The organism is Butyrivibrio sp. CB08 (assembly GCF_003625485.1).
Taxonomy (GTDB): domain Bacteria; phylum Bacillota; class Clostridia; order Lachnospirales; family Lachnospiraceae; genus Butyrivibrio.
Window position 1 is genome coordinate 284,606 of record NZ_RAIR01000003.1, and the last position, 88,116, is coordinate 372,721.

Here is an 88,116-nt window from a genome sequence, read left to right on the forward strand (position 1 = left end):
CATGTCCGACCACATATTTTCAGGAGGTGCCAGAATGGCAAAGAAAGTCGAAGGATACATTAAGTTACAGATCCAGGCTGGTAAAGCAACACCAGCACCACCAGTTGGACCAGCACTTGGTCAGCATGGTGTAAACATCGTTGAATTCACAAAGCAGTTCAACGCACAGACAGCAGATAAGGGTGACGTTATCATCCCTGTTGTTATCACAGTTTATGCAGACAGAAGTTTCACATTCATCACAAAGACTCCACCAGCTGCAGTTCTTCTTAAGAAGGCAGCTAAGATCCAGAAGGGTTCAGGAGTTCCTAACAAGACAAAGGTTGCAACTGTTTCTAAGGAAGACGTTAGAAAGATTGCAGAGACCAAGATGCCTGACCTCAACGCTGTTGACATCGAGGGTGCTATGAGCATGATCGCTGGAACAGCACGTAGTATGGGAATCGTAGTAGAAGACTGATGGAGGATGAGAGATGAAACACGGAAAGAAATATGTAGAAGCTGCTAAGCTTATCGATAAGACTCAGCAGTACGAAGCCGCAGAAGCTATTTCTCTTGTTAAGAAGTCAGCTACTGCAAAGTTTGATGAGACAGTAGAAGCTCACATCAGAACAGGATGTGATTCCCGTCATGCTGATCAGCAGATCAGAGGCGCTGTAGTTCTTCCTAACGGAACAGGTAAGGAAGTAAAGGTTCTCGTTTTCGCTAAGGGAACAAAGCTTGACGAGGCTCAGGCAGCAGGCGCAGATCATGTTGGTGGCGAGGAGCTTATTCCTAAGATCCAGAATGATGGATGGCTTGATTTCGACGTTGTAGTTGCAACACCTGATATGATGGGCGTTGTAGGACGTCTTGGTAAGGTACTTGGACCTAAGGGTCTTATGCCAAACCCTAAGGCTGGTACAGTTACAATGGATGTAGCTAAGGCTATCGCTGATATCAAGGCTGGTAAGATCGAGTACAGACTTGACAAGGCTAACATCATCCACGTTCCAGTTGGAAAGGCATCTTTCACAGAGGAGCAGCTTGAGCAGAACTTCAACGCTCTTATGGATGCTATCACAAAGGCTAGACCTTCATCTGTTAAGGGTCAGTACTTAAAGAGCATTACTCTTGCAACAACTATGGGCCCTGGTGTCAAGGTTGTTTCAAACAAGTACTAATTTCTTTAGCATTAAGCTTGTGAACTTAAGGCGGATCACTTCGGTGGTCCGCTTTTTTGTATCTGTAAAGTGGCAAGGTACAATATCTTGTGCTATACTTGTCCCATGAGAAGAAAAGGTTACTACGATCAGGATCACTGGACTGATAAGATCAATATAAAGAAACTATTACAGAAGCCACAGACAGTGGCTTTTCTGTTGACTTTTGCTATTGTGCTGGCGATAGGTGTCCCAGCTCTTTTTATTGTTAAGAGTTATAAGCAGACTGGCAATATGCAGAGGTCTCCTTTTGCCAGCAAGTGGGAGGCGATCCCTGAAGCAGCTATGGCTACCAACGCCGCAGTTACCAGTGAAGAGGCAGCCCACAAAGCAGCAGTCATATTTGAAGGCGATGAGGATTACACCCACGTTATTGGAGCTGGGGATGAGGATACAGTTACCATAGGTTTTGCGGGAGACGTTCTGTTTGATACAGGCTACGCTGTGGGAGATGCTTTTAAGAGAGCTGGAAACACGGCAGAAGGTGTGGTTGGCCAGAGCCTTCTTGAGAAGATGCGAGGAGTTGACATCATGATGGTCAACAACGAGTTCGCGTATTCCACAGGAGGAACGCCAACAGAGGGCAAGACCTATACCTTCAGAGCAGACCCTGCATCAGCATCGATCCTTAATACCATGGGAGTCGATATCGTCGGACTAGCAAACAATCACGCTTATGACTATGGACAGCAGGCTTTTTTAGACACCATGGCTGCCCTTGATAATGCGGGAGTTGCATACGCAGGAGCAGGAGCTACCATTGAGCAGGCTTCTCACCCTGTCTACTATATAACAGACAATGGTATGAAGATCGCTATTATCTGCGCAACCCAGATCGAGAGACTTGATAACCCTGATACCAAGGGAGCTACTGAAACATCTCCAGGAGTATTCAGATGTCTAAACGACTCTCTTCTATTAGAGAAGGTTCGCGAGGCCAGGGAGAAGAACGCTTATGTTGTGGTATTCATTCACTGGGGAACCGAGAGTACTACCGAGATAGATTACCTTCAGAGGGATCAGGCAAAAGAGATAGCGGATGCCGGAGCTAACCTGATAATAGGTTCACACCCACATGTCCTTCAAAAGATTGATTATGTTGACGGAGTACCAGTAGTTTACAGCCTTGGCAACTATATCTTTAATTCCAAGACCCTGGATACAGGAATGGTCATCACCACTCTTCACAAGGACGGAACAGTAAACCTTCAGTTTGTCCCTGCGATCCAGAGTGGATGCACAGTAAGAGAAGCTACTGGTGAGGAGTACAGCAGAGTCCTCAATGAAATGGCTGCCATGTCACCTGGAATAAATCTGGATGGCAACGGATATATAAGCCCAAGATAAGTTTTATATAGAAAAACGCTTGACAATAAAAACACTATATGTTATTTTATTCAAGGTCGTCAAAAAGACGCCATGCCGAAGACAGCAGGTGTTCCATATGAAATGTATGTGGAACGTAAAGTGTAAGCGCCTGCCGAGGAAAAGTTTAGATTAGACTTTTATGCCTCTCGATGTCTTCGAGGGGTATTTTTTTCGGCGGTTAAATTCTATAAGGAGGTAAAAAGATGGCAAAGGTTGAACTTAAGAAACCTGTAGTAGAAGAGATCTCAGCTAAGATCAAAGATGCTCAGGCACTCGTACTTGTAGATCACCGCGGACTTACTGTTGCCCAGGACACAGAGCTTCGTAAGAAGCTTCGTGAAGAAGGCGTAACATACAAGGTGTACAAGAACACAATGATGAACTTCGCATTCCAGGGAACTGACTTCGAGCAGCTCAAGGACCTTTTAAACGGACCTTCAGCAATGGCTGTATCAGAGACAGATCCTGCAGCACCAGCTCGTGTACTTTATGAGTTTGCTAAGAAGGCAAAGGCTCTTGAGATTAAGGGTGGTGTAATCGAAGGTAAGTTCTACGATGCAGCAGCTATGGCTGAGATCGCAACTATCCCTTCAAAGGAAGTTCTTCTTTCAAGATTGCTTGGTTCTATGCAGTCACCTATCGCAAACTTCGCTCGCGTTATCAATCAGATCGCAGAGAAAGGTGGCGAGGCTGCACCTGCAGAGGCAGCAGCTCCTGCAGAAGAGGCAGCACCTGCACCAGCTGAAGAGGCAGCACCTGCTGAGACAGCTGAGGCACCTGCAGCAGAGGCTCCAGCAGCTGAAGCAGCAGAAGCACCTGCAGCAGAGTAATTTACTCTTTGCAGTAAACTAACATTTATTTATTGAAAATTACAAATTATATGGAGGAAAATATAATGGCAAAGTTAACAACAGCAGAATTTATCGATGCTATCAAAGAGCTTACAGTACTCGAGCTTAACGATCTTGTAAAGGCTTGCGAGGAAGAGTTTGGCGTATCTGCAGCAGCAGGCGTTGTAGTAGCAGCAGCTGGCGCTGGCGCAGCAGCAGGCGGAGAGGAGAAGTCTGAGTTCAACGTAGAGCTTACAGAGGTTGGTCCTAACAAGGTTAAGGTTATCAAGGTTGTTCGTGAGCTTACAGGTCTTGGACTTAAGGAAGCAAAGGATCTCGTTGATGGTGCTCCTAAGATGGTTAAGGAGAACGCAGCTAAGGCTGAGGCTGATGATATCAAGGCTAAGCTTGAGGCTGAGGGTGCAAAGGTTACACTCAAATAAGTTCAACTTGCATTTTCAAGGGTCAGACACGCAAGTGTCTGGCTCTTTTTATTATTTAAAAAAGTTCTTGACATCCATTTTTGCTAGACGTATAATGGACAATGCACTATTGTGGTGCAGTGGGTCTTTTTGCGCATTTTTTTAATGTGCTTTCTTTTGGACCTCTCTAATCCACTAAAAAATTTGAAGAACGGGGTGAAATGTCAATGGAAAAAAACAGATTACATCCTACCGGCTCTGGTAAGAATCTTCGTATGAGTTTCCAGCGCCAGAAGGAAGTCCTGGAGATGCCTAACCTGATTGAAGTTCAGAAGAACTCATATCAGTGGTTTCTTGACGAAGGCTTGAAGGAAGTCTTCGACGATATCTCTCCAATTGAGGACTATAGTGGCAAGCTTAGTCTTGAATTTGTTGATTTCAAGCTTTGTGAGGATGAGATCGACAAGAACAAGAACACTATTGAGAAGTGTAAAGAGAGAGATGCTACTTTTGCAGCTCCATTGAAGGTTAAAGTTCGTCTCCACAACAAGGAGAAGGATGAGATCACAGAGCACGAGATCTTTATGGGTGATCTTCCTCTTATGACAGCTACCGGAACTTTCGTAATCAATGGCGCAGAGCGTGTAATCGTCAGCCAGCTCGTACGTTCCCCCGGTATCTATTACGATATAACATATGATAAGATCGGTAAGCAGCTCATGGCCTGCACTGTTATCCCTAACAGAGGTGCTTGGCTTGAGTATGAGACTGATCCTAATGACGTATTCTACGCTAGAGTAGACAGAACAAGGAAAGTCCCTGTTACTGTTCTTATTAGAGCGCTCGGAATTGGAACTAACGAGGAGATCCTTGAGCTCTTTGGCGATGAGCCTAAGATTCAGGGAAGCTTTTCTAAGGATTCATCTACTGATTATCAGTCAGGTCTTCTTGAGCTCTATAGGAAGATCCGTCCTGGTGAGCCTCTTTCTGTTGAGAGTGCAGAGAGCCTTATCACAGCTATGTTCTTCGATCCAAGAAGATATGACCTTGCTAAGGTTGGTAGATATAAATTTAATAAGAAGCTTCACTTCAAGAACCGTATCAGCGGACATGTTCTTGCTGAGGACGTTGTTGATGAGACAACTGGCGAGATGATCGCAGCTGCAGGCACTAAGGTTGACAGAGAGCTTGCAACAGAGATCCAGGACAGCGCTATTCCTTATGTAATCCTTCAGGAAGAGGAGCGTAACGTCAAGGTTCTTTCTAATATGATGGTAGACATCACACACTTCATTGAGTGTGATCCTGCTGAGCTTGGAATTAATGAGAATGTATACTACCCAGTTCTTAAAGAGATCTTAGAGGAGTACACAGTTAAGAACGATCCTGAGGGTCTTGCTGAGACACTTAAGAAGAGAGTTCATGAACTTATTCCTAAGCATATTACTAAGGAAGATATCATTGCTTCTATCAACTACAATATCCATCTTGAGTATGGTATTGGTAACGATGATGATATCGATCACCTTGGTAACAGACGTATCCGTTGCGTAGGTGAGCTTTTACAGAACCAGTACCGCATCGGTCTTTCAAGACTTGAGAGAGTAGTTCGTGAGAGAATGACAACTCACGACACAGAGGAAGTTTCTCCTCAGACTCTTATCAATATTAAGCCTGTACAGGCAGCAGTTAAGGAGTTCTTCGGTTCATCACAGCTTTCACAGTTCATGGATCAAAATAACCCTCTTGGCGAGCTTACACACAAGAGACGTCTTTCAGCACTTGGTCCTGGCGGTCTTTCAAGAGACAGAGCCGGATTCGAGGTTCGAGACGTTCACTATACACACTATGGACGTATGTGTCCTATCGAGACACCTGAAGGTCCTAACATCGGTCTTATCAACTCCCTTGCAAGCTATGCAAGAGTTAATGATTACGGCTTTGTTGAGGCACCTTACCGTAAGGTAGACAGAACTGATCCTGAGAACCCTAGGGTTACTGATGAGGTTGAGTACCTTACAGCTGATGAAGAAGATAACTATCATGTAGCTCAGGCTAATACACCTCTTGATGAAGAGGGACACTTCAAGAAGAAGAACGCTTCTGGAAGATACAAGGATGAGACATCTGAGTATCCTAAGACAATGTTTGAGTACATGGACGTATCTCCTCGTATGGTATTCTCAGTTGCTACAGCACTTATTCCATTCCTTGAGAACGACGATGCTAACCGTGCGCTGATGGGATCAAACATGCAGCGTCAGGCGGTACCTCTTTTAACAACAGAGGCTCCTGCAGTTGGAACAGGTATGGAGAAGAAGGCAGCTGTTGACTCTGGTGTCTGCGTAGTTGCCAGAAAAGCTGGTACTATTGATTTCGTAGACTCCAAGCTGATCCAGATGACATACGATGATGGTGAGAAGGAAGAGTATCACCTTATCAAGTTCCAGAGATCAAACCAGAGTAACTGCTACAACCAGAGACCAATCGTATTTAAGGGCGACCATGTTGAGGCTGGACAGGTTATTGCAGACGGTCCTTCAACTTCACAGGGTGAACTTGGTCTTGGTAAGAACCCTCTCATCGGATTCATGACATGGGAAGGTTACAACTACGAGGACGCTGTTCTCCTTTCAGAGAGACTTGTTCGTGACGATGTATTTACATCTGTACATATTGAAGAGTACGAGGCAGAGGCTAGAGAGACCAAGCTCGGACCAGAAGAGATCACACGTGATGTTCCTGGTGTTGGTGATGATGCTCTTAAGGACCTTGACGATCGCGGAATCATCCGCATCGGTGCTGAGGTTCGTGCCGGTGATATCCTTGTAGGTAAGGTTACACCTAAGGGTGAGACTGAGCTTACAGCTGAGGAGAGACTCCTTCGTGCGATCTTTGGTGAGAAGGCCAGAGAGGTTAGAGATACATCTCTTAAGGTTCCTCACGGTGAGTACGGTATCGTTGTTGATGCCAAGGTATTCACAAGAGAAAATGGCGATGAGCTTTCACCTGGTGTTAATCAGGCAGTTCGCATCTATATCGCTCAGAAGCGTAAGATTTCTGTAGGTGATAAGATGGCTGGTCGTCATGGTAACAAGGGTGTCGTTTCAAGAGTACTTCCTATAGAAGATATGCCATATCTTCCAAACGGCAGACCTCTTGATATCGTGCTTAACCCATTGGGCGTTCCTTCACGTATGAACATTGGTCAGGTCCTTGAGATCCACCTTTCACTTGCTGCTAAGGCTCTTGGATTTAACATCGCAACACCTATCTTCGACGGTGCTAACGAGATTGATATCCAGGATACTCTTGAGCTTGCCAATGACTATGTAAATAGTACCTGGGAAGAGTTCGAGGCTAAGTATAAAGACCTCGTTCATCCTGAGATCATGACATACCTCTATGAGAATAGAGACCACAGAGAGCTTTGGAAGGGAGTTCCTATTAAGTCAGATGGTAAGGTTCAGCTCCGTGACGGTAGAACAGGTCAGAAGTTTGACTCACCTACAACAATCGGACACATGCATTACCTCAAGCTCCACCACCTGGTTGACGATAAGATCCACGCTCGTTCAACTGGTCCTTACTCACTCGTAACTCAGCAGCCACTCGGTGGTAAAGCTCAGTTCGGTGGACAGCGTTTTGGTGAGATGGAGGTTTGGGCACTGGAAGCTTACGGTGCAGCCTATACACTTCAGGAAATCCTTACAGTTAAGTCCGACGATGTAATCGGACGTGTTAAGACTTACGAAGCCATCATCAAGGGCGACAATATTCCAGATCCTGGTGTTCCAGAATCATTCAAGGTTCTTCTTAAGGAGCTCCAGTCACTTGGTCTTGATATCAAGGTACTTCGTGAGGACAACACTGAAGTAGAAATTATGGAAAGCGTTGATTATACAGATTCTGATTACCGCTACGAGATCGAAGGCGATACATCAGGACGCGATTACAGATCAGAGTCATTTGAGGCTAACGGATATACTCAGCAGAGCTTTAATGATGAAGGTCAGCTTGAGAACGTAGAGTCTGAAGATGATTTTGCCGATGATTTTGATTCAGAAGGATCATTCGACGAAGAGTAATTGCAACTGTTAATTAGCGACTAAACATAGAAAAGAGGTTACGAATGTCTGATTCAACAATGAATAAAGCAATAAATGAAGCTTCAAGTGGCAGATCCACACAGCAGCAGACTTATCAGCCAATGACATTTGATTCAATCAAGATCGGACTTGCATCTCCTGAAAAGATCAGAAGCTGGGCTCACAAGGTAGATGAGGATAACAGAGGCGAGGTTACTAAGCCTGAGACAATCAACTACAGAACTTTAAAGCCTGAGAAAGACGGTCTTTTCTGCGAAAGGATCTTTGGACCTACAAAGGACTGGGAGTGCCACTGCGGTAAATATAAGAAGATTAGATATAAGGGAGTTGTCTGCGACAGATGTGGCGTTGAGATCACAAAGTCTAGCGTACGTCGTGAGAGAATGGGTTACATCGAACTTGCAGCTCCTGTTTCACACATTTGGTATTTCAAAGGTATACCTAGCAGAATGGGTCTTATCCTTGACCTTTCTCCTCGTGTACTTGAGAAAGTTCTCTATTTTGCATCTTACATAGTACTTGATCCAGGTGAGACAACACTTGAGTACAAGCAGGTTCTCTCTGAGAAAGAGTATCAGGATGCAAGAGAAGAGTTTGGCGGCAAGTTCCGTGCAGGAATGGGCGCCGAGTCCATCAAGGAACTTCTCCAGGCAATTGACCTCGAGAAGGAGTATGCAGAACTCAAAGAGGGTCTTGATACTTCCAGCGGACAGAAGAGAGCAAGAATCATTAAGAGACTTGAGGTTGTTGAAGCCTTCAGAGAGTCTGGCAATGATCCAGCATGGATGATCATGGATTGCATCCCTGTAATTCCACCAGATCTTCGTCCTATGGTACAGCTTGACGGTGGACGTTTTGCTACATCAGATCTTAACGATCTTTACAGAAGAATTATCAACAGAAACAACAGACTTAAGAGACTTCTTGATCTCGGTGCACCAGATATCATCGTTCGCAACGAGAAGAGAATGCTTCAGGAAGCTGTTGATGCCCTTATTGATAACGGCAGAAGAGGAAGACCTGTAACAGGACCTGGTAACAGAGCCCTCAAGTCACTTTCTGACATGCTTAAAGGTAAGTCAGGACGTTTCAGACAGAACCTTCTTGGTAAGCGTGTTGACTACTCAGGACGTTCCGTTATCGTCGTAGGACCAGAACTTAAGATTTATCAGTGTGGACTTCCTAAGGAAATGGCTATCGAGCTGTTCAAGCCTTTCGTTATGAAGGAGCTTGTATCCAGAGGAATTTCACAGAACATCAAGAATGCCAAGAAGCTTGTTGAGCGTCTCGATGAGCAGGTTTGGGATGTACTTGAAGATGTAATCAAAGAGCATCCAGTTATGCTTAACCGTGCTCCCACACTTCACAGACTTGGTATTCAGGCATTTGAGCCAATCCTTGTAGAAGGTAAAGCTATTAAGCTTCATCCTCTTGCATGTACACCTTTCAACGCCGACTTCGACGGTGACCAGATGGCTGTTCACCTTCCACTGTCAGTTGAGGCTCAGGCTGAGTGCAGATTCCTTATGCTCTCACCTAACAACCTTCTTAAGCCTTCAGACGGAGGCCCTGTAAACGTTCCTACACAGGATATGGTACTTGGTATCTACTACCTTACACAGGAGAGACCTGGTGCTATGGGAGAAGGCAAGTGCTTCAAGAGCGTTGACGAGGCAATTCTTGCTTACGAGAATGGATACATCACTCTCCAGACAAGGATCAAGATCAAGATGGAGAAGATGAACGCAGAGGGCGAGCTCATTTCAGGACTTGTAGAGTCTACCCTTGGAAGATTCCTCTTCAACGAGATCATTCCTCAGGATCTTGGATATGTTGACAGATCAGTTCCTGAGAACTTCCTTACACTTGAAGTTGACTTCATGGTCGGTAAGAAGCAGCTCAAGCAGATCGTTACAAAGATGATCAACACACACGGTACTTTCGCTACTGCAGAAGTACTTGATGATATTAAGGCTACAGGTTACCACTACTCAACTCGTGCAGCCATGACAGTTTCAATCGCTGACATGACAGTGCCTGCTACCAAGCAGCAGCTCCTTGATGAGGCACAGGCTACAGTTGATGCTATCGCTGCTAACTATCGCCGTGGTCTTATTACAGATGAAGAGCGTTACAGCGAAGTTGTTAACACTTGGATGGATACAGATAAGAAGCTCACAGAAGAGCTGCTCGCTGGTCTTGATAAGTACAACAACATTTACATGATGGCTGACTCAGGTGCCCGTGGATCTAACCAGCAGATCAAACAGCTGGCTGGTATGCGTGGTCTGATGGCTGATACAACAGGACGTACAATCGAACTTCCTATCAAGTCAAACTTCCGTGAAGGTCTTGACGTTCTGGAGTACTTCATGTCAGCCCATGGTGCTCGTAAGGGACTTTCCGATACAGCGCTCCGTACAGCGGACTCTGGTTACCTTACACGTCGAATGGTTGACGTATCACAGGAACTTATCATCCGTGAAGTAGATTGCTGCGTGGGCAAGGAAGTAATTCCTGGAATGACTGTAAAGGCATTCACAGATGGAAAAGAAACTATCGAGCCACTTTCAGATAGAATCACAGGCAGATATGCTTGCGAGACTATCAAGGATAAAGATGGAAATGTGATCGTTAAGAAGAATCACATGATCACTCCATCAAGAGCAGCTAAGATTCTTTCAGTTGGTGTAAACAGCAAGGGTGGTCCTGTTGAGGCAGTTAAGATCAGAACAATCCTTACATGCCGTTCACACAACGGAATCTGCGCTAAGTGCTACGGTGCTAACATGGCAACAGGTGAGGCTGTTCAGGTAGGTGAGGCAGTAGGTATCATCGCAGCTCAGTCTATCGGTGAGCCTGGTACACAGCTTACCATGAGAACATTCCACACTGGTGGTGTTGCCGGTGGAGATATCACACAGGGTCTTCCTCGTGTAGAGGAGCTTTTCGAGGCTAGAAAGCCTAAGGGACTTGCAATCATTTCCGAGCTTGAAGGCCATGTAGAGATCAGAGACACCAAGAAGAAGCGTGAAGTTGTAGTAACTAACGAGGAGACAGGCGAGTCTAAGGCTTACCTCATCCCATACGGCTCACGTATCAAGGTTCTTGATGATACTAACATCGAGGCTGGTGATGAACTTACAGAAGGTTCTGTAAATCCTCACGATCTTCTCAAGATTAAGGGAATCCGTGCAGTACAGGATTATCTCCTTAGAGAAGTTCAGAGAGTATATCGTCTCCAGGGTGTTGATATCTGTGATAAGCACATCGAGGTTATCGTACGTCAGATGCTTAAGAAGGTAAGAATTGATGAAAGTGGTGACACTGATTTCCTTCCAGGCACACTTGTAGATGTACTTGATTTCGAAGATAGCAATGAGGCTCTTATCTCAGAGGGCAAGAAGCCTGCAGAAGGCAAGCAGGTAATCCTTGGTATCACTAAGGCTGCTCTTGCTACAAACTCATTCCTTTCAGCTGCTTCATTCCAGGAGACCACTAAGGTTCTTACTGATGCAGCGATCAAGGGTAAGGTTGATCCACTTATCGGTCTTAAAGAGAACGTTATCATTGGTAAGCTGATCCCTGCTGGAACAGGTATGAAGAGATACAGAAGCACAGCCCTTAACACAGACGCAAACTTCAAGGATCCTGAGAAGCTCATTCTCAAGAAGAGAAGAAGAGACTTCGAAGATGAGATGGCAGTTATTAAGGATGACATCGACATCGAGGATGATTCAGACGAGGTTGAGACTGAGGACTGATAAGTTGTCATAAAAATTTTAGTTGACAACAAAACTACAAATATTTATAATTCATAATTGCGTGTATTGACAAAGGGGTAAACTATGCCCCTTTGTCTTATGCATATATCAAAATAGGAGGTAAAAAGAATGCCAACATTTAACCAGTTAGTTAGAAAGGGTCGTCAGACATCTGTTAAGAAGTCTACTGCACCTGCTCTTCAGAAGGGCTTCAACTCTCTTCACAAGAAGGCAACAGCAACAGCTTCTCCTCAGAAGCGTGGCGTGTGCACAGCTGTTAAGACAGCTACCCCTAAGAAGCCTAACTCTGCTCTGAGAAAAATCGCCAGAGTACGTCTTTCTAACGGTATCGAGGTAACAAGCTACATTCCTGGTGAGGGACACAACCTTCAGGAGCACAGCGTTGTTCTCATCCGTGGTGGAAGAGTTAAGGATCTTCCTGGTACAAGGTATCACATCATCAGAGGTACCCTTGATACAGCAGGAGTTGCCGACAGAAAACAGGCTCGTTCTAAGTATGGCGCTAAGAGACCTAAGGCTGCCAAGTAATTTTTGTATCTATTAACAGATCTAATTAGATAGTGTTGGGATTCTTTTTCTATATTCTTTTAGTAATATAAGCAGTAAGACCCGCACGAACACTTAATTAGTGAGTACCTATGAATTTAGGAAATTCTAAAGGAGGGAAGAACCGTGCCGCGTAAAGGACATATTGTAAAACGTGACGTATTAGCGGATCCTTTATACGATAACAAGGTTGTAACCAAGCTTGTCAACACAGTTATGCTTGATGGCAAGAAGGGTGTTGCTCAGAAGATCGTATACGGAGCATTCGCACAGGTAGAGGAGAAGGCTGGTAAGCCTGCTCTTGAAGTATTCGAGGGAGCTATGAATAACATCATGCCTGCTCTCGAAGTAAAAGCTAGACGTATTGGTGGTGCTACATACCAGGTTCCTATCGAGGTTAGACCAGATAGACGTCAGGCTCTTGCACTTCGCTGGCTTGTAAATTTCTCAAGAGCTCGTGGTGAGAAGACTATGGTAGACAGACTCGCTTCAGAGATCATGGATGCATACAACAACACTGGTGCAGCTGTAAAGAGAAAAGAAGATATGCACAAGATGGCAGAAGCAAACAAGGCGTTCTCACACTACAGATTCTAATCTGTTTGTGACTAGACGTTGGTTTAATTATTTATAGGAGGAAATACCTTTGGCTGATAGACAATACCCATTGGAGAGAACCAGGAACATCGGTATCATGGCTCACATTGATGCTGGTAAGACTACTCTTACAGAGCGTATTCTTTACTATACCGGTGTAAACTATAAGATTGGTGAGACCTACGAAGGTACTGCTACCATGGACTGGATGGAGCAGGAGCAGGAGAGAGGTATCACAATCACATCTGCAGCTACAACTTGCCACTGGACACTTCAGGAAAACGGCAAGACTAAGCCAGGCGCTTTAGAGCACCGTATCAACATCATTGATACTCCTGGCCACGTTGACTTCACTGTTGAGGTTGAGCGTTCACTTCGCGTACTTGACGGTGCAGTTGGTGTATTTAGTGCTAAGGAAGGCGTTGAGCCTCAGTCTGAGAACGTTTGGCGTCAGGCTGACGGATTTAACGTTCCTCGTATGGCATTCATCAACAAGATGGATATCATCGGCGCTAACTACTACGGCGCTGTAGAGCAGATCCGTAATAGACTTAAGAAAAATGCTATTATGATTGAGATCCCTATCGGAGCTGAGGATCAGTTCCAGGGCGTTATCGATCTTTTCGAGATGCAGGCTTACATCTACAATGATGATAAGGGTGAGGATGTTACAATTGGTGAGATCCCTGCAGACCTCAAGGACGACGCTGAGCTTTACCATGGCGAGCTCGTTGAGAAGATCTGTGACCTCGATGAGGATCTTATGATGAAGTATCTTGAGGGCGAGGAGCCTTCTGTTGCTGAGCTTAAGGCAGCACTTCGTAAGGCAACTTGCGAGTGTAAGGCATTCCCTGTTTGCTGTGGTTCTGCACACAAGAACAGAGGTATCCAGAAGCTCATCGATGCTGTTATCGAGTTTATGCCTTCACCAGTAGACATCCCTGCTTGTAAGGGAACTGATATGGACGGCAACGAAATTGAAGTTGAGTCTACAGATGATGGCCCATTTGCTGCTCTTGCATTCAAGATTGTCAGCGATCCATTCGTAGGAAAGCTTGCATTCTTCCGTGTATACAGAGGAACAGCTAATTCAGGTTCTTATGTACTTAACAGTACTAAGGACAACAAGGAGCGTCTTGGACGTATCCTTCAGATGCACGCTAACAAGCGTTCAGACCTTGATAAGGTTTATTCAGGTGATATCGCAGCAGCTGTTGGTCTTAAGAACACAGTTACTGGAGATACACTTTGTGACGAGAAGAACCCTGTTATCCTTGAGTCAATGGAGTTCCCAGATCCTGTTATCGAGCTTGCTATCGAGCCTAAGACTAAGGCTGGTCAGCAGAAGCTTGACGAAGCTCTTATGAAGCTTGCTGAAGAGGATCCTACATTCAGAGCTCATACAAACCCAGAGACAGGTCAGACTATCATCGCTGGTATGGGTGAGCTTCACCTTGATATCATCGTTGACAGACTTCTTCGTGAGTATAAGGTTGAGGCTAACGTTGGTGCTCCTCAGGTTGCTTACAGAGAGGCACTTACAAAGGCTGTAGACATTGAGTCTAAGTACGCTAAGCAGTCCGGTGGACGTGGTCAGTATGGTCACTGTAAAGTTCGTTTCGAGCCTATGGATGCTAACGGAGACAACCTTTACCAGTTCGATAGCGAAGTTGTTGGTGGTGCTATTCCTAAGGAATTCATCCAGCCAATCAGCGAAGGTATCGAAGAGGCTATGAAGGCTGGTACACTTGGTGGATATCCTGTTGTTGGTGTACATGCTACAGTATACGACGGATCATACCACGAAGTAGACTCATCTGAGATGGCATTCCACATCGCTGGTTCTATGGCGTTCAAGGATGCTATGCAGAAGGGATCACCTGTACTTCTTGAGCCTATCATGAAGGTTGAAGTTACAATGCCTGAGGAGTACATGGGAGACGTTATTGGTGACATTAACTCTCGCCGTGGACAGGTTGAAGGTATGGATGACCTTGGCGGTGGCAAGATCGTTAGAGCACATGTGCCTCTTGCTGAGATGTTCGGATATGCTACAGACCTTCGTTCAAGAACTCAGGGACGTGGTAACTACTCAATGTTCTTCGAGAAGTATATGCCAGTTCCAAAGAATGTTCAGGACAAAGTCCTTTCAAACAAGGGCTGATTGAGCATTTAATTTAAGAAAGACGCGTAAAATCTAAGTTTACGCTTGATTTAACGCTAATCTTTTAATATAATCGATATAGTCGGTTAAATTATGTATGAAAATGTTTATTAACATTTCACTAAGGAGGATATTTAGAAATGGCAAAAGCTAAGTTTGACAGAAGCAAACCACACGTTAACATTGGTACAATCGGACACGTTGACCATGGTAAGACAACTCTTACAGCAGCTATCACAACTGTTCTTGCAGACAGAGGTTTCAGCCCTGCTGTTGCATTCGATCAGATCGATAAGGCTCCAGAAGAGAAAGAGCGTGGAATCACAATCAACTCTGCTCACATCGAGTACGAGACAGAGAAGAGACACTATGCTCACGTAGACTGCCCAGGTCACGCTGACTACGTTAAGAACATGATCACAGGTGCAGCTCAGATGGATGGTTCTATCCTCGTTGTTGCTGCTACTGACGGTGTTATGGCACAGACTAAGGAGCACGTTCTTCTTGCTCGTCAGGTAGGTGTTCCTTACATCATCGTATTCATGAACAAGTGCGATATGGTTGACGATCCTGAGCTTCTTGATCTCGTAGAGATGGAGATCAGAGACCTTCTTACAGAGTATGAGTTCCCTGGAGATGACACACCTATCATCCGTGGTTCAGCTCTTAAGGCTCTTGAGGATCCTAAGTGCGAGTGGGGCGACAAGGTTATGGAGCTCATGAACACAGTTGATGAGTACATCCCTGAGCCTACACGTGAGACAGATAAGCCTTTCCTTATGCCTGTTGAGGACGTATTCACAATCACAGGACGTGGAACAGTTGCTACAGGTAGAGTAGAGAGAGGTCACCTTAACCTCAACGACGAAATCGAAATCGTTGGTATTAAGGAAGAGACATCTAAGTCTGTATGTACTGGTATCGAGATGTTCAGAAAGACTATGGACTACTGCGAGGCTGGTGACAACGTAGGACTTCTTCTCCGTGGTGTTGACCGTGATGGTATCCAGAGAGGTCAGGTTGTAACAAAGCCTGGCACAGTAACATGCCACACAAAGTTCACTGCTGAGGTTTACGTTCTTACTAAGGACGAGGGTGGCCGTCATACACCTTTCTTCACAAACTACAGACCTCAGTTCTACTTCAGAACAACTGACGTTACAGGTGTCTGCAACCTTCCAGATGGTGTTGAGATGTGCATGCCTGGTGACCACGTAACAATGTCAATCGAGCTTATTCACCCAATCGCTATGGAGCAGGGTCTTAAGTTCGCTATCCGTGAGGGTGGACGTACAGTTGGATCAGGTAAGGTTGCTACAATCGTTGAGTAATCTTAACAAACCTAGATTTTATGCAGCTTCCAGAGCTTCTCTGGAAGCTGTTTTTTTGTATACAATCTTGCTAAAAATATCTTCTGGCTCTAATTTGGCTCTAAAAATTTTGAGTTTTTTCTAAAAGGCAGTATTTATGCGCCTTTGTAAGGTGGAGTCATGGTGCCGATTCTAGCTATGTTTTGTCGATAATAATTATATATACAACATGTTTTTGTTATGTGTTAAAATAAATAACAATGGTTGTCAGAATCATTGTTTATTCTTCATGAGTATCCAGAAAGGAGGATTCTATGGCTAATATTAGATCTGTTGAAGATTATAAGGAGTTTCTTAAAGAGAACAGAGAATTATTACACAAAAACGCTGTAAGAATCGAAGATCTTCCTCCGGATGATGATTGGATCCTCGATGATGAATGGGATGAAATATACGAGCAAGAGGTTTTAAAGCGTGGGAAAGTATAATGTTGGTGAAGTCTGGTGGATTCATTTTCCATTTGGGGATAAGGATTATGAAAAGCGTAGGCCAGCTATCGTAGTAGATGATGATACTATTGCAATTTTGGCTGTTTACGTGACCAGCAAAGATAAGGATAACCCATTCAGTATAGATATTGAAGACTGGCAGAGTATAGGGCTAACTAAGCCATCATGGGCTAGAATAGACAAGATAGTAAGTATCACTGAGTGGTTCATGGATAGAAAGATAGGTAATCTTTCAGAACGAGATGCAGCCAAGATATTGCAATTGGTTGCAGAGATACAGACCAAGAGCTTCCATGAGTTTTCATTATTGGCAGTTCAGAATTCACAAGGACAGTTTCTACAGATTTATGATGAAAGATGGGAGTGCTGGCTGTTTCCATACACAAGAACTGCTGAAGATAATAAGTCGAATGTAGACCATTTTGCTAGTGAGTTACTTCATAAGGATATAGATACCACCTATGTTACAACTGCTAAACATTGCAAATATTCTGTGAGTGATAAGGTTTACAAGATTTATAATCATAAGCTTTATAAAGTTCAGATTGACGATATCCCTGATAGCTTACCTGATGATAAGTATAAGTGGATGTCTATCGAAGACTTAGAGTTAGATGAGGCAATTATGGAAAAGAATGATGATATAATTGCCTTTGTTAAAACAAAATGCAAATAATTCTGTAGGATTTGAGGAGAGTTTGAAATTTTTTCTGTAAATAGGAATCTTCTATGATAATTTAGATTTACACGGGAGCAATCAGAGTGATTGCTCCTTTTATTGACTATACAATCCGCATATCTATAAGTCAAAAACTAATTGGGTTTTGTAAGAACATGGTGTAAGATTTTGATTGTAATTTTATCTTTCAGAATAACAATCGAAAGAGGAGACAAACTAAATGGCTGAAATAACAGTAAAAGAGGCAAATCCATCGGATGCTCAAAAGATACTTGATTATATGAAAATAATCGGTGGAGAGACAGATAACCTTACTTATGGGGCAGAAGGAAGAAATATTTCTGTTGAGAAAGAAGCAAGTATTCTGAAAACTATGCATGATGATAATAAAAGCGTATTTTATTGTGCGTGGGATGGATCAGAGTTAGTAGGAACGGCTAATCTGAGTGGGATGCCACGAAGAATGGCGCATAGGGCTGAAATAGGGATTTCTGTCCTTAAGGCATATTGGAACAGAGGGATAGGCACTAAGTTGCTTCGGCATCTTATAGATTATTCCAAGGAACATGAAATTGAAATAATAAACTTGGAAGTTCGAAGTGATAATGCAGCGGCGATTCATCTTTATAAAAAATATGGATTTGATAAGACTGGAACAATACCGGCTTTTTTCAAAATTGGAAATGAATATATTGATTTTGATCTTATGAGTTTGGATATGAGGAAATAAATATATGACACTGAATGTGTAGATATTATTAAATGTAATAATAACTCGCGATATAAATGAGTTAGGTACATAATTGTATCCTTAAATAGCCTCTATCCCATTTTTTATGAGATAGAGGCTTTGTTGTTAGTCTGTAAGTCTACCTGAATACATGATGGAAAGTTCTCCTCGAACCTTTCCCCAGTTCTGATGGGCATTGTCCATTTCTTGGTTATTTCAAAGGTCGACAGATAAAGAGCCTTCATCAATGCCTGAGCGCTTGGAAATACGCTCCTCTGCTTATTTAATCTCGGAAGCATGAATTCAGGCTCTCAATAGCATTTGTCGTGCTATGACGATATCGTTATAGCACGACTCATGATATACGTTCCCTTAAAACTAAAATCAACATGGAGATTATAAGACTATAGAAAAATCCCATGAATGGCAATGCAAGATTCGGACCAAAATATCCGAAATTACTGTAGTCAGATATCCAATTGATTAAATGAACCATAGTAACAAAAGCCCCGGATCCCAGTGCTGCCCTGATTGCAAATGTAGCTGATTTTATTGCTTCCTGTACGCTGTTATCATCTTGTTCTCTACCGATATTTAACCTTAGAAGCTTTATAAAACCTTCAAGCCGCCTTGTAAGAACAAGCATGATCAACGGCAAAATGATAACAACAGCCAACGCCACAGCATTCATGTATGAATGTGATGACATGAACTCTGGGAATACTCGTTTAATAATCCAAATGCAGCATAGAAACAGAAAAACACAGATCAATGCGCGTATAACAGAAAATTTCTTATGGTTAGCACTTTGTTCATCTATCAACATCCCTATGTTCTCCTCCGCTTTTTCATGATATTTGTCAGAAGAAAACCTTTCTCCTGACAACAATTCATTTATGGTTATATCCAACAGGCTACAGAGTTCTTTCAAGAGCTGATTATCAGGAAGAGATCTTCCGCATTCCCATTTTGAGACAGCTTTATCTGTGATATGTAACATATCAGCCAGCTGCTTTTGGGTTAAATCTTTTTCTTTTCGAAGTGTTGCGATAAATTGTCCTATTTTTTTCTGATCCATGCTCCCCCTCCGTGTATACAAGTTGGTCTGGCTGCTGTAGCAGTCAACTTTATTATCACTGTCAAAAGAAGAATGGTCAACCTACTGTTAGTATACCGGCGGTAGAGTTACAAAAACCTCCATAAATCCAATAGGTTCTCTCTAAATACTACTGAATTTATGAAGGCTTCACTAGACGCGTTTATATTACCGCTTACTCTTTTTGTTTGCCATTATAAAAAGGCCTCCTTATGATAATTGATTTTATCATAGAAGACCTTTATAACTGTGGTGTTATCTAATTTGCAGAGATTTTTTCAAACTCTCGATTTGAGACTGACGTTGGCTCTAAAATGGCTCTAAAAATATTTAAATCCATAGTTTTTTTGACAAATATAGCGATTGATGCGAGAAACAAACACCATAAATCAAGACTTTTAAAATGGATTTAAGGACACGTAACCAGAGAAGGTGGACGTACAGTTGGATCAGGTAAGGTTGCTACAATCGTTGAGTAATCTTAGCTAACCTCGATTATATGCGGCTTTCGGAGTTTCTCCGGAAGCCGTTTTTTTGTATACAAAAAGCATGAATTTTGCCATTGGCTCTATTTTGGCTCTAAAAAAGACACTCCTTTCGGAGTGCCATTAGCTTGAACCGAGTGCTCAGTTTTGAGCACTCGATTTTTCTTGTTTCGTCTCCTCAATTTTGAGGAGCAGACTTTTTTGGTTCAACTTTTTTCTTTTTGTTTTTTTTCTGCTCTTTTAAATATTCTTCATATTGTTGCCGTGTTTCTACAGCACAAGCCTCCCTTATCTCTTTTGGATAATTAGGATGGTCCTCTTTATACTTTTCTATAGCATCAATTTTTTTCTGTACATAGGCCCATTTTTCATCTTCGGAACCATCATGGGGATATTCGCCCACATCGATGGCATGTAAGTCAATCCATGCGTCCTCATAGTGATGAATATGATTATTTTTTTCTGCTTCTGGAATATCTAATTGTTCCATAAGATCATAATAATCTCCACCAGCTTCGAACACTTTTTGATAGGCTGCATCGAATTCTTCACGTGTTTTAGGTGCATCCATGTACTGTTTCCAGGAATGTCCTGTAAGCATTAATTCAAATTGATCTTTGATGGCCAATTCCTTAAGACGATTTGAGTATTCTTCTCGTGTCTCGCTTTTAGATCTCCAGTATTTTTTATTGAGTGCTTCTTTTGCACGTTCGATATATTCAAAAGACATGAGAAGAGATGTTACATTACTGTTTAGTTGTGAATATAGTGGATCAAGAGTTATCTGGATATCTTCAACAGGAATTTCTTCACCATTGCTTTTGATTTTTATGTACTTAGAGAGCGAAGGATTGATAGAAAACCATGTATCATACGGGCTTTTTTGTTCACCAACACCGTCTTTAAATGTACCTTCTATTCTTAATGTTCCATTATCCAATAGAAGAAGCAATTGCTGGTAGAAATCGCCTTCAAAGGAATAATCAGTATACTGTCTAGGCAGACCCTCAAATATCATTTTTGGAAGCCTTAGAGCTTCACTCATCTTCTCAATCACATCATTTCCGGGAACCATTTTATTTGTCTCATATTTTCTTATAGAAACCGGATGTATTCCGGTGATCTTGGCAAACTCATTGGATGTTATTCCAAAGATTTCCCTTATTTTTTTAATTCTGTCAGCTATTGTCATAAAGTCTGTATCCTCCCATGAATACTGAACTTGAAATAAATTTGATAAACAAATTATAACACTAATGTAGCTGACAAACTACAAAAATTTAAAATACCTATTGACTGTAGCGAGTGCGCTACATATAATAACAATATAAAGAATGTAGCGAGTGAGCTACAAACCAACAATATATCATAAAGGAGGGCAAACACTATGAGAGAAGGCAAGATTTATCTAACAGCAAAGGAGGTAGCAGAGATACTTGGAGTGTCTGTAGGACATTCTTACAAACTTGTTCAGAAGATGAATAAGGAGCTTGCATCAAAAGGGTATCTTGTGATTGCAGGAAAGATTCCTGTCAGGTACTTCGAAGAAAGATATTACGGATTCACTGCTTAAGGGGGACAACATGCCGGTATATAAGGAGAACGATTCTAATACCTGGCGAAGTCAGTTTTACTATACTGATTGGACCGGGAAAAAGCACAAAAAGAACAAGAGAGGTTTCAAGACAAAGAGAGAAGCACAGCAGTATGAAGCGGAATTCGTAAAACAGGCCAGAGCTGATATGGATATGATGCTTTCATCTTTTGTAGAAGTATATCTCAAAGACAAGGAAGTAGAGCTTAAGCAGAGGACTCTTAGGAATAAGAGATACATGTTTGAAACTCACGTAATTCCTTACCTGGGTAACAAGAAGATGAATGAGATCACGGCCTCAGATATTTTAGCGTGGCAGAAAGCAGTTAAGGATAGTAAAGACTATTCAGACGCATATCTGAGGATGCTTCAGAATCAGGTCACGGCTCTTTTCATTCATGCACAGAGGATATATTACCTCAAGGATAATCCTTGTAAGCGAGTTAAGAAGATGGGGCGTTCGGATAACAGAAGTCTTAATTTCTGGACCTTAGAAGAGTACAGGAAGTTTATCGATACTTTTGATAAGGGAAGCATGCATTATCTGATGTTTGAACTTCTTTTCTGGACTGGCATGCGTGAAGGTGAGCTGCTTGCACTTACGAAAAATGATATCGATGTAGGGCAGATGACTCTTCGAATCAACAAGACCTATTTCAGATTGCATGGTGAGGATGTTATTACTACTCCCAAAACTGATTCATCCATCAGGACCATTGATCTTCCGAAGTTCTTGGTTGATGAGGTTCAAGATTATTGGAGCAAACTGTATAAGCATCCGTCTGATGCAAGGCTGTTTCCTGTAGTTGCAGAAGCTTTGCAGCATATAATGGCAAGGCATATCAAAAAGGCTGAGGTAAAGAAAATCAGAGTTCACGATCTCAGGCATTCACATTGTGCCTATCTGATCAATCAGGGCATACAGCCGCTTATCATCAAGGAGAGACTTGGACATAAGGATATAAAGGTTACGCTCAATACTTATGGTCACCTTTATCCAAGTGAGCAGAAGAGAGTGGCAAATCTTTTGAATGATTTAAATAGAAATGCCCCGGCCAAGGACCAGGGCACAATCGAGTAGAAAAGCCGGAGCTTATCTATACTCAATCTCGCAAATTTAGTATAGCAAAGCTCCCTGCTTTTTAACAGAGTTTTTGTTAAAGGGGGAATGATACTTGGAACTTGCATTATCTACTGGTAATACGATAGTAGATCAGATTTCAGAAATGAATTTTACCGGAAATATTATTCCGGCAGAATGGTTTAAGACACTTAGAGGTCCTAACGGAAAGCCAATGCTTCTGGCGATAGATATCCTCAGTGACATTCTGTATTGGTACCGCCCTACTGAGATCAGGGACGAGAGGACCGGAGTCTTAGTGGGGTATAAAAAGAAGTTTAAGAAGGACTTCCTTCAAAGGAGTTACAGGCAGATTGAGGACCAGTTTGGTGTATCAAAGAAGCAGGCAAGGTTGGCTCTAGACTTTCTATGTAGAAAGGGTGTAATTAAAAAGCATTTGGTTGATGAAACAACCAAAGACGGAATGAAATTACACAACAATATGTATCTAGAGCTTGTACCGGAAAAATTAAAGGAGATCACATATATCCATAGATCTTCTGAGGGTGTGTCTTTGAAGGAACCACCGTGTGTCTTTGATGATAATACGGTGGTTTCGGTTAGGACAGAGGGTAATTACCTTCAGGTGACTACAAGTACAGAAAATACTACAGAGATTACTACTAAAGAGTTCAACAATCCTATCAATCTAAAGACAGATGGTAGTTTCTATGTTCATGGACCTTCCGAATGTAGAGGAAAGCCTGTAAAGCAGATTGATGAGATAGATGAGATAGCTGCCTATAGAGAAGTTATCAAGGAGAACATCGACTATGAGAATCTCATGGCTAGTCAAAGCAGTGAAGCTGAGAAACAGCGCATTGATGAAATCTATGAGATCATCTGTGATGTTGTTTGCTCCAAAAAGGGCACTATCAGAGTCGGTGGAGAAGATAAACCGCTTGAGGTTGTGAAGTCTGTCTTTTTGAAACTGACTAGTGAGCATATCGAGTATGTCACCGAGTGTCTTGATAAAACTTACACTGATATCGGCAATATCAGATCATATCTTATCACTGCTTTGTATAGGTCCATACAGACAGTAGAGAATTTCACCATCCAAAAGGTTAATCATGACATGCATGAATATGCTACAAGAAATCGTGAGTTAGGAGGAGTAAATGGGGAAGATGATTGATGAGAGGGACTGCATATTGCAGTTCCGGGTTTCACAAAAGGAAAAGGAACTGATACAGAAGAAAATGGATAATGCCGGAGTCAGAAATAGGAGCGCGTTTCTTAGAAAGCTGATTATGCAAGGATACATCATCTGTCTCGATCTATCTGATACAAAAGAGATAGTCAGACTCATGAGAATCAGCAGCAATAATCTCAATCAATATGCTAAAAAAGCAAACGAGACAGGCAGTATTTACATTAAGGACATTAATGATCTTAAGGACCAGCAGGCACAGATATGGAGTTCTATTAAGGAACTTCTCAAGAGACTATCTAAGATAGCGTAGGGGGTAATTATGGCAGCAACAAGACTTATTGCAATTCATGGCGGTAAAGGTGGGGGAAAAGGAGGCGGAGGAGCCAAAGGCAACATTGATTATATTGAGGATGATGAGAAGACGGAAGAAGGCAAATGGATAACAGCTTATGAATGTGATCCAGTGACTGCTGCTGAGGAGTTTGATCTATCAATGAGAGAATACATTCAGAAGATTGGTGATAAAGCCTCTGATAACGTTATGGCTTATCAGATTCGACAATCCTTTAAGCCTGGAGAGATAACACCTGAGGAAGCTAATCGTATTGGTTATGAAACGGCCATGAGGTTTACAAAAGGGGAGCATGCTTTTGTTGTAGCAACGCATACTAATACGGCTCACATTCATAATCATATTATTTACAATGCGGTTAACCTTGATTGTGACAGGAAGTTCAGAGACTTTCACAGATCAGGCATTGCGCTGGGACGTCTATCCAATCTTATCTGTCTTGAAAATGGTTACTCAGTGATTGCAGATGAGCCGTATCACAGTGATAAGGTATATAACAATTTCCATAAAGATCGAACAGTTCGTGATGGTGTTAGAGAAGCAATTGATAGAGCTCTGGCTAATAAACCAAAGACTTTTGAAGGCTTTCTACAGGAGATGCAATCACAAGGATATGCGATCAAGCGCGGAAAGAATATTGCAGTCAAGGGAAAAGGGCAGGAACGTTTTGTGAGACTTAAATCTCTTGGCAAAGGCTATACTGAGGAAGACATCAGGAAAAAGATTGATGGAGTTGCAAAAGAGGCTGAACAGAAAAAAGAATCAGCGCCAACTATTCACGATAATAATTTAGAGAAGGTTCTAAATATACAGGATATCATAGCTAAAGGGAAAGGACCTGGCTATGAACGCTGGGCTAAGACGTTTAACGCCAAAAAAATATGTAAGGCTCTTTTGTTCATTGAGGAAAAAGGAATCCGTTCCTATGATGAATTAGTAGATAGAACGAAGGCTACCTCAGAAAGATTTGGAGAGCTTTTGAAAGATATCAAATCTTATGAAGCACGACTAAGTGAAATCTCTTCTCTTCGAAAACACATAATCAACTATTCCAAGACTAAAGCTGTTTATGATCAGTATCGTCAGTCAGGTTTTGATAGAAAGTTCTTTGAAGAGCATAGGGCAGATATTATGCTTTATAAAAAAACAAAAGATGCTTTCAAAGAGTATCCGAATAAACTTCCATCAGTCAAATCTCTCAATGAGGAGTATAAAAAGGTACTTGAAAAGAAGAATGCAGCCTACGCAGAATACAAACAGGTTAAGGCAGACATGCAGCAATTCCAGATTGCTAAATATGATATTGATAGTGCTCTTGGCATCAGAGAGACGCCGGCACCGTCCCATTCCCACCAGCGCTCCCGTTAATTTATTATAAGAGGCAAGTGGGGCATATGTAATACATATGCGACTTGTTGGGGGATTCCCCAAGCCCCTAGAATCAGATTTTCAATCTGACTGTTGCATCTACGATGAAGATAATTATCAATCCGAGAAAAAATGAAAAGCATAGCAGAATAAGATTTGAGTGTGGCTGACAGATGCTGCACTCTTTTCTATTTTGGTGAAATAATAAATTGGCACTATGTAAAAAATGAATGAATAGCTTGTGAGGTAATATTGATGATTTTTAACATGCTGATATAATTAGAAGTCGGGGAATACTATCTTGGAGGAGAGGTATGAAAAGAAGAAAAGCTCTTGTGGGAATTCTATCAAGCATGCTCGTTTTGTCTGCATGCTCTTTTTCCAATACAAATGAATATGATACGGAAGTGGTTTCAGACAATGAAGTATCTATTGAAAGCACTAGCGAAGAAAGAAATGATGAAAGCACAGCTGAAATAACTCAGAATGAGGATGAAATTGTAGAAATAGATACAACAAAAATAATAGAAGATCAGTCTTTTGACATTCAATTAAATGAATGGGGAGATGTGAGATTTGTATCTTGCCAACCTGATAAAGATACAAATCCACATGCTGACGCAACATTTTATCTTATGGAGCAGAATCAGGTGATTTATAAAATGCCTTCTGTTTATGAAAACGACATCAGAGATAACCTCTTCGAGGGGATATCTTTTGTGGCTTTTAAAGATATTAATGAAGATGAAAAAAATGAAGTGATCATTGGTCTGTTATACATAACCGGTGCGGGTCCCCAGGGAGTGATTCCGCGTACAGAGGTTAGAATATTCGAGGATAAAGGCGATTCGTTTGAATATTCAAAGGATATTAGTGAATATATTACTGACTCTATGCCTGAAGATGGCACAATCCATGATGTTTATGACAAGATAAAATGGCGTAAGCTGTATTCTTTAGATATGGCATCTTTATATAATGAAATCAAGAAAGTAGATAATGCCAAAAACTATGAAGGCGAGTGGAACGCGACAAATTGTCATTCTTCACTGGCTGGATTTTTTAATATAAAAAATCAGACCGAGGATGGCTTCTCTTTTGACGGATGTTTCTCCTATTATTCTCATACAGGAGATATTGAGGGGAATGCATACTGGATTAGCCCTACAATGGCCATTTGTAGTCAGGATGATATAGAAGATTCCATGAGTGATGGGTATATGGTTTTTCTATTTGAGGATGAACTTATGTATGTAAGAGCTGATTATAACTTTGGGTTGATGGGAATGAATGTTTCGCCAAATAATGCATATACCAGCGGTGAACCGGTATATACTAATGCAGATATGTTAGGTCGTACGTATACGGAAGAAGAGCTTTCTCAGATTAGGCAATTGCTAGGAGATGATTTGTATGATGAACCGTTTCTGTTTGGGACTACTAACGGCGGGGTGACTTCATTTAGGGAAATATTGAAGGATGGTACATACTGTAAGTATGTAGAATGCTATATTCCTACCATGGCTGAGAGCTACAAAGCAATCATTACTGAAGACGGAAGGATATACATTAAGATTTTTACTTATGGCGATGAATCCATATATACAAATGATTCGGATTGGCATGTAGATGATTTGCCCGAAGTTTTTTGATTCTAGTTATGCATATTGGATGCTGACCGCGCGATTTTCGGAATATAAACTATTGGTGCGAGCATTGTATGCTTTAATTGCTTCGATAGTCATAAACTTTGTACTGCCTTTTTATACAAGAAGGTACTTACTCTATCAAAGATTTGATTATTATGTGTCCTTACGTGGTTTTTTTAGTATTCTTCGAAACGGCCAAAAAACATATTTAATATGTTTCCTGATTATGTTTTTGGTGTTTTGGGCAGGCGAAGAGGTCGCGTATGGATGTAAGAAAGAACGAGCAGCATTAAAAGAGTCTAATGAGCAGATTCAATAGAATTTACAACAAACAATTGCCCAAGAGATAAGATTTATCTAAGAAACTTGGAAAGTGGAGTTGAGTTGAGGATGTTATGGCAGAGATTATTTTTTCAGATATCTACAGAACATTTTTGTTATGCTTTTTATCTGCATGCATAGCGTTTGGAGCGAGAAATGCTACTAAAATAAAAAGAGTATTAGCGTTTTGCGGCTACGAGGCAGTTATGCTGATGCCGTTCATTTGGATATTAGTATTAAGCATTGTTTTTACATACTATGGTGATGGCTCATGGATGTCTCTGGTTCCATGGGAATTAAAATGGATTCTATATTTTACAGTTATTACGGTATTACAGTTTCTTTCATATCAATTATTGTGGAAAAAAAGTAAAGCTCTTAAGGCTTTGGCATTGTTGATAAGCATTATTATTGTTGTGGCTCCATTGTATATACTTGATTTTCAAAAGCTAACTGGTGAAAGGTGACTCATGAATATTGAAGATAAAGATATGAGTGAAATTATTGATAGCAATTTTGATGAGCCTGACAAGAAGAATTGGATGGTCTGGGTATTTACCATTCTGTGCATTGCTATTGGTGCTGCTGTGCTTATTAAGTTCATTCCTGCCATTACCTCATCTGATGATGCTGTTACTGTGGATCCTGATGAGGATATTGTTGAACTTCCTGTTTACTATGTAGAAAACATGGATGGCATCCATCTTGATGATACCGATTTTGACATAGCAAACTACTATTTTAGAAATGAGTATGAGTATAATCACTATTATATTGATGATGATAATGTACTTTGGGGTGTGGGTGATAACAGTGAAGGGCAGCTTGGCATCGGGAATCGTTCATCTTATGAAAACACACCTCAGAAAATGGCAGAGAATGTTATCCATGTTGATGGTGCGGCCTTTTTTGTGATTTATCTTACTAAAAACGGTGAATTATACGGAGCCGGGGCAAACCAAAATGGATTGATGGGACTTGAGAATCCATATGGAAAAGAATGGATTTATTATGATGATATAGTTGCAGCAAGCCCTGTATTGCTTATGTCTGACGTCAAATATGCCAGAGCAAGCGAAAGCGGAATCGTTGCTCTCAAAAATAATGGCTCAGTATGGTGGTGGGGTGAAATCAGGACCACATCTGCGAAACATCCTGACGATACAATTGGATGCAGTTACTCGGAGCCTACGAAAATGCTTGATGATGCAATCTATGTTACCTGCGGTTCTTTCAGCATGGCTGCCATCAAAGAGGATGGTACATTGTGGACCTGGGGCAACAACACCTTTGGAAGCTGCGGATATGATAGTAAGAATCAGGATTTCATAGAAGAACCGGTAAAGGTATTGGATGATGTAAAAATGGTTTGGATGGATGAAGTCAGATTTGAAAAAGCTAAGCCATATGCCGAGAGTGAAGGTGCCGAAGGAAATTATGATTATGACTATACATATGTTACCTTTGTGGAAAGAAAAGATGGCACATTATATGCTTGTGGTAAGTATGTGGACGGCGAAGGTAGTAAGATCTGGGATTTCAAACTATATGGAGATATTTTAAGAACTCCTGAAGAATATATGGATGATGGACTTCATGAACCAGTAGAACTCGTGTATTCCGACAGATTTCAAAGGATACAGTTCAAAGAAAAGGATTGAGCGAATGAAAGTAAATAAAAGCATTATTCCATTAATAATATATAGCTTATTACTACTGATATTGGCTCTTCGGGGATGGTTTACCAGATCTATGATATTAGCCTTTTTTGTAAATCCGCTAATCCTGTTAATTGCTGTATTTTGGTTTATTTGCACCTGTATTGTCGGATTTATCACGAGTAGTTTGGCGCGTAACAAGCCAGTAATGAGAGTGCTGTATGCTCTCGCAACAGCAATTCTGATTGCAGTAGCCGTTATGATATCTTCAGTATCATATGACACCCATTTTTACAGAATCTTTCGCGTGAATTATATATTTGATGTGATAAGAGATTATCCTTATTGGATTATAGTAGGAGCACATTTTCTAATGTTTTGGCTTGGTGAAGAGATAGGGAATGGCTGTAGGAAAGAACGTGATGCATTTAATGTAGCCAAAGAAGAGATTCATTTGGGAATAAAGAGTTGAATACTTATTCGCTTTTTTAGAGGAAAACAGCCACTTTTTCCATATACACAGAAAAAGTGTATCGTCGTTTATATCTGAAAAAATAAGTTTGACATCCTGGTCTAGTTAGGCTAGACTATAAATATAGTTTAGTCTGACTAGACCAGGAGGAAACGGGTATGGAACTTGAACTTGGGGCAATTCAACTTAAGTTTGCAGAGCTTGTGTGGGAAAATGAACCTATACCATCAGGGGAGTTGGTAAAGCTTTGCGAGACAAGGTTTATGTGGAAAAAATCAACCACATACACTGTAATAAAAACGTTATGTGAAAAGGGACTTATTCAGAATAACAATGGAATAGTCTCATCTATTATTTCTAGAGAGCAGTTCTATTCTGCAAAGAGTGAAAAGTTCGTTGATGATACTTTTCAGGGGTCTTTACCTGCGTTCATTGCAGCATTTACCACAAACAAAAAATTAACAACAAAAGACATTGATGAAATTCAAAAAATGATTGAACAGGCAAAGGAGGAAAAGTGATGGATACTATATTTTTAACACTCCTTAGTTTATGCTTGCCTGCAAGTATTCTGATCATAATAGCTATCTTTTTCAGATTTATATTTAAGAAGGCTCCCAAATGGCTTATGGGGGTAATGTGGACTATTGTAGCACTACGACTTATTATTCCATTTCAGTTTGAATCATCTATAGGCTTTTTACCCAACGTTGGGAATAGATTAGAGGCTTTCTTTATTGGCAATAATGAATCTGACAGCATTGTTTATGTAGTTGAGGACAATAATGATTTCGTTAGCAGTGAGATTATTACTCATGAGTATACTCCGAATGCGGTAGCTCCTAATGAACCAGATGATGTTGTGCATGATTATCTGCCAAATGAGACGATTACTGTTACCCCAAACAATAATGATATTCCTGAAGCTGTAACAGGGCGAAGGGAAATGATGATCCGTCTTCAGATGATATGGCTGTTTGGTGTGCTGGTAATGCTTGCGTATGCAGTGTTCAGTTATGTCTCAATAAGGAAGAAGATAAGAACATCCATTAAATTGGACTCATATGATAATGTCTTTGAATGCGATGAGATAAGTACACCATTTATACTTGGAATCTTCAAACCAACTATTTATATCCCTTCTGGACTTGATGAAATTACTGTAAAAAATGTTCTTGCACATGAGAATGCTCATATCATACGTCTTGATCACATTAGAAAGCAGCTGGGATTTTTACTACTTGCAGTGTATTGGTTCAATCCATTGGTGTGGATTGCTTATATCCTTTTCTGTAAAGATATAGAGCTTGCCTGCGATGAAAAAGTAATCTCCAAGATGTCTTTTGACGAGAAGAAATCATACGCTTCATCACTGCTACTATGCAGTGCGCACAAGAAACTGGTATTGGCTTATCCACTTGCATTTGGAGAAGTTGCGGTAAAGACAAGGATAAAGAACATACTCAATTATAAGACTCCTGCATTATGGGTAATAATGATAGGAATTGTATTATGTTCAGCACTTGGCTTTGGATTTATGACCTGTAAAGTAAATGCTGATGAGGAAACAGACGCAATCATCCAGGATGATGTTGAGGAAATAATTATAAGCGAAGATAATATCCAGAAAACCGAAGAGCCACTAAAGGTGGCTTCTTACAACCAGTATTACAACGTATCTACCAAAGTATGCAAAGGTAAGACTTTCATAGAAACGGCAGATGGATTATATGTTGCAGAGGCTGATGGCTCAGGATTTACATTGGTTACAGATGGCTTGTATTCATTAGGCGCAGCAGGAAAAAATGGGGTTTACCTATGTGAGTATATTGAAAAAGATGGACGCTATCAGTATAACCTAGCATATTTGAATGCGGATGATTACAGCATTATCACATTGGAAGAAGATCTTGACCTGTCAAACAGCAACGGTGCAGCACATTATTCAGATATGTATATTGAGGGAAAGCATCTCTATGTGGAAGGAGCTAACTGCTTCACGAGTTATTATCTGCGCTCTGATACAGAAATAATGAAAGAAGGTACTGAGAATAATCTGATCTATAAGGATTTTACATATTCTGCAGCATATTCAGCAGGGCTTATCAATGCCTATATTTCAGATAGAGATGAGCATGCAATTGGCAATCTTAATGTTGAGATGTCTGACGGAAATTGGAATGTTATTGAAGGCGTAAGTGATGTTATGCTTACCTCGTATGGAGCGCTAGTCAAAAAAAGCATGGGCGATGCCATGTATAATAATGTTTATCTGGTTTCATACAGCAGCGGAGAAGAAAAACTGGTATATGATGCTCAGAAGCATGATGGATTATATGGCGGCTATAACACATATGATGAAAACGGATTCTATGGTCTTCAATATCAGGGAGAGGACAAATACACCATCATATTTTGCACTTGGGATGGAGAAGTTAAAGAATTATATAAATTCAGCACTTCTGAGAAGGTTGTCGGTGCACAGATGTCGATGAGCGTAGTTAATGACTGGCTATATTTCTATGATTTTTCAAGTGGTACGATGAAACGAATAAGCATAAGTGACTGTAATATTATTGAGGCAATAATATGATGTAAGGGACTTTTGACCCTTACATCAGAATATACATTGGCTCTAAAATGGCTCTAAAAATTTCAAAAACCACCCAAAATACAGCGAAACATGAGAAATGTGCGAACAGAAACCACGTAAAATCAAGGCTTTCCAAATAGATATAATTAACGTTAAGCCGTGAGGGTGGACGTACAGTTGGATCAGGTAAGGTTGCTACAATCGTAGAGTAATGTTCACGTTAGCAATGAGCTAAGCGATTAAAAAGCAAATATAAACAGCCCATCGTGCTTGCACGAAATGGGCTGTTTTTTATTTGCTTTTTAGGCATTCAGCGAATGCCGTGACCGAGATGGAGCGAAAGCGGAATCGAGGTTCGCTTAGTTCATGCCCCGCGCTAGCAAGCGAAATCGAAGATTTCGCTTGCGTGTGCGGCTCATTATAAACATTCCACTTCTGTCATCCGATATATATAATGAAATCTGTAACTGTGCCTTTTTACAACACAAGGAGGTGTTTTATGCGGATACAGCAAAATTTAGGGATGCAGGATATTTCAATACAGGATCAGTATAGTACTGGCTCTATAACTAAATCCCAAAATGGAAATAAGAATAGTACAACTATTTCAGCGGCAAATCTAACGGGAGATAGTTTAATTGCGCAACGTCAGGGCCTTGCAAAAAAGCAGGCTCTTAAAGTCGTTTCTGATGCCTTTGGCGGAGAAAAGAAACTGGATGCTCAGATGCAGTCTATTAAAGATGAGATAAAGCGCCTACAGGACGAAATCAATGAAAAGACTGCGAACACTATGGAGAATGACGCCAAGTTAAAAGAACTTCAAGAAGAATATGGTATTGATCCCGATAGTGAAGAAAGCAAGGAATTGTCAAAGCTTGCGTTTAAGATGAATAACTCTAAAGACGGATTATCTGATGAAGAGATCAGCAAAATGTCGGAGTATCAGCAGAAGGCACTTTACTATGTGGCTGCAAACCAGCAGAACTCTCTTGATATAGATAGGGCAAAAGCCCAGCAGATGGGCAACGTTCAGGGCTATTCTGATATGAAGCGCGAGCGTCTAAAATCTCAGGATATGCTTAAAGCCCAGGATGCTGCTGAGGACATTATGGAAGCAGCAAATGGTGAGGCGATAGCTCTTTTGACGCAGGAAGCTGTTGAGCATGTGGACGAAGAGCAGAAGGAACGCGAAGAAGAGGCAAAAGAGGCAGCCGAAAAGAAGAAAGAAGAGAAGAAGGAAGAAGCAAAGAAACTGGAAAAAGAGGCTATGCAGCAGGAAATGATAGAGAATATCAAGGAACACGCTGCTGAGAGCCAGAGGACCAGTGCTGACACAAAGCGTGCCATAGCAAGAAGAGAACGTGCGGAGGCTGATAGGATGGATACCGAAGATATCCAGAAGACTATTATTTCAGATGGTGCATCTATGGAAGATACTCAAAATACAGTTAATTCTGAGATAACCAACATCCTTAACAGGCTCAGTCTCTTGTCTAATGATGTTAAGGGAAGTACAATTGATAATCAGATATAGATAATTTGAGAGAATAAACAGACGAGGCGTAGGAGGATAGATAATTGATAAAAAGAAATTGGGGCATAGTGGTAGCGATAGCTATGTGTATGTCTCTTGTAGCTTGCGGAAAGACTAATGAACCAGAAATAAGTGATTCGGTTGTGGCAGAAGTTTCTGTTGAGACTGAGGCTGAAGCTGTTACCGAGCAGAAAAATGATGCAGGTACTGAACAAAAAGAAGACAAAGCGGATAATGCTGATCAGAAAAATATAGAGACCAAAAAGCCAGAAACTGACAAGCAAGAGACGGAAAAAACCGACGATCAAAGCGCTCCACAGAAGGATGCAGACAAGTCAGAGGCTGAGAATACAGTAAAAGAAGAAGCACAGGCACAAGCAGAGCCACAGCCTCAGGTGACTCAGGTGGTAAGTCAGCAACCAGCAGGTTATGGCAGGATTCTTTTTTGTGGTGATTCCAGAACTGTAGACATGTTCTCAGAGTCATTATCAGAGATAAGAAATGAAGTACATGATGGAATTACCGTGTACTGTAAAGACGAATGCGGGAGCACATACATGGTGAATGCCGTCGAAGAATATGGCGTAGATAATTTTGATACGCTGGTATCCTGGATGGGATGTAACAACTATGGAGACTTTAGCAAGTATGGACCATATTATGACCAGTTACTTGCACAGGGAAAGAAACTGGTTTTGTGTACGGTAGGACCAACAGTTGATGAGTATCTTTCTGAAGAGTTTACTAAGAAAAACTATACAAATGCAAGACAGATCACCTACAATGATTCTCTTAGAGCATGGGCAAATGGGAAAGATGTTAAGATAATCGATCTTTACTCATATATTTATGATGCTATGTATGATTCCGGAGATATCATAATTAGTCCAACCGATGGTATTCATTACTATCCACAGCCAAACAATCAGTTATGGCAATACATTGTCTCAAATCTGAAATAAGAAAAAGGGTTTCAAGCCTTGAGCTTGGAACCCTTTAATAATTTAATAAGTAATTCTTTTATCCTAAATACTGCCAGCCTCTGCTACATTCGCAGGCTGGATTTGTGCACTTAACTGCGGGACGATTGCCGTAGTAATGTCCGTCGGAGTTCATGGGGAATCCGCACTTGGGACACATCTTTCTTGTGACAATTCCTTCACCTTCTATGTACTTATCAGGAAGAACGTTAGATCCTCCACTTACGTTCTCAAGTTCATTGTCGTGCAAAAGCTCTTTCATATTATCAGCCATAATAAAATCCTCCAATTCATTTAGAAGTGACGTGGTCAACTTCCTTACTATTATTTTATACGAACAACGAACAAAAAAGGCATTAAAAAATCATAAAAAACATCAATTTTCTGAATATTTATTCAATTTTTGATAGAACAAATAAACGTTAATACGATATAATTAATCCGAAAAAGTTTCGTTTTTCTTATGAGTGGGAGAAAAATAATATATGGATTATTCAATTGTCGTTGTAGACGATGATTCCTTGATTCTTGAGAATGTCAGGATGCTCCTTTCCCAGGAGAGTATGCATGTCACATGCATCGACTCGGGAGAGAGGCTTCTTAAATATGTAGAAAGCCATACACCTGATCTGATCCTTCTGGACATCATGATGCCAGAGATGGATGGCTTTGATACTTATATTGCCCTTAAAAAGTTTGAGGACCACACAGGGCGCAGGCACATTCCGGTTATATTTATGTCTGGAGATGAGACCAGCGACTCCGAAGAGATGAGCCTTGTGATGGGGGCATCTGACTATATCACCAAGCCCTTCAACAAAGATATCCTGATAAGACGAATTGAACATACAGTAAAGAACAGCAAGACTATAGAGAACCTGACAGAAGAGGCTACTCTGGACAGACTGACAGGCTTTCTTAATAAGACCAAGGGAACAGACAGGGTGTCCAAGCTCTGCAAAAGAAAGATTGGCTCCCTGATGATCTTTGACCTGGACAGCTTTAAGCTGGTAAACGATCTCTTTGGACATGAGATGGGAGACAACATCCTTAAAACCTTTGCTGATGTGGTAAGGCACAACACACGAGAAACAGACACTCTGTGCAGGATCGGCGGCGATGAGTTCATGGCTTTTTTTGAGGACCTGACAGACCAGAGCGTTGTGGCATCCCTGTCAAAGAGACTCAACAATCAGCTGATGGCTGAGGCAAACAGGCTTATGGGCGAGGACCATGGCATTCCCCTTGGAGTATCCATGGGTGTCGTGATGATCCCTGATGATGGAAGGGACTACGAGGCGCTGTTTGCGCTGGCTGACAGTGAGCTGTACAAAGTCAAGCAGAATGGCAAGCACGGCTTTTCCATCCACAGAGAAGAGACAGCTGCAGATCAGGATGGCGAGGAGGATGCCCTTAGTAAGCTTGATCGCATAGAGAGGATCCTTGAAGAGCGTAACGACAAGGAAGGCGCACTTATCCTGGGAAAAGACTCTTTTACCGTGGCATACAGATTTGTAATGCGCCTGTACAGAAGATACGGAGGCTCAGCAGCGCTGCTTCTGTTTGATCTCCATCCCCAAAATGACGATGACTACAATTACCTTATAGAAGTGGTTCAGTCTTTCTGTGGAATTTTGGAAAAGACACTTCGAATGAGTGACATTGTAATGCAAAACAGCTCACATAGCTTCTTTATCCTGGTGACTGAGTGCACTGAACCTGAGGTTGAAAGTGCGATCCGAAGGATACTGGAAGCCTATGAGGAAGTTCAATACAACGAGAAAGTAAAGGTAGAGTACGTATTTAAATATTCAGCGAAGACTCGCAAGAAAAAATAGTTATGAGTAAAGTAACCAAGTTAAATGTGGAGTATTTCTCCGACTCCCTTAAGGACAAACTTGAGGAAATCAGTAATTTCCCATGTACACTTATAGAAGCGGCTTCTGGTTTTGGCAAGACCACAGCTGTTAACTTCTTTTTGTCCAAAAAGGTGGAGGAAGGCTGCAGGGTACTGACTTACAGATTCCTTCCTGAGAACTCCATGGAGACATCCTGGTTTGAACTGTCTGAAGTACTTGGTGAGCTTGGGTCTGCTGATATTACGAAGATCAGGTCGGTAGGAATACCGGGAGAGGATTCACTTCCGGACATTCGTCGCATAATCCACGATTACAAAGGTGATGCTCGGGAGACTTATCTTTTCATGGACGACTACCAGGAGTGGAAGTGCGACTATGCAGTAGAGATAATAGGAATCCTGTCCACACACCAGGCTGACAATCTTCATATAATAATCGCGTCGCACCCCTTCAACGGGGACCAGCGCACCAAGCTTATTCCTTCTAATAGAATGTATCAACTCAATGAATACGATCTTGTCTTTAGCAGAGATGACATCCGCGCATATTATAAGAAAGCGGGCATAAATGCTACTGAGAGCCAGATCGATGAAGTCATGGAATTGACCGGGGGTTGGATCATGGCTATCTACCTGCAATTGGGCACCTTTGTAAAAAGAGGGGGATTCATCCATGCAGGCTTGAGCGTCCTTATGAAAAAAGCTGTCTGGAACAACCTGGAATCCGAACAAAAAGAAACTCTACTAAAGCTGTCGGTTCTACCGAGTTTTAATTTAAAACAGGCTGCCACCATATCTGGCAAGCCAAAGAGTGTTTTGGAAAAGAGCTTTCGTGAGAAACGCTACTTTATCCAGTATTCTCCACAGGAAGGCAGATACTACCTTCATACCCAGCTAAAACTCTTTTTAAACAGCCAGTTTGAGCTGCTTTCAGATGATGAGAAAAAAGAAGTCTACCATACTGCAGGACAGATCAGCTGGGAGGCGGGAGATCACAAAAGAGCAATCAGATTTTTGTATCTGTCTGGACAATGGGATAAGATATACGAGCTTCCGCTCGATATACATGACTTTGCCTCTGTCAATGAGGACTATGTTGTTCCGATGATCGTCGATATTATGGAACACTCCGACAGGGAACTTATGTATAAATACCCCATGGTTCCTATCTGCATGATGTTCGTGGTGTTTATGATGGGAGAGAATGATATAGTCATGCGGTTTTCTCCTATGCTGCGCGAGAATATCGCAAAGAGCGATCTTTCTGATAAGGAAAAGGATGTCCTTCAGGGAGAAATGGAGCTGATGCTGTCATTTCTTTTGTTCAATAAGCTGGATGCCATCACTGTCCACCACAAAAGAGCATGGAAACTGATGAAGGGCCCTTCAAAGCTGTTCAATCCTAGGTGCTCCTGGGCCTTTGGAAGCCCTTCGGTGCTCTATCTGTACTGGCGTGAAAGCGGGAAGCTCTCTGAAGAACTTACCCAGCTTGATGACTGTATGGCAGTGTACACAAAGCTCTCAGGAAACAATGGTATCGGCGGTGATATCATTATGCGTGCTGAAGCAGACCTTAACAGCGGTAATTATGAAAAAGCCGAGATCGGAGCGTATAAAGCTCTCTTTGAGGCCGAGAGTAATGGTCAGACTGCAGTTGAGGTATGCGGAGCGCTGGTTCTTGCCAGAGTCGCTCTGCTGACCGGTAAAGAGGAACTGTTTAAGGAGGCTGAGACCAGGCTTAAGCTGTTATCCAGCATAGACATTGAGGATCTTAGCCGTTACACCTATGATATGGCGGACGGTTTTATTGGAAGCATCTGTGATGATTATGGTAGAATCAGGCCCTGGCTCTGTGACGGTAAAATAGATGCAGGCCATCTGACTGCCATCACAATGCCTTTTGCATACATTATCTATGGAAGATATCTTTTGGAGAAAAAAGATTACACAAGGCTTCTGGGTGCATCAAATAGAGCTATGAGCCTTTCTTCAGTATTCCCAAATCTGCTTCCGATGCTGTACACAAGAATATACTGCGCTGCAGCGCATGAAGCACTGGGAAATACAAAAGAATCCATGCTGGAGCTCAAGACAGCTCTTGAGATGGGCCTTCCTGATAAAGTATATCTGCCCTTTGCGGAGAACTACCATTCTATTAAGAAGATAATGGCAAGATTCAAGATGGAGCAGCAGGACAGGGATATGATAGAGAAGATGGCAAAAGACCTTGAGGCGGGCCTTGAAACTATCTCTGTTGGCGGACCAAGACTAACGGACAGGGAAAAGGAAGTTTTAGAGCTCATTAAGCAGGGCCTTACCAATGGTGAGATCGCAAAAGAGCAGATGGTTTCCCTTTCAACTGTGAAAAAGCAGGTAAGCTCCATCCTTCTAAAATTTGGTCTTGCAAGTAGAGAACAATTAAAGAATTATTAAGAAATTATAAAAAATGGCCACATTAATGACCACTGACCCATATAGATATTAATGCATTCCCGTTAACATTTTATATAGGGAACGCCCGAAGTATCAAGCCCGAACAAAGAATAACTTTGTTTGGGCTTATTTTTTGGCCTCTTCCCTGAGAGAACCATAAATTTATTTCTTATGAGACAAACGGAGGGATGTGTAATGAGTAACAAGATGCTTACAAAACGTCTGCTGGCAGCGGGAATGTCAGTAGCAATGTCTGCAACATTGTTTGCAACAAATTCGATCACAATTTTCGCTGAAGAAGGCGAAGCGCCGGTGGAGGCTATTGCTGCACCTGCAGATTCTTCAGGTGAGCCTGCAGAATTTAGCTTCCCAGAGCCTGTTCAGTCCAGCGACATTGTAATTGAAGAGAAGGAAAACTGTATTGTTGTAACTACAACTAATACTACTGAATTCTATAATTCTGATATGAACAGCGAGATTGATGGCGAGCAGGCAGATTATTATCTTCCTGTTGATGCTGAAGATACAGCTGGACAGACATTGGATTATACGGATACTTATACTCAGGATTTAGGTGTAACTGAGGTTTCTACAGTCCTTAAGGATTCAAATGGCGATTTCGTTACAGTTCCTAATGAGGACGGCGAAGAAGTAATGCTTAAGCTTGACGAAGATTTTGATATTGATGAGGTTGAGCCAGTTCTTGTAGTTGAGAATAATGATGGAGAACTTGAAATAGTAGAAGATGAAGAGAATGTTTTCTATGGTTATTTTGATGCAGATGGCAATTTTGTTGAGGATGAGAACGGAGAGGCTTACTTCTTAACAAGTAGTGATAATTATGAGCTTCTTGGAAGTGCTTATACAACAATAGTAGATGGTGAAAAGGTTATCCTTGACGAGGAGATCTATAAGGCTCTTAAGGGTGAGGATTCTATCTATTCAGCTGAGAAGCAGTATGACTATACTACTAGCCATTATGATCATCGGCAGCACAAGTGGGTTGATGAGACTAATGCCTACTCAGCTGAAGATTTAGCTGAGAAAAGAGATGTAATTGAAGTTGATGATGAAAGATGGAATTATACATTAGCTAGAGATGATACAAGAACATACTTATACGAACCTGTTGAGTACTTTAAGGCTGTTGTAGGTTCTAAGATTGGCAACACTACATATGCTAGATTCTACTTTGTTGGAAACGATGGAAAGACATATTATAACGAAAAGGCTGTAAATGGAAGAGGTTTAAAGAAAGGCGATACTATTTCGCTTGATGACAGAAATAAAAATGATTTTGTAACTTGGAACTCATCAACGTATGCGACAACAGAGACTGTTTATATCAGAGTTTTTGATAAAGACGGAAACCTGATGTTTGAATGTGATAAGACAGCCTATGATAACCTTAAGTCTGAGAACTTTGTAAAGGTTGCTGGTGAAAAGATTGCAGTAGAAGATAAGAAGGGAAATACTGTTCTTCTTGATGTAGATGATTATACTGAGACATTCAGAGTAGATAAGACTGTCAATGTTACTAATGTATATTACTATACAGTACAGGATAAGTATGAGAAGGATCCTATGACTGTAGACATCGAGACAGAAGATAAGAACTATCAGCTTTCAGTTAATTTCTGGGAGAACAACCGTATCGGTGCACAGAGTGTTGAAGTAACAGATATGCATGATGGAACATTTAATGTAAGAGTTAACTTTGCATACGCTGCATATAGATATGATTGGTACTGGAATGCATATGTACCTACCACTATGGAGGCATTTGAAGACTTTACAGTAGCTGAAAGTGAATTTGGCCAGGATGGCACAGCAAAGTTGCAGATCAAGTATACTCCTTCTTTCGACGGAGTTGCTAAATACTATGTAAGAGAGGTACTTTCTGCTACAGGTCTTAATGATCAGAGAGTAACTGGCGATCTTGTAAGAATTTCATTAGCTGAAGTGAGAGATGGTGATTTTGCTCAGTTTGGTGACTTGGTATTATTTGATGAAGAAATGCCTACTTACGTAGGTGGCGCTGAGACAGATTATCAACCAGGTTGGATTTGGCCAATTTATCCAGGCTTCAGATATAGTGTAAACCTTGGTGAGCCTGAGACAAAGACAACTAACAACGATCAGCCAGCTCCTCCAAGCGACAACAGATCATATCCACCTCGTGATCCTGATGCTGACAGCCCAGTTATCTCACTTTTAGCAGCACCAGCAGCAGGCCAGGTACTTGGTGAGCAGAGACCACTTGCAGCTGATGGCGCAGCAGTTCTTGGCGCTAGCAGAGCACGCGGAACAGCTGATGAGACTACAGCTCCTATCGCAAGAGTACTTGTTATGGCAGCAGTAGCAGCTACAGCACTTTTCCTTACAAGAAAGAGAGAGGAAAACAACTAATATAGCGGGAGATCATGAGTAAAGCCAATCCTTTACGAATGATAAAATAATTTATGGTTAAGGCGGGACTTCAAAGTCCCGCCTTCTCTCGATTAATACGGAAATGTCTGTTTTTGACTTTGTTTGTTTATTACGCCAAAAACAGACATTCTTTTTATCTCCAGATTTTTTAAACTAAAAGCATAGAACAAAAACCGTGCAAACTTTAGAGAAGATGATGGGGAGAAGATATGAAATACGGATACTTTGACAGGGACAACGACGAGTATGTAATAGACAGGGTGGACATTCCCACCTCATGGACCAACTACCTTGGAGTGGAGGATATGTGTGCGGTGGTCAATCACACTGCGGGGGGATATCTCTTTTACCGCTCTCCTGAGTACCACAGGATCACAAGGTTTAGGGGCAATGCGGTTCCCATGGACAGACCAGGTGACTATGTGTACATAAGAGACAGGGAGGATGGAGACTTCTTTTCAATCTCCTGGCAGCCGGTGGGTAAGCCCCTTGATAAGGCCCGCTACATCTGCCGCCATGGAATGAGTGTCACCACCTATGAGTGCGACTATAACGGCATTCACGCAAGCCAGAAGATGAGCATTCCTCTTGGTGACAACGCGCTTGTATGGGACGTTAATATCACCAACACCTCAGACAGGAAGAGGGAGCTTGATGTGTTTACCTATGCCGAGTTCTCTTTTCACCATGTGATGATAGATAATCAGAACTTCCAGATGAGCCTGTACTGTGCAGGGTCAGAGTATCAGGACGGAGCCATTGTTCACGATTTGTACTACGAGGAGGAAGGTTACCAGTACTTTACGGCAAACTTTGAGCCAGACGGCTATGAGTGCTTAAGAGATCAGTTTATCGGCACCTACAACACAGAGACTAACCCAAAGGCGGTTATCGAGGGCAGGCTTTCTGGCGGATGCGAAAAGGGCGGCAATCACTGTGCATCCCTTCAGAAGGCTCTGGTGCTGGAGCCTGGTCAGAGCGCGAGACTTCTCTTTTTCCTTGGAGAGGGTTCTTATAAGGAGGCAAAAGAGATCCGGGAGAAATACGCTGACCCGGCTGCCCTTGATAGAGCTTACGACGCTCTTAAGGCTTTTTGGAAGAATAAGCAGGACAGCTTTAGGGTTTCATCACCTGAGGCTGGCGTAGATACCATGATAAACACCTGGACGCTGTACCAGTCAGAGATAAACGTTATGTTTTCGAGGTTTGCTTCCTTCATCGAGGTTGGAGGAAGGACTGGCCTTGGCTACAGGGATACAGCCCAGGATGCCATGACAGTTATCCCGTCAAATCCTGCAGGATGCAAAAAGAGGATCGTGGAGCTGCTTCGTGCCCTGACCACATGGGGATACGGAATCCATCTCTTCGAGCCAAGGTGGTTTGCGCCGGAGGATGAGAAGGAAAATAAGAAAAAACCTTTCAAGTCACCAACTGTTATCCCTGAGCCTGAAGGCTCATCCAAGGTCCACACAATTGCTGATGCCTGCGCGGACGATGCTCTGTGGCTGGTTCCAACCATCACTGAGTATGTGAAGGAAACAGGAGATGCGGGATTCCTTGGAGAGAAGTACGGATATGCTGACGGAGGCTGCGGAACAGTCTACGACCACATGAAGAAGATCGTGGAGTTCTCCATCAAGGAGGTTGGAAGCCACGGAATATGCAAGGGCCTTCGGGCAGACTGGAACGACTGTTTAAACCTCGGAGGCGGAGAGAGTGCACTGGTGTCATTTCTTTTGTACAAGGCTCTCACCTGCATGATAGAAATAAGCGATTACCTGGGACTTGATGAAGAAAGGGACAGGTATGTTGATAAACTGAATGAACTTCAGGACGGCCTTGATAAGGTTCTCTGGGATGGAGACTGGTACCTTAGAGGCTTTACCAAAAACGGAAGAAAGATTGGCTCAAAAGAGAACAAGGAGGGCAAGATCCACCTTGAATCCAACGCATGGGCAGTTCTGTCAGGAGCAGCAAACGAGGATAGGAGCAGGAAGACTCTGGATTCCATCTATGAGCACCTCTTTACACCGTTCGGGATAATGCTTAATGGCCCTGCTTACACTGAGCCGGATGACGACATCGGATTTGTTGCCAGGGTTTACCCGGGACTTAAGGAGAACGCAAGTATCTTTTCTCATCCGAATCCATGGGTGTGGTCAGCTGAGTGCAGAGTGGGAAATGGCAACAGGGCCTTTGAGTACTACAAGAGCCTATGCCCATACTACCAGAACGACAAGATCGAGATAAGGCAGGCTGAGCCCTATTCCTACTGCCAGTTCATATCAGGCAAGGACCACACAACCTACGGAAGGGCACATCACCCATTCATGACAGGCTCCGGCGGCTGGGCGTACTTTGCAGTAACTCATTATCTTCTGGGACTTCGCCCGGAGTTTGACGAGCTGGTGGTGGACCCCTGCATCCCTGCAGCATGGGACGGATTTAACGTTAAGAGGCGCTTTAGGGGTGACATCTACAACGTAACAGTTGAAAACCCAGCTCACGTTCAGAAGGGCGTAAAAGAGATCTGGATTGACGGCAGGATAACAGACAGGATAAAAGCTATAGGAGATGGAAAAGAGCACGAAGTAAGAGTTGTAATGGGATGAGGGGGAATAAGAGATGATCAGATTTGGAACAGGTGGATGGCGAGCAGTTATCGGCGATGAGTTCACCAAGGAAAACGTGCAGATATTATCCCAGGCTATGGCCTCCAAGATGAAGGCGGAGCACCTGGAGGAATATGGAATAGTCCTTGGGTACGACAGAAGGTTTTTATCAAAGGAAGCCATGCAGTGGGCTGCGGTGGTGTTTGCAGCTAATGGCATCAAGGCCAGCCTTATAAACAAGTCAAGCCCTACGCCCCTTGTTATGTTCTACGTTATGAAGCACGACCTTCCCTATGGAATGATGGTTACAGCAAGCCACAACCCGGCCATTTACAACGGCATCAAGCTCTTTACAAGAGAAGGAAGGGATGCGGATGAGACCGTCACTGCAGATGTGGAGCGCTACATCGAGGATGTGGCTCTTCCCGTTAAGAGCATGGACTATGAGGATGCCAAGGCCCAGGGCCTTATCATCGAGTTCTATCCTATAAACGAATACATCGACAATATCCTGGACAGGGTAAATGTAGAAGCCATCAAGGCAGCAGGCCTTAGGGTTGCTCTTGATCCAATGTACGGCGTTAGCGAGACCGCCATCAAGACCATCCTTCTTACAGCGAGATGCGAGATGGAGACCATCCACAGCCGACACGACACTCTCTTTGGAGGCAAGCTCCCTGCTCCAAACGAAGGAGCCATGTCACCGCTTATGACCTGCGTCAAGGACTACCACTGCGACATCGGAATCGCCACAGATGGAGATGCCGACAGGATCGGAGTTGTGGACGACAAGGGAAGATATCTTTCTCCTAACGATATACTGGTGCTGTTGTACTACTATCTTGTTAAGTACAGAAAAGAGCACGGCCCGGTGGTAAGAAACCTTTGTACCACTCATATGCTGGACCGGATCGCTGAGCGTTTCGGGGAAGAATGCTACGAAGTCCCTGTAGGATTTAAGCACATCTCAGCAGGCATCACAGAGCACGATGCACTTATCGGCGGCGAGTCCTCAGGTGGTCTTACTGTAAGAGGCCATATAAATGGAAAAGATGGTGTTTATGCAGCAGCTCTTTTGGTAGAGATGCTTGCAGTTACAGGTCGCAGGATATCTGAGATCTACGACGATATAAGGCAGGAATTTGGCACCTTCTATATGGTGGAAAAGAACTTCACCTTTAAGGCAGCTAAGAAGCCTGAATACAAAAAGATCCTCATGGAGGACAAGCTCCTTCCTGAGTTCCCCATAGAGATCCAAAGGACTTCCTATATGGATGGTTGTAAGGTATACTTTAAAAATGGAGGATGGGTGTGCGCAAGGTTTTCCGGCACTGAGCCCCTTCTTCGAATCTTTTGCGAGATGGATGACCATGATCTGGCGGAGGATATCTGCAGGATCTTTAGAGATTTCTTGGGGTTAGAGGTAGAGCAATGAAGCGCAGAAACACACTGAAATGGCAGATGCTAAGGCTCATGGCGATAGGGTGGTTTGTTCCCCTTACAGCTATAGTGCTGCTGTTTCTGTTGGTGGTATCTGGCAGGATCGATCGCCAGAGTGAGCGCATAATCACAACATCAATGGAAAAGGCGGCGGAGATCAGTATCCTCCGCCTTTCTGACTGTATAGATGCATCCAAGGACGCGTCTTATCTTCCGTATATAGGAGATGCCTGGGCGGAGTACCAGAGCAGTGGGGACTCAGGCAGACTCTATAACGACGTCACGAATTTCCTTTCAGCGCAGTACAAATATAATCCTAGCTTTGATATCACGGCCCTTATTTTCGTGGATGAGCCCGATACTATCTACTACACAGGTAATACCACCGGAAGGGGAAGTGTATCAAGGATCAGGTTTTTCAAGGACCAGGTTCAGGGAAAGGCTATAGAGCTGTCCGAGGAACTTGATACCCGCACAGAGTTCTTTTCCATGGGCGGTCATGTGTATATGATCAGAAACCTCATGGGTAGGGGATTTAAGAGATATGCGGTCCTTATCATGGAGCTGAACCCGGAGGAAGTCTTTGAGAGCATAAAGAGTGTCTGGGAGTACCGGGGTATGAGCGTCTCCTTCGAGGGGCAGCAGCTCTGGAGCGAGGGAGATGTTCCGGAAACAATTGACCAGGCCGCAAGGAACGACGAAGTTGTCATGAAGAGCATCGCGGGAAAAGAGATGGTCCTGTGCTCTAAAAAGAGCGTCGACGGAAGCTTTAACTACGCCGTGTCCTACGACGCCACAGCTGTGAACCTGGAAAAGAGGACAATCACCGTTACCTTCTGTATCCTTCTGGTGTTCCTGATCCCGCTTATCTTTATGGTCATGTACTTCTTTAACAGAAAGATCACAGCCCCAATCTCTGAGCTTACGGACGTATCCAAGCAGATTGCTGACGGCAACTACGGTGTAACGGCAAAGGTTAGGGAAGAGAACGGCGAGATCACAGATCTGTCCAGGAACTTCAACAAGATGAGCGACAAGCTCTCAGAGCAATTCAACAAGATATTTGTCGAGGAGATCGCCCTTAGGGACGCCAACATCCATGCGCTGCAGTCCCAGATCAATCCTCACTTTTTGAATAACACTCTGGAGATTATCAACTGGGAAGCCAGGATGCACGGTGAAGAGAAGGTTAGCAGCATGATCGAGGCTCTGTCAGTTATGATGAGCGCCACCATGGACAGGAACAGGCAGTCCCTCATCACCCTTGAAGAGGAGATGGAGTACGTAAATGCCTATCTCTACATAATAGAGTGCAGGTATCAGGAGAGGTTCACCCACGAGGAGATCATAGACCCGGCCCTTCTTTCGGTGAGGGTTCCGCGCCTCATCATTCAGCCGGTCATCGAGAACGCCGTAGAGTATGGCAACACCGGAGATGACAGGAGACAGATATCCCTTAAGATAGAGGGAACCAGGGACGGAGACAAGGTGGACATGAAGATAATGATCATCAATCCTGGGGAGCCTTCCGAAGAGGATATGGCCAAGATAAAAGAGCTACTGACTGACGATATTGATATAAGGCCAATGGAGGAGCGCTCCACAAGAATTGGCATAAGAAACGTCAACAGGCGACTTAAGATGATCTACGGAGGCGAGAGCCACCTTACGATCGAGCCCGATGGACAAGGAAATACAATCAGCACTATATTTGTCAAGAATTAACAATTTCAGCAATCTGATTAATGGAGCTGTCAGGTTATTCTAGAATCAAGAAAAAACGAAGGTATTTGCACGTGGGGGTTACCCGTGCAGAAGGGAGATTGTATGAAAATGAAAAAACTGACAGCGCTCCTTATGGCAGCGACACTTGCTTCTACATTGTTTGGTTGTGGAAGCGCACCAGCAGCTGAGGCTCCAGCAGAGACTCCAGCAGCTACTGAGAGCGAGGCACCTGAGGCTTCGGAGGCAGCTCCTGCAGCAGAGGCAACTGGCCCTGTAGAGATCACAGTAACAACTACTTTTGCAGGTGAGGACAGTAATGCCCAGAACTACAAGAACGCAGTAGCAGGCTGGGAGGCAGCTACAGGTAACACAGTCAGCGATACATCAGCTACATCTGACGAGACATTCAAGACAAGAATTATCACAGACTTTGAGACAGGTTCAGAGCCTGACGTTCTGTTCTTCTTTAACGGAGCAGATGCCAACGATTTCGTAAACGCTGGCAAGGTTGTTTCAATCGACGATATCAGAGCAGAGTTCCCTGAGTACGCATCAAACATGAACGACGATCTTATCGCAGCATCTCCAGCAGATGGCGTTAAGTATGCAGTTCCTGTTAATGGATACTGGGAAGCAATGTTCGTTAACACCAAGGTTTTAGAGGATGCTGGCGTTGCAATGCCAGGCGCTGATTACACATGGGATCAGTTCCTTGCAGACTGCCAGAAGATCAAGGATGCAGGCTATGCTCCAATCGCAGCAGCACTCGGCAATATTCCTCACTACTGGTGGGAGTTCGCAATCTACAATCAGCAGACACCTGCTGATCACTTAAATATCCCTGGAGCAGCAGATGATGCAACAGGTTCTCAGTGGGTAGCAGGACTTGAGGATATCAAGACTCTCTATGAGGCTGGATACTTCCCAGATAACACACTTTCAGCTACTGACGATGAGACATTCGCTATGTTCACAGACGACAAGGCAGCATTCCTTCTTGATGGTTCATGGAAGGTTGGCGGTATTGTTGGTTCATGCCAGTCAGATCCTGACGATCCAAGCACAATCGACGCTGACAAATTAAGCCACTTTGATGTAACTTACTTCCCTGGAAAGGGCAACAGAAAGACAACAGACCTTGTAGGTGGTCTTTCAATGGGTTACTACATCACAACCAAGGCTTGGGAAGATCCTGACAAGAAGGCAGCAGCAGTTAGCTTTGTTGAGTACATGACAAGTGACGAAGTAGTTCCTATATTTGCACAGCACACAGCTTCAGCTCTTAAGAACGCACCTAAGGTAGACGAGACTCAGTTCAATGCCCTTCAGGTTAAGGCTATGGACATGATGAGTGGTGTTACATCCCTTACAGGCGCTGTACAGGATCTCTTCAACGGAGACTGCAGAGTATCTACATTTGATGGAATGCCTGACATCGTTGTTGGCAACGTATCAGCAGCAGATGCAGTTCAGGAAGGTATCGACGTTTATAATGCTCAGTAATTCGCAGATAGCAAGGCGCATTGTAATGCACTTGTTGCGGATCCAATGAGGGGTTACATTTCGGCCGGCAATACAGCTTGTATTTGCCGGTCGAATTTTAAGAGGGGTTAGGATATGTCTAATATATACAGGAACAAAAAATACGTTCTGTTCTTTCTTGTGCCTGCATTTCTTTTTCTTGTGGTCTATCTATACTATCCATTTCTTGTAAACATATATGGGAGCTTCAGGCAGATCAAGAATCTTGGAACCTATGGCACCAAGTGGAATGAGCCTTTTTACGATAACTACGTCAAGCTGGTGACAGATCCGGTGGTCTGGACATCACTTAAGAACACGGTGCTTATGATAGTCGCAACCATCGTTGGACAGGTGGGAATAGCTCTTTTGCTGGCGCTGCTTGTTGATAACATTGAGAAGGGAACACAGTTCTTCAGGACAGTGTACTTCTTCCCCATCGTTATCTCAGCTACAGCACTGGGACTTCTGTTTAACCTTATATTCCTTTATGATAAGGGAATGTTAAATCAGTTCCTTGAGCTCTTTGGAAAGACCACGCTTACGGACTGGAAGGGCGAGAAGCTTGCGATCTTCACCATGATGCTTCCTGTTGTGTGGCAGTATGTGGGATTTTACTTTGTAATCCTGGAGACGGGACTTAACAACATCTCTCAGGAGCTGTACGAGTCTGCTGCCATCGACGGAGCCACAAGATTCCAGAGGGTTATCTATATCTCGATCCCGCTTCTTAGAAACGTTATCTGCACATGTCTAACTCTTGGCGTAACAGGAGCCCTTAAGGTATTCGATCTTCCATGGACCATGTTCCCCAAGGGAATGCCTCTTAAGGAGACCTTCCTTACAGGAACCTACATGTACTATCAGACCATGGAGGCCAAGAACGTTGACTACGGTGCAACCTTAGCGGTACTTATAGTTGTCCTTGGTGTACTGCTTAGCCGCTTCACCAGGAAGGTGTTTAAAGAAAGCGAGGATTTCTGATATGAAGAGAAATAAACTGGGCCTTGCTGTTCTTTACATCATTTTGGGAGCATGGGCAGCAACTACCATATATCCGCTGTTCTGGGTTTTGGAGAACTCCTTCAAGGCCAAGGACAAGATCCTTAACAACAGTTTTGCACTGCCAGTGGGAGATCTCTTTACCCTGGCTAACTACAAGAGAGCCTTTGACAGGCTGGACATCCTCCATGCTTATGTGAACAGTATCTTTATCTCCGCATGCGTTACCCTGGGAGTTATGATGCTGGCTGGCCTTGCGTCCTTTGCTCTTGTGAGATTTGATTTTAAATTAAAGAAATTCTGCCACACTATGGTCATTGCAGCTATGATGTTTCCAGTATTCTCGACCATCATCCCTGTGTACACCATGGAGACAGGCTGGCACATCACCAACACCTCCAGCTGGATACTGAACATGGTATCAGTTATCCTGCCACAAATAGCAGGTAATATCAGCTTTGCCATTATCGTGCTTATGGGCTATGTGCAGTCACTTCCGCTGGAACTTGAAGAAGCAGCTCATCTCGAAGGCTGCTCAATTCCTCAGATCTTTTTCAGGATCGTGGTACCTTTAGGGAAGCCGTCATTTGTAACGGTTGCCATTTTCTCTTTTCTCTGGAGCTACAACGACCTGTTTACACAGATGTTCTTCCTGCGTCGACCTGAGATGCAGGCTATCACAAGGCTCCTTAACGAGCTGACCTCAAAAGAGGGAACCAACTACGGCCTTATGGCTTCAGCAGTTACTCTGGTAATTATACCGGTAATTGTGGTGTATATTTTCCTGCAGAAGTATATAATTAAAGGGATGACAGCAGGTGCAGTAAAGGGATAACAGATGTACAAAGTCTTGATCGTGGACGATGAGCCCGTAATCGTTGAGGGCCTTAGGAAGATCGTCGACTGGGAAAAATATAACTGCGTGGTGGTTGGCACAGCTTCCTCTGGAAAAGAGGGACTGGAGATGACCGAGAAATTTCAGCCGGACATTCTTTTTACCGATATCAGAATGCCTGGTATGGACGGCCTTACCATGATCGCAGCGCTACGGTCTGAGCACAGCGACATGCAGATCGTGATCCTAACGGGATACAGGGACTTTGACTACGCAAGGACTGCCCTTAACCTTGGTGTGTTCCGCTACCTTGTTAAGCCCTCCAAGATGAAGGAACTTGACGAGGCCATGGAGAGCCTTACCAAAAGGCTTGAAGAGATAGGACAGGCCCAGGAAAAAGAGACTTTACCTGACAATGAGAGTGCCAACAACTTCGTGGTGAAGCAGGCTATCTCATACATCGAGCAGCACTACAAAGAGAAGCTCCAGCTTACGGACGTGGCAGAGAAGGTGTATGTGAGTCACTGGCATCTTAGTAAGCTTTTAAACAGCACGGGCAAGAGCTTTTCAGATGTGCTAAATGAAGTTAGAATAGAAAATGCCAAGAAACTTATGGAGGATTCATCCCTTCATATCGCGGATATCTCTGAGAGAGTGGGCTTTGCTGATACTGCCCATTTCTCAAGGGTGTTCAAGAAGTACGCGGGGATGAGTGCCGGAGAATATAGAAATAAATTCCTGAGGTGATTAGCTATGAAGATTACTGGTGGTGAAGTTTACGGTGTTGACAGGCTCTTTTCCAAAAGAGATATCTATGTTAAGGACGGGCTTATAGCAGAGGGGTGCGACGATGGCGAAGTGCTTGATGCATCCGGATGCTACGTGGTTCCAGGGTTTGTGGACATTCATTTCCACGGAGCAATGGGAGCGGATGTGTGTGATGGCACACTGGAAGCCTATGAGAGAATTGGCAAATATGAGCTGCAAAACGGCATTACTGCCATGTGCCCTGCGACACTGACACTTCCCGTTGATGAGCTTTGTAAGGTGCTGAGCCTTGGTGCTGAGTACGCTATGAGCGATCACCCGGATGGAGCTGACCTTGTTGGCTTTAACATGGAGGGACCTTTCATCAGCAGAGAAAAGAAGGGCGCCCAGAACGAAGCCTACATCATGGAGTGCGACCCTGCTATAGTAGACAGGTTTGTGGATAGCTCCAAGGGACTTGTTAAGATAATAGGCCTTGCCCCGGAGGTTAACCCGGGATTCAGGGAATACATACAGGCTGTTAAGGGCAAGATCAAGGTATCACTGGCCCACACAGGAAGCGACTACGAGACGGCAGCAGGTGCCATAGAGGCGGGGGCTTCGCATGTGGTGCATCTCTTTAACGCCATGACAGGACTAAACCACAGATCACCTGGAGTTGTGGGGGCAGCAGCTAACTATGACAGCGTTACCTGCGAGATGATCCTTGATGGAGTTCACATCCACCCAGGGGCAGCAAGAGCAGCCTACAAGATGATGGGCAGAGAGAGGATCATCCTTATCAGTGACAGCGCCCAGGGAACAGGAATGGTGGACGGTGACTACACACTGGGAGGCCTTGATGTTGTCAAGGAAGGCAAGTTCTGCAGGCTTAAGTCCGACGGAACCATCGCAGGATCAGTATCCAACCTCTACGACGTATTCAGGACAGCTGTCCTTGAGATGAATATCCCAATCGAGGATGTTTTAGACAGTTGCACCATCAATCCAGCCCGTTGTATAGGTGTTGATGACAGATATGGATCCATCGAAACAGGCAAGAAGGCTGATTTATTAATAATAGATAAACAAACCTTAAAACTCTCTAAAATCGTTAAGAATGGAGCGAAAATTTGACCGTAATCAATTTACGGTCATTTTTTTTATCATAGAATCAATCATAGTTTACAAACTGCGACAAAAAAAAGACTGTTCACGACATATCCCATCATAGGAAAATTGTTTCATGTTATATTACAATCACAGAAATGATTTTACGAAGTAATAAGTGGGAGAAAAAAATGGAAGAAATAAGGTACGATGCCGCAGGCCTTATGATAGTCAGAGAGGACTATTACTGCGAGCATTATGAGCCTGACGACGGGGCGCTGGTTCCAATGAAGGAGTGTTGGTGCTGCAAATGGTCTAACTTCAGAACTGAAGGCAAGGACGGTGGCAGCGACAGTTACAGCGTTTGCAATTATATAGGTAATATGAAACAGGCAGTAAACAGATAAACCGATAGGGGTAGATAGTATGGGGAACACAGAAAAGACTATACTACAAGTAAATATGTTTGGTGGGCTTGCGATCAATTATGAGGGGAAAAATGTTTCGATCGGCAAGAACAAGACCGCTAAATATATTCAGCTTTTGGAAATAGTTTGGCTTGCAGGTGATGCAGGAATTCAGAAGGATCAGCTTACTGGTATTCTTTATGACAGAGAGGAGCAGTCCAATCTTTCAAACAGTTTCAACAACCTGATCTATCAGATGCACAAGCAGATGGACAGAGCCGGACTTCCACCAAGGGATTATGTAGTAAACAAGGATGGAGTCTTTTTCACAGACGAGGAAGTAATTCTCGATTCAGATGTTTTAAGGTTTAAAGAGAACATCGCCAAGGCAAGAGCTGCAGGAAGCGATGCAGAGAGCATTCCATTTTACAAGGCAGCCTTTGACGAGTACAGATCAGAGCTCCTTCCAGAGCTTGCCACAGCAGAATGGCTCATTATTCAGAGCGTTCAGCTTCAGAAGATGTATGCAGAGAGCGTAGTTGCACTTGGCAGCTACTATGAAGATAAAAAAGATTACGAGTCAATGCAACACGTATACAAGAAGGCTGCAGAGCTCTATCCAGATGATGAGTGGCAGATCGGAGAGATCAATGCACTTATCGGAATGGAAGCTTTCAAGGAAGCCTACGCAGTATACGATGAGACCGTAAGATATTACACAGACGAGCTTGGAGTTACACCAAGTAATGACCTGCTTGAGTGTTACGACAAGATGAGCCGCCAGATCACTAATGTACCTGGCAAGATCCTTCAGATCAGAGATGGCATCCTCGAGCACAGAGGAGCTGTTTCAGACAACGACGACGGAGCATATGACTGCTCATTCCCAAGCTTTATCGATGCTTACCATATCCTCAGCCGCAACATGGAGAGAAGCGGACAGTCAGTTTACATGATGCTTCTTAACATAGTTGATTATGAGGGAAAAAAGATTTCCAACCAGGCTAAGCTCGAGACAAGGGCAAAGCTATTACAGGAAGCAATATCTCTGACACTTCGTCAGGGTGATACATATTGTAAGTACTCAGCATCACAGTATCTGCTGCTTTTGGTAGGCACCAACAAGGAGAGCTGCAAGACTGTATACAGAAGACTTCTCAACAAGTTTAAGCTCCTTGCTGGACCAAGAACAGAACTTGATTACAGCGTAGTTTCACTGGCTGATCTCCCGGACAGACTAGCGGAAGCTAAATAATTTTTTGAAAAACTCATTTTTCTTTAAGGGGATGAAGGGTTTTTTATGAGGAGGAATTCCGCAGAGTATTCAGTTACTCTGCGGAATTTTCTTTATTATTAATAGTTTGTTCACAGAAGTTTCAAGGCTAGGGGTTACAATAAATTTAGTACAATAGAAAGGAAATGGGGTTATGGCAGTGGACCATCTTGACTACTCTAAAGTGCACCTTACACCATTGCAGGGCGGGGCAGACAACTATAATCCAGAAGATGTCACCCAGGCGGATGTTGAGAAGATCCTTCGTAAGAAACATCAGCTTGAGGACTTTCAGCTCCTTATGATGAAGTATGATTGTGCTTTGTCAGAAGTAAGGACCAAACTTGATGTACTCAATAAAGAGCTTTCTCTTCGTAATAAGAGAAATCCTTTTGAGGCTATCAAGATGAGAATAAAGACACCTGTCAGCATCTACAACAAGCTCTGTGACAAGGGTGTAGATATGACGGTAGACAATATCAACAAGAATCTTTCAGATATCGCAGGTATCAGAGTTATCTGTTCCTTTGTGGATGATATCTATATGCTTGCCAATTGTCTTGCTCAGCAGGACGATATCAGGGTTCTTCAAAAGAAGGATTATATCTCAAGTCCCAAAGACAGTGGATACAGATCACTACATCTTATTATAGAGGTACCGATATTCCTTACAGATATCAAGGAATACATGAAGGTTGAGGTTCAGTTCAGAACCATCGCCATGGATTTCTGGGCAAGTCTCGAACATAAGATGAAGTACAAAAAAGATATCGAGAATGCTGAGGTCATTACTGAAGATCTTAAATTCAGTGCAGACCTTATCAATCAGATAGACATGAGAATGCAACAAATTAGAGAAAAAATCGATGCGTCGGAGTGACGCATCGATTTTTTTTGTTTGAAAGTAATTATTTTGCAGTCCATCTGCCGCTTGCTCCGCAGGGGAGTACGAGGCCGTTATTTTTTACCGGAAGACCAATTTCCTGGGCTTCGACTGTGCCCTTATGGATCGGGTCAAGGACTGTGTGCAGCATGTAGGAAAGAACTGCTGGCTGAAGTCCGGTTGTGTATGAATTAATTAGGAAGAAAAGAGGATCATCTGAAAGCAGCTGACTTGTCAGCTGGATGAATGGGAATACTGATTCCTCGATCTTCCAGATCTCGCCCTTTGGTCCTCTTCCGTAGGAAGGAGGATCCATGATAATGGCATCGTACTTATTACCTCTTCTTATTTCCCTTTGTACAAACTTATTGCAGTCATCTACGAGATATCTTATAGGAGCGTCAGCAAGACCTGAGGAAGCCGCATTCTCTTTTGCCCAGCCTACCATACCCTTGGAGGCGTCAACGTGAGTAACACTTGCGCCAGCCTTGGCAGCTGATACTGTAGCACCGCCTGTGTAGGCGAAGAGGTTAAGAACTTTGATTGGACGATTAGCTTCCTTAATTAATGAAGAAAACCAATCCCAGTTTGTTGCCTGCTCGGGAAAGATACCTGTGTGCTTGAATGAGAATGGCTTAAGGTTAAAGGTAAGATCCCTGTATCCTATGGTCCACTCCTCCGGGAGATTGTGGAACTCCCACTCACCTCCGCCCTTGCTGCTGCGGTGGTAATGGCCGTTAGGTTTTTTCCATCCGAAATGATTCTTGTCCGTGTTCCAGATTACCTGGGGGTCTGGACGGATCAGCATATAGTCTCCCCAGCGCTCGAGCTTCTCGCCTGAAGAGGTATCTATTACTTCATAGTCTTTCCAATTATCTGCAATCCACATAATGTTTCCTCGTTATTCTTTATTAATTGATATTTTACCTTATGATAATGGCTTCTTCTATATATTAATGATAATATAAAACGGCCATTTGGTGAAAATGCACTGTGTATTGTACTACAGTATGTGTTTTATGGTATCTTAAAACACAAAAAGATTAAAATACATCAAGTAAAACAGTCGAAAAAGGCTGATTTTATATTAAAAGTGATTAATTTTTAAAAACTTGTTGCATTTGCACAAATTATGTTTTATACTAACAAACGCTGTGACATGATAGCTATGAAGCGTGAGGTTGCTGCTTTATCCAGTTAAGCAGGTTTTCCGTGGAGCGAATGTCTAGAGGCCATATATACAGGCCAAACAAACTGACGACAAGTCACTGTACAGACAATTTTGAGTCTGCCGATCAGGCAGAAACGACGTGGTAGTAGTTTTAAGCCTTACTTTGTGTTAAGGGTTAGGACACACACGGGAGAGTGTACAGTCACCGCTTGTCGTACTTAGATCAAAAAGTGCGAAAAGGAGGCGACTTTTTTTATGGCAAATCAGGTAATGAGAATTACACTTAAGGCTTATGATCATCAGCTCGTTGATGCATCTGCCAAGAAGATTATCGAGACAGTCAAGAAGAACGGATCTCAGGTAAGTGGACCAGTGCCTCTTCCTACTAAGAAGGAAGTTGTTACTATCTTAAGAGCGGTTCACAAGTACAAAGATTCCAGAGAACAGTTCGAGCAGAGAACACACAAGAGACTTATCGATATCATCACACCTACATCCAAGACAGTTGAGGCTCTTCAGAGACTCGAGATGCCAGCTGGTGTAAACATCAATATTAAGATGAAATAATACACGTAACAATCAATTGACCTCTACTAGTATGATGCGAGACGCATGATGCCGTGATAACTGGAGAATTGTCATCAGACAATTGACGACATTGCGAATGAAGTAAGCATCCGCTGTAGACGTAATAAGGAGGTAAAAACACATGAAGAAAGCTATTTTAGCTACTAAGGTCGGAATGACCCAGATCTTCAAAGAAGATGGTTCACTGGTTCCTGTAACTGTTCTTCAGGCAGGACCATGCGTAGTAACTCAGATCAAGACAGTTGAGAATGATGGTTACAGCGCAGTTCAGGTTGGATTTGTTGACAAGAAGGAAAAGGTTGTTAACAAGGACAAGAATGGTAACAAGACAATCTACCATCGCCACGGCGCAACTAAGGCTGAGCAGGGACATTTCAAGAAGGCTGGAGTTTCTTGCAAGAGATATGTAAGAGAGTTCAAGTTCGAGAATGCTGCTGATTATGCACTTGGCGCTGAGATCAAGGCTGATATCTTCGCAGAAGGCGACAAGATTGACGCTACAGCAGTTTCAAAGGGAAAAGGATTCCAGGGTGCTATTAAGAAGAATGGTCAGCACAGAGGACCTATGGCACACGGTTCCAAGTTCCACCGTCATCAGGGTTCTAATGGTTCAAGTTCAGATCCTAGCCGCGTATTCAAGGGCAAGGGAATGCCTGGTCACATGGGCAGTGTTAAGGTAACAGTTCAGAATCTTGAGGTTGTAAGAGTAGACGCTGACAAGAACCTTATTCTTGTTAAGGGCGCTATCCCAGGACCTAAGAAGGGACTTGTTGCTATCAAAGAGACCGTTAAGGTTGTAGGCTAATAGAACGCGAAAGGAGGACCATACAGATGGCTAATGTATCTGTTTACAATATGGAAGGCAAAGAAGTTGGCAAGATCGATTTAAGCGATGCTATCTTCGGAGTTGAAGTAAATGAACATCTCGTACACATGGCTGTTCTTCAGCAGCTCGCTGACAAGCGCCAGGGTACACAGAAAGCTAAGACACGTTCTGAAGTTTCAGGAGGCGGAAGAAAGCCTTGGAGACAGAAGGGAACAGGTCACGCTAGACAGGGTTCAATCAGAGCACCTCAGTGGAAGGGCGGCGGAGTTGTATTCGCTCCAGTTCCAAGAGATTACTCTTTCAAGATGAACAAGAAGGAAAAGAGATTTGCTCTTAAGTCTGCTCTTACAGACAAGGCTCAGGCAGGCAACCTCATCGTTGTTGACGAGCTTAAGTTCGACGAGATCAAGACTAAGAAGTTTGCAGAGGTTATGAACAACTTAAAGGCTACACGTAAGGCTCTTGTAGTACTTGCAGACAACGATAAGAACGTAGTTCTTTCAGCTAGAAACCTCGCTGAGGCAAACACAACACTTACAAACACACTTAATGTTTACGATATCGTAAACGCAAGAACACTGGTCCTTACAAAGGATGCAGTTGCTAAGATAGAGGAGGTGTATTGCTAATGGCAGCATTACAGTATTATGACGTAATCCTTAAGCCAGTTCTTACAGAGAAGAGCATGGCAGGCATGGCAGAGAAGAAGTACACTTTCCTTGTTAATCCTGAAGCTAACAAGACACAGATCAAGGAAGCTGTAGAGAAGATGTTCGAGGGAGCAAAGGTTAAGAAAGTTAACACCCTCAACGCTGACGGTAAGATGAAGAGACGTGGAATGACAGTTGGTTTCACAGCTAAGACTAAGAAGGCAATTGTTCAGCTCACAGAGGACAGCAAGGACATCGAGATCTTCCAGGGACTCTAATTTATAACTAATAACTATACGTGCGAATCCACCTATAAGAGTCCAGGATTCATGTGCAAGTCACTAGTCACGTGATAAAAAACAAAGGAGAAATACATCATGGGAATTAAGAAATACGGCCCATATACCCCATCCAGAAGAAACATGACTGGATCAGATTTCTCAGAGATCACAAAGAAGACTCCAGAGAGATCACTCGTTGTTTCTAAGAACAGCAAGGCTGGTCGTAACAACCAGGGTAAGATCACAGTAAGACATCGCGGATGCGGCGGCAGAGTTAAGTACAGAATTATAGATTTCAAGAGAAACAAGGACGATATGCCTGCAAAGGTTATCGGAATTGAGTACGATCCTAACAGATCAGCTAACATCGCACTTATCCAGTACGAGGATGGAACAAAGTCTTACATCCTTGCACCTAACGGATTAACAGATGGCATGACAGTAATGAATGGTGCAAGCGCAGAGATCAGAGTTGGTAACTGCCTTCCACTTTCACAGATTCCTGTCGGTGAGAACGTTCACAACATCGAGCTTTATCCTGGAAAGGGCGGACAGATGGTTCGTTCAGCAGGAAACGCTGCACAGCTCATGGCTAAAGAAGGTAAGTATGCAACACTTCGTCTTCCTTCAGGCGAGATGAGAATGGTTCCAATCGAGTGCAGAGCAACAATCGGTGTAGTTGGAAATGGTGATCACAACCTTATCAACTATGGTAAAGCCGGAAGAATTCGTCACATGGGTATCCGTCCTACAGTTCGTGGTTCTGTTATGAACCCTAACGACCATCCACACGGTGGTGGTGAAGGTAGAGCACCTATCGGACGTTCTGGTCCTTCAACACCTTGGGGTAAGCCAGCTCTTGGTTATAAGACAAGAAAAGCTAAGAAGGCTTCAAACAAGCTCATCGTAAGAAGAAGAAACGGTAAAGCCATCAAATAAGGAGGAATAAAATGTCTAGATCACTTAAAAAGGGACCTTTTGCAGACGCAAGCCTGTTAAAGAAGATAGATGCTATGAACGCAGAGGGCCAGAAGCAGATAATCAAGACTTGGTCACGTCGTTCTACAATTTTCCCGTCTTTTGTTGGACACACAATCGCTGTTCATGACGGTAGAAAGCATATTCCTGTATATGTTACTGAAGATATGGTTGGACACAAGCTTGGTGAGTTCGTTCCTACCAGAACATTCAAAGGACATGCTGGAAATTCTCCCGTCGAGAGAAAGAGCAGCATAAACTAATAGTGATTCAATGAAAGGAGGTCTATTAACGTGGAAAAGGAAATTAAGCATAGATCACAAATAAAGAGAAACAGAAATCGTGACAATAGAGAGACAAGACCTTTTGCTAAGTTATCTTACGCAAGAATACCAGTTCAGAAGGCGTGCTTCGTAATGGATGCCATCAGAGGAAAGGATGTTGAGACTGCACTTGCAATCCTTCAGTACAATCCAAGATATGCATCAAGCGTAATCTACAAGCTTCTTAGCAGTGCTGTAGCTAACGCAGAGAACAACAAGGGCATGAACAGAACTAATCTCTATGTTGCTGAGTGCACCGCAAGCAATGGCCCTATCATGAAGAGAATTCAGCCTAGAGCACAGGGCAGAGCATACAGAATCAACAAGAGAATGAGTCATCTGACTGTTATTTTGGACGAGAGATAATTTGAAAGGAGAAGCAAAGAATGGGACAGAAAGTTAATCCTCATGGTCTCAGAGTTGGCGTAATCGCTGATTGGGATTCAAAGTGGTATGCTGAGTCTGGCGATTTTGCCAATAATCTTGTAGAAGATTACAATATCAGAAAATTTCTGAAGAAGAAGTTATATGCAGCTGGTGTTTCTAAGATCGAGATCGAGAGAGCATCAGACAGAGTAAAGGTTATCGTATACACAGCTAAGCCTGGCGTAGTAATTGGTAAGGGTGGCGCCGAGATCGAAGTAACCAAGAAGGAGCTTTCAAAGCTCACAGACAAGAAGGTTCTTGTTGACATCAAGGAAATCAAGAAGCCTGACAAGGATGCACAGCTTGTTGCAGAGAACATCGCTCAGCAGCTCGAGAACCGTGTATCATTCAGAAGAGCAATGAAGTCATGCATGAGCAGAACAATGAAGACAGATGCACTTGGTATCAAGGCATGCTGCTCTGGCCGTCTTGGCGGTGCTGATATCGCTCGTTCAGAGTTCTACAGTGAGGGAACTATTCCTCTTCAGACTCTTAGAGCAGACATCGATTATGGTTTTGCTGAAGCAGATACAACCTACGGTAAGGTTGGTGTTAAGGTATGGATCTACAAGGGTGAAGTACTTCCAACCAAAGCAGGTGAGAGTTCAGATAAGGAAGGGAGCGATAAATAATGTTAATGCCAAAGAGAGTTAAGCACCGCAAGCAGTTCCGCGGTTCAATGGCTCATAAAATCACTCGTGGTAATACAATTAGTTATGGTGAGTTCGGAATAGTTGCGCTTGAGCCTTGCTGGATCAATTCAAACCAGATCGAGGCAGCCCGTGTAGCTATGACTCGTTTCATCAAGCGTGGTGGTCAGGTATGGATCAAAATTTTCCCTGACAAGCCTATCACATTAAAGCCTCTTGGAACACGTATGGGTTCTGGTAAGGGTGCAACTGATAGATGGGTAGCTGTTGTTAAGCCTGGTCGTGTAATGTTCGAAATCGGCGGAGTTGCCGAGGCAGATGCGAGAGAAGCTCTTCGTCTTGCGACACACAAGCTTCCTTGCAAGTGCAAGATCGTTTCAAAGGCTGATTTGGAAGGCGGTGTATCTAAATGAAGACAAATAAGTATGTAACAGAGCTTATGGCTAAGTCAGCTGAAGAGCTTCAGACTGAGCTCGTTTCAGCAAAGAAGGAACTTTTCAATCTGAAATTCCAGAACGCTACAAACCAGTTGGATAATACAGCAAGAATCAAAGAAGTAAGAAGAAATATTGCAAGAATCCAGACTGTTATCACACAGAATGCTAAAGCAGCTAACTAAGTAAGCGGAAAGTTATAAGGAGAAAAGATCGTGGAAAGAAATTTAAGAAAAACGCGTGTTGGAAAAGTAACAAGCGATAAGATGGACAAGACCATCACAGTTTCCATTGAGGACCATGTTAAGCACCCTCTTTACAAGAAGATCGTGAAGAGAACATATAAGCTTAAGGCTCATGACGAGAACAACGAGTGCCGCATCGGTGACACAGTTAAGGTCATGGAGACAAAACCAATCTCCAAAGATAAGAGATGGAGACTTGTATCCATTATTGAACGTGCAAAGTAATTTTCAAAAAGGAGAAATATCATGATTCAGCAGGAAAGTAGACTTAGGGTCGCTGATAACACAGGTGCTAAAGAGCTCCTTACAATCCGTGTTATGGGCGGATCTACAAGAAGATATGCGAGAATCGGCGACACAATCGTTGCGTCTGTAAAAGAAGCAACACCCGGTGGAGTTGTAAAGAAGGGTGACGTTGTTAAGGCTGTTGTCGTTCGTACAGTTAAAGAGACTCGTCGTAAGGACGGTTCCTATATCAGATTTGATGAGAACGCTGCTGTTGTTATCAATGAAGATGGTACGCCTAAGGGAACACGTATTTTTGGACCAGTAGCTAGAGAGCTTCGTGAGAAGAAGTTCATGAAGATTCTTTCTCTTGCTCCTGAAGTATTATAAGGAGGCGCCTAGATGTCAACTAGTAAGATCAAGAAGGGCGATACTGTAAAGGTTATCGCTGGTAAAGAGATAGGTAAGGAAGGCAAGGTCCTTTCTGTTGATACAAAGAACGGAAAGGTTGTTGTTGAGGGTCTTAACAAGGCTACACATCACGAGAAGCCTTCAGCAAAGAATCCTAACGGCGGAGTAATCGAGAGAGAAGCTGCTCTTGATATCTCTAACGTAGTTTACCTTCACAAGGGACAGCCTACCAAGATCGGCTTCAAGGTTGAGAAGGATGAGAATGGTAAGGTTGTAAAGAAGAACCGTATCGCTAAGAAGACTGGCGAGGTTATCGACTAATTAGGAAAGGAGGTAGAAAGCGTTGAGTAGATATAAGGATTTATACAAAAATGAGATCGTTGATGCTATGACAAAGAAGTTCGGTTACAAGAACGTAATGGAAGTGCCAAAGCTCGACAAGATCGTTATCAATATGGGCGTTGGAGAGGCTAAGGAGAATGCTAAGCTTCTTGAGAACGCAGCAAACGATATGACCATCATTTCTGGTCAGAAGCCTGTTATCACAAAGGCTAAGAAGTCAATCGCTAACTTCAAGTTAAGAGAGGGTATGCCAATCGGATGTAAAGTAACACTCCGTGGCGAGAAGATGTACGATTTCCTTGATCGTCTTGTAAATCTTGCTCTTCCTCGTGTGCGTGACTTCAGAGGAATTAACCCTAACTCATTCGATGGTAGAGGAAACTATGCTCTTGGTATCAAGGAGCAGCTCATCTTCCCTGAGATCGAGTATGACAAGATTGATAAGACAAGAGGTATGGACATCATTTTCACAACAACTGCTAAGACAGATGAGGAGGCTCGTGAGCTTCTTACACTGTTCAATATGCCTTTTGCAAAGAACTGATAGGAGGAAATAGAACAAAATGGCTAAATTATCCATGAAGTTGAAACAGCAGATGAAACCTAAGTTCTCAACACGTGCATATAACCGTTGCAAGATCTGTGGTCGTCCTCATGCTTATCTTAGAAAGTACGGAATCTGCAGAATTTGCTTCCGTGAACTTGCATATAAGGGTGAGATTCCTGGTGTTCGCAAGGCATCTTGGTAATCAGCTGCTAGGCAGCATATCTTTGTGACCCAGGATGGGGGTCACATGTTTCAAATAAAACATTCGCATTGCGGCTTCGTGTCTCTGCTCAATTCAGGGAGTAGTAAGGCGAAGCAATAATAAATAAGGAGGCAAATATATAATGGCAATGAACGATCCTATTGCAGATATGCTTACAAGAATTCGTAACGCAAATACTGCAAAGCATGACACTGTTGATGTTCCTTCTTCAAAGATGAAGCTTGCTATTGCAAACATTCTTTTAGAAGAGGGTTATATTAAGAAGCTTGATGTTGTTGAAGATGGCGCTTTCAAGAATCTTCACATCACTCTTAAGTATGGTGCTGACAGAAATGATAAGGTTATCACAGGACTTAAGAGAATCTCAAAGCCTGGTCTTCGTGTATACGCAGGCAAGGATGAGCTTCCTAGAGTATTAGGTGGTCTTGGTATTGCAATCATTTCTACAAACCAGGGCGTTGTAACTGATAAAAAGGCAAGAGAGCTCCAGGTTGGTGGCGAAGTTCTTGCATTCATTTGGTAAATTGGAGGTACGGGCATGTCACGAATTGGAAAAATGCCAATCGCAGTTCCTGCTGGAGTTACAGTAGAAGTTGCAGAAAATAATATGGTGACTGTAAAGGGACCTAAGGGAACCCTTACAAGAGTTTTCCCTGCTGAAATTCAGTTTTCACAGGAAGATGGTCAGATCGAGGTTAAGAGACCTGACGATCAGAAGAAGACAAGAGCATTACATGGTCTTTCAAGAAGCCTTCTTAACAACATGGTAGTTGGTGTTACAGATGGTTTCGAGAAGAAGCTTGAAGTAAACGGTGTAGGTTACAGAGCAGCTAAGAACGGCAAGACACTCTCTCTGACACTTGGTTATTCACACCCTGTAGAGCTTGAGGATCCAGAAGGAATCGAGACAGTTGTAGAGGGACAGACAATCACAGTTAAGGGAATTGACAAAGAGAAGGTTGGACAGCACGCTGCAATCATCAGAGAAAAGAGAGCTCCAGAGCCATATAAGGGCAAGGGTATCAAGTATTCTGATGAGGTTATCAGACGTAAAGTTGGTAAGACCGGTAAGAAATAATTAAGATAAGGAGAGTGCAAAATGGTTAGTAAGGAATCAAGATCAAAAGTTCGTGCTAAGAAGCACATGAGGATTCGTAATCGTTTCAGCGGCACAGCTGAGAGACCAAGACTTGCTGTATTCAGAAGCAACAACCACGTTTACGCACAGGTTATTGACGATGAGACAGGCAAGACACTTGTATCTGCTTCAACTCTTGAAAAAGATATCAAGGCTGAGCTTGAGAATACAGATGACACAGCAGCAGCAACAAAGATCGGCGATGTAGTTGCAAAGAGAGCTTTAGAGAAGGGTATCAAGACTGTTGTTTTCGACAGAGGAGGATACATCTATCACGGAAAAGTTAAGGCTCTTGCCGAGGCTGCCAGAGAAGCTGGCCTAGAATTCTAAGAAGGGAGAAATTTTCAAATGAAGCGTAATATCGTTGATGCAAGTCAGCTTGAATTGACAGATAAAGTAGTTACCATCAAGCGTGTTACAAAGGTTGTTAAGGGTGGACGTAACATGAAGTTCACAGCACTTGTAGTTGTTGGTGACAACAACGGACACGTTGGTGTTGGTCTGGGTAAGTCAACAGAAATCCCAGATGCTATCCGTAAGGGTAAAGAGGATGCTACTAAGAACCTTATTACTGTTCCTCTTGATGAGAACAACAGTATTACACACGATTTCGTAGGAAAGTTCGGCTCTGCTGAAGTTCTTCTTAAGAGATCCCCAGAAGGTACTGGTATCATCGCTGGTGGTCCAGCTCGTTCAGTATGTGAGCTTGCTGGTATCAGAAATATCAGAACAAAGTCACTTGGTTCAAACAACAAGCAGAATGTTGTTTATGCTACAATCAATGGACTTGCACAGTTAAAGACACCTGAAGAAGTTGCAGCTAAGCGCGGTAAGTCAGTAGCAGAAGTAACCGCATAACTTTCGACTAAGGAGAAAATCAATGGCAAACAGTGAGAAGAAGCTTAAGATCACATTGGTTAAGTCTACAATTGGTGCTGTGCCTAAGCAGGTAGCAACTGTAAAATCAATGGGATTTAAGAAACTTAACAGTAGCGTTGAGCTGCCTGACAATCCTGCAACAAGAGGACAGATTCAGCAGATCAAGCACCTTGTTAAGGTAGAAGAGATCTAATTACACTAAAAACATTTTCCGGAACTGCATTACGATGACGCGAGTGGCCAAGGCTGCGTATAGCGCATCAAGTTCCGGCATTAATAAGGAGGAATATCATGGAATTATCCAACTTAAGACCTGCTGATGGGTCTGTACAGAGCGATAATTTTAGAAGAGGCCGTGGTCATGGTTCAGGAAATGGCAAGACTGCTGGTAAGGGACACAAGGGACAGAAGGCTCGTTCAGGAGCTCCAAGACCTGGTTTCGAAGGTGGTCAGATGCCTCTGTTCAGAAGACTTCCTAAGAGAGGCTTCAAGAATATCAATCACAAGAATATCGTAGGTATCAATGTATGCGCCCTTGATGTATTTGAGGATGGAGCAGTTGTAGATGTTCAGGCACTTAAGGATCAGGGAATCATCAAGAAAGAGCTTGATGGTGTAAAGATTCTTGGAAACGGCGAAATTACTAAGAAGCTTACGGTTAAAGCTAACGCGTTCAGCGCAGTAGCTAAGGAGAAGATCGAGGCACTTGGTGGAACAGCAGAGGTGATCTAATGTTTAAATCCCTAATGAATGCATTGAAAGTCAAAGAAATTAGAACCAAGATTCTATTTACTTTCTTCATGCTCTGTGTAATCAGACTTGGATCTGCAATTCCAGTACCTGGAATGAATACTGCAGTTTTCCGTAACTGGTTCTCAGGACTTACAGAGAGTGATGCTTTTGGCTTCATGGACAGATTTACTGGTGGATCTTTTGAGAACATGTCAATCCTTGCTCTCAACATCACACCATATATCACATCTTCCATTATCATCCAGCTTCTCACAATTGCTATTCCTAAGTTTGAGGAGTGGCAGAGAGATGGTGAAGACGGAAGAAAGAAGCTTACAGCGCTTACAAGATATATCACTATAGCTTTGGCGCTTATCGAGTCCATTGCTATGGCAGTCGGATTCTACAGGAACACTGGTTTCTTAACAGAGCAGTCAATCTTCCTCGTAGTTCAGATTGTAGCAGCGCTTACTGCTGGTAGTGCATTCCTGATGTGGGTTGGTGAGAGAATCACCGAAAACGGGGTAGGAAATGGTATCTCAATAGTACTTACTATTAACATTCTTTCTAGAATGCCTTCAGATATCAGTTCACTTTTCGAGCAGTTCGTGCTTGGAAAGCCTATTGCGAGGGGAGTAGTTGCAGCAGTAGTAATTATTGCAGTTATAGTTGCAATGGTAATCCTGGTTGTTCTTCTTAACGGAGCAGAGCGCAGAATTCCTGTGCAGTATGCTAAGAAGATACAGGGCAGAAAGACCTACGGCGGAAATCGTTCAGAGATCCCTCTTAAGGTTAACACTGCAGGTGTTATGCCAATTATCTTTGCTATGTCACTTTTCCAGTTCCCAATCATTATTACTCAGCTTACAGGCTATAATAAGAACGGAGCATGGGGCAAGTTCGTAGCATATCTCAATCAGAGCAATTGGTGCAATCCTAACCATTGGAATTATTCAATTGGACTTATTGTTTATATTCTTTTGCTTATCTTCTTTGCTTATTTCTATACATCGATTACATTCAATCCTATAGAGATTGCAGAGAACATTAAGAAGCAGGGCGGTTTCATTCCTGGTATCAGACCAGGTAAGCCCACCAGTGACTATCTCACTGGTATCCTTAACTACATCATTTTCATTGGTGCATGCGGACTTACAATAATCGGTGTGCTTCCAATTTTCTTCAATGGTGTATTTGGTGCACGAGTATCATTTGGTGGTACCAGTCTTATCATCGTAGTAAGTGTAATACTTGAGACGATCAAGCAGATTGAATCACAGATGCTTGTACGCAATTACAAGGGTTTCTTGGAAGATTAAGCTATGATACAATATAAGAGGCGTAAGGACCTGCACCAGTGCAGGCCCCTAAACCTCTTATCTTAATTTTAGAGAAGGGTGATTAATTATGAAGATTATTATGTTAGGTGCACCTGGTGCAGGCAAGGGAACACAGGCCAAGATGATCGCGGATAAATTCGGTATCCCACACATCTCAACTGGCGACATTTTCAGAGCTAATATCAAGAACGGAACAGATCTTGGTAAGAAGGCAAAAGAGTACATGGACAAGGGCCAGCTTGTTCCTGATGAGCTTACTGTTGAGATCCTTCTCGACAGAGTAGCAAACGATGATTGCAAGAACGGATACGTTCTTGATGGATTCCCACGTACTATTCCACAGGCAGATGTTCTTGACAAAGAGCTTACAAAGCTTGGCGACAAGGTTGATTTTGCTATCAACGTAGATGTTCCAGATGAGAACATCGTTCGCAGAATGTCAGGTAGAAGAGCATGCCTTAAGTGTGGTGCTACCTATCATATTGAGCATATTCCACCTAAGACAGAGGGAATATGTGATACATGTGGCAGCGAGCTTGTTCAGAGAGATGACGACAAGCCTGAGACAGTTCAGAACAGACTTAAAGTTTATCATGAGCAGACACAGCCACTTATCGAGTACTACGACGCTAAGAACATTCTTAAGACAGTCGATGGTACTAAGGATATGCAGGAAGTATTTAATAACATTGTTAGTATTCTGAACGCATAAGGGAAACATGGCTATAACAATAAAAACCGATGAAGAATTAGAACTTATGCGGCAGTCGGGACGTCTTTTGGCGAAGGTTCACGAAGAACTTCACGCCGCTCTAAGACCAGGCATTTCCACCTACGAGCTTGACCAGATAGGTGAAGAGACGATCCGTGGGCTTGGGGGAATACCCAACTGTAAGGATTATGAGGGATTTCCCGCTTCTGTGTGCATATCAGTGAATGACGAGGTCGTTCACGGAATACCAAGTAAAGACAGGATCCTTGTTGAAGGTGATATAGTCACCTTCGACACGGGCCTTATATATAAGGGTTATCATTCAGATGCTGCCAGAACCTGGGGCGTTGGTAAGATATCTGATGAAGCTCAGAAGCTCATTGATGTTACCAGAGAGAGCTTTTTTGAGGGAATCAAGAAGGCAAAGGCTGGACACAGACTACATGAGATTTCCAGAGCTATCGATGACTATGTTACGTCTTATGGCTATGGCATTGTCAGAGAGCTGACAGGACATGGTATTGGAACAAGTCTTCATGAAGATCCCATTGTTCCAAACTTCAAGAAGTTCTTACCTGGTCCCAAGCTCAAAAAGGGAATGACCATATGTGTGGAACCCATGATAACCATGGGCGAGAGATATGTAGGCTGGCTGGACGATGAATGGACAGTGGTCACAGTTGATGGATCTCTTGCTGCACACTACGAAAATACAATAGCCATCACGGATGGTGAACCTGAAGTTTTGACACTGTAATAGTTAAGGAGGATAAAGATGTCAAAGGCTGATGTAATTGAAATTGAAGGAAAAGTAATAGAGAAGCTTCCAAACACCATGTTCCAGGTTGAACTTGAGAATGGACATGTTGTTCTTGCACATATAAGTGGTAAGCTCAGACAGAATTTCATCAGAATTCTGCCTGGTGACAAGGTAACACTTGAGCTTTCACCATATGACCTTACAAAGGGCAGAATTATTTGGAGAGACAAATAATTAGTAGCGCAAAGTACGATAAATAGTATATAATTAGTGCATAGCTTAGTATAACTCTTGAAACTGCTTGAATCATACGAGGTTACTATGATCGAGAAATTATATGAAAGTTATGATGACAATAACTATTATGTAGATTCAAATAAAAAGAAGTTGGCCCACGACAACCTGGCGGTTGTCGGTGGTATGCTGACTTTTTTTCTTGTCCTGAGTGTACTGTTTGTAGCTATAGCACTTGCTTTTGGTAATGGCATCAATCCTTACTATGATTTTCTTCCCGGTATCGGAGTTCTGATCATTCTTAGTTTCGTATATTTTAAGATCATCAATAAAAGGTCTTATGACTTTAGAATCACTCGTATAATCACACTTATAATATATGGACTCGTTATCCTCACATTTTCTATAGCGGACCTGTTTATCTACAGACAGTCAAGAGCAGTATTTTTCCCTGTAGCATTTATCATATTCTCAGTGCTTTATATCGACTATTTCCGTGTTCGCCTTTTCTTCCAGATCATTGTAATGGTTATATATCTTTCAGTCGATTTCAAGCTGAAAACGGGAATGAATTTTACCTATGATGTAACTGTGGCTTTCCTTTCACTTCTGGCTTCATCCTTCTGCTATGCAGCCATGATCAGCATGTCTCTTTCAAGACATGAGGACAGTCAGCAGCTTGTGAAAAAGAGTGAGACAGACCTCCTTACAGGTCTTCTTAATAAGGTTTCTTTCGAAGAAAAATGTGATGAGTACCTTTCTAAGAAGCTGGCAGGCGCAAAGTGCACCATGTTTATCTTTGACCTGGATGACTTTAAGGATGTCAACGACAAGTACGGGCATCAGACAGGTGACAAGGTGCTAAAACTCTTTTCCGAGATCCTGAAAGGATACTTCCATCCGGATGACCTGGTGGGCAGGATTGGTGGAGATGAGTTCATGGTTCTGGTTCTTGGAGATATGCCAGATGGCTATGCAGAGAGACGATGCAGAAGTGTACTCCACGAGCTCAAGACCACACAGATTGACGGCGCAAGCGGAATCACATGCAGTATTGGTATAGCTGAGGATACCCAGAGGTTGACCTTCAAAGAGCTCTATGAGAAGTCTGATAAGGCTCTTTACAAGGCAAAAGAGGGTGGCAAGGCGAGATACTGTATCTACGGCGTAGAAGAGTAATAGCATAGGATAATAATGATGAAATAGAAATCCCCCTGCCTGATGGCAAGGGGATTTATTATTCTCTAAAGTGCGATATATCGTTCAGGGGTCAGAGTGCCAATGCATCGATGGCCTTGAGCTCTTCTTCGGTAAAAGAGATGTTCCCGATAGACTTGATGTTGTCCAGGATCTGGGAAGGTTTGCTGGCACCGATAAGGACTGAGGTTACGTAGCCATCCTTGAGGATCCAGGCAAGAGCCATTTCTGCCAGTGTCTGACCGCGCTTTTTGGCAATCTCGTTAAGGCCTCTGATAGAAGCAAGCTTCTCTTCAGTGATCTGTCCTTCCTTGAGGAAACGTCCGTCTGTGCGGATGCGGCTGTCCTCTGGAATACCATCGAGATATCTGTCGGTGAGAAGGCCCTGAGCAAGAGGGGAGAAACAGATGATTCCCTTCTTTAGCTCTTTTGCCGTCTCCTTGAGACCGTTCTTCTCAATGGTTCTGTCGAAGATGCTGTAGCGGTTCTGATTGATGATAAATGGAACCTTGAGCTCATCGAGGATAGCAGTGGCCTTCTTGAGTGTTGGGCCGTCGTAGTTGGAAAGACCAACGTAGAGTGCTTTTCCGCTGTTTACGATCTGGGCAAGAGCGCCCATGGTCTCTTCAAGGGGCGTATCTGGGTCCATTCTGTGGTGATAGAAGATATCAACGTAGTCCAGCTGAAGCCTCTTTAAGGACTGGTCAAGGCTTGAAATAAGGTACTTCCTGCTACCCCAGTCGCCGTAGGGTCCTGGCCACATGCCATAGCCAGCTTTGGTGGAGATGATAAGCTCGTCTCTATGGGAAAAGAAGGTGTCCTTTAATATCTTGCCGAAGTTGATCTCTGCGCTTCCGGGCGCAGGGCCGTAGTTGTTGGCAAGATCAAAGTGGGTTATTCCATTGTCGAAAGCTGTCTGACACATAGCTTCCATATTTTCGAAGTTTCCTGTGTCGCCGAAGTTGTGCCATAGTCCAAGGGATACTGCAGGGAGTTTGAGTCCACTGTTTCCGCAGTGGTTGTACAGCATGTTATCGTATCTGGTATCACTTGCTTTATACATCTTGTTCTCCTTGTGGTTGAATATCAATACAACTTTTCTAAGAATACATACTATATTATAATCAATAAAGAGTTAAGACGAAAATGCAAAAATGATTGAAAATGCAGTGAAGTCATCGATTTTTGGGGCTTTATTTTGTTCGATTTTTTGTTAAAAAAGTGTTGCATGTTGTACCGGCTTATGTTATAGTATAAGTCGGTCTTTTTATGAGAAGGGCGTAGTATGCCCTTTTCAAGGCATTTTTGTTTATCCATGCAGGAAAGGAGTAACAATGAAAGTTAGGTCTTCTGTTAAGCCTATGTGCGAAAAGTGCAAGGTTATCAAGAGAAAGGGCGTTATCAGAGTAATCTGTGACAACCCTAAGCACAAACAGAGACAGGGTTAATTCGAGCCGTTTTCGGATTACTTTTTGATACCAATAGTAATTGCGTATTGGAAAGATCGGATTAAATACTGTCCGATTGGGCGTAACATAGCCCCAATCAAACAAGTAACAGCTCTGACAGATGGTTGGAGCAAGGGGAGTAAAGCTTCCCAGTAATCATTATTTTTTATTTGTAAATGGAGGAAATAAAATGGCTCGTATTGCAGGTGTAGATTTACCTAGAGATAAGCGAGTAGAGATCGGTTTGACTTACATCTACGGTATTGGTAGAACAAGCTCAAACAAGATTCTTGAAAAGGCAAAAGTAAATCCGGACACACGTGTTCGTGATCTTACAGACGAAGAAGTAAAGAGAATCGCCGAGGTTATCGGTAGCGACTATGAGGTAGAGGGTGATCTTAGAAGAGAGATCGCTATGAACATCAAGAGACTCACAGAGATCGGATGTTACAGAGGCGTTCGTCACAGAAGAGGACTTCCTTGCCGTGGTCAGAGAACTAAGACAAATGCAAGAACAAGAAAAGGACCAAAGAGAACAATCGCTAACAAGAAGAAATAATTTCTAATTTAGCTTTTGTATATTCCGAGCACGAGCATGGCGGGTTTGGAAAAGAGTAACAGATAAACAAGATTTATAGGAAGAAAGTAGGTTAGTTTAAAATGGCAAATCAGAAATCAGCAGCAAAGAAATCAGCTGCAAAGAAGCGTGTCAAGAAAAACGTTGAACACGGACAGGCACATATCCAGTCATCTTTCAATAACACAATCGTTACATTGACAGATGCTGCAGGTAACGCTCTTAGCTGGGCAAGTGCTGGCGGTCTGGGATTTAAGGGTTCAAGGAAATCTACTCCTTATGCTGCACAGGTAGCTGCAGAGACAGCAACTAAGGCTGCACTTATTCACGGCCTTAAGACAGTTGATGTTTTTGTAAAGGGACCAGGATCAGGAAGAGAAGCTGCTATCAGAGCTCTTGCTGCATGCGGTCTTTCAGTTACATCTATCACAGACGTAACACCTGTACCACATAACGGATGCCGCCCACCTAAGCGTCGTAGGGTTTAATCAGAATCCTGTTCCGGGTTACATGTGCAAGATATATTTCATTATTTTTTGACAATAACTCGTTGGACGAAGGTGCAATTAGCATTGTAAACAACATCAGATACACGAGTATCTGAGAAAAAGAAAGGAGCCAAACAATGGCAGTAAACAGAGTTCCCGTATTAAAAAGATGCAGATCTCTTGATCTTGATCCAACATTCCTTGGATATGACAAGAAGTCTAAGAGAACATCAGCAAGAGCTGGTAAGAAGATGAGCGAGTATGGACTTCAGCTCCGCGAGAAGCAGAAGGCTAAGTTCATCTATGGCGTACTTGAGAAGCCTTTCAGAAACTACTATGACAGAGCAGACAGAATGAAGGGTCAGACAGGTTCAAACCTTATGACAATTCTTGAGACAAGACTTGATAACGTAGTTTTCAGAATGGGATTTGCAAGAACAAGAAGAGAAGCTAGACAGGTTGTTCTTCACAAGTTCATCACTGTAAATGGAAAGGTTATCAACATCCCTTCATACCTTATCAAGGCTGGCGATGTTATCGAAGTTAAAGAAGCTGCAAAGAATATCCAGAGATTCAAGGATATTTCAGAGATCACAGCAGGCAGACTCGTTCCTGAGTGGCTTGATGTTAACAAGGAGAACCTCCAGGGTACAATCAAGGAGCTTCCTTCAAGAGAAGTTATCGATGTTCCAGTTGACGAGATGCTTATCGTCGAGTTGTATTCTAAGTAATTCATAATTAGTTTGTTAACTATTAACCACATAAGGAGGGTATATCAGTGTTTGATTTTGAAAGACCAAATATTGAAGTTGCTGAAATCTCAGATGATAATAAGTATGGTAAATTCGTAGTTGAGCCTCTTGAGAGAGGTTACGGTATTACACTGGGTAATTCCCTTCGTAGGATTATGCTCTCTTCATTACCTGGAGCAGCAGTAAGTCAGGTGAAGATCGAAGGTGTACTTCATGAGTTCAGCTCAATTCCTGGAGTTAAGGAAGATGTAACTGAGATCATCATGAATATCAAGAACCTTTCAATCAAGAATTCTTCTGATACTAACGAGCCTAAGACAGCTTACATCGAGTTCAATGGTGAAGGCGTTGTTAAGGCTTCAGATATCCAGGTTGATCAGGATATTGAGATCATGAATCCTGACCAGGTTATAGCTACTCTTTCTGGCAAGGATGCTAAGCTTTACATGGAGCTTACTATCACAAAGGGAAGAGGCTATGTAAGTTCTGACAAGAATAAGTCAGGAGATCTTCCAATTGGCGTAATCGCAATTGACTCTATCTACACACCTGTAGAGAGAGTAAACGTAACTGTAGAGAATACTCGTGTAGGTCAGGTTACAGACTTTGATAAGCTTACACTTGATGTGCACACAGATGGTACACTTGGTCCTGACGAGGCTGTAAGCCTTGCAGCTAAGGTTCTTTCTGAGCACCTTTCACTCTTCATCGATCTTTCTGAGAATGCTAAGACCGCAGAGGTTATGGTAGAGAAGGAAGATGACGAGAAGGGCAAGGTTCTTGAGATGTCTATTGATGAGCTCGAGCTTTCAGTTCGTTCATTCAACTGCCTCAAGAGAGCTGGTATCAATACAGTTCAGGAGCTTGCTAACAAGACTCCAGACGACATGATGAAGGTTCGTAATCTTGGACGTAAGTCACTTGAGGAGGTTCTTGCTAAGCTTGATGAGCTTGGACTTTCACTTAGACAGGACGGCGAATAATCAATATTTAAATGAATTCCACTGAAGGTAAATCCGATGTGTACAGATGTGGACTCTCATAGTAAACACTAACAGCATTTGGAAAGTAAGACCGATGGGCATTTCCTTATGTAGACTGCAGGGGAAACCTGCAAATGAGAAAGGAAGTAATTTAACATGGCAATGTACAGAAAGCTTGGAAAAGCAACAAAACCTAGAAGAGCACTTCTTCGTAACCAGGTAACAGCACTTCTTTACAATGGTAAGATCATTACCACAGAGGCAAGAGCTAAGGAAATCAAGAAGATCGTAGAGCCTATGATCACTCTTGCAGCTAAGGAGAAGGACAACTTCGAGACAGTTACTGTTGAAGCTAAGGTTCCTGAGAAGGACAAAGATGGCAAGAGAGTAAAAGAAGTTGTAGATGGCAAGAAGGTTACAAAGTATACAACTGTTAAGAAGGAAATCAAGAAGGATCTTCCTTCAAGAATGCACGCAAGACGTCAGCTCCTCAAGACTCTTTACCCTGTAACTGAGGTTCCTACTGAGAAGGCAGGAAGAAAGAGAAACACAAAGGAAGTTGACCTTGTAGCAAAGCTTTTCGATGAGTACGGACCAAAGTACGCAGACCGTAAGGGCGGTTACACAAGAATCGTCAAGATCGGCCAGAGAAAAGGCGATGCAGCTATGATGGTTGTTCTTGAGCTCGTTTAATTGTAACGAGACGCAAAGGTTTAAATAAGAGAGTAGTTCCCAGGCAGTTACGTCTAGGGAACTACTTTTTTGTTAAGGCATTTAAGAAAGGCAGAATTATGAGTATTTTGAACGTAGAGCACCTCACACACGGCTTTGGCGACAGAGCTATCTTTGAGGATGTCTCTTTTAGATTATTAAAGGGTGAACACATAGGTCTGGTAGGCGCCAACGGAGAAGGCAAATCCACCTTTATGAATATAATCACAGGCAAGCTCATGCCTGATGCAGGTAACATTGAATGGGCTAAAAATGTCAAGGCAGGCTACCTTGATCAGCATGCTGTCCTTAAAGAGGGCATGACCATCAGGGACGTCCTTGCATCTGCTTTTGATTCTCTCTTTGAGATGGAGCGCAGGATGAACGAGATCTGCGACGCCATGGGAGAAGCTGATGAGAAGCAGCTTGAGGACTATATGGAGGAGCTTGGTACAATCCAGGATCTTCTCACAAACCATGATTTTTATCTTATTGATTCCAAGATAGAAGAGGTCTCAAGGGCTCTGGGATTTTTGGAGCTTGGCCTGGACAGGGATGTAACTGAACTTTCAGGTGGTCAGAGGACCAAGATCCTTCTGGCTAAGCTTCTTTTGGAGAAGCCTGACATCCTCCTTCTTGACGAGCCTACCAACTATCTGGATGCTGAGCACATCGTGTGGCTTACCAGATACCTTCAGGACTACGAGAATGCTTTTATCCTCATATCCCACGACATTCCATTCCTCAACAGCGTGGTAAACATCATCTATCACATGGATGGTACGACTCACAGCCTTGACAGGTATGTTGGAGACTATGACAAGTTTATGGAAGTATATGAAGCCAAGAAGGCCCAGAGAGAAGCTGCTTACAACAGACAGCAGCAGGAGATCGCTGATCTCAAGGACTTTGTAGCAAGGAATAAGGCGAGAGTTGCCACAAGGAATATGGCAATGGCAAGGCAAAAGAAACTTGATAATATGGACATTATCGAGAAGATCCAGGAAAAGCCAAAGCCAGAGTTTTACTTTATGACAGCAAGAACTCCCGGAAAGTTCCTCTTTGAGACCAAGGACCTTGTTATTGGCTATGATGAGCCTTTATCAAGCCCTCTTAATCTTGCTATTGAGAGGAATACCTTCACTGTCCTTACGGGCGCAAATGGAATTGGTAAGACCACTCTTTTAAAGAGTATTCTTGGCATAATACCAGCTATTTCAGGTAAGGTGGAGCGCGGTGAGCATGTGGAGATTGGATACTTTGAGCAGGAGATGTCTCCTGATATCGAGACTACATGCCTTGAGGAGATATGGAATGAATTTCCTGGATTCTCCCAGTATGAAGTAAGAAGTGCCCTTGCAAAGTGCGGACTTACAACCAAGCACATAGAGAGTAAGTGCAAGGTTCTATCCGGTGGTGAGCAGGCCAAGGTAAGGCTCTGCAAGCTCATGAACAGGGAGTCCAATATCCTGGTTCTTGACGAGCCCACAAACCACCTTGATGTGGACGCAAAAACAGAGCTCCACAGAGCTCTGAAGGAATACAAGGGAACAGTTATTATGGTGTGCCATGAACCTGATTTTTACGAGGATCTGGCAACAAATATAATCGACTGCACCAAGTGGACCACTAAGCTCTGATCTGCCTAAAACGGCATTAAAAAACGCCTCACAGCTGTGGGGCGTTTTATTTTTTCTCGAAGTGCTGGTAGTCCTTGCAGGAGTTCCAGTTGCCGCCCCAGGTAAATCCGTGGGCCTTGAACAACTTGTAGGCCAGGTCATCTTCGTCGATCTTATAGGGAAAAGAGCTGGTTCTGTCCGCATAGGGTTCGCTGCCCTCGGGAGAAATGTTGGTAGAACCATCTTTATTGTAAGTGATGTAAGGGTTGTAGAAGGGATTTAAGTCAATTGCCCGTCCCTTGGCGTGATTGGAAAGGCGGGTAGTTCCTTCAACAACGCGGTAGTTAAAGCATGAAGTGTTATTGGCCAGCATAGATGCAGTGTCATCGCCGTTAAACTCATCAATAAGCTTAATGCTCTCTATCTGGTAATTGTTCTGGTAGAGCTCATAGAAAATCTCCACAACGTCCTGGGCAAGAGCTTTATTGCAGATCATTTCCCCGCTTTTGCTATCACCGTTAAAGTCCACATACTGAAGGACTACGTATCGAAGGTCATCTAAGGATACCTGACAGTCTACGGGGTAGGATACTCCGGAGATGCGCTTAAATACTTCGTTGGAGATGGGCTCATAGTAGAATCCGTCCATGTAGGTGATCCTTTCTGGAGAGGGTTCCGGTTCTACAGAAGCTTCCTGGCTCGCAGCTTCTGAAGCCATTTCCTCAGTACTTGCTTCGATAGAAGCCATTGCTGGAGCTTCCTGTGTGCTAGTTTCAGTAGATGCCGCGCTTGCAGCTTCTACAGCTTTTTCCTCCACGGATGCAGACTCTGCGGCCTGAGGATTCTTTTTTGCATAATCAGATAATGTCTCGCCTCCGGCAAGGAACCTTGCTCCTATGGCGGCAATGATGATAACGCCCAGAAGGAGAGCAAAATCTTTGAGTAACTTTTTGTTCATAAGTGTGTAAATGCCTCGTTAGCTGTTAAATTTCTCTACGTCCAACATCTTTTCGCTTCGGGCGACGATCACGGCGGCTGCCACATCTCCCGTTGTATTGGACATTGTATCAAACATATCAAGAATAGGGTTGATTGCAATGATAAGACCCAGAGCTTCCATTGGTATGTTCAGGGTTTCAAGAATCACACCAAGGCATATCAGGGCGCAGCCTGGAACACCGGGAGCACCAAGGGATAACAATACGATGGTAAAACACAGTGAAATCAGGGCTGGAAGTGTAATCTGTATTCCGTAGGCCTTTGCCATGAAAAGTCCAAACATTGTAAGGTAAATGCAGACACCGTCCATGTTTATTGTAGCACCAAGAGGAATTGAAAAGTTGGCAACTACAGGTGATATGCCCATTTTTTCTGTGCAGACCCTCATATTGGTTGGGACGGAAGCTGAGCTTGATGAAAGAGTCAGGCTGGTTATCATTCCTTCTCTGTTGTTCTTGAAAAACTTGATCGGGTTGACTCTTCCAAGAATCATGACCAGCATACCGTAGACACATAGCATAACACAGATGGCCAGCATATGTGAAAGCGCAGCACTAAGGATTGCCACAAGGTTATCGATGCTGAGATTAATGATAAGAAGAGCTATTGATACAAAACCCGCAACAGGAATGAACTTGGCGATAATCTTGGTTATGCTAAGGAACAGAGAGTTGAGGGCGTCAAACAGCTCTTTTAACATAGCTGAGTACTGACCTATGGATCCAACTGAAAGGCCGCAGAGAACTGCAAGGAAGATCAGCTGGAGAGTGTCGGATTCAAGGAATGGTGATAAAAAGTTGGAAGGCACGATGTTTAGCACTGTAGATAAAAGAGATGTATCTACTGAAGTGTCTATATTAACAGCCTGAGATGAGAGGTCAGAGGCAAGAGCAAAGCCAAATTCACCAGGCTGGATTATGCTAAATACTGCAAGTCCCACAAATACAGCTATAACAGTGGTGAGCAGGTATACTCCGATAACTTTGCTTCCCAGTTTACCAACTTCTGAAAGACTCCCAAACTGTGAGAAACATGAAACAATGGAAAAGAACACAACAGGCGCCACGATGATCTTGATGGCGTGCATGAATACGGTCTTTATCGGATCAAGGATATAGTCGCACAAAACAGCGTTCACCGGCTGAGGGATAAACATCCTGGCGATGATACCAAAGACAAGGCCAAGAGCCAGAGCATATAATGCAGAGTTGTTCAGCTTTTGCTCAGACTGGTCAGCGACGATCCTTACAAGGTTTACATTGTTCTTGTTGCGATATTTGAAGTTTTCTCCATAGGAGCGCAGGAGTACTGAGCGGATAACTCCTATGCTGGAGTCTTCATCTATGGATTCATCATCGGAATATGGTTCAAATGCTGCTCCCTTCATGGAGAGATTCACAGAGGTGTCGCCCAGGCGCTTTGTGACCTGAACCTTAAGAGCTGATCCGGGAAAAGAGTTCTTGGACAGTTCCGCGATCATTTCCTCTGTTATGAGCTCGGTCTTTTGTATCAGCTTTTTGTTGGTTCCGATACTGGTGAGGGAAGAATCAATAAACTCCATTACATCCTCTAAAAGAGATGTGCTGTCACCACTAAAAGATTTCCTGAAGTTTTTCATCTTTGCCATGAGCATATTCCTTTCTTTAAACATTAATTTTTAGCGCTAAGAAAATTATAACACGCATAATGCATTCAAGTTGTATTTACCTATGAAATCTAGTAAAATTAGCACTGTTATGGGAAAGATGATAGATACGCAAAAGCTTGTATTTGAATATATCAGACGTGACGAAGAGGGCAATGTTGAGGGAATCACCAGGGCTGTTGACGGCGTTGACCTTAAGGTTGAGCAGGGACAGTTCATCGCGATCCTTGGTCACAACGGATCTGGCAAGTCTACCCTTGCCAAGCATTTTAATGCCCTTTTATACCCTACAGAGGGTGAAGTCTATGTGGATAGCTATAATACTGAAGACGACGATCATCTTTGGGATATCAGGCAGGAAGCCGGTATGGTATTCCAGAACCCCGACAACCAGATAATTGGTCAGGTTGTTGAGGAGGATGTTGGATTTGGCCCGGAGAACATGGGAATTCCAACGGAGGAGATCTGGGAGAGAGTTGACGAAGCACTTAAGGCAGTCCGCATGGACAAGTACAGGAAGGCTTCTCCCAACCACTTATCAGGAGGTCAGAAGCAGCGCGTCTCAATTGCAGGCGTTATTGCCATGCATCCCAAGTGCATCATCATGGATGAGCCTACAGCCATGCTTGACCCCAACGGACGTCGCGAGGTCATAAGAGCAGCAAGAGCCCTGAACCAGGTTGAAGGCATCACCATCATCCTTATCACCCATTATATGGAAGAAGTTGTAGACGCTGACAAGGTCTTTGTTATGGACAAGGGCAGCGTTGTTATGGAGGGAACTCCAAGGGAGATCTTCGCTCAGGTGGATAAACTCAAAGAGCTGCGCCTTGGTGTGCCTCAGGTGACACTTCTTGCCCATGAACTAAGGCAGGCAGGCGTTCCCCTTCCAGATGCAATACTTACGAGAAAAGAGCTTGTGGAGGCTCTAAAGAAATGTCGATAATCGTTAATCATGTCAATCACATATATGACGAAGATACAGCAATGGCAAGCCCTGCGCTCATTGACGTCAACTTAAAGATCCCTGACGGGCAGTTTATTGGACTTATCGGTCACACAGGATCAGGCAAATCTACTCTGATCCAGCACCTTAATGGCCTTCTTAAGCCTTCCAGCGGCGAGATCTTTTTTAACAACGAAGATATCAATGATCCGTCCTACAACAAGAAGAACCTAAGGGCCAGAGTTGGCCTGGTGTTCCAGTATCCGGAGCATCAGCTCTTTGAGACGGACTGCTTTAAGGATGTGTGCTTTGGCCCCAAGAACCTGGGACTTACACAGAGGGACTACGAGCTCAGAGCCTATGAGGCCCTCAAGGAAGTTGGCCTGGAGGATGAGTATTTTTACCAGTCCCCATTTGACCTTTCAGGTGGGCAAAAGAGAAGAGTGGCCATCGCAGGTGTACTGGCCATGAAGCCAGAGGTTATGATCCTTGATGAGCCAACAGCGGGTCTTGACCCTAAGGGCAGAGAGGATATCCTTAACCTCATCAGCGACCTTCACAGCAAGCTTGGAATGACCATAATCCTTGTAAGCCACAGCATGGAAGACGTGGCAGATTATGTTGACAGGATAATCGTTATGAACAAGGGCAGAGTTGAGTTTGACGGCGAGCCCAAGGAAGTTTTCAGACACTACAAGGAGCTTGAAGAGATTGGCCTGGCTGCTCCCCAGGTGACATACTGCATGCAGGAGCTCAAGGCGGAAGGCTTTGATGTGGACACTGATGTGACCACCCTGCAGGAAGCAAAACAAGAGATACTAAAGGCTTTAGGAAGATGCTAAGAGAGATAACACTGGGACAATATTATAGGACGGAATCCGTGATCCACAGGCTTGATCCAAGGGTTAAGATTGTGGCTACTTTTTCCTTTATTATTTCCCTGTTTATAGCCAAAAATTTCATAGGTTATGTGATCGCGGGATTATTCCTCGCCCTTTGCATAAAACTGTCAAATGTGCCCCCTAAATTCATTTTTAGGGGTATGAAAACGATCTTCTTCCTGCTGATCATTACCATGGTGTTTAATCTGTTTCTGACACCAGGTATTCCGCTTGTAACATTTGGACGATTCCAGATAACAAAAGAGGGCCTAAGGCTGGCTCTTATGATGGGTGTAAGGCTTGTGTTCCTTATCACAGGATCTTCGCTGATGACCCTGACTACAACGCCCAATAACCTTACAGACGGCCTTGAGGATCTGCTCAATCCGTTGAAAAAGGTGAAGGTTCCGGTCCACGAGATTTCCATGATGATGTCAATCGCACTTCGTTTCATTCCAATCCTTATGGAGGAGACCGACAAGATCATGAAGGCCCAGATGGCCAGGGGAGCGGATTTTGAGAGCGGATCCCTTATGAACAGGGCAAAGAGCCTTATCCCCCTTCTGGTACCTCTGTTTGTATCAGCATTCAGAAGGGCCAACGACCTTGCAATGGCTATGGAGGCAAGGTGCTATCGCGGCGGAGAGGGCAGGACCAAGATGAAGCCCCTTATCTACAAGAAGCGCGACGCTCTTGCATACGGAGTAATTGTTCTTTATTTCGCGGCGATCATCGCCAGCAGAGTAATTCTATGAAAAGAGTAATGCTGACAGTTTCATATGATGGAACTGCATATAATGGCTGGGCGCTCCAAAAGAGCACCCCAAATACAATTGAAGAGATGCTTAACAGAGCCATTCATGGGCTTACCGGTGAAGATGTGCAGGTAATAGGTGCAAGCCGCACGGACGCCGGAGTTCACGCCTATGGGAATGTGGCTGTTTTTGATACCGTCAGTACAATTCCGGGAGACAGGTTCTCTTTTGCCCTGAATCATCTGCTTCCGGAGGATATAAGGGTAGTGGAGTCCAGAGAAGTTGCGGCTACTTTCCATCCAAGGCACTGCAGCACCGAGAAAACCTACGAGTACAGGGTCTTAAACTCCAAGGAGGAGGTTCCTACCAAGAGGCTCTATACCTACCACTTCAGTATGCCCCTTGACGAGGCGATTATGCAGGAGGCTGGCCAGTATCTTGTGGGAGAACACGACTTTACAAGCTTTTGTAATGTGGAGTCCCAGGCGGTAAGTCACGTCCGCACCATTAAGGATGTTCATGTAAGGCGCGAAGGGGACGAGGTTGTGATCTCAGTTACTGGAAACGGATTTTTGTACAACATGGTACGCATTATTGCTGGTACTCTTATCCAGATTGGCCGCGGCAAGGGCGCTCCATCGGACGTTCCAGGAATGATCGAGGCAAAAGACAGATCGGCAGCAGGTCCTACTGCTCCAGCCCAGGGACTTTTCCTCATGAAATATGTGTTTGTGGATGGTATCCCACAGCCTGATTCGGCTGATGAAAATGGGGCTTCAAAAGACGAGAAAAATGTTGACAAAGACTAAAGTTTCGTCATATAATATCATTCGCGTGACAAAGTTCGTTCTATAACTATGCCCGCACGACAATGCAAGTGACATATTGATGTCCCGGTAAGCTTCAATATGTTCATATAACTGCACAGATCAGGTGAAGGGTCTTTGCAGACGATGCAATTTAGTAATTGTTCTATTTTGTAAAGGAGAAACATAATGAAAACTTTTATGCCTAGTGCAACTACAGTTGAGAAGAAGTGGTATGTAGTTGATGCTACAGATATGACACTTGGACGTCTTGCATCAAACGTTGCAAACGTACTTAGAGGCAAGAATAAGCCTATCTACACACCTAACATTGACACAGGTGATTATGTGATCGTTATCAATGCTGAGAAGATCAAGGTAACTGGTAAGAAGATGGATCAGAAGATGTACTGGCACCACACAGAGTACGTTGGACATCACAAGGAGTTCTCACTTCGTCAGATGCTTCAGGATCACCCAGAGAGAGTTGTTGAGCACGCTGTAAAGGGAATGCTTCCTAAGGGATCTCTTGGAAGAGAGATGTATGGTAAGCTTCATGTATATGCTGGTGCTGAGCACCCACATGCAGCTCAGAAGCCTGAGGTATTAACATTTTAATCTGAGAGGAGAATAATAAAATGGCAAAGTCAGCTAATTACTACGGAACAGGTAGAAGAAAAAAGTCAATCGCCAGAGTATATCTTAAAGCTGGTAATGGAAATATAACAATCAACAAGAGACCTATCGATGAGTACTTTGGTCTTGAGACTCTTAAGGTTATCGTTCGTCAGCCACTCGTAGCTACTGAGACAACAGACAAGTTCGACGTAGTTGTTACAGTAAGAGGCGGCGGCACAACAGGTCAGGCTGGTGCTATCAGACATGGTATTTCAAGAGCCCTTCTTCAGGCAGACTCAGATGAGTACAGACCTACACTTAAGAAGGCTGGATACCTTACAAGAGATCCTCGTATGAAGGAGAGAAAGAAGTACGGTTTGAAGAAAGCTCGTCGTGCTCCACAGTTCTCAAAGAGATAATCAATCTGCTATTGCAGATTTCGGAAGACTCGGTACATTGTACCGAGTCTTTTTTTGCGTGCTGAAAGTGGACCAGGGGGACGGGGTTCCTGCCTCATTTTGCAAAGGCTTGAATATTGAAGAGGATAGAGGAAATACGTATACTATACATTATTGATTATTGCGTAAGGCTTATATATGCAAATCGGAGTTTGCAGGTGAGAAAAATGAAGTATAGACTTCCTGAAATTAACGACAAAGATATACTACAGAAATATGTACAAGAACACCATAATAACGGAGAAACCAGCATCAGTGCGAGCTTGGGTTTATCATCCTCTGATTATACTGAGTGGGTAACTAAGATAAAGAATAATGCTCTGTCTGGTGATGAACAATGGGGTAAATCTCTGCTGTATCTTTGCTTTGACGGGGACAGATTGATAGGTTTGCTAAGTGTTCGATATGAACTGCCAGAAGTGCTTTCTGAAAAATACGGCGATATTGGGTATGGAGTCAGGCCATCCGAAAGGAACAAAGGTTATGCTACTGCGATGCTCAAATATGCACTGTCAGTGTGCAAAGAAAAAGGAATGGAAAAGGTTATACTTGGCTGTTATAAAGAGAATCTGGCCTCTGCAGCAACCATTCAAAAGAATGGCGGGACGCTTATTGCAGAAAACGAAAACTATAAAGAAGGAAGAACTAGCCAATATTATCTGATAAGGCTGTAGTACTACAAATTCCAATTTGATAAAACAATTATCTTTTAATATAAACGAGGAGGGCATTATGGATATTGAGTATCGTTGGACTGGCGGTAGTAACGAAGATTTCAGATGCTTTTATGAAAAGACGGAAGAATATTACTGTAAGATTGTAGGTGGAATTTCCAATAGATCGGGATTTGTTCCATATAATTTGTCTGACAGCATTTCGGATGTTATAATCGCATATTCTGGTGGTACAGCAGTTGGATGTGCCGGATTAAAGAGATATTCCGATGCTGATGTTGAGATAAAAAGAGTCTGGGTAGAACCTGATTATCGAGGTAAAAAGTGTTCTGATTGATAACTATCCCCCTTATGACAAGCTGGAAGGCGCCATTTGTATGGCGTTAAACTTATAACTCGCAATTTACCGAAAAATATTGGAGTGAAAAACAGACCTAAATCCGTGTAAGGAGAAGGTCTATTTTTGTTTTGTGTTACTTTTGTTCCAGAGTATTTTATTACAAGGAGATTATAAATGAAAAAGCCTTTATCTCTGGATAGCAAAATGATAGAAGGTCAGAATATATCCTATCGCATATTTGGCGAGGGAGATATTGATCTGGTTATTGAAATGGGACTTGGCGCAGTTGCCGGTGAGTGGTGGCACATTGCAGAGCAGCTTTCAGAACAATTTACCGTTCTTTTGTATGAGCGCGGCAGAAATATTTCCAAGGCTCGCTCGCCTAAAAATATAGCCGAAGAATTACATACTTTGTTAATGGAACTACCCTGTAAAAGTAAGATTATTATTTTGGCACATTCACAGGGTGGTCTGTATGCGCAGCAATTTGCCAGATTGTATCCCAATATGATTCGTGGCATAGTGTTTGTAGATCCTTTATCTGCAAATGACAATACATATAAAACAGTATTTACTACAACTGATGAGCAGAAAAAGAGTGGGTTTAATAAATCAGAAAACTTTGTAATCATGCGGAAAATGGCTTCTTGGCATTTGGGGTTTGTAATTAAACTCATTATGAAAAAAGCACCACCATTTTATTACTATGATCAATTTACACCGGAAGCAAAGAAATACATTTTAGATGAATTAACAAAGGTAGAACTTCATGATGCCGCCTTAGAGGAATATCGCCTGGCACATGAGGAAAAGGAGATCTGTCAATTAAAAGAAAGAGGGAACTTTCCGCAGATTCCTATCGTACTTATAACCCATGGAAGTGAATTTGAAATAAAAGAAATCATGGAATTTGGACAAACCACAAAAGAATTTGCGGAAAAAGTTGAAGAGCTGTGGCAGTCTTTGATGCAGGAATACCTTACTTTTTCAGAAAAATCGATCTTGTTAAGAGCAGACAATAGTGGACATTATATTCATTTGAGTGATTTTGAAGTAATAATGAAGGCATTACAAGATCAAAAAAGGTGCTAATAAGTTGTACAGGGAAGCTTGTTAATGAATCATAGGAAGGCACAGGTATCATGACTAAAGAAGAGTTTTTGAAATTAGATTATGGCAATATCGTTACTTGTAAAAGATTTCCTGGGGAAATATACGAGATAGATGATATCGACGTGTTTGGTGTGGGGGATCGTGACCCAATATTTCGTGTATTTGGTGCTAAAGATAGAACTAATAATAAAGATATTCGTATAGATATGCAGAACTATGCAACTTGGGATGTATTACCATAATTAAGTAAGTTCAATATAAAAGGACAAATAGAAATCGTCGTATGTGTAAATATAAATAATTACGACAAATCGGGATTTGGGAGGATATTTGTTTATATGGAGAAAATGAAAAGTGAGGTGTCAATTAGGAAGCTTTCTGCTGAAGAAAGATCTACAGCTCTTGACCTTGCGTGGAGAGTGTTTTCAGAGTATGAGTCACCGGATTATGGGGAAGAGGGCATAGAGGAATTCCGGAAGTGTTTACATGACGAAGGATATCTTGCAGGAATTGAATACTACGGTGCTTTTGACGGGGAAAGACTGATAGGTCTAGTGGGAATCCGATCAGACAAAAAGCATATCTGTTTCTTTTTTGTGGACGGGAAATATCATCGCCAAGGGATCGGAACAATGCTGTTCAAAGCAGTACGGCAGGAATATCCTAATCAGATAATCACTGTTAATTCCTCGCCCTATGGAGTGCCGTTTTATCATGCGCTGGGATTTACAGACACGGATAAAGAACAGACAGTGAACGGGATTTGGTTTACGCCGATGAAGTATGAAGATTTTGCAGAAGATGGAGATTGAATGATGCAGCTGGTTTATGCGAATGATTTCGAGGCAGTGAAGAAAATATATATTGATGTGATAGAGAACACTCCGCTGATAGAGCAATATGCCAGGTGGGTATATGGAAAGCATCCTACAGATGAACAGCTTAGAGCATATATTCTGCATGATGAGATGTATTTCCTGATGGATGAAGATGATGCCGCCGGGGTTGTGGCAATTTCTATGAATCAGGGCGCGGAATACGAGAAGATAGTATGGAGGGATAAACTTCCGAACGATCAGGTAGCAACAGTTCATCTGCTTGCGGTTTCTCCTTCATATCAGGGAAGAACACTGGGGATCAAGATTCTTGAGGAAGCGATGAAGATTGCAGTCAGGAATGGGAAAAAGGTGCTTCGCCTTGATGCGCTGAAAACAAATCTTCCGGCGCAGAGGATGTATGAAAAAGCCGGGTTTTTATATAGGGGTGAGCAGAGACTGTATGCCGAAAACACCGGCGTTACAGATTTTTTGTACTATGAAAAAATACCGGAATTAGATTTGTTTAAGGAAGGATGATCGAAATGAAGGTTCATCAGATAAAGATTGATTTTCATATCGGATCGGCGGCGTGGTTCCGGGAACATTCAGGATGTATGAAGAAGTTGATCAACAGACTAATGAAAACTAAAATAAAGACCGACTGAAGAGGGAAAGATTATGAGATTAGACGGTTTTGGATTACTCGTTGATGATATGGCAAAAATGATCCGCTTTTACAGAGATGTTCTTGGTTTTGAGATCAAAGAAGCGGAAAACACGAAAAATGTTTACCTTGTTAAAGACGGGACATTGTTTCTGCTGTATGGCAGGAAAGACTTTGAGGAAATGACCAACCGGAGATATGACTATGTTAAAGGACTTAACGGCCATTTTGAACTTGCGCTGTATGTCGACACATTTGATGAAGTAGATGAGGCATATAAGAAGGCTGTGGAAAACGGTGCTGTACCTGTCCTGCCACCGGAGCTTGAGCCATGGGGACAAAGAACCTGCTATATAGCAGATCCGGAAGGAAATCTGATCGAGATCGGATCGTGGAATAAGCCATATGAAGAGAAAGATCTAATGGAAGAATAACTATAATCCCTTTTTCCATTAATGTGGCTGAAAAAGACATATCGAGATTTTACGAGGTGATTTTTATGATAAGAAAAATGAAAGAGGAAGATTTGCAACAGTGTGGAGTGATATATGCTAAGGCGTTTCCTATAGAATATTGGGGGATTGATTGGAACCCTGATAATGCA

General features: G+C 42.9%; 94 protein-coding genes, 1 pseudogene and 1 other annotated feature. Of the genes and pseudogenes, 87 read left to right on the forward strand and 8 right to left on the reverse strand.

Annotated features, from left to right (window positions below; translation table 11 throughout):
- The first annotated feature begins 34 nt into the window (after positions 1-34).
- The 14 genes from rplK (at position 35) to D6855_RS07685 (ending at position 18,251) form a co-directional block, all read left to right on the forward strand.
- Positions 35-460, forward strand: coding sequence for a 50S ribosomal protein L11 (gene rplK, locus D6855_RS07625; RefSeq protein WP_022765113.1), 426 nt, complete (start codon positions 35-37; stop codon positions 458-460).
- A 13-nt stretch (positions 461-473) separates the two neighbouring features.
- Positions 474-1,163: a 50S ribosomal protein L1 gene (gene rplA / locus D6855_RS07630; RefSeq protein ID WP_120739659.1), complete on the forward strand. Its 690-nt coding sequence runs from the start codon at positions 474-476 to the stop codon at positions 1,161-1,163.
- Between the two features lie 105 nt (positions 1,164-1,268).
- On the forward strand, positions 1,269-2,549 hold the full coding sequence (locus D6855_RS07635) for a CapA family protein (protein ID WP_120739661.1): 1,281 nt from the start codon (positions 1,269-1,271) through the stop codon (positions 2,547-2,549).
- Between the two features lie 57 nt (positions 2,550-2,606).
- Positions 2,607-2,750, forward strand: a sequence feature (ribosomal protein L10 leader region).
- A gap of 23 nt (positions 2,751-2,773) precedes the next feature.
- Positions 2,774-3,400: a 50S ribosomal protein L10 gene (gene rplJ / locus D6855_RS07640; protein ID WP_120739663.1), complete on the forward strand. Its 627-nt coding sequence runs from the start codon at positions 2,774-2,776 to the stop codon at positions 3,398-3,400.
- Between the two features lie 65 nt (positions 3,401-3,465).
- A complete protein-coding gene (gene rplL / locus D6855_RS07645) occupies positions 3,466-3,843 on the forward strand; it encodes a 50S ribosomal protein L7/L12 (RefSeq protein WP_120739665.1) in 378 nt (125 codons plus the stop codon).
- Positions 3,844-4,049: 206 nt separating this feature from the next.
- Positions 4,050-7,910, forward strand: a complete 3,861-nt coding sequence (gene rpoB, locus D6855_RS07650) for a DNA-directed RNA polymerase subunit beta (RefSeq protein WP_120739667.1) — start codon at positions 4,050-4,052, stop codon at positions 7,908-7,910.
- A gap of 59 nt (positions 7,911-7,969) precedes the next feature.
- Positions 7,970-11,695 carry a DNA-directed RNA polymerase subunit beta' gene (gene rpoC, locus D6855_RS07655; protein ID WP_120739845.1) on the forward strand — a complete coding sequence of 1,242 codons (3,726 nt, stop codon included), beginning with the start codon at positions 7,970-7,972 and terminating at the stop codon, positions 11,693-11,695.
- Between the two features lie 129 nt (positions 11,696-11,824).
- Complete coding sequence (gene rpsL, locus D6855_RS07660; RefSeq protein WP_026515647.1) at positions 11,825-12,244, forward strand: 30S ribosomal protein S12; 420 nt, start codon at positions 11,825-11,827, stop codon at positions 12,242-12,244.
- Between the two features lie 144 nt (positions 12,245-12,388).
- Positions 12,389-12,859, forward strand: a complete 471-nt coding sequence (gene rpsG / locus D6855_RS07665) for a 30S ribosomal protein S7 (protein WP_013281752.1) — start codon at positions 12,389-12,391, stop codon at positions 12,857-12,859.
- 49 nt (positions 12,860-12,908) lie between these two features.
- On the forward strand, positions 12,909-15,023 hold the full coding sequence (fusA, locus tag D6855_RS07670) for an elongation factor G (RefSeq protein ID WP_120739669.1): 2,115 nt from the start codon (positions 12,909-12,911) through the stop codon (positions 15,021-15,023).
- A 140-nt stretch (positions 15,024-15,163) separates the two neighbouring features.
- Positions 15,164-16,354: an elongation factor Tu gene (tuf, locus tag D6855_RS07675; protein WP_120739671.1), complete on the forward strand. Its 1,191-nt coding sequence runs from the start codon at positions 15,164-15,166 to the stop codon at positions 16,352-16,354.
- Positions 16,355-16,647: 293 nt separating this feature from the next.
- Positions 16,648-16,821, forward strand: coding sequence for a hypothetical protein (locus tag D6855_RS16790; protein ID WP_199712414.1), 174 nt, complete (start codon positions 16,648-16,650; stop codon positions 16,819-16,821).
- Complete coding sequence (locus D6855_RS07680) at positions 16,808-17,518, forward strand: type II toxin-antitoxin system PemK/MazF family toxin (RefSeq protein ID WP_120739673.1); 711 nt, start codon at positions 16,808-16,810, stop codon at positions 17,516-17,518. Before D6855_RS16790 ends, D6855_RS07680 begins: the two co-directional genes overlap by 14 nt.
- A 223-nt stretch (positions 17,519-17,741) precedes the next feature.
- Positions 17,742-18,251 carry a GNAT family N-acetyltransferase gene (locus D6855_RS07685; protein WP_120739674.1) on the forward strand — a complete coding sequence of 170 codons (510 nt, stop codon included), beginning with the start codon at positions 17,742-17,744 and terminating at the stop codon, positions 18,249-18,251.
- A gap of 126 nt (positions 18,252-18,377) precedes the next feature.
- Here the strand turns inward: D6855_RS07685 and D6855_RS07690 are convergent.
- The 3 genes and pseudogenes from D6855_RS07690 to D6855_RS07700 all read right to left on the reverse strand — a co-directional run.
- Positions 18,378-18,579: pseudogene (locus D6855_RS07690) on the reverse strand (transposase); the annotation flags it as partial.
- Between the two features lie 27 nt (positions 18,580-18,606).
- Entirely contained in the window at positions 18,607-19,329 is a 723-nt protein-coding gene (locus D6855_RS07695; protein WP_120739676.1) for a helix-turn-helix domain-containing protein, read from the reverse strand.
- Positions 19,330-20,010: 681 nt separating this feature from the next.
- Positions 20,011-21,024, reverse strand: a complete 1,014-nt coding sequence (locus D6855_RS07700; protein WP_120739678.1) for a helix-turn-helix domain-containing protein — start codon at positions 21,022-21,024, stop codon at positions 20,011-20,013.
- 195 nt (positions 21,025-21,219) lie between these two features.
- On the opposite strand from D6855_RS07700, the gene D6855_RS07705 reads away from it, so the two are divergent.
- The 13 genes from D6855_RS07705 (at position 21,220) to D6855_RS07765 (ending at position 34,611) form a co-directional block, all read left to right on the forward strand.
- Positions 21,220-21,405, forward strand: a complete 186-nt coding sequence (locus D6855_RS07705) for a DNA-binding protein (protein ID WP_026516614.1) — start codon at positions 21,220-21,222, stop codon at positions 21,403-21,405.
- 10 nt (positions 21,406-21,415) lie between these two features.
- Positions 21,416-22,507 carry a site-specific integrase gene (locus D6855_RS07710; RefSeq protein ID WP_120739679.1) on the forward strand — a complete coding sequence of 364 codons (1,092 nt, stop codon included), beginning with the start codon at positions 21,416-21,418 and terminating at the stop codon, positions 22,505-22,507.
- A gap of 94 nt (positions 22,508-22,601) precedes the next feature.
- Positions 22,602-23,684, forward strand: coding sequence for a DUF6017 domain-containing protein (locus D6855_RS07715; protein WP_120739681.1), 1,083 nt, complete (start codon positions 22,602-22,604; stop codon positions 23,682-23,684).
- Positions 23,668-24,012, forward strand: coding sequence for a plasmid mobilization protein (locus D6855_RS07720; RefSeq protein WP_243111832.1), 345 nt, complete (start codon positions 23,668-23,670; stop codon positions 24,010-24,012). Before D6855_RS07715 ends, D6855_RS07720 begins: the two co-directional genes overlap by 17 nt.
- Positions 24,013-24,021: 9 nt before the next feature.
- Entirely contained in the window at positions 24,022-25,422 is a 1,401-nt protein-coding gene (locus D6855_RS07725; protein ID WP_120739683.1) for a relaxase/mobilization nuclease domain-containing protein, read from the forward strand.
- Positions 25,423-25,736: 314 nt separating this feature from the next.
- Positions 25,737-27,074, forward strand: coding sequence for a hypothetical protein (locus D6855_RS07730; protein ID WP_120739685.1), 1,338 nt, complete (start codon positions 25,737-25,739; stop codon positions 27,072-27,074).
- A gap of 392 nt (positions 27,075-27,466) precedes the next feature.
- Positions 27,467-27,859 carry a hypothetical protein gene (locus D6855_RS07735; protein WP_120739687.1) on the forward strand — a complete coding sequence of 131 codons (393 nt, stop codon included), beginning with the start codon at positions 27,467-27,469 and terminating at the stop codon, positions 27,857-27,859.
- 24 nt (positions 27,860-27,883) lie between these two features.
- Positions 27,884-29,053, forward strand: a complete 1,170-nt coding sequence (locus D6855_RS07740) for an RCC1 domain-containing protein (RefSeq protein ID WP_158589490.1) — start codon at positions 27,884-27,886, stop codon at positions 29,051-29,053.
- A gap of 4 nt (positions 29,054-29,057) precedes the next feature.
- A complete protein-coding gene (locus tag D6855_RS07745; RefSeq protein WP_120739691.1) occupies positions 29,058-29,522 on the forward strand; it encodes a hypothetical protein in 465 nt (154 codons plus the stop codon).
- Between the two features lie 158 nt (positions 29,523-29,680).
- The gene (locus D6855_RS07750; RefSeq protein ID WP_120739693.1) at positions 29,681-30,043 is read left to right on the forward strand and encodes a BlaI/MecI/CopY family transcriptional regulator; all 363 of its coding nucleotides are present in this window, start codon (positions 29,681-29,683) and stop codon (positions 30,041-30,043) included.
- The gene (locus D6855_RS07755; RefSeq protein ID WP_120739695.1) at positions 30,043-32,115 is read left to right on the forward strand and encodes a M56 family metallopeptidase; all 2,073 of its coding nucleotides are present in this window, start codon (positions 30,043-30,045) and stop codon (positions 32,113-32,115) included. The genes D6855_RS07750 and D6855_RS07755 overlap by 1 nt, the downstream gene beginning before the upstream one ends.
- A 499-nt stretch (positions 32,116-32,614) precedes the next feature.
- Positions 32,615-33,649 carry a hypothetical protein gene (locus tag D6855_RS07760; RefSeq protein ID WP_147368132.1) on the forward strand — a complete coding sequence of 345 codons (1,035 nt, stop codon included), beginning with the start codon at positions 32,615-32,617 and terminating at the stop codon, positions 33,647-33,649.
- Positions 33,650-33,693: 44 nt separating this feature from the next.
- Positions 33,694-34,611, forward strand: a complete 918-nt coding sequence (locus tag D6855_RS07765; protein WP_120739699.1) for a hypothetical protein — start codon at positions 33,694-33,696, stop codon at positions 34,609-34,611.
- Between the two features lie 58 nt (positions 34,612-34,669).
- Here D6855_RS07765 and D6855_RS07770 read toward each other — a convergent pair whose 3' ends face one another.
- Complete coding sequence (locus tag D6855_RS07770; RefSeq protein ID WP_120739701.1) at positions 34,670-34,903, reverse strand: hypothetical protein; 234 nt, start codon at positions 34,901-34,903, stop codon at positions 34,670-34,672.
- Between the two features lie 211 nt (positions 34,904-35,114).
- Between D6855_RS07770 and D6855_RS07775 the strand changes: the two genes are divergently transcribed.
- From D6855_RS07775 to D6855_RS07840, 14 genes are all read left to right on the forward strand, one after another.
- Positions 35,115-36,467: a diguanylate cyclase domain-containing protein gene (locus D6855_RS07775; protein WP_120739703.1), complete on the forward strand. Its 1,353-nt coding sequence runs from the start codon at positions 35,115-35,117 to the stop codon at positions 36,465-36,467.
- Between the two features lie 2 nt (positions 36,468-36,469).
- Positions 36,470-38,920 (forward strand): LuxR C-terminal-related transcriptional regulator, encoded by a 2,451-nt coding sequence (locus D6855_RS07780; protein WP_120739705.1) that lies wholly within the window; start codon positions 36,470-36,472, stop codon positions 38,918-38,920.
- A 195-nt stretch (positions 38,921-39,115) separates the two neighbouring features.
- The gene (locus D6855_RS07785) at positions 39,116-41,329 is read left to right on the forward strand and encodes a hypothetical protein (RefSeq protein WP_120739707.1); all 2,214 of its coding nucleotides are present in this window, start codon (positions 39,116-39,118) and stop codon (positions 41,327-41,329) included.
- Between the two features lie 230 nt (positions 41,330-41,559).
- The gene (locus D6855_RS07790) at positions 41,560-43,962 is read left to right on the forward strand and encodes a GH36-type glycosyl hydrolase domain-containing protein (RefSeq protein ID WP_120739709.1); all 2,403 of its coding nucleotides are present in this window, start codon (positions 41,560-41,562) and stop codon (positions 43,960-43,962) included.
- 13 nt (positions 43,963-43,975) lie between these two features.
- Positions 43,976-45,397: a phosphoglucomutase/phosphomannomutase family protein gene (locus tag D6855_RS07795; RefSeq protein WP_120739711.1), complete on the forward strand. Its 1,422-nt coding sequence runs from the start codon at positions 43,976-43,978 to the stop codon at positions 45,395-45,397.
- Positions 45,394-47,127, forward strand: a complete 1,734-nt coding sequence (locus D6855_RS07800) for a sensor histidine kinase (RefSeq protein ID WP_120739713.1) — start codon at positions 45,394-45,396, stop codon at positions 47,125-47,127. Before D6855_RS07795 ends, D6855_RS07800 begins: the two co-directional genes overlap by 4 nt.
- 108 nt (positions 47,128-47,235) lie before the next feature.
- Positions 47,236-48,630: an ABC transporter substrate-binding protein gene (locus D6855_RS07805; RefSeq protein ID WP_120739849.1), complete on the forward strand. Its 1,395-nt coding sequence runs from the start codon at positions 47,236-47,238 to the stop codon at positions 48,628-48,630.
- A gap of 114 nt (positions 48,631-48,744) precedes the next feature.
- Entirely contained in the window at positions 48,745-49,632 is an 888-nt protein-coding gene (locus D6855_RS07810; RefSeq protein WP_120739715.1) for a carbohydrate ABC transporter permease, read from the forward strand.
- A 1-nt stretch (position 49,633) separates the two neighbouring features.
- The gene (locus D6855_RS07815; RefSeq protein ID WP_120739717.1) at positions 49,634-50,485 is read left to right on the forward strand and encodes a carbohydrate ABC transporter permease; all 852 of its coding nucleotides are present in this window, start codon (positions 49,634-49,636) and stop codon (positions 50,483-50,485) included.
- A 3-nt stretch (positions 50,486-50,488) separates the two neighbouring features.
- The gene (locus tag D6855_RS07820; RefSeq protein WP_120739719.1) at positions 50,489-51,232 is read left to right on the forward strand and encodes a response regulator transcription factor; all 744 of its coding nucleotides are present in this window, start codon (positions 50,489-50,491) and stop codon (positions 51,230-51,232) included.
- Between the two features lie 6 nt (positions 51,233-51,238).
- Positions 51,239-52,369: an N-acetylglucosamine-6-phosphate deacetylase gene (gene nagA / locus D6855_RS07825; RefSeq protein WP_120739721.1), complete on the forward strand. Its 1,131-nt coding sequence runs from the start codon at positions 51,239-51,241 to the stop codon at positions 52,367-52,369.
- Between the two features lie 164 nt (positions 52,370-52,533).
- The gene (locus tag D6855_RS07830; protein ID WP_120739723.1) at positions 52,534-52,749 is read left to right on the forward strand and encodes a hypothetical protein; all 216 of its coding nucleotides are present in this window, start codon (positions 52,534-52,536) and stop codon (positions 52,747-52,749) included.
- A gap of 19 nt (positions 52,750-52,768) precedes the next feature.
- Complete coding sequence (locus tag D6855_RS07835; protein ID WP_120739725.1) at positions 52,769-54,004, forward strand: AfsR/SARP family transcriptional regulator; 1,236 nt, start codon at positions 52,769-52,771, stop codon at positions 54,002-54,004.
- 172 nt (positions 54,005-54,176) lie between these two features.
- Complete coding sequence (locus tag D6855_RS07840; protein WP_120739727.1) at positions 54,177-54,902, forward strand: GTP pyrophosphokinase; 726 nt, start codon at positions 54,177-54,179, stop codon at positions 54,900-54,902.
- A 28-nt stretch (positions 54,903-54,930) separates the two neighbouring features.
- On the opposite strand, the gene D6855_RS07845 is transcribed toward D6855_RS07840, so the two are convergent.
- A complete protein-coding gene (locus tag D6855_RS07845; protein ID WP_120739729.1) occupies positions 54,931-55,794 on the reverse strand; it encodes a class I SAM-dependent methyltransferase in 864 nt (287 codons plus the stop codon).
- 537 nt (positions 55,795-56,331) lie between these two features.
- On the opposite strand from D6855_RS07845, the gene rpsJ reads away from it, so the two are divergent.
- From rpsJ to D6855_RS07975, 26 genes are all read left to right on the forward strand, one after another.
- A complete protein-coding gene (gene rpsJ / locus D6855_RS07850) occupies positions 56,332-56,643 on the forward strand; it encodes a 30S ribosomal protein S10 (RefSeq protein ID WP_013279995.1) in 312 nt (103 codons plus the stop codon).
- Positions 56,644-56,785: 142 nt separating this feature from the next.
- Positions 56,786-57,469, forward strand: coding sequence for a 50S ribosomal protein L3 (gene rplC, locus D6855_RS07855; RefSeq protein WP_120739731.1), 684 nt, complete (start codon positions 56,786-56,788; stop codon positions 57,467-57,469).
- Between the two features lie 26 nt (positions 57,470-57,495).
- The gene (gene rplD, locus D6855_RS07860) at positions 57,496-58,119 is read left to right on the forward strand and encodes a 50S ribosomal protein L4 (protein WP_120739733.1); all 624 of its coding nucleotides are present in this window, start codon (positions 57,496-57,498) and stop codon (positions 58,117-58,119) included.
- Positions 58,119-58,418: a 50S ribosomal protein L23 gene (rplW, locus tag D6855_RS07865; RefSeq protein ID WP_120739735.1), complete on the forward strand. Its 300-nt coding sequence runs from the start codon at positions 58,119-58,121 to the stop codon at positions 58,416-58,418. Before rplD ends, rplW begins: the two co-directional genes overlap by 1 nt.
- 99 nt (positions 58,419-58,517) lie before the next feature.
- A complete protein-coding gene (rplB, locus tag D6855_RS07870) occupies positions 58,518-59,360 on the forward strand; it encodes a 50S ribosomal protein L2 (protein ID WP_120739737.1) in 843 nt (280 codons plus the stop codon).
- Between the two features lie 11 nt (positions 59,361-59,371).
- On the forward strand, positions 59,372-59,662 hold the full coding sequence (gene rpsS / locus D6855_RS07875; protein ID WP_022764356.1) for a 30S ribosomal protein S19: 291 nt from the start codon (positions 59,372-59,374) through the stop codon (positions 59,660-59,662).
- A gap of 30 nt (positions 59,663-59,692) precedes the next feature.
- On the forward strand, positions 59,693-60,088 hold the full coding sequence (gene rplV, locus D6855_RS07880) for a 50S ribosomal protein L22 (protein WP_199712415.1): 396 nt from the start codon (positions 59,693-59,695) through the stop codon (positions 60,086-60,088).
- Positions 60,089-60,108: 20 nt separating this feature from the next.
- Complete coding sequence (gene rpsC / locus D6855_RS07885; protein WP_022772933.1) at positions 60,109-60,780, forward strand: 30S ribosomal protein S3; 672 nt, start codon at positions 60,109-60,111, stop codon at positions 60,778-60,780.
- Positions 60,780-61,211: a 50S ribosomal protein L16 gene (gene rplP / locus D6855_RS07890; protein ID WP_120739739.1), complete on the forward strand. Its 432-nt coding sequence runs from the start codon at positions 60,780-60,782 to the stop codon at positions 61,209-61,211. The genes rpsC and rplP overlap by 1 nt, the downstream gene beginning before the upstream one ends.
- Positions 61,208-61,417, forward strand: coding sequence for a 50S ribosomal protein L29 (gene rpmC / locus D6855_RS07895; RefSeq protein ID WP_034443867.1), 210 nt, complete (start codon positions 61,208-61,210; stop codon positions 61,415-61,417). The genes rplP and rpmC overlap by 4 nt, the downstream gene beginning before the upstream one ends.
- 30 nt (positions 61,418-61,447) lie before the next feature.
- Positions 61,448-61,702, forward strand: a complete 255-nt coding sequence (rpsQ, locus tag D6855_RS07900; protein ID WP_013280005.1) for a 30S ribosomal protein S17 — start codon at positions 61,448-61,450, stop codon at positions 61,700-61,702.
- Between the two features lie 21 nt (positions 61,703-61,723).
- The gene (gene rplN / locus D6855_RS07905; protein WP_022764361.1) at positions 61,724-62,092 is read left to right on the forward strand and encodes a 50S ribosomal protein L14; all 369 of its coding nucleotides are present in this window, start codon (positions 61,724-61,726) and stop codon (positions 62,090-62,092) included.
- 12 nt (positions 62,093-62,104) lie between these two features.
- Positions 62,105-62,434, forward strand: a complete 330-nt coding sequence (gene rplX, locus D6855_RS07910) for a 50S ribosomal protein L24 (RefSeq protein WP_120739741.1) — start codon at positions 62,105-62,107, stop codon at positions 62,432-62,434.
- A gap of 22 nt (positions 62,435-62,456) precedes the next feature.
- Complete coding sequence (gene rplE / locus D6855_RS07915) at positions 62,457-62,999, forward strand: 50S ribosomal protein L5 (protein WP_120739743.1); 543 nt, start codon at positions 62,457-62,459, stop codon at positions 62,997-62,999.
- Positions 63,000-63,018: 19 nt separating this feature from the next.
- Positions 63,019-63,204, forward strand: coding sequence for a type Z 30S ribosomal protein S14 (locus D6855_RS07920; protein ID WP_022764364.1), 186 nt, complete (start codon positions 63,019-63,021; stop codon positions 63,202-63,204).
- Between the two features lie 142 nt (positions 63,205-63,346).
- Positions 63,347-63,748: a 30S ribosomal protein S8 gene (rpsH, locus tag D6855_RS07925; protein ID WP_013280010.1), complete on the forward strand. Its 402-nt coding sequence runs from the start codon at positions 63,347-63,349 to the stop codon at positions 63,746-63,748.
- Positions 63,749-63,763: 15 nt separating this feature from the next.
- Positions 63,764-64,303 carry a 50S ribosomal protein L6 gene (rplF, locus tag D6855_RS07930; RefSeq protein WP_120739745.1) on the forward strand — a complete coding sequence of 180 codons (540 nt, stop codon included), beginning with the start codon at positions 63,764-63,766 and terminating at the stop codon, positions 64,301-64,303.
- Positions 64,304-64,324: 21 nt separating this feature from the next.
- Positions 64,325-64,693, forward strand: coding sequence for a 50S ribosomal protein L18 (gene rplR / locus D6855_RS07935; RefSeq protein WP_120739747.1), 369 nt, complete (start codon positions 64,325-64,327; stop codon positions 64,691-64,693).
- Positions 64,694-64,711: 18 nt separating this feature from the next.
- Complete coding sequence (gene rpsE / locus D6855_RS07940) at positions 64,712-65,221, forward strand: 30S ribosomal protein S5 (protein WP_026652520.1); 510 nt, start codon at positions 64,712-64,714, stop codon at positions 65,219-65,221.
- 22 nt (positions 65,222-65,243) lie between these two features.
- Positions 65,244-65,435 carry a 50S ribosomal protein L30 gene (gene rpmD, locus D6855_RS07945; RefSeq protein WP_120739748.1) on the forward strand — a complete coding sequence of 64 codons (192 nt, stop codon included), beginning with the start codon at positions 65,244-65,246 and terminating at the stop codon, positions 65,433-65,435.
- Positions 65,436-65,533: 98 nt separating this feature from the next.
- Entirely contained in the window at positions 65,534-65,974 is a 441-nt protein-coding gene (rplO, locus tag D6855_RS07950; RefSeq protein ID WP_120739750.1) for a 50S ribosomal protein L15, read from the forward strand.
- A complete protein-coding gene (gene secY, locus D6855_RS07955; RefSeq protein WP_120739752.1) occupies positions 65,974-67,293 on the forward strand; it encodes a preprotein translocase subunit SecY in 1,320 nt (439 codons plus the stop codon). The genes rplO and secY overlap by 1 nt, the downstream gene beginning before the upstream one ends.
- 88 nt (positions 67,294-67,381) lie before the next feature.
- A complete protein-coding gene (locus tag D6855_RS07960; protein ID WP_120739754.1) occupies positions 67,382-68,026 on the forward strand; it encodes an adenylate kinase in 645 nt (214 codons plus the stop codon).
- A gap of 7 nt (positions 68,027-68,033) precedes the next feature.
- Positions 68,034-68,783, forward strand: coding sequence for a type I methionyl aminopeptidase (gene map, locus D6855_RS07965; protein ID WP_120739756.1), 750 nt, complete (start codon positions 68,034-68,036; stop codon positions 68,781-68,783).
- A gap of 18 nt (positions 68,784-68,801) precedes the next feature.
- Positions 68,802-69,020, forward strand: a complete 219-nt coding sequence (infA, locus tag D6855_RS07970; RefSeq protein ID WP_013280019.1) for a translation initiation factor IF-1 — start codon at positions 68,802-68,804, stop codon at positions 69,018-69,020.
- Between the two features lie 87 nt (positions 69,021-69,107).
- A complete protein-coding gene (locus tag D6855_RS07975) occupies positions 69,108-70,199 on the forward strand; it encodes a GGDEF domain-containing protein (protein ID WP_120739758.1) in 1,092 nt (363 codons plus the stop codon).
- 91 nt (positions 70,200-70,290) lie between these two features.
- Here the strand turns inward: D6855_RS07975 and D6855_RS07980 are convergent, their stop codons facing one another.
- A complete protein-coding gene (locus tag D6855_RS07980) occupies positions 70,291-71,280 on the reverse strand; it encodes an aldo/keto reductase (RefSeq protein WP_120739760.1) in 990 nt (329 codons plus the stop codon).
- Between the two features lie 271 nt (positions 71,281-71,551).
- Between D6855_RS07980 and rpmJ the strand changes: the two genes are divergently transcribed.
- From rpmJ to D6855_RS08015, 7 genes are all read left to right on the forward strand, one after another.
- Positions 71,552-71,665, forward strand: a complete 114-nt coding sequence (rpmJ, locus tag D6855_RS07985) for a 50S ribosomal protein L36 (RefSeq protein ID WP_013280022.1) — start codon at positions 71,552-71,554, stop codon at positions 71,663-71,665.
- Between the two features lie 190 nt (positions 71,666-71,855).
- Positions 71,856-72,224, forward strand: coding sequence for a 30S ribosomal protein S13 (gene rpsM, locus D6855_RS07990; RefSeq protein ID WP_120739762.1), 369 nt, complete (start codon positions 71,856-71,858; stop codon positions 72,222-72,224).
- A gap of 101 nt (positions 72,225-72,325) precedes the next feature.
- A complete protein-coding gene (rpsK, locus tag D6855_RS07995) occupies positions 72,326-72,730 on the forward strand; it encodes a 30S ribosomal protein S11 (protein WP_120739764.1) in 405 nt (134 codons plus the stop codon).
- Positions 72,731-72,867: 137 nt separating this feature from the next.
- Complete coding sequence (gene rpsD, locus D6855_RS08000; RefSeq protein ID WP_120739766.1) at positions 72,868-73,461, forward strand: 30S ribosomal protein S4; 594 nt, start codon at positions 72,868-72,870, stop codon at positions 73,459-73,461.
- A gap of 47 nt (positions 73,462-73,508) precedes the next feature.
- On the forward strand, positions 73,509-74,465 hold the full coding sequence (locus D6855_RS08005; protein WP_120739768.1) for a DNA-directed RNA polymerase subunit alpha: 957 nt from the start codon (positions 73,509-73,511) through the stop codon (positions 74,463-74,465).
- A gap of 156 nt (positions 74,466-74,621) precedes the next feature.
- Positions 74,622-75,158 (forward strand): bL17 family ribosomal protein, encoded by a 537-nt coding sequence (locus D6855_RS08010; RefSeq protein WP_120739770.1) that lies wholly within the window; start codon positions 74,622-74,624, stop codon positions 75,156-75,158.
- 98 nt (positions 75,159-75,256) lie between these two features.
- Positions 75,257-76,816, forward strand: a complete 1,560-nt coding sequence (locus D6855_RS08015; RefSeq protein WP_120739772.1) for an ABC-F family ATP-binding cassette domain-containing protein — start codon at positions 75,257-75,259, stop codon at positions 76,814-76,816.
- A gap of 46 nt (positions 76,817-76,862) precedes the next feature.
- Here D6855_RS08015 and D6855_RS08020 read toward each other — a convergent pair whose 3' ends face one another.
- Positions 76,863-77,753, reverse strand: a complete 891-nt coding sequence (locus D6855_RS08020) for a M15 family metallopeptidase (protein ID WP_120739774.1) — start codon at positions 77,751-77,753, stop codon at positions 76,863-76,865.
- Positions 77,754-77,771: 18 nt separating this feature from the next.
- Positions 77,772-79,421: a dicarboxylate/amino acid:cation symporter gene (locus D6855_RS08025; RefSeq protein WP_158589491.1), complete on the reverse strand. Its 1,650-nt coding sequence runs from the start codon at positions 79,419-79,421 to the stop codon at positions 77,772-77,774.
- Between the two features lie 82 nt (positions 79,422-79,503).
- On the opposite strand from D6855_RS08025, the gene D6855_RS08030 reads away from it, so the two are divergent.
- The 13 genes from D6855_RS08030 to D6855_RS08090 all read left to right on the forward strand — a co-directional run bounded on the left by D6855_RS08030 (position 79,504) and on the right by D6855_RS08090 (position 87,946).
- Entirely contained in the window at positions 79,504-80,385 is an 882-nt protein-coding gene (locus D6855_RS08030) for an energy-coupling factor transporter ATPase (protein ID WP_330546900.1), read from the forward strand.
- Positions 80,376-81,227, forward strand: a complete 852-nt coding sequence (locus tag D6855_RS08035; RefSeq protein WP_120739780.1) for an energy-coupling factor transporter ATPase — start codon at positions 80,376-80,378, stop codon at positions 81,225-81,227. The genes D6855_RS08030 and D6855_RS08035 overlap by 10 nt, the downstream gene beginning before the upstream one ends.
- Positions 81,221-82,021, forward strand: a complete 801-nt coding sequence (locus tag D6855_RS08040) for an energy-coupling factor transporter transmembrane component T family protein (protein WP_120739782.1) — start codon at positions 81,221-81,223, stop codon at positions 82,019-82,021. Before D6855_RS08035 ends, D6855_RS08040 begins: the two co-directional genes overlap by 7 nt.
- The gene (truA, locus tag D6855_RS08045) at positions 82,018-82,830 is read left to right on the forward strand and encodes a tRNA pseudouridine(38-40) synthase TruA (RefSeq protein WP_120739784.1); all 813 of its coding nucleotides are present in this window, start codon (positions 82,018-82,020) and stop codon (positions 82,828-82,830) included. Before D6855_RS08040 ends, truA begins: the two co-directional genes overlap by 4 nt.
- A 186-nt stretch (positions 82,831-83,016) precedes the next feature.
- Positions 83,017-83,445: a 50S ribosomal protein L13 gene (gene rplM, locus D6855_RS08050; RefSeq protein ID WP_120739786.1), complete on the forward strand. Its 429-nt coding sequence runs from the start codon at positions 83,017-83,019 to the stop codon at positions 83,443-83,445.
- Positions 83,446-83,465: 20 nt separating this feature from the next.
- The gene (gene rpsI, locus D6855_RS08055) at positions 83,466-83,864 is read left to right on the forward strand and encodes a 30S ribosomal protein S9 (protein WP_120739788.1); all 399 of its coding nucleotides are present in this window, start codon (positions 83,466-83,468) and stop codon (positions 83,862-83,864) included.
- 206 nt (positions 83,865-84,070) lie between these two features.
- A complete protein-coding gene (locus D6855_RS08060) occupies positions 84,071-84,577 on the forward strand; it encodes a GNAT family N-acetyltransferase (RefSeq protein WP_120739791.1) in 507 nt (168 codons plus the stop codon).
- A gap of 58 nt (positions 84,578-84,635) precedes the next feature.
- On the forward strand, positions 84,636-84,914 hold the full coding sequence (locus D6855_RS08065; RefSeq protein WP_120739793.1) for a GNAT family N-acetyltransferase: 279 nt from the start codon (positions 84,636-84,638) through the stop codon (positions 84,912-84,914).
- 177 nt (positions 84,915-85,091) lie between these two features.
- On the forward strand, positions 85,092-86,009 hold the full coding sequence (locus D6855_RS08070) for an alpha/beta fold hydrolase (RefSeq protein ID WP_120739795.1): 918 nt from the start codon (positions 85,092-85,094) through the stop codon (positions 86,007-86,009).
- 50 nt (positions 86,010-86,059) lie between these two features.
- The gene (locus tag D6855_RS08075; RefSeq protein ID WP_120739797.1) at positions 86,060-86,272 is read left to right on the forward strand and encodes a hypothetical protein; all 213 of its coding nucleotides are present in this window, start codon (positions 86,060-86,062) and stop codon (positions 86,270-86,272) included.
- 96 nt (positions 86,273-86,368) lie between these two features.
- Positions 86,369-86,842, forward strand: a complete 474-nt coding sequence (locus D6855_RS08080; protein ID WP_243111833.1) for a GNAT family N-acetyltransferase — start codon at positions 86,369-86,371, stop codon at positions 86,840-86,842.
- Positions 86,843-87,385 carry a GNAT family N-acetyltransferase gene (locus tag D6855_RS08085; RefSeq protein WP_120739799.1) on the forward strand — a complete coding sequence of 181 codons (543 nt, stop codon included), beginning with the start codon at positions 86,843-86,845 and terminating at the stop codon, positions 87,383-87,385.
- Positions 87,386-87,526: 141 nt separating this feature from the next.
- Entirely contained in the window at positions 87,527-87,946 is a 420-nt protein-coding gene (locus D6855_RS08090) for a VOC family protein (RefSeq protein WP_120739801.1), read from the forward strand.
- The last annotated feature ends 170 nt before the right edge of the window (positions 87,947-88,116 follow it).

What these genes read in the sequence shown, in the direction of transcription:
- D6855_RS08035 (WP_120739780.1), top strand. Translation starts at nt 80,376, where the DNA reads ATGTCGATAATCGTTAATCATGTCAATCACATATATGACGAAGATACA.
- D6855_RS07735 (WP_120739687.1), top strand. Translation starts at nt 27,467, where the DNA reads ATGGCAGAGATTATTTTTTCAGATATCTACAGAACATTTTTGTTATGC.
- D6855_RS07695 (WP_120739676.1), bottom strand. Translation starts at nt 19,329, where the DNA reads ATGGATCAGAAAAAAATAGGACAATTTATCGCAACACTTCGAAAAGAA.
- D6855_RS07815 (WP_120739717.1), top strand. Translation starts at nt 49,634, where the DNA reads ATGAAGAGAAATAAACTGGGCCTTGCTGTTCTTTACATCATTTTGGGA.
- rpsE (WP_026652520.1), top strand. Translation starts at nt 64,712, where the DNA reads ATGAAGCGTAATATCGTTGATGCAAGTCAGCTTGAATTGACAGATAAA.
- D6855_RS07820 (WP_120739719.1), top strand. Translation starts at nt 50,489, where the DNA reads ATGTACAAAGTCTTGATCGTGGACGATGAGCCCGTAATCGTTGAGGGC.
- rplC (WP_120739731.1), top strand. Translation starts at nt 56,786, where the DNA reads ATGAAGAAAGCTATTTTAGCTACTAAGGTCGGAATGACCCAGATCTTC.
- D6855_RS16790 (WP_199712414.1), top strand. Translation starts at nt 16,648, where the DNA reads ATGGCTAATATTAGATCTGTTGAAGATTATAAGGAGTTTCTTAAAGAG.
- rplA (WP_120739659.1), top strand. Translation starts at nt 474, where the DNA reads ATGAAACACGGAAAGAAATATGTAGAAGCTGCTAAGCTTATCGATAAG.
- D6855_RS07810 (WP_120739715.1), top strand. Translation starts at nt 48,745, where the DNA reads ATGTCTAATATATACAGGAACAAAAAATACGTTCTGTTCTTTCTTGTG.
- D6855_RS08060 (WP_120739791.1), top strand. Translation starts at nt 84,071, where the DNA reads ATGAAGTATAGACTTCCTGAAATTAACGACAAAGATATACTACAGAAA.
- rpsH (WP_013280010.1), top strand. Translation starts at nt 63,347, where the DNA reads ATGGCAATGAACGATCCTATTGCAGATATGCTTACAAGAATTCGTAAC.
- D6855_RS07760 (WP_147368132.1), top strand. Translation starts at nt 32,615, where the DNA reads ATGCGGATACAGCAAAATTTAGGGATGCAGGATATTTCAATACAGGAT.
- D6855_RS07805 (WP_120739849.1), top strand. Translation starts at nt 47,236, where the DNA reads ATGAAAAAACTGACAGCGCTCCTTATGGCAGCGACACTTGCTTCTACA.
- D6855_RS07845 (WP_120739729.1), bottom strand. Translation starts at nt 55,794, where the DNA reads ATGTGGATTGCAGATAATTGGAAAGACTATGAAGTAATAGATACCTCT.
- D6855_RS08090 (WP_120739801.1), top strand. Translation starts at nt 87,527, where the DNA reads ATGAGATTAGACGGTTTTGGATTACTCGTTGATGATATGGCAAAAATG.
- D6855_RS08025 (WP_158589491.1), bottom strand. Translation starts at nt 79,421, where the DNA reads ATGGCAAAGATGAAAAACTTCAGGAAATCTTTTAGTGGTGACAGCACA.
- D6855_RS07780 (WP_120739705.1), top strand. Translation starts at nt 36,470, where the DNA reads ATGAGTAAAGTAACCAAGTTAAATGTGGAGTATTTCTCCGACTCCCTT.
- D6855_RS07755 (WP_120739695.1), top strand. Translation starts at nt 30,043, where the DNA reads ATGGATACTATATTTTTAACACTCCTTAGTTTATGCTTGCCTGCAAGT.
- rpsD (WP_120739766.1), top strand. Translation starts at nt 72,868, where the DNA reads ATGGCAGTAAACAGAGTTCCCGTATTAAAAAGATGCAGATCTCTTGAT.
- D6855_RS08010 (WP_120739770.1), top strand. Translation starts at nt 74,622, where the DNA reads ATGGCAATGTACAGAAAGCTTGGAAAAGCAACAAAACCTAGAAGAGCA.
- D6855_RS07725 (WP_120739683.1), top strand. Translation starts at nt 24,022, where the DNA reads ATGGCAGCAACAAGACTTATTGCAATTCATGGCGGTAAAGGTGGGGGA.
- rplW (WP_120739735.1), top strand. Translation starts at nt 58,119, where the DNA reads ATGGCAGCATTACAGTATTATGACGTAATCCTTAAGCCAGTTCTTACA.
- map (WP_120739756.1), top strand. Translation starts at nt 68,034, where the DNA reads ATGGCTATAACAATAAAAACCGATGAAGAATTAGAACTTATGCGGCAG.
- D6855_RS08085 (WP_120739799.1), top strand. Translation starts at nt 86,843, where the DNA reads ATGATGCAGCTGGTTTATGCGAATGATTTCGAGGCAGTGAAGAAAATA.
- D6855_RS07750 (WP_120739693.1), top strand. Translation starts at nt 29,681, where the DNA reads ATGGAACTTGAACTTGGGGCAATTCAACTTAAGTTTGCAGAGCTTGTG.
- rplF (WP_120739745.1), top strand. Translation starts at nt 63,764, where the DNA reads ATGTCACGAATTGGAAAAATGCCAATCGCAGTTCCTGCTGGAGTTACA.
- rplL (WP_120739665.1), top strand. Translation starts at nt 3,466, where the DNA reads ATGGCAAAGTTAACAACAGCAGAATTTATCGATGCTATCAAAGAGCTT.
- rplR (WP_120739747.1), top strand. Translation starts at nt 64,325, where the DNA reads ATGGTTAGTAAGGAATCAAGATCAAAAGTTCGTGCTAAGAAGCACATG.
- rpoB (WP_120739667.1), top strand. Translation starts at nt 4,050, where the DNA reads ATGGAAAAAAACAGATTACATCCTACCGGCTCTGGTAAGAATCTTCGT.
- D6855_RS07835 (WP_120739725.1), top strand. Translation starts at nt 52,769, where the DNA reads ATGGGGAACACAGAAAAGACTATACTACAAGTAAATATGTTTGGTGGG.
- D6855_RS07740 (WP_158589490.1), top strand. Translation starts at nt 27,884, where the DNA reads ATGAGTGAAATTATTGATAGCAATTTTGATGAGCCTGACAAGAAGAAT.
- rplP (WP_120739739.1), top strand. Translation starts at nt 60,780, where the DNA reads ATGTTAATGCCAAAGAGAGTTAAGCACCGCAAGCAGTTCCGCGGTTCA.
- D6855_RS08065 (WP_120739793.1), top strand. Translation starts at nt 84,636, where the DNA reads ATGGATATTGAGTATCGTTGGACTGGCGGTAGTAACGAAGATTTCAGA.
- D6855_RS07730 (WP_120739685.1), top strand. Translation starts at nt 25,737, where the DNA reads ATGAAAAGAAGAAAAGCTCTTGTGGGAATTCTATCAAGCATGCTCGTT.
- D6855_RS07960 (WP_120739754.1), top strand. Translation starts at nt 67,382, where the DNA reads ATGAAGATTATTATGTTAGGTGCACCTGGTGCAGGCAAGGGAACACAG.
- rplJ (WP_120739663.1), top strand. Translation starts at nt 2,774, where the DNA reads ATGGCAAAGGTTGAACTTAAGAAACCTGTAGTAGAAGAGATCTCAGCT.
- D6855_RS07710 (WP_120739679.1), top strand. Translation starts at nt 21,416, where the DNA reads ATGCCGGTATATAAGGAGAACGATTCTAATACCTGGCGAAGTCAGTTT.
- rplB (WP_120739737.1), top strand. Translation starts at nt 58,518, where the DNA reads ATGGGAATTAAGAAATACGGCCCATATACCCCATCCAGAAGAAACATG.
- D6855_RS07785 (WP_120739707.1), top strand. Translation starts at nt 39,116, where the DNA reads ATGAGTAACAAGATGCTTACAAAACGTCTGCTGGCAGCGGGAATGTCA.
- D6855_RS07790 (WP_120739709.1), top strand. Translation starts at nt 41,560, where the DNA reads ATGAAATACGGATACTTTGACAGGGACAACGACGAGTATGTAATAGAC.
- rpmJ (WP_013280022.1), top strand. Translation starts at nt 71,552, where the DNA reads ATGAAAGTTAGGTCTTCTGTTAAGCCTATGTGCGAAAAGTGCAAGGTT.
- D6855_RS08080 (WP_243111833.1), top strand. Translation starts at nt 86,369, where the DNA reads ATGGAGAAAATGAAAAGTGAGGTGTCAATTAGGAAGCTTTCTGCTGAA.
- D6855_RS08030 (WP_330546900.1), top strand. Translation starts at nt 79,504, where the DNA reads ATGAAATCTAGTAAAATTAGCACTGTTATGGGAAAGATGATAGATACG.
- rpsM (WP_120739762.1), top strand. Translation starts at nt 71,856, where the DNA reads ATGGCTCGTATTGCAGGTGTAGATTTACCTAGAGATAAGCGAGTAGAG.
- rpsL (WP_026515647.1), top strand. Translation starts at nt 11,825, where the DNA reads ATGCCAACATTTAACCAGTTAGTTAGAAAGGGTCGTCAGACATCTGTT.
- D6855_RS07770 (WP_120739701.1), bottom strand. Translation starts at nt 34,903, where the DNA reads ATGGCTGATAATATGAAAGAGCTTTTGCACGACAATGAACTTGAGAAC.
- rplK (WP_022765113.1), top strand. Translation starts at nt 35, where the DNA reads ATGGCAAAGAAAGTCGAAGGATACATTAAGTTACAGATCCAGGCTGGT.
- D6855_RS07830 (WP_120739723.1), top strand. Translation starts at nt 52,534, where the DNA reads ATGGAAGAAATAAGGTACGATGCCGCAGGCCTTATGATAGTCAGAGAG.
- secY (WP_120739752.1), top strand. Translation starts at nt 65,974, where the DNA reads ATGTTTAAATCCCTAATGAATGCATTGAAAGTCAAAGAAATTAGAACC.
- rplM (WP_120739786.1), top strand. Translation starts at nt 83,017, where the DNA reads ATGAAAACTTTTATGCCTAGTGCAACTACAGTTGAGAAGAAGTGGTAT.
- rpsK (WP_120739764.1), top strand. Translation starts at nt 72,326, where the DNA reads ATGGCAAATCAGAAATCAGCAGCAAAGAAATCAGCTGCAAAGAAGCGT.
- D6855_RS07920 (WP_022764364.1), top strand. Translation starts at nt 63,019, where the DNA reads ATGGCTAAATTATCCATGAAGTTGAAACAGCAGATGAAACCTAAGTTC.
- rplD (WP_120739733.1), top strand. Translation starts at nt 57,496, where the DNA reads ATGGCTAATGTATCTGTTTACAATATGGAAGGCAAAGAAGTTGGCAAG.
- D6855_RS08020 (WP_120739774.1), bottom strand. Translation starts at nt 77,753, where the DNA reads ATGAACAAAAAGTTACTCAAAGATTTTGCTCTCCTTCTGGGCGTTATC.
- D6855_RS07795 (WP_120739711.1), top strand. Translation starts at nt 43,976, where the DNA reads ATGATCAGATTTGGAACAGGTGGATGGCGAGCAGTTATCGGCGATGAG.
- rplX (WP_120739741.1), top strand. Translation starts at nt 62,105, where the DNA reads ATGTCAACTAGTAAGATCAAGAAGGGCGATACTGTAAAGGTTATCGCT.
- D6855_RS07745 (WP_120739691.1), top strand. Translation starts at nt 29,058, where the DNA reads ATGAAAGTAAATAAAAGCATTATTCCATTAATAATATATAGCTTATTA.
- D6855_RS07775 (WP_120739703.1), top strand. Translation starts at nt 35,115, where the DNA reads ATGGATTATTCAATTGTCGTTGTAGACGATGATTCCTTGATTCTTGAG.
- D6855_RS07685 (WP_120739674.1), top strand. Translation starts at nt 17,742, where the DNA reads ATGGCTGAAATAACAGTAAAAGAGGCAAATCCATCGGATGCTCAAAAG.
- D6855_RS08040 (WP_120739782.1), top strand. Translation starts at nt 81,221, where the DNA reads ATGCTAAGAGAGATAACACTGGGACAATATTATAGGACGGAATCCGTG.
- D6855_RS07720 (WP_243111832.1), top strand. Translation starts at nt 23,668, where the DNA reads ATGGGGAAGATGATTGATGAGAGGGACTGCATATTGCAGTTCCGGGTT.
- rpsC (WP_022772933.1), top strand. Translation starts at nt 60,109, where the DNA reads ATGGGACAGAAAGTTAATCCTCATGGTCTCAGAGTTGGCGTAATCGCT.
- infA (WP_013280019.1), top strand. Translation starts at nt 68,802, where the DNA reads ATGTCAAAGGCTGATGTAATTGAAATTGAAGGAAAAGTAATAGAGAAG.
- nagA (WP_120739721.1), top strand. Translation starts at nt 51,239, where the DNA reads ATGAAGATTACTGGTGGTGAAGTTTACGGTGTTGACAGGCTCTTTTCC.
- D6855_RS08015 (WP_120739772.1), top strand. Translation starts at nt 75,257, where the DNA reads ATGAGTATTTTGAACGTAGAGCACCTCACACACGGCTTTGGCGACAGA.
- rpmD (WP_120739748.1), top strand. Translation starts at nt 65,244, where the DNA reads ATGGCAAACAGTGAGAAGAAGCTTAAGATCACATTGGTTAAGTCTACA.
- D6855_RS08070 (WP_120739795.1), top strand. Translation starts at nt 85,092, where the DNA reads ATGAAAAAGCCTTTATCTCTGGATAGCAAAATGATAGAAGGTCAGAAT.
- rplO (WP_120739750.1), top strand. Translation starts at nt 65,534, where the DNA reads ATGGAATTATCCAACTTAAGACCTGCTGATGGGTCTGTACAGAGCGAT.
- D6855_RS07975 (WP_120739758.1), top strand. Translation starts at nt 69,108, where the DNA reads ATGATCGAGAAATTATATGAAAGTTATGATGACAATAACTATTATGTA.
- rpoC (WP_120739845.1), top strand. Translation starts at nt 7,970, where the DNA reads ATGAATAAAGCAATAAATGAAGCTTCAAGTGGCAGATCCACACAGCAG.
- D6855_RS07700 (WP_120739678.1), bottom strand. Translation starts at nt 21,024, where the DNA reads ATGACAATAGCTGACAGAATTAAAAAAATAAGGGAAATCTTTGGAATA.
- rpsJ (WP_013279995.1), top strand. Translation starts at nt 56,332, where the DNA reads ATGGCAAATCAGGTAATGAGAATTACACTTAAGGCTTATGATCATCAG.
- D6855_RS07800 (WP_120739713.1), top strand. Translation starts at nt 45,394, where the DNA reads ATGAAGCGCAGAAACACACTGAAATGGCAGATGCTAAGGCTCATGGCG.
- rpmC (WP_034443867.1), top strand. Translation starts at nt 61,208, where the DNA reads ATGAAGACAAATAAGTATGTAACAGAGCTTATGGCTAAGTCAGCTGAA.
- rplN (WP_022764361.1), top strand. Translation starts at nt 61,724, where the DNA reads ATGATTCAGCAGGAAAGTAGACTTAGGGTCGCTGATAACACAGGTGCT.
- D6855_RS07840 (WP_120739727.1), top strand. Translation starts at nt 54,177, where the DNA reads ATGGCAGTGGACCATCTTGACTACTCTAAAGTGCACCTTACACCATTG.
- D6855_RS07705 (WP_026516614.1), top strand. Translation starts at nt 21,220, where the DNA reads ATGAGAGAAGGCAAGATTTATCTAACAGCAAAGGAGGTAGCAGAGATA.
- rpsI (WP_120739788.1), top strand. Translation starts at nt 83,466, where the DNA reads ATGGCAAAGTCAGCTAATTACTACGGAACAGGTAGAAGAAAAAAGTCA.
- D6855_RS08075 (WP_120739797.1), top strand. Translation starts at nt 86,060, where the DNA reads ATGACTAAAGAAGAGTTTTTGAAATTAGATTATGGCAATATCGTTACT.
- rpsS (WP_022764356.1), top strand. Translation starts at nt 59,372, where the DNA reads ATGTCTAGATCACTTAAAAAGGGACCTTTTGCAGACGCAAGCCTGTTA.
- tuf (WP_120739671.1), top strand. Translation starts at nt 15,164, where the DNA reads ATGGCAAAAGCTAAGTTTGACAGAAGCAAACCACACGTTAACATTGGT.
- D6855_RS07635 (WP_120739661.1), top strand. Translation starts at nt 1,269, where the DNA reads ATGAGAAGAAAAGGTTACTACGATCAGGATCACTGGACTGATAAGATC.
- D6855_RS07980 (WP_120739760.1), bottom strand. Translation starts at nt 71,280, where the DNA reads ATGTATAAAGCAAGTGATACCAGATACGATAACATGCTGTACAACCAC.
- truA (WP_120739784.1), top strand. Translation starts at nt 82,018, where the DNA reads ATGAAAAGAGTAATGCTGACAGTTTCATATGATGGAACTGCATATAAT.